Annotated in this window: 96 protein-coding genes, 2 pseudogenes and 3 other annotated features; of the genes and pseudogenes, 44 read left to right on the forward strand and 54 right to left on the reverse strand. The window is 41.0% G+C overall.

Annotated features, from left to right (window positions below; translation table 11 throughout):
* The 9 genes from EP737_RS16180 to trpE form a co-directional block, all read right to left on the reverse strand.
* A partial coding sequence (locus tag EP737_RS16180) for a carboxypeptidase regulatory-like domain-containing protein (protein ID WP_129729008.1) occupies positions 1-6326 on the reverse strand: 6326 nt, incomplete at its 3' end.
* A gap of 891 nt (positions 6327-7217) precedes the next feature.
* On the reverse strand, positions 7218-8720 hold the full coding sequence (locus EP737_RS16185) for an L-lactate permease (protein ID WP_129729009.1): 1503 nt from the start codon (positions 8718-8720) through the stop codon (positions 7218-7220).
* Between the two features lie 150 nt (positions 8721-8870).
* Complete coding sequence (gene trpA / locus EP737_RS16190; protein ID WP_129729010.1) at positions 8871-9659, reverse strand: tryptophan synthase subunit alpha; 789 nt, start codon at positions 9657-9659, stop codon at positions 8871-8873.
* Between the two features lies 1 nt (position 9660).
* A complete protein-coding gene (gene trpB / locus EP737_RS16195) occupies positions 9661-10860 on the reverse strand; it encodes a tryptophan synthase subunit beta (protein ID WP_129729011.1) in 1200 nt (399 codons plus the stop codon).
* On the reverse strand, positions 10853-11470 hold the full coding sequence (locus EP737_RS16200; RefSeq protein WP_129729012.1) for a phosphoribosylanthranilate isomerase: 618 nt from the start codon (positions 11468-11470) through the stop codon (positions 10853-10855). Before EP737_RS16200 ends, trpB begins: the two co-directional genes overlap by 8 nt.
* A gap of 5 nt (positions 11471-11475) precedes the next feature.
* The gene (gene trpC, locus EP737_RS16205; RefSeq protein WP_129729013.1) at positions 11476-12234 is read right to left on the reverse strand and encodes an indole-3-glycerol phosphate synthase TrpC; all 759 of its coding nucleotides are present in this window, start codon (positions 12232-12234) and stop codon (positions 11476-11478) included.
* A complete protein-coding gene (trpD, locus tag EP737_RS16210; RefSeq protein ID WP_129729014.1) occupies positions 12235-13260 on the reverse strand; it encodes an anthranilate phosphoribosyltransferase in 1026 nt (341 codons plus the stop codon). It abuts the gene before it with no gap.
* On the reverse strand, positions 13232-13843 hold the full coding sequence (locus EP737_RS16215; RefSeq protein WP_129729015.1) for an anthranilate synthase component II: 612 nt from the start codon (positions 13841-13843) through the stop codon (positions 13232-13234). Before EP737_RS16215 ends, trpD begins: the two co-directional genes overlap by 29 nt.
* On the reverse strand, positions 13840-15255 hold the full coding sequence (trpE, locus tag EP737_RS16220; protein ID WP_129729016.1) for an anthranilate synthase component I: 1416 nt from the start codon (positions 15253-15255) through the stop codon (positions 13840-13842). The genes EP737_RS16215 and trpE overlap by 4 nt, the downstream gene beginning before the upstream one ends.
* A gap of 75 nt (positions 15256-15330) precedes the next feature.
* Positions 15331-15569 (reverse strand) — a binding site (T-box leader).
* 46 nt (positions 15570-15615) lie between these two features.
* Positions 15616-15857 (reverse strand) — a binding site (T-box leader).
* 361 nt (positions 15858-16218) lie between these two features.
* Here trpE and EP737_RS16230 point away from each other — a divergent pair.
* Positions 16219-16593, forward strand: a complete 375-nt coding sequence (locus EP737_RS16230; RefSeq protein ID WP_129729018.1) for an Ig-like domain-containing protein — start codon at positions 16219-16221, stop codon at positions 16591-16593.
* Here the strand turns inward: EP737_RS16230 and EP737_RS16235 are convergent.
* Positions 16590-17167 (reverse strand): annotated as a pseudogene (locus tag EP737_RS16235) (DMT family transporter); the annotation flags it as partial. The gene EP737_RS16230 and the pseudogene EP737_RS16235 overlap by 4 nt on opposite strands.
* A gap of 66 nt (positions 17168-17233) precedes the next feature.
* Here EP737_RS16235 and EP737_RS16240 point away from each other — a divergent pair.
* The 4 genes from EP737_RS16240 (at position 17234) to EP737_RS16255 (ending at position 21621) form a co-directional block, all read left to right on the forward strand.
* The gene (locus tag EP737_RS16240; RefSeq protein WP_129729019.1) at positions 17234-17962 is read left to right on the forward strand and encodes an alpha/beta hydrolase; all 729 of its coding nucleotides are present in this window, start codon (positions 17234-17236) and stop codon (positions 17960-17962) included.
* A 210-nt stretch (positions 17963-18172) separates the two neighbouring features.
* Positions 18173-18688, forward strand: coding sequence for a YjcG family protein (locus tag EP737_RS16245; protein ID WP_129729020.1), 516 nt, complete (start codon positions 18173-18175; stop codon positions 18686-18688).
* A gap of 4 nt (positions 18689-18692) precedes the next feature.
* Entirely contained in the window at positions 18693-19118 is a 426-nt protein-coding gene (locus EP737_RS16250; RefSeq protein ID WP_129729021.1) for a GNAT family N-acetyltransferase, read from the forward strand.
* Between the two features lie 223 nt (positions 19119-19341).
* Positions 19342-21621: a UvrD-helicase domain-containing protein gene (locus tag EP737_RS16255; RefSeq protein WP_129729022.1), complete on the forward strand. Its 2280-nt coding sequence runs from the start codon at positions 19342-19344 to the stop codon at positions 21619-21621.
* A gap of 173 nt (positions 21622-21794) precedes the next feature.
* On the opposite strand, the gene EP737_RS16260 is transcribed toward EP737_RS16255, so the two are convergent.
* Both EP737_RS16260 and EP737_RS16265 read right to left on the reverse strand, forming a co-directional pair.
* Complete coding sequence (locus EP737_RS16260) at positions 21795-21965, reverse strand: cytochrome C oxidase subunit III (RefSeq protein WP_129729023.1); 171 nt, start codon at positions 21963-21965, stop codon at positions 21795-21797.
* Positions 21966-22038: 73 nt separating this feature from the next.
* Positions 22039-22398, reverse strand: a complete 360-nt coding sequence (locus tag EP737_RS16265) for a DUF1360 domain-containing protein (protein WP_129729024.1) — start codon at positions 22396-22398, stop codon at positions 22039-22041.
* Between the two features lie 122 nt (positions 22399-22520).
* Between EP737_RS16265 and EP737_RS16270 the strand changes: the two genes are divergently transcribed.
* Positions 22521-23054 (forward strand): CotY/CotZ family spore coat protein, encoded by a 534-nt coding sequence (locus EP737_RS16270; RefSeq protein ID WP_129729025.1) that lies wholly within the window; start codon positions 22521-22523, stop codon positions 23052-23054.
* Between the two features lie 55 nt (positions 23055-23109).
* Here EP737_RS16270 and EP737_RS16275 read toward each other — a convergent pair whose 3' ends face one another.
* The gene (locus EP737_RS16275) at positions 23110-24123 is read right to left on the reverse strand and encodes a CotO family spore coat protein (RefSeq protein ID WP_165350827.1); all 1014 of its coding nucleotides are present in this window, start codon (positions 24121-24123) and stop codon (positions 23110-23112) included.
* A 475-nt stretch (positions 24124-24598) separates the two neighbouring features.
* On the opposite strand from EP737_RS16275, the gene EP737_RS16280 reads away from it, so the two are divergent.
* The 9 genes from EP737_RS16280 to EP737_RS16320 all read left to right on the forward strand — a co-directional run bounded on the left by EP737_RS16280 (position 24599) and on the right by EP737_RS16320 (position 33060).
* Entirely contained in the window at positions 24599-25081 is a 483-nt protein-coding gene (locus EP737_RS16280) for a hypothetical protein (protein ID WP_129729027.1), read from the forward strand.
* A 343-nt stretch (positions 25082-25424) separates the two neighbouring features.
* Positions 25425-25634: a hypothetical protein gene (locus EP737_RS16285; protein ID WP_129729028.1), complete on the forward strand. Its 210-nt coding sequence runs from the start codon at positions 25425-25427 to the stop codon at positions 25632-25634.
* 35 nt (positions 25635-25669) lie between these two features.
* Positions 25670-26644 (forward strand): CgeB family protein, encoded by a 975-nt coding sequence (locus tag EP737_RS16290; protein ID WP_129729097.1) that lies wholly within the window; start codon positions 25670-25672, stop codon positions 26642-26644.
* 517 nt (positions 26645-27161) lie between these two features.
* Positions 27162-28253 carry a non-hydrolyzing UDP-N-acetylglucosamine 2-epimerase gene (gene wecB, locus EP737_RS16295; protein ID WP_129729029.1) on the forward strand — a complete coding sequence of 364 codons (1092 nt, stop codon included), beginning with the start codon at positions 27162-27164 and terminating at the stop codon, positions 28251-28253.
* Positions 28246-29232 carry a polysaccharide biosynthesis protein gene (locus tag EP737_RS16300; RefSeq protein ID WP_129729030.1) on the forward strand — a complete coding sequence of 329 codons (987 nt, stop codon included), beginning with the start codon at positions 28246-28248 and terminating at the stop codon, positions 29230-29232. The genes wecB and EP737_RS16300 overlap by 8 nt, the downstream gene beginning before the upstream one ends.
* Positions 29233-30057 carry a dTDP-4-dehydrorhamnose reductase family protein gene (locus tag EP737_RS16305; RefSeq protein ID WP_129729031.1) on the forward strand — a complete coding sequence of 275 codons (825 nt, stop codon included), beginning with the start codon at positions 29233-29235 and terminating at the stop codon, positions 30055-30057.
* Entirely contained in the window at positions 30057-30962 is a 906-nt protein-coding gene (locus EP737_RS16310; RefSeq protein ID WP_129729032.1) for an NAD-dependent epimerase/dehydratase family protein, read from the forward strand. Before EP737_RS16305 ends, EP737_RS16310 begins: the two co-directional genes overlap by 1 nt.
* 43 nt (positions 30963-31005) lie before the next feature.
* Positions 31006-32238, forward strand: a complete 1233-nt coding sequence (locus EP737_RS16315; protein WP_129729033.1) for a glycosyltransferase family 2 protein — start codon at positions 31006-31008, stop codon at positions 32236-32238.
* A 63-nt stretch (positions 32239-32301) separates the two neighbouring features.
* On the forward strand, positions 32302-33060 hold the full coding sequence (locus EP737_RS16320; protein WP_246040285.1) for a sulfotransferase domain-containing protein: 759 nt from the start codon (positions 32302-32304) through the stop codon (positions 33058-33060).
* A 309-nt stretch (positions 33061-33369) separates the two neighbouring features.
* Here EP737_RS16320 and EP737_RS16325 read toward each other — a convergent pair whose 3' ends face one another.
* Positions 33370-35151 (reverse strand): glycosyltransferase, encoded by a 1782-nt coding sequence (locus EP737_RS16325; protein ID WP_165350828.1) that lies wholly within the window; start codon positions 35149-35151, stop codon positions 33370-33372.
* Between the two features lie 366 nt (positions 35152-35517).
* Here EP737_RS16325 and EP737_RS16330 point away from each other — a divergent pair, with 366 nt between their 5' ends.
* From EP737_RS16330 to EP737_RS16350, 5 genes are all read left to right on the forward strand, one after another.
* Complete coding sequence (locus EP737_RS16330) at positions 35518-36258, forward strand: glycosyltransferase (protein ID WP_129729035.1); 741 nt, start codon at positions 35518-35520, stop codon at positions 36256-36258.
* A gap of 330 nt (positions 36259-36588) precedes the next feature.
* The gene (locus EP737_RS16335) at positions 36589-37443 is read left to right on the forward strand and encodes a DUF4915 domain-containing protein (protein WP_165350829.1); all 855 of its coding nucleotides are present in this window, start codon (positions 36589-36591) and stop codon (positions 37441-37443) included.
* Between the two features lie 158 nt (positions 37444-37601).
* Positions 37602-38048, forward strand: coding sequence for a hypothetical protein (locus tag EP737_RS16340; protein WP_129729037.1), 447 nt, complete (start codon positions 37602-37604; stop codon positions 38046-38048).
* Positions 38049-38438: 390 nt separating this feature from the next.
* Positions 38439-39038, forward strand: coding sequence for an adenylyl-sulfate kinase (cysC, locus tag EP737_RS16345; protein ID WP_129729038.1), 600 nt, complete (start codon positions 38439-38441; stop codon positions 39036-39038).
* A gap of 288 nt (positions 39039-39326) precedes the next feature.
* Positions 39327-41078 carry a LamG-like jellyroll fold domain-containing protein gene (locus EP737_RS16350; protein WP_165350830.1) on the forward strand — a complete coding sequence of 584 codons (1752 nt, stop codon included), beginning with the start codon at positions 39327-39329 and terminating at the stop codon, positions 41076-41078.
* A 241-nt stretch (positions 41079-41319) separates the two neighbouring features.
* On the opposite strand, the gene fabI is transcribed toward EP737_RS16350, so the two are convergent.
* A complete protein-coding gene (gene fabI, locus EP737_RS16355; protein WP_129729040.1) occupies positions 41320-42096 on the reverse strand; it encodes an enoyl-ACP reductase FabI in 777 nt (258 codons plus the stop codon).
* Between the two features lie 297 nt (positions 42097-42393).
* Between fabI and EP737_RS16360 the strand changes: the two genes are divergently transcribed.
* Both EP737_RS16360 and prpE read left to right on the forward strand, forming a co-directional pair.
* Positions 42394-43560: an FtsW/RodA/SpoVE family cell cycle protein gene (locus tag EP737_RS16360; RefSeq protein ID WP_129729041.1), complete on the forward strand. Its 1167-nt coding sequence runs from the start codon at positions 42394-42396 to the stop codon at positions 43558-43560.
* Between the two features lie 65 nt (positions 43561-43625).
* On the forward strand, positions 43626-44363 hold the full coding sequence (gene prpE, locus EP737_RS16365; protein ID WP_129729042.1) for a bis(5'-nucleosyl)-tetraphosphatase PrpE: 738 nt from the start codon (positions 43626-43628) through the stop codon (positions 44361-44363).
* A 113-nt stretch (positions 44364-44476) separates the two neighbouring features.
* Here prpE and EP737_RS16370 read toward each other — a convergent pair whose 3' ends face one another.
* From EP737_RS16370 to EP737_RS16385, 4 genes are read right to left on the reverse strand one after another with little or no spacing between them, the layout of a single operon-like run.
* Positions 44477-45346 (reverse strand): RluA family pseudouridine synthase, encoded by an 870-nt coding sequence (locus EP737_RS16370; RefSeq protein ID WP_129729099.1) that lies wholly within the window; start codon positions 45344-45346, stop codon positions 44477-44479.
* Between the two features lie 57 nt (positions 45347-45403).
* A complete protein-coding gene (locus EP737_RS16375) occupies positions 45404-46201 on the reverse strand; it encodes an NAD kinase (protein WP_129729043.1) in 798 nt (265 codons plus the stop codon).
* 26 nt (positions 46202-46227) lie between these two features.
* The gene (gene yjbM / locus EP737_RS16380; protein WP_129729044.1) at positions 46228-46854 is read right to left on the reverse strand and encodes a GTP diphosphokinase; all 627 of its coding nucleotides are present in this window, start codon (positions 46852-46854) and stop codon (positions 46228-46230) included.
* 19 nt (positions 46855-46873) lie between these two features.
* Complete coding sequence (locus tag EP737_RS16385) at positions 46874-47248, reverse strand: UPF0738 family protein (protein WP_129729045.1); 375 nt, start codon at positions 47246-47248, stop codon at positions 46874-46876.
* Positions 47249-47393: 145 nt separating this feature from the next.
* On the opposite strand from EP737_RS16385, the gene EP737_RS16390 reads away from it, so the two are divergent.
* On the forward strand, positions 47394-47972 hold the full coding sequence (locus tag EP737_RS16390) for a CYTH domain-containing protein (protein ID WP_129729046.1): 579 nt from the start codon (positions 47394-47396) through the stop codon (positions 47970-47972).
* 205 nt (positions 47973-48177) lie between these two features.
* On the opposite strand, the gene EP737_RS16395 is transcribed toward EP737_RS16390, so the two are convergent.
* Complete coding sequence (locus tag EP737_RS16395) at positions 48178-48495, reverse strand: hypothetical protein (RefSeq protein ID WP_205650957.1); 318 nt, start codon at positions 48493-48495, stop codon at positions 48178-48180.
* A gap of 552 nt (positions 48496-49047) precedes the next feature.
* Between EP737_RS16395 and EP737_RS16400 the strand changes: the two genes are divergently transcribed.
* Both EP737_RS16400 and EP737_RS16405 read left to right on the forward strand, forming a co-directional pair.
* Positions 49048-49446, forward strand: coding sequence for a globin domain-containing protein (locus EP737_RS16400; protein WP_129729048.1), 399 nt, complete (start codon positions 49048-49050; stop codon positions 49444-49446).
* Positions 49446-50342: a ClpXP adapter SpxH family protein gene (locus tag EP737_RS16405; protein WP_129729049.1), complete on the forward strand. Its 897-nt coding sequence runs from the start codon at positions 49446-49448 to the stop codon at positions 50340-50342. Before EP737_RS16400 ends, EP737_RS16405 begins: the two co-directional genes overlap by 1 nt.
* 770 nt (positions 50343-51112) lie before the next feature.
* On the opposite strand, the gene EP737_RS16415 is transcribed toward EP737_RS16405, so the two are convergent.
* The 10 genes from EP737_RS16415 to mecA form a co-directional block, all read right to left on the reverse strand.
* A complete protein-coding gene (locus tag EP737_RS16415; RefSeq protein ID WP_129729051.1) occupies positions 51113-51562 on the reverse strand; it encodes a Dps family protein in 450 nt (149 codons plus the stop codon).
* Positions 51563-51896: 334 nt separating this feature from the next.
* Positions 51897-52589, reverse strand: coding sequence for an LrgB family protein (locus EP737_RS16420; protein ID WP_129729052.1), 693 nt, complete (start codon positions 52587-52589; stop codon positions 51897-51899).
* Positions 52583-52951: a CidA/LrgA family holin-like protein gene (locus EP737_RS16425; RefSeq protein ID WP_129729053.1), complete on the reverse strand. Its 369-nt coding sequence runs from the start codon at positions 52949-52951 to the stop codon at positions 52583-52585. The genes EP737_RS16420 and EP737_RS16425 overlap by 7 nt, the downstream gene beginning before the upstream one ends.
* Positions 52952-53457: 506 nt before the next feature.
* Positions 53458-54261, reverse strand: a complete 804-nt coding sequence (locus EP737_RS16430; RefSeq protein WP_129729054.1) for a DUF4097 family beta strand repeat-containing protein — start codon at positions 54259-54261, stop codon at positions 53458-53460.
* Entirely contained in the window at positions 54254-54814 is a 561-nt protein-coding gene (locus EP737_RS16435; protein WP_129729055.1) for a DUF1700 domain-containing protein, read from the reverse strand. The genes EP737_RS16430 and EP737_RS16435 overlap by 8 nt, the downstream gene beginning before the upstream one ends.
* Positions 54807-55130, reverse strand: coding sequence for a PadR family transcriptional regulator (locus tag EP737_RS16440; protein ID WP_129729056.1), 324 nt, complete (start codon positions 55128-55130; stop codon positions 54807-54809). Before EP737_RS16440 ends, EP737_RS16435 begins: the two co-directional genes overlap by 8 nt.
* 255 nt (positions 55131-55385) lie before the next feature.
* Complete coding sequence (gene pepF, locus EP737_RS16445; RefSeq protein ID WP_129729057.1) at positions 55386-57209, reverse strand: oligoendopeptidase F; 1824 nt, start codon at positions 57207-57209, stop codon at positions 55386-55388.
* A 120-nt stretch (positions 57210-57329) separates the two neighbouring features.
* On the reverse strand, positions 57330-58511 hold the full coding sequence (locus tag EP737_RS16450; protein WP_129729058.1) for a competence protein CoiA: 1182 nt from the start codon (positions 58509-58511) through the stop codon (positions 57330-57332).
* Between the two features lie 54 nt (positions 58512-58565).
* Positions 58566-60104 carry a cardiolipin synthase gene (gene cls, locus EP737_RS16455; RefSeq protein WP_129729059.1) on the reverse strand — a complete coding sequence of 513 codons (1539 nt, stop codon included), beginning with the start codon at positions 60102-60104 and terminating at the stop codon, positions 58566-58568.
* A 262-nt stretch (positions 60105-60366) separates the two neighbouring features.
* The gene (gene mecA, locus EP737_RS16460) at positions 60367-61038 is read right to left on the reverse strand and encodes an adaptor protein MecA (protein ID WP_129729060.1); all 672 of its coding nucleotides are present in this window, start codon (positions 61036-61038) and stop codon (positions 60367-60369) included.
* Between the two features lie 396 nt (positions 61039-61434).
* Here mecA and EP737_RS16465 point away from each other — a divergent pair, with 396 nt between their 5' ends.
* Positions 61435-62109, forward strand: a complete 675-nt coding sequence (locus EP737_RS16465) for a TerC family protein (protein ID WP_129729061.1) — start codon at positions 61435-61437, stop codon at positions 62107-62109.
* A gap of 117 nt (positions 62110-62226) precedes the next feature.
* Here EP737_RS16465 and EP737_RS16470 read toward each other — a convergent pair whose 3' ends face one another.
* The 4 genes from EP737_RS16470 to EP737_RS16485 form a co-directional block, all read right to left on the reverse strand.
* Positions 62227-64458, reverse strand: a complete 2232-nt coding sequence (locus EP737_RS16470; RefSeq protein WP_165350832.1) for an alpha-galactosidase — start codon at positions 64456-64458, stop codon at positions 62227-62229.
* Between the two features lie 139 nt (positions 64459-64597).
* Positions 64598-65413, reverse strand: a complete 816-nt coding sequence (locus tag EP737_RS16475; RefSeq protein WP_129729062.1) for a carbohydrate ABC transporter permease — start codon at positions 65411-65413, stop codon at positions 64598-64600.
* Positions 65413-66285 (reverse strand): carbohydrate ABC transporter permease, encoded by an 873-nt coding sequence (locus EP737_RS16480; RefSeq protein WP_129729101.1) that lies wholly within the window; start codon positions 66283-66285, stop codon positions 65413-65415. The genes EP737_RS16475 and EP737_RS16480 overlap by 1 nt, the downstream gene beginning before the upstream one ends.
* Before the next feature lie 272 nt (positions 66286-66557).
* Positions 66558-67832, reverse strand: coding sequence for an ABC transporter substrate-binding protein (locus tag EP737_RS16485; RefSeq protein ID WP_129729063.1), 1275 nt, complete (start codon positions 67830-67832; stop codon positions 66558-66560).
* Between the two features lie 422 nt (positions 67833-68254).
* Here EP737_RS16485 and EP737_RS16490 point away from each other — a divergent pair, with 422 nt between their 5' ends.
* From EP737_RS16490 to EP737_RS16515, 6 genes are all read left to right on the forward strand, one after another.
* The gene (locus tag EP737_RS16490) at positions 68255-69994 is read left to right on the forward strand and encodes a cache domain-containing sensor histidine kinase (RefSeq protein ID WP_129729064.1); all 1740 of its coding nucleotides are present in this window, start codon (positions 68255-68257) and stop codon (positions 69992-69994) included.
* Complete coding sequence (locus EP737_RS16495; RefSeq protein ID WP_129729065.1) at positions 69991-71508, forward strand: response regulator transcription factor; 1518 nt, start codon at positions 69991-69993, stop codon at positions 71506-71508. Before EP737_RS16490 ends, EP737_RS16495 begins: the two co-directional genes overlap by 4 nt.
* A gap of 180 nt (positions 71509-71688) precedes the next feature.
* Positions 71689-72171, forward strand: coding sequence for a hypothetical protein (locus tag EP737_RS16500; RefSeq protein ID WP_129729066.1), 483 nt, complete (start codon positions 71689-71691; stop codon positions 72169-72171).
* Positions 72172-72506: 335 nt separating this feature from the next.
* Positions 72507-72998 (forward strand): hypothetical protein, encoded by a 492-nt coding sequence (locus tag EP737_RS16505; protein WP_129729067.1) that lies wholly within the window; start codon positions 72507-72509, stop codon positions 72996-72998.
* Positions 72999-73215: 217 nt separating this feature from the next.
* Positions 73216-73323 (forward strand): YjcZ family sporulation protein, encoded by a 108-nt coding sequence (locus tag EP737_RS16510; protein WP_129729068.1) that lies wholly within the window; start codon positions 73216-73218, stop codon positions 73321-73323.
* 452 nt (positions 73324-73775) lie between these two features.
* Positions 73776-73976 (forward strand): hypothetical protein, encoded by a 201-nt coding sequence (locus tag EP737_RS16515; RefSeq protein ID WP_129729069.1) that lies wholly within the window; start codon positions 73776-73778, stop codon positions 73974-73976.
* A 96-nt stretch (positions 73977-74072) separates the two neighbouring features.
* Here EP737_RS16515 and spxA read toward each other — a convergent pair whose 3' ends face one another.
* The gene (gene spxA / locus EP737_RS16520) at positions 74073-74468 is read right to left on the reverse strand and encodes a transcriptional regulator SpxA (protein WP_129729102.1); all 396 of its coding nucleotides are present in this window, start codon (positions 74466-74468) and stop codon (positions 74073-74075) included.
* Positions 74469-74879: 411 nt separating this feature from the next.
* Between spxA and EP737_RS16525 the strand changes: the two genes are divergently transcribed.
* The gene (locus EP737_RS16525) at positions 74880-75083 is read left to right on the forward strand and encodes a hypothetical protein (protein ID WP_129729070.1); all 204 of its coding nucleotides are present in this window, start codon (positions 74880-74882) and stop codon (positions 75081-75083) included.
* Positions 75084-75297: 214 nt separating this feature from the next.
* Here the strand turns inward: EP737_RS16525 and EP737_RS16530 are convergent, their stop codons facing one another.
* The 4 genes from EP737_RS16530 to opp3b all read right to left on the reverse strand — a co-directional run bounded on the left by EP737_RS16530 (position 75298) and on the right by opp3b (position 79410).
* Positions 75298-76233: an ABC transporter ATP-binding protein gene (locus tag EP737_RS16530; RefSeq protein WP_129729071.1), complete on the reverse strand. Its 936-nt coding sequence runs from the start codon at positions 76231-76233 to the stop codon at positions 75298-75300.
* A complete protein-coding gene (locus tag EP737_RS16535) occupies positions 76226-77269 on the reverse strand; it encodes an ABC transporter ATP-binding protein (protein WP_129729072.1) in 1044 nt (347 codons plus the stop codon). The genes EP737_RS16530 and EP737_RS16535 overlap by 8 nt, the downstream gene beginning before the upstream one ends.
* 207 nt (positions 77270-77476) lie before the next feature.
* Positions 77477-78481 (reverse strand): oligopeptide ABC transporter permease, encoded by a 1005-nt coding sequence (gene opp3C / locus EP737_RS16540; protein WP_129729073.1) that lies wholly within the window; start codon positions 78479-78481, stop codon positions 77477-77479.
* On the reverse strand, positions 78481-79410 hold the full coding sequence (gene opp3b, locus EP737_RS16545) for an oligopeptide ABC transporter permease (protein WP_129729074.1): 930 nt from the start codon (positions 79408-79410) through the stop codon (positions 78481-78483). Before opp3b ends, opp3C begins: the two co-directional genes overlap by 1 nt.
* Positions 79411-79605: 195 nt before the next feature.
* Here opp3b and EP737_RS16550 point away from each other — a divergent pair, with 195 nt between their 5' ends.
* Both EP737_RS16550 and trpS read left to right on the forward strand, forming a co-directional pair.
* Complete coding sequence (locus EP737_RS16550) at positions 79606-79980, forward strand: DUF3899 domain-containing protein (protein WP_129729103.1); 375 nt, start codon at positions 79606-79608, stop codon at positions 79978-79980.
* A 45-nt stretch (positions 79981-80025) separates the two neighbouring features.
* Positions 80026-80236: a binding site (T-box leader), on the forward strand.
* 438 nt (positions 80237-80674) lie between these two features.
* Positions 80675-81664 carry a tryptophan--tRNA ligase gene (gene trpS / locus EP737_RS16555; protein WP_129729075.1) on the forward strand — a complete coding sequence of 330 codons (990 nt, stop codon included), beginning with the start codon at positions 80675-80677 and terminating at the stop codon, positions 81662-81664.
* A gap of 174 nt (positions 81665-81838) precedes the next feature.
* Here trpS and EP737_RS16560 read toward each other — a convergent pair whose 3' ends face one another.
* On the reverse strand, positions 81839-84973 hold the full coding sequence (locus tag EP737_RS16560; RefSeq protein ID WP_205650958.1) for an MMPL family transporter: 3135 nt from the start codon (positions 84971-84973) through the stop codon (positions 81839-81841).
* Positions 84974-85644: 671 nt separating this feature from the next.
* Here EP737_RS16560 and EP737_RS16565 point away from each other — a divergent pair.
* A pseudogene (locus tag EP737_RS16565) lies at positions 85645-85830 on the forward strand (IS3 family transposase); the annotation flags it as partial.
* Positions 85831-85864: 34 nt separating this feature from the next.
* Here EP737_RS16565 and EP737_RS25685 read toward each other — a convergent pair.
* The 3 genes from EP737_RS25685 to EP737_RS16575 form a co-directional block, all read right to left on the reverse strand.
* On the reverse strand, positions 85865-86032 hold the full coding sequence (locus tag EP737_RS25685) for a hypothetical protein (RefSeq protein WP_165350833.1): 168 nt from the start codon (positions 86030-86032) through the stop codon (positions 85865-85867).
* Between the two features lie 415 nt (positions 86033-86447).
* The gene (locus EP737_RS16570; RefSeq protein ID WP_129729077.1) at positions 86448-87194 is read right to left on the reverse strand and encodes a YjbA family protein; all 747 of its coding nucleotides are present in this window, start codon (positions 87192-87194) and stop codon (positions 86448-86450) included.
* A 307-nt stretch (positions 87195-87501) separates the two neighbouring features.
* Positions 87502-88290: a DUF2268 domain-containing putative Zn-dependent protease gene (locus EP737_RS16575; protein ID WP_129729078.1), complete on the reverse strand. Its 789-nt coding sequence runs from the start codon at positions 88288-88290 to the stop codon at positions 87502-87504.
* A gap of 110 nt (positions 88291-88400) precedes the next feature.
* Between EP737_RS16575 and EP737_RS16580 the strand changes: the two genes are divergently transcribed.
* Positions 88401-88655 (forward strand): hypothetical protein, encoded by a 255-nt coding sequence (locus tag EP737_RS16580; RefSeq protein ID WP_379952529.1) that lies wholly within the window; start codon positions 88401-88403, stop codon positions 88653-88655.
* Positions 88656-88793: 138 nt separating this feature from the next.
* Here the strand turns inward: EP737_RS16580 and fabF are convergent, their stop codons facing one another.
* The 5 genes from fabF to EP737_RS16605 all read right to left on the reverse strand — a co-directional run bounded on the left by fabF (position 88794) and on the right by EP737_RS16605 (position 93267).
* Positions 88794-90035, reverse strand: coding sequence for a beta-ketoacyl-ACP synthase II (fabF, locus tag EP737_RS16585; protein WP_129729080.1), 1242 nt, complete (start codon positions 90033-90035; stop codon positions 88794-88796).
* A 24-nt stretch (positions 90036-90059) separates the two neighbouring features.
* Positions 90060-90992, reverse strand: a complete 933-nt coding sequence (locus EP737_RS16590) for a beta-ketoacyl-ACP synthase III (RefSeq protein WP_129729081.1) — start codon at positions 90990-90992, stop codon at positions 90060-90062.
* A 109-nt stretch (positions 90993-91101) separates the two neighbouring features.
* A complete protein-coding gene (locus EP737_RS16595; RefSeq protein ID WP_129729082.1) occupies positions 91102-91296 on the reverse strand; it encodes a ComZ family protein in 195 nt (64 codons plus the stop codon).
* Positions 91297-91500: 204 nt separating this feature from the next.
* Complete coding sequence (locus tag EP737_RS16600) at positions 91501-92358, reverse strand: NAD-dependent epimerase/dehydratase family protein (protein ID WP_129729083.1); 858 nt, start codon at positions 92356-92358, stop codon at positions 91501-91503.
* A gap of 174 nt (positions 92359-92532) precedes the next feature.
* Positions 92533-93267, reverse strand: coding sequence for a lipase family protein (locus EP737_RS16605; protein ID WP_129729084.1), 735 nt, complete (start codon positions 93265-93267; stop codon positions 92533-92535).
* 165 nt (positions 93268-93432) lie between these two features.
* Here EP737_RS16605 and EP737_RS16610 point away from each other — a divergent pair, with 165 nt between their 5' ends.
* Positions 93433-93618 (forward strand): YjzD family protein, encoded by a 186-nt coding sequence (locus tag EP737_RS16610; protein WP_129729085.1) that lies wholly within the window; start codon positions 93433-93435, stop codon positions 93616-93618.
* Positions 93619-93791: 173 nt separating this feature from the next.
* Here EP737_RS16610 and clpB read toward each other — a convergent pair whose 3' ends face one another.
* Both clpB and EP737_RS16620 read right to left on the reverse strand, forming a co-directional pair.
* Positions 93792-96392 (reverse strand): ATP-dependent chaperone ClpB, encoded by a 2601-nt coding sequence (gene clpB / locus EP737_RS16615; protein ID WP_129729086.1) that lies wholly within the window; start codon positions 96390-96392, stop codon positions 93792-93794.
* A 156-nt stretch (positions 96393-96548) separates the two neighbouring features.
* Positions 96549-96737: a YjzC family protein gene (locus EP737_RS16620; RefSeq protein WP_129729087.1), complete on the reverse strand. Its 189-nt coding sequence runs from the start codon at positions 96735-96737 to the stop codon at positions 96549-96551.
* 448 nt (positions 96738-97185) lie between these two features.
* On the opposite strand from EP737_RS16620, the gene EP737_RS16625 reads away from it, so the two are divergent.
* The 3 genes from EP737_RS16625 (at position 97186) to EP737_RS16635 (ending at position 98426) form a co-directional block, all read left to right on the forward strand.
* Positions 97186-97995, forward strand: coding sequence for a Cof-type HAD-IIB family hydrolase (locus EP737_RS16625; RefSeq protein WP_129729088.1), 810 nt, complete (start codon positions 97186-97188; stop codon positions 97993-97995).
* 96 nt (positions 97996-98091) lie between these two features.
* On the forward strand, positions 98092-98238 hold the full coding sequence (locus EP737_RS16630) for a competence protein (RefSeq protein ID WP_129729089.1): 147 nt from the start codon (positions 98092-98094) through the stop codon (positions 98236-98238).
* Positions 98239-98240: 2 nt separating this feature from the next.
* Entirely contained in the window at positions 98241-98426 is a 186-nt protein-coding gene (locus EP737_RS16635) for a DUF3813 domain-containing protein (RefSeq protein ID WP_129729090.1), read from the forward strand.
* A 119-nt stretch (positions 98427-98545) separates the two neighbouring features.
* Here EP737_RS16635 and EP737_RS16640 read toward each other — a convergent pair whose 3' ends face one another.
* Entirely contained in the window at positions 98546-99436 is an 891-nt protein-coding gene (locus EP737_RS16640; RefSeq protein ID WP_246040286.1) for a YitT family protein, read from the reverse strand.
* Between the two features lie 19 nt (positions 99437-99455).
* On the opposite strand from EP737_RS16640, the gene EP737_RS16645 reads away from it, so the two are divergent.
* Positions 99456-99623: a DUF3941 domain-containing protein gene (locus EP737_RS16645; RefSeq protein ID WP_205650959.1), complete on the forward strand. Its 168-nt coding sequence runs from the start codon at positions 99456-99458 to the stop codon at positions 99621-99623.
* 196 nt (positions 99624-99819) lie between these two features.
* Here the strand turns inward: EP737_RS16645 and EP737_RS16650 are convergent, their stop codons facing one another.
* Positions 99820-100677, reverse strand: coding sequence for a CvfB family protein (locus tag EP737_RS16650; protein ID WP_129729092.1), 858 nt, complete (start codon positions 100675-100677; stop codon positions 99820-99822).
* A gap of 147 nt (positions 100678-100824) precedes the next feature.
* Between EP737_RS16650 and EP737_RS16655 the strand changes: the two genes are divergently transcribed.
* Positions 100825-101316, forward strand: coding sequence for a YajQ family cyclic di-GMP-binding protein (locus EP737_RS16655; RefSeq protein ID WP_129729093.1), 492 nt, complete (start codon positions 100825-100827; stop codon positions 101314-101316).
* A gap of 201 nt (positions 101317-101517) precedes the next feature.
* Entirely contained in the window at positions 101518-102027 is a 510-nt protein-coding gene (locus tag EP737_RS16660; RefSeq protein WP_129729094.1) for a hypothetical protein, read from the forward strand.
* A gap of 273 nt (positions 102028-102300) precedes the next feature.
* Here EP737_RS16660 and iolE read toward each other — a convergent pair whose 3' ends face one another.
* Together iolE and iolG are read right to left on the reverse strand one after the other, a co-directional pair.
* Entirely contained in the window at positions 102301-103194 is an 894-nt protein-coding gene (iolE, locus tag EP737_RS16670) for a myo-inosose-2 dehydratase (protein ID WP_129729095.1), read from the reverse strand.
* Between the two features lie 18 nt (positions 103195-103212).
* Positions 103213-104071 (reverse strand): inositol 2-dehydrogenase (gene iolG, locus EP737_RS16675; protein WP_129729096.1); only part of this gene is annotated, 859 nt, incomplete at its 5' end.

A 104071-nucleotide genomic window follows, 5' to 3' on the forward strand; every position in this document is an offset into this window, starting at 1 on the left:
CCGCTGCCTTGGACGACCGTGACAACCCCGGCTCCTGCAATTGGAGCTCCCGTTTGTGCGTCTGTCACCTGTCCTTGGATGGTGGCTGGGTTGGCTACAAGAGCTGCATTCAATACACGTGTTTCTCCTGGACCTAAGGTAATCTGGAAGATGGCCGATCCATAATTATCGACGGACATGACCACGCGGTATTCCCCTTCATTCAAACCATTAATCACATATAGACCGTTCGAATCTGTTAACGTGGATTTCACCGGCACGTTCGTTCCTGCGATAAATACTTGGACAAGAGCTCCTGAAAGAGGTGCCGCTGTTTGTGCATCTGTCACACTTCCTGTCAAAGAAGCTGGGTTGGATGCCAGCGTAAAATCCACCGTTTCTGTCTCGCCTGGTGTTAAAGTAATAACTTTCATGTCAGAAGCAAAATTCAGTGCACTCGCCTGAACAGATAACGTACCTTCCGGCAAACCTGAGATGGTATATTGCCCGTTCACATCGGTCAGCGTACTCGCCAGAAGATTTCCTTGGCTGCTGAACACTTGAATCAAGGCATTGGACAGTACATTTCCAGTAGTCGCATCCCGGACGGTTCCGTTGATAGTCGCTGGATTCGGCATTAGCGCTACATTCACTGTTTCGGTTTCTCCCGCTGTTAGGTTCACGGACACCGTTTGGCTTGTGAAATTCGCTGCCGAAATGACCACGTTATAGCTTCCTGGAGCAATACCCGTCAACACATAGTTCCCAGTTTGATCCGTTTGAGTTGAAGCAACAATCACTCCGCTGCCTTGAATCACGGTGACAACCCCGGCTCCGGCAATCGGAGTTCCCGTTTGCATGTCTGTCACCTGTCCTTGGATGGTCGCTGGGTTAGCTACAAGAGCTGCATTCAATACACGTGCTTCTCCTGGACCTAAGGTAATCTGGAAGATGGCCGATCCATAGTTATCGACGGACATGACCACACGGTATTCCCCTTCATTCAAGCCATTGATGACATACAGACCAGTCGGGTCCGTTAACGTGGATTTCACCGGCACAGCCGTTCCAGCGATAAATACTTGAACGACAGTACCTGGAAGAGGTGCCCCTGTTTGCGCATCCGTCACGCTTCCCGTCAGAGAAGCAGGGTTGGGTGCCAGCGCAAAATCAACCGTTTCCGTCTCACCTGGCGTTAAAGTAATGACTTTCATGTCAGAAGCAAAATTTGGCGCACTCGCTTGGATGGATAACATGCCTTCCGGTAAGCCCGAGATCGTGTATTGCCCGTTCACATCGGTCAGCATGCTCGCTAGAAAACTTCCTTGACCGTTGAATATTTGAATCAAGGCATTGGATAGTACATTTCCAGTGATCGCATCCCGGACGGTTCCAGTGATAGTCGCTGGATTCGGCGTTAGCGCTACATTCACCGTTTCGGTTTCTCCCGCTGTTAGGTTCACGGACACCGTTTGGCTTGTGAAATTCGCTGCCGAAATGACCACGTTATAGCTTCCCGGGGCAATACCAGTCAACACATAGTTCCCAGTTTGGTCCGTTTGAGTTGACGCGACAATAATCCCGCTGCCTTGGATTACCATGACAACCCCGGCTCCGGCAATCGGGGTTCCTGTTTGTGCATCCGTCACCGTTCCCGTCAGGGTAGCTGGGTTCGGAGCCAAAGCAAAGCTCAATGTGGTTGTATTTCCCGGCTCAATGGTAAAATTGGCAGCATCTGTCGAAAATCCATCCGCGCTGGCTACAGCTCTATAGCTTCCAGGAGTTAACCCATTGATTAAAAATTGACCAGATCCGTCAGAAACGACACTGGTTACAAATTCGCCGGTGGTTGATTTAAAAATGGTAATAATAGTCCCTGGCATCGCTCCTCCTGTTTGAGCATTTGAGATAAACCCTGTCAATGAACCAGGATTTGGAGAAATGGGCAATACAATAGTGGATGTTTGGTTTGGATGTAACGAAATAGCTAGGGTATCCGAACCGAAATTAGTTGCGCTCGCACTGACCACTACATTTGTTGGTGGTAACCCGCTAATTGTGAACGCACCATTATTTCCACTGACTCTTTGTGCGATAAAGATACCAGAAAGCGAATTAATGGTTAGGATTGCTCCAGGAACACCTTCACCTGTAATCTGATTAACTACAGTCCCTGTTAACGTTGCTGGCGCGGGCGTTAATGGTATTGTAACGGAACTAATTGTACCTGCTATAACATCAACCGGAACCGTATTGGCACTAAAATTTTGAGCGGATATATTGATAAAGTATCGACCTGGCGATAGTCCCAACACTGAAAACGTTCCATCCGATTCTGCTACAAAGCTTCGAAGCACCAATCCCGAACTATCTAAAAGTTTGACTTGAATATTGTTTCCCGTAACAGGATTTCCATTTAGATCAACTACTCTTCCACTAACATCACCAACAACACTTGTTAAGGTTAGATTAGCAGCAGTTGTTTGATCACTGATGACAATCACTCCGACCGATTCGGTTGAAAAATTATCCTTATTCGCAATTACTGTATAACTTCCAGGTGCCAATCCATCTACAACATAGTTACCGAATGGACTTGTTAATACCGACGTAACAAAAGATCCATCACCTTTTCGAACAATAATGGTGACTCCATTTATAGGGTTTTCGTTTTGGTCAATTACTTGACCAGCAATGGAACCAGGATCCGGCTGCAATTGGATGTTAACACCAGAAACGGTTTCGCCAGGAGTTAATGTTATTCCGCTTGTGACTGTTGCGAAATTTGGGGCAGTTACGACAACACTAAATGTTCCAGGCGGAATATTTCCTATTGAATAGTTTCCATTAATATCTGTAGATCCAATTCCTATGACTGTTTCATTAGCATCTAAAATTTTAATAATCGCATCTTTAACCGGTTGTCCTGTACTGCTTGTTATCTGACCAGAAATGGTTGCCGGATTCGGCTGCAGAGTAATTGAAACGGATGTTGTTTGATTCGGAAGAACTGTCGCCCCTACGATGGCTGTTGCGAAATTTGGGGCGGAAGCTGTAATGATATATTGGCTTGGAGTTATATTATTAAACTGAAATAAGCCTTCCGGCGTTGCTGACGTTGAAGCAATGAATATATTATCAGCGCTGAACAACTGGATTATTGCTCCAGCAATCGCTGGAGTCACTGTGCCAATAATCGATCCAGGATTTTCTTCAAGTGCAACATCCCTTGATGTAATTGTACCTGCTTGAACGACAGCACCTGTCAATCCGGTTTGAAAACCATTGGCTGAAACAATAATATTGTAACTACCTGGTGCAAGCCCAGTTACAGAATAATTCCCTTGAGAACCAGTAAGGACTGATTGGATTAAAACATTGTTTGCATCAGTTATCTTTATAACTGCTCCAGCAATAGGGGTGCCAGCTTGAGCGTCCGTGATCGTTCCGGTAATCCCTCCCGGAGACGGATTCAAACTTACACTGACATTTTTTGTTTCTCCTGGAGATAAAGTGACCGTAGCTGAGTTTGTTTGAAAATTCGGGGCATTGACAATTATTCCGTACGTTCCAGGTGCCAAGTTATTGACCAAATACATACCACTCGGATCCGTAAATGCTGTTGCAATGGTAGAACCACTTAAATTAACAATCCGAATTTCAATAGAAGCCCCAGTAATCGGGTCATCTGTTATGCTATTTCTAATCGTTCCTGTTATGGAGGCAGGATTGGGAGAGAGAGAGAAATTCACAATTGATGTTTGATTAGAGTTTATGATTGCACCACTACTATTTGTTTGAAAGTTGTTTGTAGAGGCAGTGACCGAATAGCTTCCCGGTGCTAAGTTGGTTACAATATATCCGCCATTATTATTCGTTACAGTGCTTGAAACAATCGTGCTTGAAGAACTGTCACGTACAATAACTGTTGACCCGGATAACGGATTGCCGTTATTATCGGTAACCGTTCCAGACAATGTTCCCGGATTTGGTTGAAGCTGGGTGTTAACAATTGTTGTTTGATTCGCTTGAATCAAAGCTCCACTCACACCAGTAGAAAAATTTGGTGAGCTGCTACTGACACTATAGGTACCTGGAATTAAATTATTAATCGTGTAACTTCCGTTTACATCTGTTAAAGCAGAAGCTATCAATACATTATTTTGAAATACTTGTATTACAGCCCCAGAAATCGGGATACCGTTAACATTTGTCACTGTACCCGAAAGTGTTCCAACTAATCTGGAAAGATTAGCATCTACTGTTGTAGTAACATCTGACCGAATAATGGCCCCTAAAATTTGCGACCCATATCCACCTACGGAAAAGCTAACAGAATAGCTTCCCGGTGCCAGAGAATCGATGAAGTAATTGCCTGCTCCATTTGTTGTTGTTTGGGCCACAGCAATCCCTTGACTATTGATGATACGAATACTCGCATTCGCAAGAGGTGCCCCGTTGCCGGCATCCCTTACTGTTCCTGTTAATGCGCCTGGGTTCGGCGATAAGGCCACATTAATTGTTGCTGTTTCACCAGCTGTAAGCGTCGTTCCTATAATTTGTGTGATGAATTGTGGTGTGCTAATTCTTACCCTATACGTTCCGGGTGCCAAATTATTTAACATATATTGACCAGAACCATTTGTTGTTGTTGTACTAGCTATGACTATACCAGTTTCATTTAGCGCTTCAATTAGTACCCCAGACAACGGAGAACCACCGGAGTCTGTAACCGTTCCTTGAACGATAGCTGGATTCGGCTGCAATACAAAATTCTTCGTTACCGTTCCGTTCGATGCAACATCCACCCCTGACGAGGATGACTGAAAGTTTGCCGCTATCACCGATACATTGTAATGCCCTGGTGATACGCTAGAGAATGTGTATTGGCCACTAGCATTTGTTGTCGTTTGGGCAATAAGAACGCCAGCTGTATTCGTTAAATTAACTGCGGCATTTGCTAGCGGACCATCTCCTGCAGCTGTAACAGTTCCTGTGATTGTTCCAGGTTGAGGGGTTAACAATGTATCCGCACGTGTAATATTCCCGGATGTCACTGTTACTGGAATGCTTAATGTAGCATAATTTGCTTTCGAAAATGTTAATGTATACGTCCCAGGAGCAATTCCTGTAAAGCTGTAATCTCCACTTCCATTCGTTATCGTTGTTGCTATTGTTGTACTCCCTTGCTGCAACTGAACCGCAACATCGGCCAAAGGAAGACCTGACGATCGGTCTGCTACATTCCCGACAATGCCTCCTGTTGCTTGAACGGTAATTGCTGTTGTTGCTGTAGCAGCAGGAATTTGATTTCCAGTAAAGCTGTCTATCCCATTTACAGTCGCTGTTTCAAGCGTTCTTGCACCTGCTGTGGTGAAGATTCCTGTCACAGTGAATGTTAATGTAGTTGTCCCGCCCGCTGCCAAATTACCAATACTCCAGCTTAACGTTTTCGTCGTAGAGTTATATGTCGCGCTCCCTGCTCCAACGGTAACAAGCACAAAGCCTGAAACTATGTCCAGTCCAATGACATCACGAACCAAAACAGTTGTTGCTTGGCTTTTGCCTGTATTCTGAACGGTTATCCTAGCTGTATAAGCTGCCGAAACTCCGGCCGTTACTGTTGAAGGACCTGATACGAGTGTCTTTGAAATATCTAGTTCTGCTCTCACATCTACATCAACAACTGACGCTGGAGCTGAAAACGCACTGATAAACTGAAATCCTTCCAAGCTACGCAATGAATCTTTGTTAAAGTTATTAGCATTAGCGGACGTAAATCCTATTAATTGAACCGATGTTATTTCCGTAATCCCCAGAAAAGAAAATAAGGTCTTTGCTGGAATAAAAAAATCAAGAAAAAAATCAGGATTACCTCCAAAATTTGAATCGGCTGGGGTAACTCTGGCTACGTCAAAATTAATAATCTGCCTGCTAAAATTAGGGGCTCCCTTGCCATCTGTCCCTTCAGCAGGGTCATTCCATGTATTAAATTGTATATTCGTATTTTGAATTAAATCCAATCTAGCAGCATTTCCATTTACAGCTAATAACCATTGATAAGTTCCTGCAACCCCGTTTGTATTAAATAAAACACCCCATGCAAAGTTTTGAAAAGCTGTTTTGGCATTATTTCTTGGATCCTCATTTAATCTCAAGCGAAAATATACATTTGTTCCATCGTACGCATAATAAAAGGAAGGAAAACTTGCATTGCCGACTAAGTCCGTAGAGCCGGGGGATTCATCCCCCACTATGTCAAAGGAAGGCTGGCCTCCTACTATTACAGGAGAGAATTGGTCATTACTAGGAAAAGCCACTGTTTTCGCACCTCCAAATTTTCCCATAGGTCACACTCTAAAAAAGATATGAATCAATTAATATAGAAGTGCAAGTTTATATAAAGAAAACTCGCCGATTGGCGAGCCTGTTCTTGGGCGAAGACAGAGGCGTAGTTGCCCTTATACTTTATTCCTAAAATTTCTCGCTACGTCGAATCAGCCTCCAGCTAGAAATTTATACTTTCTTAAAGTGTAAAAAACGTTTCAAGTGCAAAAATCCTAAGTTAAATTCCATAAATATCCAAATTATAGGACATACTAATGTATCAGTGCTTTTACATTTAAAAGAAACCAATTTCTATTTCTCTATTTCCATAATCCGTTTATTAGAAATAACAAATACCAACTTTTTAGGAATTCTTCTCTGAATAGATGTAAATCTTCATCTAATGCACGCTTGATTATAGGCAATGTGGCACCCTTTCATAGCAAAAACCGCAGATATCTAAAAGATTTCTACAGCAAAACATAGAAAAACCGCAGGACACAATTCGTCCTGCGGTTGAATAATTTTGGGCAAAAAACTGGGCAGTTTGCAGTTCCGTATCAGCGCGGTCAAATCAAGGATAAGACCGTATGAAGTTGTAGCCTATGAATCATTACAATTGTCATACGGTTCATCATTCTATTCGACTTACTCTTAGGAAACTGATTCTTGCACAGTAAATTATATACAAATAGGAGTTTATTGTAAACCAGTAAATTGGAAAATATTTTAAATTCCACTTTAAGAAAGTATAAATTTCTAGCCGGAAGAGAATTCGACGTAGCAAGAAATTTTAAGAATAAAGTATAAGGGCAACTACGCCTCTGTCTTCGCCCAAGAGCGGGGCTCGCCAGTCGGCGAGTTTTCTTTATTCATTATTACAGCGGGATATACTTGTATCGTGCGTTTTCTTATTGAAACATTGTTAGCCATGCTACCGTTTCAATCAGTACAATCATCACTGCTCCGCTAATCATAAGCGTTGTTGTGCGAAGCAGCTCATTCTCACGAGACGGAATGTTACATAAATAAGCGCCAAGCGTAATGCGAGACGGACAGGCAATAGTTGAAATAGACGAGCTTGTGTTTTGGCTTATAGAAATTGATTGCCAAGATAAGCCGACATGCTGTGCTGTTTGTACCTGCAGCTTAATAAACATGGCATTCGAGCCGGCATTGCTTCCGGTTAAAAACCCTCCTATTGCCCCAATAAATGGAGTCACAATCATAAACATTCTTCCAAACGCATCACCTGCCGTTTGTGCGAGCAGCTGATGCATACCAGAAACGCCCATTATTTCTGAGATAGAAACAAACATTGTGGTCGTAACCGCAAACGGAATCCATTGCCGCACTGTACTGCATAATGACTGTTTCACAATTGAAAACGGGACATGAAACAGCATAATCGTAAACATACATGTAAGACCGAGCCAGAATCCAGGTGAATATAAAAGTGCGAGCTTATAAGAATAAGATGGTAAATCTAGGATAAATGTTGATTGTAGCGTATGAGAAACGTTTGGAATTAAGCGTGAAAGCAAAATACATACAGTAAGAAACAAGTATGGACTTAATATTTTAATAATGCTTCGATTTTCCCCGGATAATGAGGCGGCGCTTTGTGAATATGTCACTTTTCGCTTAGCGGCGGAAGCTTTGATACGAATGAATCCAAAAGCAATCGTCATCAATGGACTTAAAATACCCGCAAGCTCCACACTTACATACTTACTAAATAGGAAGATAGACAGCGAGAATAGAAGAAAAAAACCTAGAAGCTCCAGCCATTTTTCCTGAACTGCCCTCCAGCCCCCTACTATGTACAGGGAAGTGATCATCATATATGCAAAAATAGGTGTACTTAAAATTGCAGTACTAGCTCCAATAACAGATAGCGGAATATTCACAAGCTGCGAACCGATAATCGTTCCGGTTGCAAGCGCTCCCCATGAGCTAGCTAGCAGCCCAATAAAGGAAAGCAGCGCAGCCTGAAATGGCGGGTAACCAAGCGATAAAAAAATCGGGGCAGCCACCATAAAACCAATGCCAAATCCGCTTGCTGATTCAATAAGCGGACATATCCCAAAACATATAAGCAAAGTCTGCATCATACGATCATTCGTTGTATCCGACACAAAAGAGGCGATAGACTGAATTAAACCTATTTGATTCATAAGATGAAATAAAAAAATACCAAAAAATAAAACATACGCAACAATGAAGCAAATCAGTGCCCCCTTTGCCGTCGCATGCAGGATTTCTCCCATATGGAGTTGAAAGGGCTGAAACAAAAGTACGATAGCTAAGCAAACTAAATAAGAGAAAATGGCAGATCGAAAAGATGTTTGCTTAAAAGCAAATAAAAACAGAAAAATACTCAGAATAGGACTAAGAGCGAGAAAGATTTCCATGTTTTATCACCTTTTGGATAAGAATTTAGGCAGTTCGATTTCTATCTAAATGTATTATATAACAGATATCTCAAACAAGAAAACTGTTATAATATCTTTTCTTTATAGTGTAAAAGAGGTGCCCTATACTAGGACACCCCTGCTTATTTCTCATTTTGCTGCCACAGTACGTGCAGCTTGAATCAAATCACGAATACCTTCCTTATTTCCCTCTTCCAATAGGTCAATAATACGGCTGCCGACAACTACACCATCACATATTTTTGCCATTTCCTTTACATGCTCTGGTGTAGAAATACCGAATCCAGCTAATACAGGTAATGTTGTGACACTCTTTACTTGTTCTAGGTATGTGAACAAGCTCTCTTGAAACTCACGGCGCACACCTGTTACACCTGTTACCGTTACCGCATATAAGAAGCCGCTCGCTTCGGATGCGATTTTACGAATACGCTCAATCGGACTCGTTAATGTAACAAGTGGAATAAGCGCAATATTTGCTGGCTTTAGAACCGGAGACAGTACATCATTGTGCTCAAACGGCAAATCTGGAATGATTAAACCGTCAACACCAGCCTGTACACACTTCTCTATAAAACGTTCACGTCCAAAGGACAGGATTGGATTTAAATATGTCATTAAGACAAATGGTACGGACACATGCGGACGAACCTCTATAAGCGCTTGAAAAATATCGCTTAGTGTTGTCCCGTTATCAAGAGCACGTTTACCGGCACGCTGAATCGTTGGACCATCCGCAACTGGATCAGAGAATGGAATACCGATTTCAAGCACACTTGCTCCTTCTTGATCTAAAAATAAAATTGTTTCCTTCAGCTTCTCTAAACCTCCGTCACCCGCCATAATGTACGGTACGAATGCTTTTTCTCCTGCTGCCTTTAACTTTTGGAATACGCCTTCAATACGTTCTGCTCCCATGTTATTTCCTCCCTGCCAAGTAGCCTTTTACGCTTTCTACGTCTTTATCACCACGTCCTGATAAGCAAACGACAATGCCTTCTTCCTTCTTCATCGTTGGTGCAAGCTTCAATACGAATGCAATTGCATGAGAGCTTTCCAATGCTGGAATAATTCCTTCTTCACGCGCTAGCAATTGAAATGCCTCTAACGCTTCCTCATCCGTTACAGAATGATACTCAGCACGTCCTAAATCCTTTAAAAGGCTATGTTCTGGTCCAACACCTGGATAATCAAGACCCGCCGAAATGGAGTGTGCTTCTTGAATCTGTCCGTCTTCATTTTGCAACAAATACATCATGGAACCGTGTAATACGCCGACTCTGCCCTTTGTTAATGTTGCCGCATGCTTCTCAGTGTCCACACCAGAACCTGCCGCTTCCACTCCGTACATCTTTACCTCTTCATGCGGAACAAATGGATAAAACATTCCCATCGCATTGCTGCCACCGCCGATGCAGGCTACCACTGCTTCTGGCATTTTGCCTTCTTCAGCCAAGTATTGCTCAATAGTTTCTGTTCCAATTATGCTTTGGAAGTCGCGTACAATTTGCGGGAATGGGTGAGGTCCAAGTACAGAACCCATAATATAATGCGTATCCGCCACATTTGTTACCCAGTAGCGAAGCGCTTCATTTACCGCATCCTTTAGTGTTGCGCTTCCAGAGGAGACGCCTTGCACCTTCGCTCCTAGCAATTCCATACGAAATACGTTTAGCTTTTGGCGCTGAATATCTTCTTCTCCCATAAAGATGATACATTCAAGTCCAAGCAACGCACAAACCGTCGCAGTCGCAACACCATGTTGTCCTGCGCCTGTTTCAGCAACAATTTTCTTTTTCCCCATACGAACTGCTAATAAAGCCTGACCGATTGTGTTGTTAATTTTATGGGCACCTGTATGATTTAAATCTTCACGCTTTAAGTAAATTTTCGCCCCGCCTAATCTTTCTGTTAAATTTTCTGCCAAGTAAAGCGGAGTTGCACGACCAACATATTTTTCTAAGTAATGATTCAACTGTGCGATAAACGCTTCGTCCTCCATTGCTTCCTTATACGCAGCCTCTAATTCCAATACTGACTGCATTAATGTTTCCGGAATATAGCGTCCTCCGTAAATGCCATAATGTCCTCGTTCATCTGGATATGTGTAGTTAAGCATGCTGACTCTCCTTCACTTTTTCTATAAATTCCTTTATTTTCTTTACGTCTTTTTTTCCATCCGTTTCTAAGCTGCTGCTTGCATCAATCATATAAGGACGAACAAGAGCGGCTGCTTCTTTCACATTGTCCGCACTTAATCCGCCTGCCAAAATAAGCTTTGACCGAAGTTCCTCAGGCATGTCTTGTAAAACGTTCCAATCAAAGGTTTTTCCGTTACCGCCATGATACTCCTCTTTTGGACTGTCGAACAGCACATAATCTACCTCATATTTCGTCGCCTGCTGCATCGCTTCAGGCGATGCAACGCCGAATGCTTTAATCGCAGGAACCTGTATGTTCTTGCAGTACGCTTCATCTTCTTCTCCGTGCAGCTGTGCATAGTCAAGACCGCACTGCTTTACAATAGCTTGCACTTTTTCTGGCGTTTCGTTCACAAATACACCAATTTTCAGAACATGCTTTGGCAGTTGGGCAATGATTTCCGCTGCCTGCTCTGGTGTCACCTGGCGCTTGCTTTTCGCAAATACGAATCCAAGTGCATCCGCCCCATACTCACATGTTTTCTTTGCCGTCTCTACGTCCGTAATCCCGCAAACCTTTACCTTCATGCCTCTTACACCTGCAATCCCGCAAACAATTCCTCAAGCGAAGCTGCCGTCATAAACGCTTCTCCAACAAGAATTCCCTTTGCACCCGCACGCTGTACTCGTTCTACATCTTCTCTCGTTTTAATGCCGCTTTCGCTAATAAATAATGCACCTGAGCTTACAATACGTTCCGCTAAACGCTCTGTTGTTTCAAGCGTAACCTCAAATGTTTTCAAATTACGGTTATTCACACCAACAATCGCTGGCTGAATGGAAAGTGCCGTTTCCAGCTCCTCTTCATCATGAACTTCTACAATTACATCCAGTCCATATGACGTTGCGTAATTATACAGCTCTTGTAAACGCTGCTGTGATAAAGCCGCAACAATTAATAAAATAATATCTGCGCCTGCATCATTTGCGCGGTCAATTTGTACCTCATCAATCACAAAGTCCTTGCATAAAAGCGGTACTGTCGTAACCTCCCGCACCTTTTCCAAATCTGCAAACGAGCCCTTGAAAAACTTTGTATCTGTTAATACAGAAATTGCACTCGCTCCGCAACGTTCATACGTTTTCCCCTGCTCTTGTACATCAACATTTAAGTTTAAATCTCCTTTAGAAGGAGATGCCCGCTTAATTTCTGAGATAATGGTTAAGCTTTTATTACGCAAGCTCTCCGCAAGTGACGCATGCGGCTTTTTTTCCTTAGAAAATGTTTGTTGCTGAAGCTCCTCAACCTCTATGCGCTTTTGCTCTAAAATTGTATCTAAAATCGTTCCCATTTATTTCACCTCTTCTTTGGTCTTATTGCTTTCTTTTGCCAGCTGCTGAAGCTTTGTGAGCGCACTTTTAGAATCAATGCTCTCCTTCGCCAGCTCCACGCCTTCCCCAATTGTTTTTGCCTTTCCGTTCGCAAACAGCGCTAATGCTGCGTTTAGCAATACTGTATCGCGATGCGGACCTGGCTCTCCCTGTAAAATACCAAGTGTAATACGTGCATTTTCCTCTGACATACCGCCGCGAATCGCGCTGTTCGGCACACGTTCAAAACCGAATTCCTCTGGACGCACAATGATTTCTTGGATGTTTCCATCCTCAAGAAGAACGATATGATTCTCCCCTTGCAGCGACGCCTCATCTAAAGATCCATTCCCGTTCAGCACAACTGCTCGTTTTCTGCCCAGCTTATGCAGCACCCCTGCAACCGGTCGCAGCATTTCCCGTTTATAGATACCGATCAGCTGTGTTTCTAAGTCAATCGGGTTTGTCAGCGGACCGATAAAGTTAAATATCGTTGGAATATTCAGTTCTTTTCGGATTTTAGCAACCCGCTTTAGCGCCGGATGCACAGCTGGCGCAAATAAAAATGCAATTCCTACTGTCTCTAATAATCGCTCAATTTCCTCCGGCGGGCAAGCAATATTTACTCCCAATCGCTCAAGCACATCCGCACTCCCTGTTTTGCTTGATACAGCGCGACTGCCATGCTTAGCAACCTTAACTCCGGCACCCGCTAATACAAACGCTGTTGTTGTGCTAATATTAAACGTTTGTGCGCCGTCTCCGCCTGTTCCGCAATTATCCATCGCGCCGGCAATTGTTTTTCGAAACGGCACCGCCTTTGCCCGCAATGCGCGGACGAGGCCGAAAATTTCATCAGAGGTTTCTCCCTTTAGCTTTAAACCGACTAAAAATGCTGCGATCTCACTATCTGATATGTCTCCGTCCACAAGCTGAAGACCAGCCTCGTATACTTCCTCTTCCGTTAGGTCTTTCCCCTCAATTAGTTTGCGAAGATACAGATTCATGGCGGCTCCCCCTTTGCGTATAGTTCAAAAATTGATTAATCATTGTTTTGCCATCCTCTGTCGCAATCGACTCTGGGTGGAACTGCAGTCCAAACAATGGATATTCACGATGCTTAATCGCCATAATTTCGCCGTCATCCGCGCTCGTTGCCAATACTTCGAACTCGCTTGGAAGCGTAGCTTTCTCTGCTACCAGCGAATGATAGCGCATCACTGTAACAGGCTTCAGTATATCTTGGAAAATGGATGCACCAGTGTGCTCTAGCAACGATGTTTTGCCATGCTTCACAAGATTTGCACGCACAACCTTGCCTCCAAGCGCATGAACCATTGCTTGATGGCCAAGACAAATGCCGAGAATTGGAATCGTTGGCGAGAGCTGCTGCACTACCTCAACGCAAATCCCAGCATCTTCCGGGTGGCCAGGACCAGGGGAAAGTACGATTGCATCAGGCTCAAGCTGCTTAATTTCTTCGATCGTAATTTTGTCGTTACGAACGACTTTAACTTCTGCATCGCACATACCAAGCAGCTGATATAGGTTATATGTGAACGAATCGTAATTATCAATTAATAAAATCATTTCATAACCTCCAATAATGCTTTCGCTTTATTTATTGTTTCATCGTACTCCGCCTCTGGACTTGAGTCGTATACAACTCCGGCACCCGCTTGAATATATGCGTTATTATCCTTTACAACCATCGTCCGAATCGCTAGCGCCATATCCATATCGCCGGCAAATGAAATATATCCGACTGTTCCCGCATACACATTACGCTTTCTATTTTCTAATTCATCAATAATCGTCATCGCACGTATCTTTGGCGCCCCCGATACCGTGCCGGCAGGAAGGCAATGCTGCAGGGCATCCAAGCATGTCATTCCGTCCCGTAACTGTCCCGACACTTCCGATACAAGATGCATAACATGGGAGTAACGCTCCACCGCCATGAATTTATCAAGCTGAACAGAACCAATTTCGCTAATAAAGCCAAGATCGTTACGACCAAGATCCACAAGCATTAAATGCTCTGCCTTTTCCTTTTCATTATCTAGCAGTTCCTCTTCAATTTGCTTGTCACGCTCTGGTGTTGCGCCGCGCGGTCTTGTCCCGGCAATTGGGTTTGTTGTTACCTTTTTCCCGTGCACCGCAAGCAAGCTTTCTGGTGATGAGCCAAGTACAATATAATCCGTAAAATCAATATAGAACATATACGGTGATGGATTTGTTAAACGAAGTCGGCGATACAGGCCAAACGGATCCCCCTCAAATTGTGTTTGCAGACGCTGTGATAGCACGACTTGGAAAATATCGCCGGCACGAATATACTCCTTCGCCGTTTCAACCATATCCATAAATTGGTCCTTCGTCACATTGGAGGTGAAGTTCGCGTCAAGACGGCCAAGCGACGTGTTTACTGTCATGCCCTCCATAACCTGCCCCTTCAGTTGCTGCAGCACTTCCCCTACTTCTTCGTAGGATGTTTCTTCTCCCGCTCTGTATACATACACAAATGAGACAGTTTGCATCTTATGGTCATATACGAGAAATGTGTTATAAAACATCATGTGCGCTTCCGGCATCTGGAAATCATCTACATTCACTTCACCGAGTACTTCATATTGGCGAATTACATCATAGCCAACATACCCAATTGCACCGCCGCAAAACGGAAATGGACTTTCCACTTCATGAAATGGAAGAATGTCGCCAATTACGTCGAGCACTTTTCCTTCTCGCATCTCTACACGATCTTGGAACTGAAGCTCTACCTGCTCTTCCTTGCTTTTGATTTCTAGATAAGGATTGCTTCCAATAAAGGAATAACGTCCTTTCTCATCTTGTCTAAGCGAGCTCTCAAGCAAGAACTTTTTTGTGCCCTGCAATCTTTGATAGAGCACAATCGGCGTTACTAGATCGCCTTCCGTTTGCTCAATGACTAAAAATGTTTTCCCTGCTTCCTTTTGCTGCAAAAACTGTTCTTTTTCCATATCTAAGTCCCTCCTTATATATAAACCGCTGCGATTATTTTTCCCCATAAAAAAACCTCTGCATGTGGAATACATGCAGAGGACGATATACAATACCGCGGTGCCACCTCAGATTGGATTCAGCTGAATCCCTCTTTTTTCAGATACATCTTTCATATCCTATCCTTGTAACGGCGGAACCCGGGCTGCCTACTATAAGTTCAGCGAGCCTCTCGTAAGTCCATTCTGTATATGCAAACGTGCCGGGCTCTCACCCATCCCCGACTCTCTGGAACGCCGCTATCATACATACTACTCTTACTCATCGATTTAATTATTGATTTTTTTATAAACAAAAAAGGGGCTACTCATCCTATCTAATGAAAGGACGAGAAACCCCGTGGTGCCACCTTTATTGGCTGCAAATGCAGCCCGCTTTTCACATTGAAGCTTATGCTCAAATGTGTGTCTCTTATAACGATGAGACGTTTTCGCCAAAGCCTACTCCAAGTTCGGTTTGGTAGCTCAGAAGCCCATTCCATACTGCTCTCATACTGATTCGCACCAACCATCAGCTCTCTGACATGTTCACAATATGTACTCTTCTTCTTCAACGCTTTCCGTATTTAAGTTACACCTATTGTAGTATAGATGATTTTTATATGTCAATAGATTTCCAAGTTAATTTCAGAAGTTTTCAAATAAACCCTTTTATATGTGCAATACCCAGAGAGATGTATCTAACCTGCTCGAATGGTATCAGAGCAGTCATTAAGAAACATGTCCTTTTCATAAAGAAATTACACTCTTCGACAAAACAATTACATGTCCCTCCACACTTCGCCATAATCTTAATATTTTCTTTAATTTCTATTAAATGAACCGTAATACTTATTCTGTATGATTATCTCTAAACCATTAAATATTGATTCAACTTGTAGGTAATCCCGTTTTCGAGCCCTATTTTAGACAGGAGGTATTTCCATGTTAACCCGATTTGAAGAATTCCAAAACAACGGTCAGGCCTCACGCTATAAACGGGAAGCACAGCCACCTCTCTCCCTTGCCCCCGATCCTGTAAATGTCGTTGGCATACAAGTAAACAAATCCAAGCTAAAGCTCAAGGTTGGGCAGCAGGAAACACTTCATGCAACCATTCTGCCTCATAACGCCGCTAACCAATCCATCGAATGGACAAGCAATAAGCCAGAGATAGCGGAAATCATCCAGGACGGACAGGAGACCATCGTGAGAGGCAGACAGCCAGGCCGAGCCATTCTAATCGTAACGACGGATGAAGGGAAATTTCGTGACATTTGCATCGTGACGGTCCAAACATACTTAACCAATCCGAACTAGCTCTTTTGCATGTTCCGGAGAATTAAACGCTTTTGCTGCTGCATCAAAAAGAAAAACACCTGCTAATGCAAGGACACCACCAAGGATTTGCATGCCTGTCAAACTTTCACGCAAGAGCAGAAATGCCAATGTCGCCGCACCGACAGGCTCTCCTAAAATGCTCATCGAAATCGTAGTTGCATCACATAATTCAACAGCCAATTATTGATTAAGATGAGAAAGCATCGGAACGGTAGCCAGCAGGACAAACATGCCCCAATCAAGCCTCGAATAGCCTAAAAATGTTATATTTGTCACTATGTTATATATCGTAAAGAATCCTGCTGCAAACATAAATACACAAAAGCTGTACAACCAATGTGACATCATCTTCACCGTGCTTTGTCCAATGAGCAAATAGCCGACAACGGCAATTACGCTTAGAACGGACAAAAGATCTCCGAGCATCGCCTGACCGCTTAAGCCAAAATCCCCCCATCCGATCATCATCACACCAATAATTGCAATACCCATTGTATGTAGCCAGCGCTGAAGCAGTTGTCCGCTCCCGGAAAAAGAAAAAACCCCCTGCGAGCGGCTGTCATACCAATTCTCCGACATTATGATAAGATAGATATATACACTGCTTGGGGGAACTTGTATGTCAAACAAAGGAACTATTGAAGAGATTTTATTTTACAGCGAGGCTCTTGATGAGCATATACCGCTTATCATCCACTTGCCAGCCTTTTTCACACCGCTGCAAAAACACTTGCTTGTAATTGCGCAGGATGGCAAAGATTACTTTCGCTTTGGGAAAGCGGCGTCTGTATTAGACAGACTGGACGAGGAAGAAGCTATCGATCGTACGATTTTCGTTGGCATTCCATACAAGGATGTGACGGATCGCAGGGAAAAATACTATCCAAACGCCGCGCAAAACGAGGCGTATACCCGCTTTTTAGCGCACGAGCTCACGTCTTACCTTGATGAAAAATATCCAACATATCAAATGGGAAGAGGACGTATTTTAATTGGAGATTCACTTGGTGGAACCATATCCCTTATGACAGCGCTCTCTTATCCGCATACGTTCGGAAAGGTCATTATGCAGTCACCATTCGTCAATGAGGCTGTGATGGAAAAGGTTCGCTCCTTTCAAGAGCCGCATCTGCTGGAGCTATATCATATCATCGGCACCGAGGAAACAGCCGTCAAAACAACCAGCGGCAAAATACAAGACTTCATAAAGCCCAATCGCGAACTTCATGCATTATTATCCGAGAAAGGCTTTCCCTACTACTACGAGGAGTTTCAGGGAGGACATATATGGAGATACTGGCAAGCAAATTTGCCGCATGCCCTATCCTATATGCTAGAATTAAGTTAAACCCTCTCTGATGCTGAGGATTGTTCTATAGTAAAGATCGGCGGGCCTTGCCCTTGGGCGAAGACAGAAACGTAGTTGCACTTACACTTTGTTCCTAAAACTTTCTGCTATGCCGAATTAGCTTCTAGTTGGAAATTTATACTTTCTTAAAGTGTAAATTGATATATTTTTTCAAAATATATATTGTAAACCTAAAAGGAGGCTCCTATCATGAAATTCGGAATTGTTATTTTCCCGTCGAAAAGCATGCAAGACAAAGCCAACTCATTTCGCAAGCGCTACGACCCGCATTACGCGTTAATTCCGCCGCATATTACCTTAAAATCGCCCTTCGACGCGGCAGAGGAAAAGGCAAAGGAAATTGCGCAGGAACTGGATAAAGTTTCAAACAAGATAAAACCGTTTACACTCAAGATTGGAAAAGTCAGCTCCTTTACTCCTGTAAATAACGTTATTTACTTTAAAGTAGAAAAAACGCCCGAACTTGAGGCTTTAAATGAAAAGCTCCATACAGGCTATTTCGCGCAGGAACGAGAATACACATTTGTGCCGCACATTACGCTAGGTCAGGACATGTCTGACGGTGAACACGCCGATGTATTAGGACAATTACGCATGATAGAGTTTCATCACGAACAAACAGTCGACCGCCTTCATCTTTTATACCAGCTTGAAGACGGATCATGGACTGTATATGAAACATTTCAACTTGGAAAGGACTGCTAGAGTCTTGCACGTACAAATCGCAACAACAGAAAGACAAAAACAGGATGCCTTTGACATCCGTCAGCAAGTATTTGTCATTGAACAGCAAGTATCACCAGAAGAAGAATATGACGAGTACGATCATGCAGCAACGCATGTTGTCCTATACGATAATGGCGTACCGGTTGCAGCTGGAAGAACACGCACAGTAGACAAGGAAACCGGCAAAATAGAACGCATTTGCGTACTTGCGTCCCATCGCCAAAAGGGAGCAGGTCGCCTGATTGTAGAAGCACTCGAACAAGCCGCGATTCAGCGAGGATTACATAAAGCAAAGCTGCATGCGCAAACACAAGCGGAGGGCTTTTATCAAAAGCTTGGCTACCATACCATATCTGACGTGTTCATGGAAGCAGATATTCCGCATGTTGTTATGGTGAAGGAATTATAAAGAAAACTCACCATTAGGAGAAGTCAGAGGTATAGCTTCACTTACACTTCTAGAATTTCCGGCTACGTCAAACTCGCTTCTAGCTAGAAACTTTTTTAATGTAAGCAAAATGGAATCTTTATAAAGGATTTACGGCATCTTTTATAGAAGACGAGGACTATTCTGTTCTCGTCTTTTTCTCGTTCCTGTGATAAGATGAAACACGTCTAAAGGGGGTGCACGTATGAAATTCGCCGTCTATAACGGAAAAGAAATCAATCTACAATACTTTCCACGGGAAAGCTTTCAAATACTATACGAGGCAAGCCGGCTCGGCGAGGTCTTATGCGCACACTGCGGTGAATCTGTCCATTTATATCTCGGCATTCGGCAGCAGCCATATTTTTTTCATATCGCTTCAAATAGTACATTCTCCTGCGAGACAGCCGATCATGCACGGCTGCAAGTAAAACAAGCGGAATTGGCCTCTGTCGGTTCCCATACAGAGCAAGGCGGCTTTCGGATTCCTAAATCCCGCCCTGTTTCTAACAATAATATTGTCTCAGTTTGGAAACAAACACAGGTTGTAAAAGGAATCTCAAACTTTGCGAAGCATCGCGAGCGCAAAATGTACTCTATTTTAAATGAAGATCAATTCCCGCTCGACTCCACGCAGTACGAAGCGGTTACGCATACAGAAGGACCTCTTTTAATTCTTGCCGGTGCAGGCAGTGGAAAAACACGTGTGCTAACAGCGCGTACCGCATATATGATTCAAGAGAAACAAATTGATCCAAAATCCATTATGCTCGTAACCTTTACAACGAAGGCAGCACAAGAAATGAAGAGCCGTTTGCTTCGTTTTTCTAGTCTCTCTCCTGCTATTGTGCATTCACTCGTTGTCGGAACATTCCATAGCATCTTTTATAAAATACTGCTGCATCACGATGGAGAGCGTTGGTCACCGCAGCGTCTTCTCAAGCATGAATGGATGATTGACCGTATGCTAAAGGAAGCTGGCGCGGAGCTTAGCCTAGATGAAAAGGAATTCCCATATGACCAGGCTGCTCAGCAAATCGGGTATTGGAAAAATACACTTACTCACCACGATGCTGTAAAACCCAAGTCGGACTGGGAGGAAAAAGCGCTTTATTTGTACAAGCGGTATGAAGAGATGAAAAAAGAACGGGGCACGTTTGATTTTGACGACATGCTGCAGGGCTGCTACGAGCTGCTCAAGACAAATGAAGCGCTGCTCATGCGCTATCAAGGGCGATTCCGCTACTTCCTCATTGATGAATATCAGGACGTCAACAAGGTACAGTACGAGATTATGCGTATGCTATCACAACATACAAATAACTTGTGCGTTGTCGGCGATGATGATCAATCCGTGTACGCGTTTCGCGGCAGCGACCCAATGTTTATCCTGCATTTCGACCGTGATTACCCGGATGCAGCTGTTGTAACACTTAACCAAAATTACCGCTCCTCCCACAGCATCGTCACGACGGCCAATAAAGTCATCACCTTAAACAAGAATCGTCGTGAAAAGCAAATGGAGGCGCAATTCCAATCAGCCTCGCAGCCAGCTTTTTTCTTCCCTTACGATGAGGAAGAAGAAGCAACAATGATTGTAACAGATATACAAGAGCGGCTCGCAAATGGCGCACAGCCATCAGACTTTGCCGTATTGTACCGAACGAATTCAGCAGCTCGTGCAATCTTTGAACGATTAACGGAATCGGATATTCCGTTTGTCATTGATCGTGATTCGCACTCATTTTACGAACGACGCATCGTGCGCAGTCTATTGGCGTATTTGCGACTAAGTCTCAACGAAGACGACGAAATTGCGATGAGCGATTTGCTGACAGCACTTTTTCTCAAGCAAGCCGTTATGCAGGACTTAAAGGCAACGAGCATTTTAGAGGATTGCACGCTTGTCCGCGCACTCGGTAAAGTGCAAAACATTCACTCGTTCCAGCAAAAAAAACTGCAAAAAATCGCCCCGATGTTTCGGAAGCTAACAAACTTGTCACCGCTGGCCGCAATCGAAATGATTGAAAAAGAAATGGGATTTGCTGACTTTGTGAAGAAGCGCGGCAATGAAGGAAACGCAATCGAAAAAGGCTCTGATGATATTCGGGACTTAAAGGTTGTTGCGCGGAAATTTACAACGATTCTTGCCCTTCTCGCTCACGCTGACCATATCACGCGCATCACGGCAGATATGAAAAAACGAAGCGCTGCACCCGGCAATGCAGTGCAGCTTCTGACCATTCATCGATCAAAAGGGCTGGAGTATGAGCAGGTGTACTTACTTGGAGCGGTTGACGGCTCGCTGCCGCATGACTTTGCACTGGAATCATTTCGTGAAGGAAACAGCGCTCCGCTTGAGGAGGAACGCCGGCTCACCTACGTCGCCATGACACGCGCGAAGGAATCGCTGTATGTATCGGTTCCAAGCATGCGACGCGGCCGGACTGCTTACCCGTCAAGATTTATTAAAACGTTGTTATAAAAGATAAAGAAAACTCGCCGATTGGCAAGCCCTGTTCTTGGGCGAAGACAGAGGCGTAGTTGCACTTATACTGTATTCCTAAAATTTCCGACTACGTCGAATTCGCGCCTAGCTGGAAATTTATACGTTCTTACAGTATAAAGAAAGCAGAGCGACCGGCAGCTCTGCTTTCTTTATTGACCTTGTTGATTTTGCTGGTCATCTTGTACCATCTTCTTTTTATTACCACAGCCGCAGCCTTTTTTCTTTGTATACCCCTGCTGCTGCATCGCTTGCTTCTGTTGCATTGCCTGCTGTTGCATCTGATAATATTGCCATTGATTGAAACCAGAACCGTTGTTCATAGCATCTCCCCCTCATCTTTTAAGTTGTAGTCTATTCAGTATATGAATACACCCCGGCTCTAGTTCACCTATTTTATTCGTCTATCAGCTTGCCAACGATTGTTTCAATTACAGCTGCTATACCAGCAATCGCCAGCAAAAATACGAGTGGTTCAGCAAGCTTGGGCGCCCAATAATACAAAAGCAATAAAAAAGCTGTCATCCATACACCCGTACACCAATAACAGCTCAGCAACTCCCCAATCCATTTTTGCAAGCCGCTTCCTTTTATTTTCGTATATGTAACCAGAGAGCCATCTTCCTCTGGCACTTCCAATTCCTCAATAAAAGGGGCCCGCAGAAATTTTGTAATTTTATCGTAAACAATTAATCTCGTTAATCGAAACGAAGCAAATGAAAGCAAAACAAGCAAAAACCAATTGTTTAAAAGCATCCTCCCACCTCTTCCACCGTATGCCCATTTCTAAAAAATCAACGTTCATGCAGTAACCGAACGTACTCCAAATCAATATCTTATTACTGTAAACCAAAACTCAATTATAAGGAGTGAAATCAATGAGTTGCAATGATAAAAACAATCATGAATACGACTCCAACTGCGTAGCTGATATACTAAAATTTATTGCTGAACTACAAGATTGTGCAACAGGCCCTACTACTTCTGGATGTGCTACATCCTGCGAAATGCCTTTCCTTGGAGCAAACCCTGCCATGCCGGTAGCAAACACTCGCCCTGTTGTTATCAAACCAAAAGGATGCTGCGACAACTTTACCGCAAATTTCTTTTTACCAGGACCGGGCCCAGTAGGTACATTTATTAGCGGATCTACTGAAATCTTCCGGGTAGAAAGTGTAGATAGCTCCTGCGCAGTACTACGACCACTAACTGTAAAAAGAGGTTCTGCTGCTCCTCTTGGGAATACCGTTACATTCATGGACGTATTCGGGCCAACAGCAGTGCCGGGCGAACCTACACCGACAGTGCCACAAGTAGGCACCCTAGTTGCTACAAGCTCTTGTATTACAGTTGATTTAGAGTACTTCAGTTCTGTCCAATGCTTACCAGATGTAAATATTCCTGGTGTATAAATGAATGTAAACTCAAAAAACATGAGGTGGTAGGCTACTACCACCTTTTACATATTTACGTCCCAATCATTTGGATGGATAGAATATCTTTAATATCAACCATTACGTCTTTTAACTTTGCTGGAGCTTTAATTTTGATTATCCCACCTTCATAGGATTTAATATAGCCTATATAGGAGGACTGTTTTGTTCGTATATAACATCTTATTTCCGGAATGTAATGGGGCCGATTTAATAAATAATCGATTTTTTCCTCATTATTCATCTCCCTAAAAGACATGGCTTGCCATTTATTTTTTACTGGCTCTTCATGGTTCATTTCTGGTTCATTTATAATCTCCTGTTCTTCTTCTGCATGTCCTTCTACCTTCACTGCATTCTCATGGATTGCTTCTGCTTCTTCCTCGGATTCCATCTTAGTTTCTTTATCTTCAGCTACATCGTTGTGAATCGCTGCTGACTCCTCTTGAGCTCCTTCTGCTTGCTCTTGCTCCTCAACGACAACTTGGTGAGCTGCTTCTGTCTCCTGATACTCGACTGTAATTCCGCGAATCTCCTCTTCTTGAGATTCCATTGTACCTTCTTGAGCTCCTTCTGCTTGCTCTTGCTCCTCAACGACAGCTTGGTGAGCTGCTTCTGTCTCTTGATACTCGACTGTAATTCCGCGAATCTCCTCTTCTTGAGGTTCCATTGTACCTTCTTGAGCTTCTTCTGCTTGCTCTTGCTCCCCAACGACAGCTTGGTAAACTGCTTCTGTCTCCTGATACTCGACTGCAATTCCGTGAATCATCTCTTCTTGAGATTCCATTGTACTTTCTTGAGCTGCTTCTGTTTGCTCCTGAACTGCACCTTTGTGAATCGCTACCGGATCCTGAGGCTCAATTGAAGCTTCTTTTTCATTGATTGCTAATGTTTCATCGATTTGTTGTTTTATATGATTTTCGTTTTCTTTTACATCTTTTTTGACGACGAAGGTTTGCTGCATTTGATGCTTCACGGCTTTAAAATCTGGTTGCGCAATATATAGTAAGGGTAAATCGCTCACTTGCCTTTTTTGCTTGCGCTCCATTGCCAGTACCTCCATTCCCATGAATCCGTTATACTAGCATTATATTCATAAATTTTGGAAATTTGCTTATTAATTTTCTTGACCCTGTTATGTAGCTTATATCATCTTATAATTTATATAAGTCTTACTTAATTTTCTTACAAGCCCTAATCCAATAAACATAGCAATTTAAAAGGTAGTTATGTCGAGAAATTAAATAGAATGTATATAGTATCTATCCTAGCAAATGAACAATGCCACTTAGAAATTACTCCGTTAACACATTATCACGTTATATACGAATACTATCTTTCTCTTCTTTTCTTATGAAGCCTTCCATCATTATGCCTCATCCGTCTCTCCTCAAGACTGATCCAATGCCCTTTCTTCATTTTTTAGACAAGTTCCCATTTTTCCAAAAATAGGGACTTGTCTATATCAATTAAACAGGACAATTCATTTAATATACAGAAGAAATTAAAAAGGAGTGAACAAATTGTCTGATTCTTTCGAATGCAGAGCTTTTCCACCTAATTTTCCACCACAAGTGCCTATGCATGCATTTGTATTTGCTGACGCTGATCTACCATTGCCTCGTGGTACCCGGACTATAGTACCTTTTGCTAACCCCCTACTTTTGAGTGAAGCAACTTCCACAGGTGCAGGAATAACTGTTTTGGAAGCGGGAGTATATCGAGTTCAATATGATATAACTTTGACCTTTGACGGGCCTGGAAACTATGACTTCGGTGTGGGAATAACTACTGATGGTATTACTAATCTAACTGCTTCAACAGCTAGAAGGGCTGGAGAGTTTTCAGGTGTTACTGCCCCAACTTTGGTCGACCAATTAAATAAGACTGTTATTGTACAGGTAGCTGGGCCTACAACTTTTTCCGTCATAGTAACTAATAACTCTACTGGTGCAGGAGTTGAGCGCATTCAGCTCGCTTCATTAAGCGTAACAAAAGTCGCTTAGTTCCTAAACAACAAACGTGAGGGGAATCTCCTCCCCACACGTTTATATGGTTTACAATTCATACTAAACAAGCACCTTATTTATGCTCACGTTATATATTAATTGGGTCACCATCATGATAGTCTATCTTCATTCCTATGGTTAATTAGAGTCTATCATAGGGTATTAGGAAACAGACGTTTTTATGTACAATTTTTGCATGAAAATGAGTTTTGCGACGCTCTCGTTTTAATAAAAAGAAGGTTTTTAACTAGATTCTCTTCTGCACCGATGTGTAGCTACTAACATATAGTATATTGTTAGTCTTTCAATACTAATTTAATTAATAAGGGGGGATATTTCTATGGCATGTACAGGAAGCGATATATTCCTACCGGGAGATCTTGTAAGGGTTGTAACAACCACTAATGATTTTATCGCTATATTTATACAATTCAATCCAGTGAAACTCCACGTTACAGTAGAAATCGTGAATCCGATCACTGGAAGTGGCGGTTTTACGGCTCCTATGGTTCTTCGCTGTGACGAGCTTATGAGCATAACTCCTGCGTAGGAGAGGAAGTGATTATTCTGATTAATGGATTGAGGTTGAAACTACTATACATCTCTTCTGGCTACTCAGGTATTTACGATTATCTGAATCAAAGCATTAAGGATGAATTAAGCAGCAATCGTTATGAATGGGTTCACTTTCATCCATTAGAACGCATGGAGAAGCTAAAGTCTATCGTTACCACTTTTCAACCAAAGGTCGCCCTGACATTGACAGGCGACCATCTTCCTATACAAACTATTCAGTTCTTAAAAGAACATGGTATTAGCTTAGTATGCTGGATGACTGAAGATCCTTTTTACATGGATAAGACGATGAAGCTTATTAATAACTTTGATTATGTTTTTACAATTGATAGTGGAGCTTTACGGCACTACCAACCCGTTCATCTAAATGCTTATCATTTACCATTAGGAACAAATCCTACTGTTTTTAAACCTCTGCCTGCGGGGAATATATACAAAAGTGATTTGCTTTTTGTAGGATACCCATACCCTACAAGGGTGGATCTTATCCATTTTCTTTTAGAAAATACTAACTATCAAATCACACTTATTGGAACAGCTTGGTATAATGCACTGCAAAGAGTATGGAGAAATAACCCAAGAGTTACGATAAAAGACACTTGGATTAAGCCACAGGAAGTTGTTTATTACTACAACGGAGCCAGCATTGTCTTAAATCCTCATCGAAGTCACAATTTCTTGCATAATCAAAATACACTTGGAGTTGTTAACGAAAGTATTAATAACCGAACATTTGATGTTGCAGCATGTGAGGCATTTCAATTAATAGAGGAAAAACCTGATCTTCGTTCTTTCTTTACTGAAGAAGAAATGGTATCCTACCAAGACTATGAAGATTGCTTACGGAAAATAGTTTTCTATATGGATAATGAAGAACAAAGACGGATAATCGCCCAAAGGGCTCGAAGAGTAGTCATAGAGAAGCATACGTTTCTCCATAGAGTTGAGACAATGATGGATATTATTCAAAAGGACGGATTATAAACCCCTTAACTTTGGGCAGGCTCTATCTCTTCTTGATGAGTCTGCCCAAAGTTCCGTTCGTACCTGTTATTACTGCTCGTTTCCATACCATCACCTTTACAGCGGCTTCCAACAAAACAGATAAATTTACTAGGCACGGATACATAAATGGATATAGCTGCACTTTGGAGATGAGCTAAATGACGACTACTCACTTCATTATATGAGCCTGTTTAATAGTTCACTTATGAACTCATGGGTTTACCGTCCAACTATGAGTCTTCGTTGTGATCAATTGTTTCATTTCCATCACTTCCCCTTTCCTTATCCAAGGTCAGCATAGAAACGATATACTAGTCCGTAAGTGTGTTAACATGTTAAAATCGCTTTATTAAGAATGAGCGATTTTATGGATAAAGTTAATAGAGTAGCCTATGGCAAAAAAGAGGTAAAGGCATACTGTAATAAGTAGAGGAGACTTGCTTGGAAATAGAAATAGAAATAAAGACAAACTATATTTAAGTAAGAGGTGTAAACAGTGAAAGTGATGACGATTCTAGGGACGAGACCTGAAATTATCCGCTTAAGTCTCATTATAAACAAGCTAGATACTCATGCTGAACAACACATTTTAGTGCATACAGGGCAAAATTTCACCGCATCATTAAGTGATATATTCTTCCAACAATTAAAGGTTAGAGACCCTGACTATGTATTGTTGGATCGACAGCAATCCCTTGGTGAACAATTATCAACAATGTATAAAAGCTTAGAAACCATTTTTTTAAGGGAAAAACCCGATAAAGTATTAGTATTAGGAGATACAAACAGCGGGTTAAGCGCCATTTTAGCTGAAAGAATGGGAATTCCTGTTATCCATATGGAAGCTGGAAATCGATGTTTTGATCTTGAAGTACCGGAGGAAAAAAATCGCCGTATTATTGATGCAATTTCAAGTTTTAATCTGCCCTATACTCCCCAAAGCAAAGAGAATTTAATCCATGAAGGGATTCCCCGAAATCGGATTATTGTATCTGGCAATCCCATTTATGAGGTGTTAGAGCATTACAAAAGTGAGATTGAACAAAGTGATATCCTTGGAAAGCTAACATTAGAAAAAGGCGACTACTTTTTGGTTACAGCCCATCGTGCCGAAAATGTTGACCATGAAGATCGTTTACTGGAGATTGTAAAGGGAATTAACATGGTTGCTGAAGCCTACAAAAAAAGAGTGATATGCAGTATACATCCCCGTACTAAATCCCGCATAAAGAACATTCCAACATTAGAGGTTCATCCATTGGTTGAGTTTCATGAGCCGTTTAGCTTCTTTGATTTTGTCAAACTTGAAAAAAATGCTGTTTGTGTTTTAACAGATAGTGGAACAGTTCAGGAAGAATGCTGTTTGTTTCACGTTCCTACTGTAACAATTCGCAAAACAACGGAAAGACCTGAAACAATCGAATGCGGAAGCAATATGTTATCAGGAATAGACGCCAACCAAATAGTAAATTGCGTTCATGTTATGGTAAATCAGCCAAAAACCTGGTCCTATCCTGATGGATACGATCATACAAACGTTTCAGATAAAGTTATTAAAATATTATTAGGAGGTCTGAAGATTGTTTAATAATCAGACAATTTTGGTGACAGGCGGTACAGGTTCGTGGGGGCATGAATTAGTTAGACAGCTATTAAAATATGATCCGAAGGAAATTCGGATTTTTTCACGAAATGAATCTGTGCAATTTTCGATGAAGCAAGAATTTGACAATAATCCTAAATTACATTTTCTTATTGGAGATATTAAGGAGAAAGATACCTTAATTGAAGCATGTACTGGCGTTGATTATGTGTTTCACCTGGCGGCTTTAAAACATGTTCCAGTTTGTGAAGACCAACCGATTGAAGCATTAAAAACAAACGTCATTGGAACTCAGAATGTGGTAGATGCAGCTATCCAGTGTAAAGTTCGCAGAGTCGTTTACATTTCAACCGATAAAGCTTCAAGTCCCTCCAACTTTTACGGATTGACAAAAACAATGGGAGAACGGCTTATCATCCACGCGAATACATTAGACATAGACACAAGGTTTGTATGCGTACGTGGAGGAAATGTCTTAGGAACGAATGGCAGCGTAATTCATGTATTTAAGAAACAGATTGAAGAAAAAGGCAAGGTTGGCATTACCGATATAAACATGACACGTTTCTTTTTGACAATCGAGGATGCTATTAAACTAGTATTTAAAGCTACTTTTGAAAGCATTGGCGGAGAGATATTCGTAATGAAAATGCCTACATGCAAAATCACTGATCTTGCCTCTGTTTTAATTGAAGCCTCTGGTAAGGAAAATGTAGGTATGGAAATACTTGGAGTTCGGCCTGGAGAAAAAATTCATGAGTTGCTCTTTTCAGAGTATGAATCGATCAACACAATATCTTATAACGACGAATATTACGTCATCCTTCCTTCCATTCACATTAAAGGATTAAAAGAGCATTACGCGCAATATCAACCTGTTAATCTGCTCAACTACAATTCCAGTAAAGGATTGATGAGCAAGGATGAAATTAAAGAAATGCTCCAGAAGGGCGGGTTCATTTAGATGAAAATACTAATCCTTGGCGGACAAGGAATGGCTGGACATGTGATAGCAGCTTACTTTCTAAAAAAGCCACAGTATCAAGTATTCTATACATCAAGAGATCGAAATGATCCTAATAGTATTTATCTGGATGTAACTCATTCCAAAAGCTTGGAAGAACTTATTAATACCTTGAAGCCAGATATTACAATCAATTGTGTAGGAATCCTAAATGAACATGCCAGTCATAATCCTACAGTAGCATTTCAAGTGAATAGCTTACTCCCCCATCAATTAGCTAAATTAACGGAACGCTATCAAGGAAAACTGATTCAAATTAGTACGGACTGTGTTTTCTCGGGAGAAAAAGGTGATTATACAGAAACTGATTTTACTGATGGAACTTCCATTTATGCGCAATCCAAACAAATAGGAGAAATCATCAGTGACAAGCATTTAACGATCCGCACATCTATTATCGGACCGGAACTAAAAGAAAATGGAATCGGTTTATTTCTATGGTTCATGAAGCAGAGGGGGAAAATTAAGGGTTACGAAAACGTATTATGGAATGGTGTAACTACCCTTGAATTAGCTAAAGCAATCGAAGAAATGATCAAAAATAATGTTACTGGATTGTACCATTTAGGTTCGGAGACAAAAATATCAAAGTTTATGCTGCTCAAATTGTTTCAAGAAGTGTATGAAAAAAAAGATGTTGAAATTATTCCAGATGACGCTATTGTATTGGATCGTACCATTAAAAATACAAGAACGGATTTTCACTATCCGGTCCCAAGTTATCAGGAGATGCTGTTGGAACTGAGAGATTGGATGAAAAACTAATGAATCAATCAAATAGGTTGTTAATAACAGGAGCGAGCGGTTTTACAGGCCAGCATGCCTGCAACCACTTTTTGCAAGCAGGATTTGAGATAACGGCAGTCACTAGACATAATACATTTCGGAATGATCAAATCCAAGTAGAACATTGTGACCTCACAGATCGTATCGCTGTGAGGGATTTAATTAAAAAGACCAAACCTCAATATCTCCTCCATTTGGCAGGGCAGAATCATGTTGGTCAATCCTGGAAAGATCCCGTTGCTTCCCTGCAGAGCAATTCCATGTCTACTGCATATTTAATCGAAACTCTTCGTCAGGAAAATGCAGCTTGTAAAATCGTTGTAGTCGGTTCGGCACTGCAATTCGATCCCACAAATCTCTCTACTCTTACCCACCCTTATAGCCTAAGCAAAACTCTCCAAGTTCTGATCGCACAAGCATGGGCGGCTTTATACGACATGCATATTGTAATAGCTAAACCTTCGAATTTAATAGGTCCGGGACTTTCAAATGGGGTTTGTTCTATTTTTGCAAGAAAAATTGTAGACATGGAAGACAATAAGATAGAAAAAGTTCTTGAAGTTAATAACCTAAATGTCCAGCGTGATTTTATAGATGTAAGAGATGCTGTGAGTGCTTATGAAATCCTTTTAACAAAAGGAAAACGTGGAGAAGTATATGAAATTGCTTCAGGAGAAAGCCGCTCGTTAGGGGATATCATACATGAGTTCAAAGCTTTAACAACTATCGACTTTAAGACAAAATCCCAACTGATCAATCAGGTAGAACAACAGGTTAAAATCACACCTTTAAAACTTATGAATTTAGGTTGGAAACCAACTATTCCATTAGAATCGTCTTTAATGGATATTCTTAACTTTTATCGCAAAAACAAACCGGTATGAGTTAAACATACCGAATTATAATCAAATTGTGAGGCGGATGTAAATGAGAGATGTAGGAATAGTCATGCCTGTTTATAAGCAAGATCCAGCTTACTTAGAATTAGCATTGCGATCAGTTCTCGAACAAAGCTATAGAAACTATTATTTTGTGATTGTGTCAGACGGTGCTCCTCCTGATACAGTTGACGTTATTAAAAATGTCACAAAGGGAGATGATCGTGTTCATCTTATTCTTAAAGAAAAAAACGAAGGCGTAGCAAAAACATTAAATATAGGATTCGATTATTTAATGGAAATTGAAGAGGTTAAATATTTGACATGGGTTTCCAGCGATAACATCTATTATATAACATTTATAGAAAAATTAAGGGAAGCGCTGGAGAAGTCCTCAAGTGAGATTGGATTATCCTTTAGTCGCTTTACACACGTTGACCACAATCGAGTACCTTTAACAGAGCCTCAATATAAGGAATTTTATAACTATCAAGACCAACCAAAAGAAAATCTTCTTGACGTATGTTTTATAGGCGTATCGTTTATGTATAAAAAACAATTCGCTGCAATGATTGACGGATACAAATTGGAACCTGTTGAAGATTATGACTACTGGCTTCGGATAACAGAGCATTGTGAGATTGTTTTTGTGCCTGACATATTGATGGAGTATCGTACGAATTCCCCATTAAGCATCTCCGCTCAGCTAAGAAACTCAAAATCTCAGCATCAAAGATGGCGCTACGCTTTTAATCTTGCAAAGCATCAGGCCAGAAGCCGAAGGGCAATCCCCTTTAAATTAACCGTAATATACCCCGTTCAAGACGGTTCAGAAAAAACGGTCAACAAGCTAGAAGAGCTGTTAGAGCAATCGTTTAGTAATTATAAATTGGTTATTATTGATACGAGTTTCGATCGAGCCGGAATTAACGTAATGCAGCATATCTCTGATCCAAGAGTTAAATTTATAGAACTGCCTGGAGCAAGTAAAAAGGATGCTATCCTTACAGGAATGAAAGATGCCGACACACTCTTTACCTTAATTTATGGGGAAGGAGTATTCCCTTCAAATCAATTTGTGCTGCAGAACCTCGTACTTTTTCACGAACAATTTATCCAGCAAAACTTAGAGAAAACGATTATTGCAACGATTGAGAATAATAATGGTCATCTTGCAGCTCGTATCGAACTGTCAGAAGACGAACCAATTATGGGTAACCTTTATTTAACTAAACGATTATGGGAAATCTTACAGCAGAGAGGCCATCAAACGGGACAGTAAGAAAGAGATAACAAGAATTAGTTTTCAAAGCTCAACATAATTTGGAAGTAGAGGTGAAACCCTTTGCCTAAAATATTAGTTAATTCAGTACCGAAAAGCGGTACTAATCTGTTGATGCAAATTATTAAAGGAATCCCAGGGGTTTTTAATGAGCAAAGTATCTCTTATGATGGCGAACATTTTAGGGAAGTTTTAAAAATCAAACCGGGTCAGGTAGTAAGTGGTCATATTCCTTTTACCGTTTCATTTTCTCAAGAACTAAAAGCCCACTCAGTTAAGCAGGTTTTCATTTATCGTGATTTGCGGGACGTAGCTGTTTCACTAGTGCATTTTATTAATAATAAACTGCATCAACATCCATTATTCCCCGTTTTCCAACAGCGTTTATTAACCTTTGAAGAACAATTAAATGCGATCATTTTGGGTATCGATTTTATTGGAGAAGAAAAAAACAACGCATGGGGAATACCGTATTATCCAGGAATTTACGAGGAGTTCCATAAGATATATGAATGGAGAAAGGATTTCACGGTGTGCAGTCTACGTTATGAGGACTTAATTGATAACGAGACGTCTAAGGATAAGGCACTACTTAGCATAGTTGACTATTTATGGGAAGACCTGAACGAGCTAAAAACGGATAAGTTTCAACTGTTACATTTAATGAAACAAAATATCAACCCAGCAAAATCATGGACGTTTCGTAAAGGGAAAATCGGAAACTGGCGTGATGAATTTACAGAGGAAAATAAAGAGAATTTCAAGAAAGCAACGGGTGACTTCCTCATTGAGCTTGGTTACGAGGACAGTAATGACTGGTAAGAAAACAACAAAATGTATCCCTTTAAGGACATTCATGAATCAATGATCGCCCTTAAAGGGATATTTATTATAAGCGGGTTGAACCGAGTTTTAAGTTGAACTTTTCTTGCACTGTAATAAGTTGTAAATTTCCAGATGAAAGCCAGCTCGACGTAGTCGGAAATTTTAGGAATACAGTACAAGTGCAACTACGCCTCTGTCTTCGCTCAAAGGCAGGGATCGCCAATCGACGAGTTTTCTTTAAGGATGGCTCCAAAACAATATAAATTTTTCACCGATCAAAAAACAAGATTGTCTAGCAAAAACTTGTTAATTTTCACCTTTTAAACTATAAATCATATTTAAAAAGTTTTCTGCGTATTTTTCTGGAGAAAAATGTTCTTTAATGTGTGCAACACCTTGTTTTCTAATTTTTTCTCTTAACCAAATATTCGCCATTAAGTTTCTTGCTTCTTCTACTGCTTGATTAATATTGCCTAATTCAAAAAATTTCCCGGTTTCATTGTGGATAATAAAGCTTCGTACACCATCTGAATCCGTCGATAGGACAGGACATCTGCAAATCATTGCTTCAAGCACCGCATATCCGAAACCTTCTACTTTAGAAGTAGAACATAAAAAACCGCCTGAATCCCCAATGATAGAGAAATATTCAGCCATTTTATGATGCGGTTGATTGGCATAAATGGTAAGGTTTTTGCTTAAGTTTAGTTCATTAATTCTGTGTTCAAAAGCAATTCTTTCAGATTTTTCTCCTAATGTATTATCCTCAAACATCCAAAGCTGGATTGAAGGACTTCTTTTTATTAATTCGGCTCCAATTAAAAGAAAGTCTTTCCAATTTTTGTTTTCTTCTATCCTTCCTACCCAGCCAATAATAGGCTTCTTCTCTTTAGGATGCACCTGATATTGGAATTCTGTTGTATTAAAGCAATTATGAAAACAAAACTTCTTCTTAGCAGGGAAATATTTTTCAAATACTGAAATAAGGTGTGGCGTTTTAGGGTATAAAATAGCGTCACAATCACTTTGAAGAATAGGATAGGCATGGTCGGTTACAAATTGTTCAGCATATTCCTTATTAAACCCTAAACCTTGAACTTCATAAATGAGTGAGCCTGTATAACCACTTTCCTTTATTTTCTTTAATAAAAGAAGATCAGAACTTACTACAATAGCATCATAATTCTCCTTCTTGATAATCTCTATAATCTCTTGATGATTGTTCGTTATAAAAATGGGAGCGTTAACTTTATTTTGCAGACCTGTTCCCTCCTGCGTATATAAAAAATGACAGCTGATTCCTGCTTGGTTTAAGGCATACAGGCGTTGCCTATTTAATGTTTCAATCCCGCCACTTGGAACAAAAAACGTAAATAAAACCGTCATACTCTTGTCTGATAAAATTTCCCCTTGAGATGTATTCCAGTTTGCTCCTGTAATAACACCGTCATTACCATTTACAGTTAAATCATGCGCAGTTGCTCCAGCTCCTTCATCCAATCTCCAATAGCCAAAGAGACCTGCTTCTTTACCAGTAAGTTCCCTACTCATATTTTGCTGAATTTCAGCTTGTGTTCTTGCGGTACTCCAAATTCGTATTTCTTCAAGACCGCCAACATAAAACCCATAAGGACTCACTCCTCCAAAAACCCCTGAAGGAACTACGATTCTTTTTGAACTGGTTAATCCTTTTTTAGCAAATTCCCCGTTTATATACAAAGTTGGTGTTTTGTTATCATATACAACTGCAATATGTGTCCAATCACTTAGTGAAGTTTCAAGCACTAAAGTTGCAGGTAAATGATCTGTTGTATGTTCATATACAGAAATACCATTTATTCCTACAGATACTCCAACACCTGCTCGTGAAGGATCGCCATCCCCGTATGCACCATGCATCGGTGTAATTACAAAGCGCTGCCCCTTTGTTCCTGAAACACCTCTTGTAGACTCTGTATTAATTCTATGAGCAGCTTCTGGCTTTACCCAGAATTCTATGGTAAATGTATTTTGAACACTTGCAAATAATTGCTTATGCGTTGTTACAATGCCATTACCTTCGAATGTAAGAAAAACATTGTGTAACATAATTAAATTCCTCCTCAACTTTGACTGCATTTGCGTTTTAGGATTTTTTGCCGATACACATCCATCCTAAAACTTTTCCGAATTTACCTTCAATGGTTATAAAGCCTAATAAAAACCAGCTATATTTAAGTAATTTTGAAACATCTATAAGTATATGTATGTTGTATAGCGGAATTATGTCTAAGATACCCTCAAATTCATAAAAGTTTTGTAGCAGATTTTAAATATATGCCCATGCCATTTAAAAAGCTTATTACATATCTTAATTAATGCGAATTATCATGCGTCGAATTCGCCTCTATCTGGAAATTTACTCCTTCCTACAGCGGAACGAAAAACATGAATTGAAGGGCTGGGAAAAAGCATATGGAAAAAGTATCGATTATTATTCCGTTTTACAACTGTCCGTATGTGGATCAGGCTATCGAAAGTGCACTACAACAAACGTACCCTAATATTGAAGTAATCTTGGTTAATGATGGTTCAACTCAATTCACACATAAGGTTAAAAAATATCTTGAGAAAATAAAATACATTGAAAAAGAAAATGGTGGAACGGCAACGGCCTTAAACCTTGGGATCAAGAATGCAACAGGAAACTATTTTTCTTGGCTTAGTTCTGATGACATATACCATCCAGAAAAAATTGCAAAGCAATTGCGTTTTATGTTAGAACAGCAAACGAACGCTGTATATTCTCCCGTAATTTTTATCGATTCTCAAAGTAAACCAACCAGTCGGGCAATAGGAGTTTCTTATTCCAATAGGGCATTATTTTTAAACCATTTTCTGCAAGGTTGTTTTATCAATGGCTGTTCTGTCTTGTTGAACATGGATGTGTTTTCTAAATCTGGTCTATTTGATGAAACCTTTCGATATGCACATGATTACGATTTGTGGATTCGAATTGCACAACACTATGATTTTCAATATTTAAATGAACCCCTTGTTTTTTATCGTGTACACGAGGAAATGGGAACCCGAAAACATATAAATGCTATCAATAGGGAGGCTAGAATGATTCAACAAAAATATTATAATGTTTTACTAAATATGATTAGAGATGAACGTAATAAAACAGGATTAGGATTCGATAGGAGGAACTAATAACCATGTGATTTTATTGGTACAAGAAGGAGGGTAAAAGAGCCAAATATTTACTTTTTGACTTATCTATTAAATCAGCTAACGTTTTCCTTTTGTTTTACTCCTTTTTGACTTTTAATTGATTCTCACTGCTGCGCCTTAGCTTAATCCCTTAGGGTATTGTTTGTAGCTCATCCCTTTATGAAAATTTCTCTACATCCAAGTCTACAGTTATATTCCAGGCACTATAAAATTCACTGGTCCCCTCTACGGCTTGTCCGTACCATAAAAACAAAAAATCATACTATACTAATAAGTATTATTTTAAAAAAAGGGAAGGTGCAACGCTACATGATACCTATAGATAATTGTAAATTATTAATTACATGTTGTAATGAAAACGGTGGTCTTTATTTAATCCAATTTAAAGATCAACAATATGAATTAAAAAAGATTTTAAACATAGAGTGCAGAGGGGTCGCAAAGTACGGCAGTTCTTTTGTAATAATTTCAAATACGGATGGAATTTTAATTTTGGATGAAAACCTGAACATTATAAAACGTAAAGCATTACCTAAAGAATTAGATTTACACGGTGTAGCAATAGACAATGACAAAGCTTATATTGTTGAAACAAAAACCAACTCAATTGGCATTTACGACTTGCAAAACAGTATGGAAAGAATTGATGAAATTACATTTTCACCTGAAAATGAGGATGTTTGCCACGTCAACGATTTATTTATGGCAAATGACAAGCTATATGTATCAATGTTTTCATATCCTCTAAAGAAAAATTTCCTTTCCTTCGTAAGTTATTCCCCCCAGAAAACCATCCAGCAAGGTGTAATTTTAGAATATTCTTTACAAGAAAGAAAGATTTCAAAAATCTGTCACGATAAATTATTTCAACCTCATAGTGTACTGCTTTATGGTGATCAACTGTATTATTGCGTTTCAAGTAAATTGCTGGTCAAAAGAAATGAGGACGTTATTTTTAAGGGCCTTGGATATACACGCGGTTTAGCAATTAAGAATCAGATGATGTTTATTGGCCAGAGTGAAAGTAGACATTTAGAAATTTTATTAGAGGAGCATACTAATCTATTACTAGATTGCGGGATTTATGTTCATGACATCGATACAAAACTTTCATCCTTTATCCATATACCCTCTAAAGAAATTTATGGAATATTGGTCATTTGAATATGCAGGAGATAACAAAAAGCGCTAGAAATCTAGCGCTTTTTATAACTCATTAAAAATTTACAATATAGATTCTTTTCAATAGGTTACTTGTCCACACATAAAACCTCTCATATTCATATGATAGATTAGCTTGTTAGAAAAGAGGTGATATCATTATGAGTAAATTTTTAGACGCACGTACTTCGCAAAATATCAGTTATAGTGGCGGGCTTTCGATTCCGCTTTCCTCTACGCCGGCCCTTTTTGCAGAACTGGGACTAAACACGGCAGGTGCAGGTCCAACTCTTCGTATTCAATTCACTGCATCCGTTGCTCTTAGCTCTTTAGCCAGTGCAGCGGTCCCTGTAAGAATTGACATTTACAGAGGCAGAGCATCAGATCCAGGGCGTGTTCTTGTTTATACAGCTATAGAAACAACAGAGGCTGCAGGAGTGTTAGGAGTTGCCTCTAGAAAAATTTTCACTGTAACTGGATCTGACTATACACCACCTAACCCTGGTTTGTTGGTTTATCAAGCGTTCATTAGCATACCAGGAGGAGTTCCAATCGCACCAACCCGTACTGGCCCTGAAAGCTTTAACGCGGCTGCTTATTCTGACTAATATGATGTCTAGTTGCACAAGAGCGAATACAGCATATGATCGTTACGGGAACTGAAACACAACAAAATCCCTTGAGCACCAAGGGATTTTAACCTGTACTTTAAGAAAGTATAAACTTCCAGCTAGAAGCAAATTCGACGTAGTGGGAAATTCTAAGAACAAAGTGTAAGTACAACTACGCCTCTGTCTGCGCCCAAAAGCAGGGCTCGCCAGTCGGCAAGTTTTCTTTACACTTTAAAGAAGTATAAATTTCTAGCTAGAAGACAATTCGACGTGGTGAGAAATTTTAGGAATAAAGTATAAGTGCAACTCCGCCTCTGTCTTCGCCCGAAGGCAGGGCTCACCATTCTAGTAAGTTTTACTTATTTCATACTTGCAGGAGGTATCTTTTTGAACGAACAAAACAACATATTTCATTATCAGTTTACAGTTACAAAAAAGGACAGGCAAAAGTTACACGGACATAAGAGCTGTGTTCTTTGGTTTACAGGTCTATCAGGTTCCGGAAAATCTACCATTGCCAATGCTGTTGAAAATAAACTATATGAGCTCGGTATTTCTACCTATATTCTTGATGGAGACAACCTTCGAAACGGATTGAATCAAGATCTTGGATTTTCTGCTGAAGACCGAAAAGAAAACATTCGTCGTGTCGGGGAAGTCGCCAAATTATTTGTGGATTCCGGTCTTGTTGTGTTAGCAACGTTTATTTCACCGTACCGCAATGATCGTGAGGTGATAAGAAACAGCATGAGTCCTGGTGAATTCATCGAGATCTATGTAGATTGCTCTCTAGAAAACTGTGAGAAGAGAGATCCAAAAGGCTTATACAAAAAGGCTAGAAAAGGTGAAATAACAGAGTTTACTGGAATATCTTCCCCTTATGAAAAACCTGTAAATCCAGAAGTTATTCTTAATTCTAACCAATACTCGGTAGAAGAATGTGCTTTACAAGTCTTAGATTTTCTAAAGGCTAATCATTATCTATAAAGATAGCAGACATATAGATTAAAGGGGTAAAGTAAATCGAAAAAAAGTGCATATTATGAACGACTAAACATAAACCTATAGTTAGAGCAGAGAAATTCAATCAATGCTATACTACTCCCCTTTCTTCTCCCCTCTTCCTACATATCGCCTCTCAGGTATTATTTTTTTAATCTATTTTTTTAATCTATTTTTTTAATCTATTTTTTTAATCAAATACCCTTTTGAATTTAGATATAATGATATATTTGTGTTTTTTCTATACCTTGAATGCAAGGAGTGTGTAAAAACATGGAAAATATCTCTTACTTTGATTTTAATGGAAGTCAAAGAATATATATTAAAAGGTTATTCCCTGCTATCAAAAATTCCTTTACTTATGAACTCTGGGTTAAGCCCGAGGCAACACACCAGATCGATTCAGAAACACAAAAAGGCACTTCGGGAATAAATGGACAGAGATATGTTATTAGTCCAGAACATGGAGAAACCTACGATGAGGCTGGTGCAGGAATCTCAATTGGAACTAATGGTATATCTGTTTATGAGCACACGGCAGGGCATTTACCAGCTACTCTGGTGTACCCAATTTCCATCTCTAACTGGACACACGTAGCAGTAGTATACAATAACCGAACCCCATCCTTATATATTAATGGCAAGCTTGTAAAAACTGGACTACCAAGTGCAAAGAGTGCTGTCCTGGCATCAGGCGTTTTTGGCGGACTTGATCCTTATGGGTTCTTTGTGGGAAAGCTTGGCTATATTAGAATTTGGAATTATGCCAGAACACAACAGCAAATTCAAAACAATATAACTCAACCACCAATAGATAACGAACCAGGACTATTTGGTTACTGGGAATTTAATAAGGAATCTAACTACAATGTATTATCTAATACAGATAATATAACAATTAAAAATGCCTCACATCGAAAAGGGATTTTGTTTGTTTTAAATAATATAGGCGGCGGAACAGAACATTATCAGAATCTTTATATTGAGAAGATTAAGCAGGAATTTAGAATTTACATACTAAAGTTTCGGATTAACTCGATTTATATTGAGGAATTCAATAATGCAAATTCATCTCCTATCATTTTAAATTTGAAAGACTGCAATCATCAAACCTTTCAAAATCTGTTGAAGAGGTTAGGCATTGATTTAATATACATTAATCATTTGATTGGTTTTCCTGTCTTTAAAGTAATGGATTTAATTCAATATTCAAAAATCAAATATTTGTATTTTATCCCGGATTTCTTTTGTGCATGCCCATCTTATAATTTAATGAATAGTAAAGGTGTCTACTGCAACAACGAAACAGATACAAAGGTGTGCCAGCAGTGTTTAAATAGTGTCAGTAGAAGAAATATTCTTATTAACAAAGTAAATATTCAAGAATGGAGGAGCCTTTTTCTATCTTTTTTGTCGGATGCTCAAGAAGTTATAGCACCAAGCAATAGCACAAAAGAAATTATACAAAAATATTATCCTACCATCCCCATCACTGTTCATGAACCTACTCTTCCTTCTACGATTTCCTATACATTCAATCCACAATTTATAAAGGAAGATCCATTAAATATTGCCTTCATTGGAGCTATTCATCAAAATAAAGGATACGCTATTCTATATGAGCTAAAAGATGCTATTAATAAGGAAAAGCTCCCCATTTGTATTAAGGTGATTGGTACAACTAACATCCATAAACATTTTATAAGTCCTGATAAAAAGTTCATTGTGACAGGTCAATATAATAACGGAGAGATATCTCATCTTCTCGCTAAACATAAGGTGTCTATCGTTGTAATCTCTTCCATATGCCCTGAAACATTTTCTTATACAACCCACGAGGCCCTGGCATCAGGTTATCCAGTCATAGCATTTAACTTAGGGGCCCCTGCTGAAGCAATTAAAAAACATGGCGGAGGTTGGGTTGTAGAACCTATAAACAGTGATAGCATTCTTCAGCTGCTTAAAAACCTTTTGGCAAACCGAGATGAAATTCTCCAAAAAGCAAAGGAATTAGTAAATACCTAACTCTGCAAACAAAAAGCGCCTTAAACTCTCTCTAAAATTTCTCACTACGTCGCATAGCCTCCAGCTAGAAATTTATATACTAAAGGAAACTCGCCGACTAGCAAGCCCTTCCCTTGGCGAAGACAGAGGCCTAGCGGCACTTATACTGTATCGTTTCTAGCTGGAAATTTATACTTTCTTACAGTACAAAAAAGCAACTAGTTTTTAAACCAGTTGCTCTCTTATTACAATATAACTGTAATTAACCTAAAACATGATACCCCGCATCCACGTGAATATTCTCGCCCGTAATACCACGAGATAAATCACTCATTAAGAACAACGCAGTATCCCCAACTTCCTCCTGCGTTACATTGCGGCGAAGCGGTGCCTTCTCTTCGATCTCCTTCAGGATGCTGTTGAACTCGCCGATTCCTTTTGCAGACAAGGTCCGAATCGGTCCAGCAGAAATAGAGTTCACGCGAATGCCCTGCGCTCCTAAATCGTTTGATAAATATCTTACGCTTGCATCAAGCGCTGCTTTTGCTACACCCATTAAGTTGTAGTTTTTCACAACGCGCTCGCCGCCAAGATACGTTAATGTAACGATGCTGCCGCCTTCTGTCATAAGCTCCTGTGCTACCTTTGCTACTGCCGTTAAGGAGTATGCGCTAATATCTAGTGAAAGCGCAAAGCCGTCACGGGATGTATCTACATAACCGCCTTTTAAGTCTTCTTTATTTGCAAATGCAATACAGTGTGCTAGCCCGTGAATTGTGCCGACCTGCTCTTTGATATCAGCAAAGCAGCGCGCGATATCTTCATCGCTTGTCACGTCACAAGGTAAGATGATAGCGTTTTGTCCTTCTAATGTTGCTGCTAAATCACGAACGCTTTGACCAAGACGCTCGCCTGCGTATGTAAAAATTAAGTTTGCTCCCGCATTATGCAAGGAACGCGCAATGCCCCATGCGATGCTGCGTTGGTTGGCTACGCCCATTACTACGATATTTTTTCCTTTTACGTTAAGAAGCTCCATATTTTTGTCCTCCTAAATTTGTATAATAAACTAACACTAGTTATTAGTACCTGATACTATTTTTATTGTAGCATACTTTATTTCAGATGAAAACGATGTCTACTAAACTTTTTCTCCTTCTCTCCAGTCTTTCCCTTCTTCTTTTCTTAATATAATCCTGTTTGTGGAAAAAACAATATATTTGCAAACTCGTTAAAATTCGATAAGATGGTAATAGCGTCTAATTTTCAAAAAGAAAGACGCACACAGCTTTGAAAGCTATACTTTCTGATTTTCAGACATAGAAGGGATTATCATATGGAAAAAGACAATGCACGGGGATATCAGATAGACTATGGATTAATTACGATTTTACTTTTGATTGCAGCGGTTAGCTGTCTTGCCATCAAAAGCGCACAGCCTTCATTGCCGCCATCACTGCAAAATGTAAATTTCGTAGCAAAGCAAATTCAATGGTACGTAATTGGCGTTATTGCAATTGGCGTTACAATGATTATCGATTTTGACCGATATAAGCAAATTTCTTGGTATTTATACGGTTTTGCGATGATTCTTTTGCTCGGTCTGGAATTTAAAGTACCAGGTTCACAAACGATTAAGGGGGCAACCGCTTGGTATACCCTTCCAGCTGGTCTTGGGAACTTCCAGCCGTCTGAGCTTATGAAGCTTTTCATGATTCTTGTACTAAGCCGGATACTTACGAATCATAAAGAGATGTATCCAAATCCAACACCGGAGGAGGATTTAAAACTTCTCGGCAAGATCTTTGGTGCAAGTCTCCCGCCGCTGCTGCTGATTGCAAAAGAGCCCGATTTAGGGAATACGATGGTAATGACATCCATTATTGTTGCAATTATTGTCGTCTCTGGCATTCGCTGGCGCTTTATTCTAGGATTGACCGGCATTACCGTTGGTGCTGGCTCTATTCTTGTGTACATTTATTTTGCGCATACTGCGTTCTTTAAAGAGCATATTCTAAGGGAATATCAGCTTGACCGCTTTTATGGCTGGCTCGCTCCATACGAATATGAACGACAAGGCTATCAGCTGCGGCAAGCCATCTTAGCTACCGGTTCAGGCGAATTATATGGGAAAGGCTATCAAGGTGGAGAGGTGTACTTCCCGGAGCCTCATACAGACTTTATTTTCACGAATATTGCCGAGCAATATGGATTTTTTGGGGGCAGCGTCGTCATTTCACTGTTTTTCCTGCTCATTTACCGTATGATCCATATCGCACTTGAAAGCAATGAACCGTTTGGCAGCTATTTATGCGCAGGAACGATTGGGATGTTCACATTTCAGGTGTTCCAAAACATCGGGATGACAATCGGCCTGCTTCCTATTACCGGCATTACGCTGCCTTTTATGAGCTACGGAGGCAGTTCCCTTTTGACGTATATGATTGCGATTGGCTTTATTTTAAATGTTCGCTCTCGGACAAGGAAATATATGTTTGATTAAGTCTGTCCTTTTTGCAGGACAGGCTTTTTCTTTGTACAATAGAAGGAAAAAAGTGGGTGTGAGATATGTACGATGTAATTGGAGATATTCATGGCTGTTATGAAGAGTTTATCACGCTAACAGAGCAGCTTGGCTATGATTGGGAAAGTGGTATCCCTATCCATCCTCATGGAAGAAAACTCGTCTTTGTTGGAGATTTAACAGATAGAGGTCCAAAATCATTAGAAACAGCAGCGCTTGTGTGGGAACTTGTGATACATCAAAAGCAAGCGTATTATTCACCGGGAAACCATTGCAATAAACTGTATCGTTTCTTTATTGGCCGCAAAGTTCAACAAACCCATGGTTTAGAAACAACAGTAGCAGAATATGAAGCGCTAGGGCGGCGCGAGCAAAAAACAATTCAAAAAAAGTTTATCGATTTGTATGAGTCCTCCCCGTTATATCATGTGTTAGATGAGGGAAAGCTCGTCACATGTCATGCCGGCATTCGGCAAGATTACATCGGAAGAGAAGGAAAAAAGGTAGAGACATTTGTTCTATACGGGGATATTACAGGGGAAAAGCACCCCGACGGCTCACCAGTGCGGCGTGACTGGGCGCAGCGTTATACAGGAGATGCCTGGATTATATATGGCCACACACCAGTTCGAGAGCCGCGTTTCGTAAACAAAACCGCCAATATCGATACAGGTGCAGTCTTCGGCGGCAGGCTGACAGCGCTGCGCTATCCTGAAATGAGTACTGTATCTGTTCCATCTTCCATGCCATTTGTAACCGAGAAATTCAGAAGCTTCGACTGAAAAAACGGACTCGACTTGTTTCTTAAATGCTTGATCATATGTTTTGTTGATTTCTCCCATAAGAAAATCCCCTCCATAGTAGATAGATTAAGGGGCTTCCTTTTTCCTGTCTACTATAAGGGGATCATATTACTGTCAGGATGATCTTTTAATACCTGCTCCATATCATCTGGCAGCGGTGCGATAAATGTCATCATTTTTTCCACGATAGGATGATAAAACGTTAGCATTTTGCTATGAAGCGCTTGTCTATCTATTCTATCTCTTCTGCCTCCGTACAAATCGTCTCCAAGAAGCGGATGACCGAGATGTGCCATATGAACCCGAATTTGATGGGTCCTTCCTGTTTCAAGCTCTAAGGCAACATGTGTTATATTACCGTATTTGTTCACAACTCGAAAGTGCGTAACAGCACGTTGGCCACTCTCATGGACAATCCGTTCAATAATACTTTCTTCTTTTCTCGCGATCGGCGCGTCAATCGTTCCGGTTTCCTGTTCCATAACGCCATGTACAAGCGCCTCATATGTACGGTGCACAGCTTTTTGTTGATGCTGCTGCGAAAGCAGATGGTGAATAAAGCGATTTTTTGCAACAAGCATCAGTCCGGATGTATCACGATCGAGCCGAGTAACGACGTGAACCGTATTCGGAAGCTGCTGCTGATCATAATAATGCAGCAAAGCATTAGCAACCGTTCCACTCGGATGCTCCCGTGACGGAATGGTTGCCATATAGGGACGCTTATTGATAACTATAACATGTTCATCTTCATATATAATGTCAAGCGGGATATTTTCGCTTATCATCCCTTTTCCTCTCTCTTCGGGAGGAAACGAGATGACAAGTTCTTCTCCTGCCTTAAGTATATGACGAACAGTTGCATGCTGGCCATTGATTTGAATCGCTCCGCCACGAAACTTGATATCCGTCAGCGCTGCCTTTGAAATGCCCTTTTCTCGCAAATACTCACGGACTAGCATTCCTTCTTTCTTTGATGTGATGGTCCATTTTAGTATAGTCAAGTGGCATAACCCTCTCTACCTATCAGCAACAAATGAATCGCGCACCCGTTTCCAAAAAGGAAATGGCCTAAAGCGCACGAAGCGTACCTTTTGATTGGCAACACGGCATTGAATGGATTTCACATCTTGATGAGAGAGTGTCAAATGATCAATTGTAATTCGCAAGTCCATGTCTGTTACCGGCTTTAAAACACATGTATGATGCTTTGGTAATACGAGCGGTGAGCCGACTGTCCGAAAAACACGGTTGTTAATCGATGCCATCTCCGTGAGCTGTATCGCTTCAAGAGACGGATGAATAATAGCGCCACCAAGAGCCTTATTGTAGGCCGTGCTTCCAGAAGGAGTAGAAATACAAAGTCCGTCACCTCGGAAAGTTTCAAAGTATTCGCCCCGGATTTCCACATCAATGACAAATGTCCCTTCACTGCTTTTTACGGTTACCTCATTTAACGCTAAATACTGCGACTCTTTGCTGCCATCTAAGTAGCGGATAATCACCTCTAGAAGCGGATATTCTACGACTTGAAACGGCGTTTTCGCAATCGCAATTACTAGCTTTTCCACTTCGTTCGGCAGCCAATCGGCATAAAAGCCAAGATGCCCTGTATGCACACCAACAAACGCAGTATTCTCAAGGCGATGAGAATAGCGGTGAAAGGCTTGAAGCAGCGTACCATCCCCTCCAACAGAGATAACAATCTCTGGCTCCTGCTCATCATTGACAAACTCAAAGTCCTGCAAATATTCGCGCATCGTATTCATAAGTAAATTCGATGCTTGGTCTCCCTTTGACATGATTGCAAAGTTCATCGGTCAACACAACACCCTTCAAAAAATTATTCTGATTCTTGCTTTCGCGAAAACACCTTGTGTGCTTCCTGAATTTCATCACGGATGGAGGACATCTCTTCATCAAGCCGAGATGCGGCCTCCGCTGCATGCTGCAAACGCAGCTGTATATCCTTTGGAAAACGTCCGCGGTATTTATAGTTTAAAGAATGCTCGATTGTTGCCCAAAAATTCATTGCTAACGTACGAATTTGCAACTCAACAAGTACCTTTTTTTCACCGCGAATCGTTTGAACAGGATAACGGATAACAACATGGTAAGAACGATAACCGCTGGCCTTGACCTGCGTCACATAATCACGTTCCTCCACAATCTCAAAATCATTGCGTTTGCGAAGCAGTTCAACAACCGGTTTAATGTCATCAACAAACTGACACATCATACGGAGCCCGGCGATATCCTGCATTTCCTCTTCCAGCCTATCCAATGGAATACTCCTTTTAATGGATTTATCGATAATGCTGGCAACTGATTTTACCCTGCCGGTAACAAATTCAATAAGAGAGTGCTCGGAAAGCATTTCAAATTGCGAGCGCATCCCCCTTAGCTTTACTTTCAATTCCCCTACAGCCTGTTGATAAGGCGCCAAAAATTCTTCCCAGTTCCGATTCAATTTGACCACCGTCCAACATCTATAATAAAAAGACCTCTTCGACCCTTTTTACCAATTCCTCTCCGTAATTGGCGTTTCCTTCAATGTTTTGAACAAGGTATCCAATCTCTTCCTTCAGCTGTGTAAGCGGCACTTGCACCCCATTAATAACAGCAACCGCCTCCTGATTCGCGTCAAGCCCTTGCTTTAAATCCGGCCACAGCGTATGAGGAATACTTACATATACATATTCTTGTTCATTTTCTAAAATATATAAAAAAGCAAACAGATCAGAATCTACTAGAACATGTTCTCTTGGCTGTAACTCTTCCGCGTTTATAGTTGTATTTTCTGCATAAAAAATAAGAGCCTGTTTTTGTTGTTCGACGCTCTTTATGTCAATCTTCTTTTGCATCTTTGAATTCCTCCAACACAGTATGTAACTCCTTTAGAATCATGTTTATTGTAACACAACCGACGCCTGAACAAATAAAACATTGAATCAAAATTCTTAAAAAGGGATAATAGAGCCAGAAACATAAGGAAAGGAGCTACCAACTATGTCGCAAGAAATTGAAATTGAATTTAAAAACATGTTAACAAAGGAGGAATTTCACCGACTATGTGAGTCGTTTGCGATAACAACCTTCATAGAACAGGTAAATCATTATTTTGAAACCTCTTCATTTTCTTTAAAGGAAAAAAGCTCTGCACTGCGCATTCGTGAAAAAAATGGAGCATACACAATCACCTTAAAGCAGCCGGCAGTAACTGGGTTGCTGGAAACACACCAAACCGTGACAAAGCAGGAAGCGGAGTGGATGATGGAAACAGGTACTATGATTCCAGGAGCTGTGTATGATCAACTTCTTCTTCTTGACATTCCGGTCGAGCAGCTCCAGTATTATGGCAGCCTAACAACGCAACGGGCAGAGATGCTATACGAAAACGGAACTCTCGTCTTTGACCATAGTTTCTACTTTCATCATGATGATTATGAATTAGAGTATGAAGTGCAAACTGAAGAGACAGGAAAGAAAAGCTTCCTGCATTTATTAGCACAATACAATATCCCTGTTCGCCCAACAAAAAATAAGGTGCAACGCTTTTTTCTTGCAAAACAAAACATATCGCAATAAACTAGCAAAGGGCTATGCTACTGCAGATGTGGATGCAATCCCGAATAGAGCCTATTCCTAAGCTTCAGTGTATAACAGTACCTTTTTCCATTCGCGTAGAAAGATGGGAAGAGGCTGTGAGAGCTAGACAACAAAGCAAATTATATTTTCTGAAAGGGTAAAAAAAAGCCCTACTTCTTCCTCGAAGTAAAGCCTGCTGAGCTCTTTATGGTATTTGTCTCCCTGGTCTGATGAAAGCCTGAAACACAAAAGGGGCTTTATCACGAAGGATAAAAATAAGAAGCGGTATAAATTGAAATATTGGATCTGGTGGAAACGAAAATGGGAAAAACATAATAATAGGTTCAGCTTCTGAAACAGGGTCTGTTGTTGGATCATTCCAAATCATCCCTTTTTCCAGAAGTTCTTCACAGCGTGACGGGGTTAATGTTTGAAACGAAATATCATTTTCGTAGCATATTACTAGTAAATCAGACGGCATCCTCTCACCTGGTTCACAAAACTTACTAAAAGTTACAATCAAACATTGAAGTTTGGCATCTCCTTTCGGAAACGTGTACCTCACAGGATTCTCACGCTAGGGGACTGCTTTCGCTCAAACAATAGGTGTCACCTGTCTCTGTAAAGACAACCATAACATTGTTCCAGTTAAACGGGATCCTTAGTTATACATCCTGTAAGCACAAAACCTCAATACATTTTTTTGATAATAACCCATTTTTTAGTAATTAGAAACAACCAGTTTTCACCTCCTTACTACTAGGAGATGCAACTTGCCTTCCATTGGTGTGGACAAGCAGAATACATCAATAGCCTATTTTAAACAAATGATAATAAATGCTGTAGATAAAGAAAACTCGCCGACTGGCGAGCCCTGCCTTTAGGCGAAGACAGAGGCGTAGTTGCCCTTATACTGCATTCCTAAAATTTTCGACTACGTCGAATTCACTCCTAGCCGGAAATTTATACTTTCTTAAAATGATTAAAAAATTTTATTACAATTCGCATTATTTGCTCTTATCATAAGGAGATTGCTACAATAAATATACTTTTACGGGGAAAGGAGCAGAGCTGTATGAACGGAAATCATATCTCACCATTTGAAGCAATCGGCGGCGAAAAGGGGATCACAGCGTTGGTTGATACATTTTATTCTTATGTAAGCCGTCATCCGGATTTATCTCCCATTTTTCCGAATGACTTGACAGAAACCGCGCGAAAGCAAAAGCAATTTTTAACGCAATATTTAGGTGGACCAAGTTTATATACAGAGGAGCATGGTCACCCCATGCTGCGTGCGCGGCATCTACCGTTTCCAATCACGCCGAAACGCGCAAAGGCATGGCTTGCTTGTATGGAAAGAGCAATGAATGATACAGGAATACATGGTCCCATTCGTGATTTTGTCTTTGAACGCCTGACTTTAACAGCAAACCATATGATTAACACACCAGATGAAACAGGTGAGGCATAATGAACAAAATGAAATTTGATGCAGCAAACCCCGCAACCTCCCACAAATGTGGGAAAAAGCCGGTGGAGGCCTTTTTATTTATTGATCCACTTTGCATGGACTGCTGGTCAATTGAACCGCTAATTATGAAGCTATGGCTGGAGTACGGCAACTATTTTACAATCCGGCATATCTTAACTGGGAAGGAGGAAGCAGCTGCTATTTCTCCAGCACACAAATGGAATAAACCTGCTCATATTCGATTTGTGTGGGAGAATACATCAAGCCTTCATGGTCTTTCCTGTGATGGTAAATTAAATAAGCGCCATTCCTCCTCCTCACCATACATGACTTCCATTGCCATTAAAGCAGCAGAGCTGCAAGGAAGAAGAGCGGGCATGAAATTTCTCCGCACATTGCAGGAATCGGTGTTTTTACAAAGAGAAGCACATCCAAATAAAGAGCTATTGCTCGTTTGTGCAGAAAAAAGTGGAATTGATATGGAAGAGTTTAAACATGATTTATGTTCTATGAGTGCAACAAAGGCATTTCAATGTGATTTAAAGTTTACAAATGAAATGTATGTGACAGAAATCCCTTCTCTTATATTCTTTCATTCCAATTCTGAACAAGAGGGTTTAAAGCTATCTGGCATGTATCCTTACGATGTATACGTGCAAGTCTTACAGGAGCTTGTACATGAAGACTTAATTCCAGAACCGTTGCCTTCTTTAGAAAAGTTTTTACAACAATATGCTTTTACATTTGCGGATGAAATGGCTGTTATTTATAATCGGTCGCTATCAGAAGCAATGCGCGAAATGAGACAGCTTCTCTTAACAGGAAAAGCCATCCAAACGATATCAGAAAAAGAAGTATATTGGCGATACAATGTAAAAGAAAAGGACCCGGCATAGTCGGGTCCTTTCTTTTACGGCTTATAAAAATATTAAAGGGGATGGGAGAAATTTTCACGTTCAAACAAAGGGGTATATGTTTGTTGTGAATTCGTTCACAGTTATTATACTACAACATTCGACTCTCTTTGACAACATTTTTAGTTGTTATTTCACAAAAACGTCACATTCTAAACCGCGCCATCCGACTCTCTTTGACAATATTCTACACTTATAATCCCGTTAAAAATGCCACATTCTAAATCCTTTTCGCTTTGAATATACTTGATTAAAGAAAATTTGCCGACTGGCGAGCCCTGCTCTTGGGCGAAGACAGAGAGGTAGTTGCACTCACACTGTACTCCTAAAATTTCCAGATATGTCGAATTCACTTCTAGCTAGGAATTTATACTTTTTTACAGTGTAGGCGGAAAGGGGGTGGAAAAGAACATTGGGTAAATATAAGTTCTTTGGAAGTATAGCATTTTTACTTATAACATTTTCTCTCTATATTTTATCGTTATTGAAGACATTTCCCCTTGTTTTATCTATCCCACTCTTGTTCGGAGCTATTCTGTTCTTGGTTCTCCTTATTAACGAACGCAAAAGATTTAAAGGCTTTAAGCCTTAGAAAAAGCACGACTTGGGCGAAGACAGAGGCGTAGCCCTACTTATACTTTATTCCTAAAATTTCTCGCCACGTCGAATGGCCTCCCGGTTAGAAATTTAGACTTTCTTAAAGTATAAAATGCAACAAACCCGTCAAGCTCTGCTTGACGGGTTTGTTGCGGTTATTTTGAAAAGGCACTTAGCATCCAAACATGCTTTTCCAATACAGTATGAATTGCTAAAAACATGTCCGCGGTTGTTTCATCTCCCGCTTCCGCTGCAATATTCATTCCTTCTTTCAACTCGGAAATTACCGTAGAATAGTCATTGACAAGAATTTGGACCATTTCTTCCGCCGTTTCATTGCTTGTACTTTCTTCAATAGTAGAAACTTCTAAGTATTCCTTCATCGTTGCAAGAGGTTGTCCCTTTAGAGCTAAAATACGCTCAGCTAACTCATCAATATAGTTAGCAGCTTCTGTATATAATTCTTCAAACTTTGTATGCAGCGTAAAGAATTGTGGTCCTTTCACGTACCAATGAAAATTATGCAGCTTTACATACAACACATTCCAGTTAGCCACTTGCTTGTTCAGCTCATTCACTACATTTATATCTACTTTAGTACTCATATAATCTCCCACCTTTTCTTTAATTATAATAATTATCATTTAATAATTATATTTAAATTATAACATGTTTTCTAAAAAACTCAAGCAATCTAGTCGTACTTTAACAACTTTAGTATTCCCTTTAAACAAAGATCATATAAAGAACTCGCCGATTGGCGAGCCCTGCCCTTGGGCGAAGACGGAGGTGTAGTTGCCCTTATACTGTATTCCTCAAATTCTCCTACAGTAAAAAATGCCCTCCAAATCACCTGCTGGAGGGCATTTTTTACGTTCTATCAGATTTTGCAGAAAGAGTACCCCCTGCTTCAATTTCGTGAAGCATAGGGAGGGGAATTCAAACAAATACACCAGCCAACAAAGGCCCAAGCAAACAAGTTAAAACGGCAGTCAGTGTCATTGTTACTGAGCCGACAACTCCTTCTCGTTCATCGCTTTTCATTGATTGCGCGACACCCATAATATGGGATGAACAACCTACACCAATTCCTTTTCCGATAAAGTTCGTTACGCCACTCCATTTTAACAGGGGCGGCCCCATCATCATTCCCGTTATCCCTGCTATCATTACGAATGCTGCTGTTAAGGATGGAATGCCGCCGATTTGCTCCGATACACTCATCGCAACTGGCATCGTTACCGATTTAGGCAACGCAGTGAGAATCAGGCTGCTATCTGTTCCAAACATACGCGCGATGACCGCCTCACTGCTAATAGCTACAACCGTCCCTACAATCACTCCACCGCTAATCGGTACTACGTATTTCTTTAAGACACGCCGTTGTTTATACAACGGAATCGCAAAAGCAACGATACCTGGCCCAAGAAGCTTTGTAATCCAATCCCCTCCATTCTTCATATATGCTTCATAGGGGATATGAAATATGAGCAGACATGCAATGATGAGGGCGGTCGCAGTGAGCACCGGCATTGTAAAAGGAGTAGGAACCCACTTATATAGTTGCTTGCTTACCCTATATAGCACAATCGTAAAAATGATCCAGCCAAGCGCATACAATATATTCAAGATACATCCTTCTCCCTTCTCTTCGCGAGGTATTGTCCAGTATGTCCCGCAACAATAATAATTAGCAGCGTACTGATCATTGCGGTGACTAATAAGCTGCCTCCTTTTTGTATAAGAAAGGAGCCGTATTGCATTAACCCAACCGTAGACGGAAGCAATAGAAATGGCATAATTGCCACAAGCTTTTCTCCCCCTAACTCAAACCAACGCAATGGCAAAATCTTTACCGACAACAGTACAAGCAATAGGAACATCCCGATTAGGCTGCCTGGAATCGCAAGGTGAAGAGCTTGTTGAATCCCAGACCCTAGTATATAAAAAATGGATAACAGCCCTATTTGCAGTATAATAGCTACAGCCTTCAATTCTTTCGCCCCCTACTTTGTGAAAGTTCAAACATAAATATACCTAATCCCTCTTAACACACTTCCGTTCTGCCGCTCCTTCTCAAACAGAACATCCTGATTTTACTATCGGAGAAATGTAATATAATTTCATTATATGAAAGATATCTCGTACCGCTCTTAATTTAGTAAGTAAATCTAACAACCTTTCTTTGATTTCGGATAAAATAATGTTATAAAATCTAACTTAATATCCAGAAAACGCCTTCAATCTTCCTGCATGTCATTCCATCAATAGCAAAGTTTTCTTACATATGTAAAATCGCCAACTGGCGAGCCGTTAGGCGAAGACAGAAGCGTAGTTGCCCTTATACTTTATTCCTAAAACTTCTCGCTACGTCGAATGGTCTTCCAGCTAGAAATTTATACGTTCTTAACGCAAAAAAACAGATGTGGTCTAGAAAGCTCCCACATCTGCTCTGACTTTGATTTTTTACTAGCTTAACCGAAAATTGCTTTAGCTACTCTTACTTTGTCACTGTAATTCTCCCATTATTTGTTGTTAGTTTAATTACATGTGTGCCTTTGCCAATCACTGCATTACCCTCGTATTTGTCAAGGATATCAATATGCCCATTATCTACATGCACATCAAACGCCACATCCACAGGATCCTTCTCTGTTTGAATCTCGATGCTTCCATTGTTGCTGCCAAGCTGCATCGTCCGTTCTAAGTCCTTTGTGACAACAAAAATCCTTCCATTTGACGTTTTCCCTTTAATGGTTCCCTCCACATACTCTAATTGGATTTTTCCATTATCTGATTCTACATCAACAGCATTGGCCCCAATATGCTTTAATGTAATCATTCCGTTGTTCAGCTCTGCCTTTACGTTGTTAGCATTCACTTTCTCTACTTTCACGCGTCCATTATTGCTGTCAATTTGCAGCGATTCATATACCTTTTCAGGTAAAAGTACTTTTACCGTTAGCGGCTTGAAGCGAAAATCAAAATTAAAAAGCTTGAGCTTCTGGCTTTCTAATTTAACAGCAAGGGTCGTTCCTTCTACCTCAGCAGAAAACCTCTGTTTCATATGATCATTTCCCGTGCCTGACAACGAAACTGTAGCCGCCGCATCTGTTGTTGGGAGGATTTCGATGGCTGCATTACCCGCTTCTACCTGTACCGCGGTAATGTTAGGATTATCAATCACTTTTTCTTCTGAAATAGAAGATTGCTTCTCTAGCGAACCGAATGTTATAAAAGCTCCTATTACACCAACCAACAAAAATGCTAGTGCAAGGAGAGACAATTTTTTTATATTACTCACGTTTTAGCCCACCCTTCACAAGTGCCATGTTAAATTTTAAATAACGTACAAACCCGCTCGTTACAGCCTTTGTTGCAAAAAACATACCAATTGCAATAAACAACCCGATTCCGCAAAGCGCACAGGATACGAACAGATCAAAAAATTCAAAGGTTTCTGGAGTAATGACTGCATTCACCAGAACAAGCAGCGGTGAGAGAACAAATGCCGCACCTACTGCCCAACCGGAAAACATGACGCCGACTAAAGCAATAAATGGCCCCATCACGATAACAAAGTTGAAAAAGCCTAATCCAATAACAGCCCATACAGCGCGCATAATATTTCCTGCGGTCGTACTTGTTTCTACCTTCTCAAGATGGTGAGAAGCAGATAACTCTCTAGCGATTTGACTTGGAGAACCGAGGGAAGCTGTCATTTCTTCTTCTGTTTTCCCCTCTTCTCTCCCTATAGCGAAGTACTCTTCGTAATCTTGCAAAATATCCTGCCGTTCCTCTGTAGAAATTCCTTTTAAATTTCCCTCTAATTGCTTTAGAAATTGTTCCTTATTCATCATAGCCACCTTCTTTAATTAATTGATTTACACCATTCGAAAATTCATTCCATTCTGCAATCAGCTCATGAAGATATGTTCTTCCTTTTTCCGTTAGCTTGTAATATTTACGCGAAGGGCCTTCTGACGATTCTTGTAAGTACGTTGTAAAGTATTCTTCTTTTGTTAATCGTCTTAACAGCGGATATACAGAGCCTTCAGATATTTCAATTTGATCTGAAATTTTCTGCACTAATTCATATCCGTAACGATCCTGCTTATCTAACAGCACAAGCACACACAATTCCAAAACACCTTTTTTAAATTGCACATTCAATGTAAAATCACCCTATCTATTATTATTCAGTACTATTTATTATATAGTACTAAGCCATGATAAATACTTCTGTGATAAAAATATATCATCCACTACTGTTCATTGCAAGGTACTTTTGTTTCTTTATTAGTTAAGATACGTTATGCATTATACTTTCTCACTTCTAAATGAGAAAAGGAAGACGTCTAAAATCACGCCTTCCTTTACACCTCTGTCTTCGCCCAAGTGCAGGGCTTGCCAGTCGGCGAGTTTTCTTTATTTCTCAAACAAAAGCTGCTCAAGTTCATTTAATTTTTCTTCAAACACTTGAAGGGCTTCTTTAACAGGAGCTGGAGATGTCATATCAACGCCCGCCTTTTTCAGCACTTCAATTGGGTAATCAGAGCTTCCTGCCTTTAAGAAATGGCCAATATATTTCTCAACAGCTGGTTCGCCCTCCTCCAAGATTTTCTTCGATAATGCCGTTGCCGCACTAAAGCCTGTTGCGTATTGATATACGTAATAATTGTAATAGAAGTGAGGAATGCGAGACCATTCTAGGCCGATTTCTTCATCAATCACAAGCGCATCGCCAAAGTACTTTTTGTTTAAATCATAGTACATGGACGTCAGTAAATCCGGCGTAAGTGCATGTCCTTCCTGCACCTTCGTATGAATTGCATGCTCAAACTCCGCAAACATCGTTTGACGGAAAACTGTGCCGCGGAAAGTTTCTAAGTAATGGTTCAGCAAGTATAAACGCTTTTTCTTGTCCTCTGTTGTTTGAAGCAGATAATCATTCAACAGTGCCTCATTGCACGTAGATGCTACCTCTGCCACGAAAATCGAGTAATCCCCGTATACGTATGGCTGTGTTTTACGCGTATAATAGCTGTGTACAGAATGACCAAACTCATGGGCCAGAGTGAAGAGGTTATTCACGTTATCTTGCCAATTCATTAAAATATACGGGTTCGTGCCGTATGTACCCGAGGAGTACGCACCGCTTCGTTTCCCTCTGTTTTCGTGTACATCCACCCAACGGTTTTCGTATGCTTCTTTTAAAATTGATACATATTCATCACCAAGCTTCGCAAGCGCCTTTAGCAAAATATCCTGCGCTTCCTCGTACTTAACCTCTATTTTTGCTTCCTTCACAAGCGGCGTGAACAAATCGTACATATGAAGTTCATCGAGCTCAAGGGCACGCTTACGAATCTCAATATACCTATGCAACAAAGGCAGGTGATCATTTACAGTATTAACAAGCTGATCGTACACAGCTTCTGGGATATTATTATTACTTAGCGCAGCTTGACGCGCTGAATCATATTTGCGAACGCGAGCATAGAAGTTATTTTTCTTTACCGCTCCGCTTAATGTACTTGCAAATGTATTTTTATATTTACCATATGTGTCGTATACCGCCTGAAAAGCATCACGACGCACGCGCTGATCTTCACTTTCTAAAAACTGAATGTAACGTCCGTGCGTGACCTCTACTTCTTCCCCATTTTCATCCTGGATAGATGGGAATTTCAAATCAGCATTATTTAGCATACCAAATGTGTTACTAGATGAGCCTAAAACCTCTGATGCTTGCGCTAGTAACGCTTCTTCACTCTCTGATAACACGTGCGGACGCTGGCGGTTAATTTCATCAAGCGAATGTGAATACACCTTTAGCTCTTCATTTTCCTGTAAAAACGCTTGGATTTTCTCTTCTGGAACTGAAAGAATCTCTGGAACGATATAAGCCATTTCACTAGATGCCTGTGCATACAAGTTTCTTGCTCGATCGTTATACGCTTGATAGAAGGAGTTTGTTGTATCTTGATCGTATCGCATATGAGCGTATGTATACAGCTTACCGAGGCGCATGGTCACTTCATCCTGATATTGAAAAGCTGCAAGCAAATCATTTGCAGAATTGCCAAGCTTCCCTTTAAACTCGCCAAGCTTTGGAAGCATCTCTTTAATTTCCTGAAATTCAGCCTCCCATTGTTCATCCGTCGCAAAAATATCCTCGAGACGCCATGTCGATTCTACAGGTACTTCGTTACGCGCTGGCAATTGCTTTGCTGTTTTTTGTTCCGCCATGTTGATTCCTCCTTTTTTAATTAAGAGCCTGTAATAAGTATTCTCTTCTAGCTGCTTCATTCCTTCCGCACGCTTCTATTATATCCGTTTTTCGGCGGCTGATGTTGCAGACTGCTCATTTCAGAAAAGAAGGAGCGCATGCTTCATTGCCTCCTCATCTCTCGCAAATGCTTCCCCTTCTGTTTGCGGCACAATACTTACCTGCTTTCTTCGATATGTTTGCCCTGACACAAGTTCAATCAGATCGCTGGCGCACAAAAAAGCCATATATTCCTTTAACGTCCTTTTAAAATAGGAAAACGGATAATAAGGGAGAACACGCCTTTGAATAACACTGTGCTGTTCAACATAGCGGACGATTTGCCAAAAGGGGAGGCTCTCTCCTGCTCGCATCGGTTCAATAAGATCAAACAAAATAAGGCTTTGCCAAATGATAGCTGGCGTTTGAATCGCAAGGAGTGAGGGCAGCGGGACACCCGCTTCTGCTGGAAGACGAGACGGAGAAATTCCTTTCGTATACATGTATTGAAAAAATTCTTCGTAGCCGCGGCGCATATGTAAAAACTGGCCCATACGCCAGCGCTTTTTCTTTTGCAGCCATTGCTGCTCCAGCTGTTCAAAGGAAAAGAGGGATGGAGAAAAGATAGAAGAGATGGTGGCTGAAGATATACGATGGACAAATGTATGAGCAAATGATGTGGAAGAGGAAAACGGCAGAAGAGGAGAGCATTTGAAAAATGAAGCATGATCCGGACAGAAATAGAGAACATATGGAATTCTATTCTGTGCAAATAAAGCAGGAAAAGAAGAAAGCCGAAGCCAGTGGGCCGCATAGCGCTTATACTGGTTGCCACCCAGAATCCATAATACGCGTAAGCCCTCGCGCCAATACGAATGAGTTCGTTCCAAAAATCTTTTCGTAGGAATAGGGGAGCATTGAAACTCAACCGCTGCTTGTACATCAGCACGAGTAAGCAGTAAATCAGGACGCTGGCGAATCGAGGGCAAATATACTTCAGGTTCCGTTAAAAAACCTTGGGTCTTAAACCAATGATACAGCATTTCTTTTCCGGCGAGATGGTATGCTGATTCCGGCTCTAAGTCGAGCTTGCACACCATCGTACGCTTATGGGCAAAATGATATTTTTTCCTCGTGCCCAGCTTCAGCTGTACCTCACTTTCACAAACAGGGCAGAAAAACACCTCGCGTTCACGCATCTCCTGCAGCAGCTCCTTGCCAAGAGGCTGCAGTAAGTTAAGGCGTTCTCCGTTTTGTTTTAAGGCTACAAACAAAATACCCACACTCCTTTCGCTTGTTAATTTCTATAAACAAAACGAAGAGTCCTTCTTCTTTGATTATAACAGCGGTGACAGGAGGCGATATGTGGATTCAACAATACGCATCACAAGACGTCTCTTGTTAAACTGATCCATATGAATTTCCTTTGAAACGGTCAAATCTTCTTCAAAGTCTTGTACAAGCTTATGAATGCTTGCTGTGTCATATAAAAATGCATTGATTTCAAAGTTCAAATGAAAACTCCTCATATCCATGTTGGCAGTGCCAATAGAAGCGAGAGAGAAATCAACTATTACGATCTTGCTATGCAAAAAACCTCTTTCATATTCATAAATCTTTGCCCCTGCCTCAAGAAGCTCTGGAAAATAGGAACGGGACGCATAAAAAACAGTTCGTTTGTCAGGCTTGCTCGGTACGAGTAAACGCACATCGATCCCGGCCAGTGCAGCTACCTTTAATGCGGCCAGAATATCATCATCTGGAATAAAATAGGGTGTAGCAATCCAAATGGACTTACGCGCTGAAGAAATCATCGCAAAGTACAAATGCTTAATGGTCTCCCATTTACTATCGGGTCCCCCTGCCACAAGCTGCACACCTCCAAGTCCTTCTCCTTCGATGCGCTCCGTACTAAGCAAGATAGAATCCAGAGCTGCTTCACCAGTCATATAAAACCAATCCTGTAAAAAAATCATCTGCAGACTTTGAACTGCCTCGCCGCGTAAATACAAGTGAGTATCTCGCCAAAAGCCGAAATATTTATCTTTTCCTAAATATTCATCCCCGATGTTTAAGCCCCCGACAAACCCTTCTTTACCATCTACGACGATAATCTTCCGATGGTTTCGATAATTAATCTTGTCATTTAAAATAGGGAAACGAACTGGGAAGAACGGAAGCATTTCCACTCCGCCGCTTCTCAGCTTCCCCACATAAGCTTTAGAGAGGCGGAAGCTGCCAACAGCATCATACAAAAATCGAACCTTCACCCCTTCCGCCTGTTTACGAAGAAGAATCTCTTGGATTTCAGTTCCGATTTTATCATCACGAACGATATAATACTCCATATGAATATGATGCTGCGCCTTCTCAAGCACCTCTTTGATAGAAGAAAATGTCTCTTCTCCGTTTGTTAACACCTTGGTTTCAGTCTGGAAGGAAATATTCAGTGAACCAAGACGCGACGCAAGGCGAAATAACAGTTCCTGATGCGTATGCTCCGCTAAAAACTGCTGTTGCCTCTCGTTTTCTTTATATTGTAAAAATGCCTGTTCATCCAGAAGCGCTTTCTTTTGAAACATTCGTTTCCGGCGAAAATTTTGTCCAAATAATAAATAAGCAAAAAAGCCGAAGACCGGGAAAATACCGAGAACAATGAGCCATGTCAACGTTTTAGACGGTTGTCGATTTTCAAGAAAAATAACAAAACCGATAAAAAAAGCCGACAAGGTAAACAACACGCTCAGTACACCAAATACTGAAATGTTTTTATGTATCAAATCTGAATAAAACGTCGCATCATTCACGAGACGAAGAGTAAGAAAAACTGCAAATAATAGAATAAAAAACAAGATAAGTTTTAAAACATTCTTCATATCGTGCCCCCTTTCTAAAGGATAGATTTCCTAGCGTTACTTTCTCTTTTAGGAGTACAGTATAAGGGCAATTACGCGTCTGTCTTCGCCCAAAGGCAAAGCTTGCCAATCGGCGAGTTTTCTTTAAAGTGTGTTCACATTTCTCATTGCCCGGTCTCTGTAGTATACTCTCTATGCGGAAAAGCTCCCGCCTGATGAAGCAATCCATTTTGCTTATTATATGCGACAATGAAAAAGCCGATTTCAGTATAAAGAAATCGGCCTACGCTTTTAAAGAAAAGTTTTTGCGGATGACAGATAGGGAACTTTCAGAAATTACGGTTTTACCGTACTCCTGCACACGATGAATGGTCATAGCAGATTCTTCGCCATACTCCATAATAATGCTTAAAATGCTATCCATTTCCTCTTCATCGTGTAACTCTTCATCAAATTCTACATATAAATAGTATCGTCCGTCAAAAACATATAATTCATTTTGAATGTCCTCAAGCGCGATACAATGGCTTAATGAGATGACATCTTCAAAATCTTGAAACTTCACAAGAAACCCTAATGTTCCATCCTGACTTAAGTACGTATAGTCTTCCTGCTCAAGTTGCTGCTCGAATAGAGATTCGATCCGTTCATCAAGCGGAATATCAATCACTTTATCAAGACCAATTGGTAACTCAAGCTTTTGACCATCCTTTGAGATTTGAGCTCTCGTTACAATAACCTCAATTCCTTTTTCAAGCGCCTGTACCTGGATCCAAAGCGGACCGTCGACAAAGAAGTCATCCTGGTCGCGTACTTCGTCCATCATCTCCCAGAATAACTGTTCGCTTTTTTCACGGTTATACCAAATTTCCTCCCGGTTAAAGCCGCGTTCCTCTATATCGATGTATGATATATAAAATTTGACTGTATGATCGTTAATTCTTTCAATATCCAATTCTGCTCTCTCCCTTCCTATTTGGCATATTTGATGAAGGGACCCCCCCTAGACTATGGTGCATTTGTACTATCATATCACGATGCTGGAAAATCCTCTAGGAAATCTTGTACTCTCATTTTATGATAAGAAGCGTCGAAATGGAAATAAAATTACCGCTTTTTTAAAAAACAGACATTTGCCCTACAAAAAACAAGCAGAAAAGGCTGCTCTAGCCATTTCTATGAATCGTTTTTGACATTTCTCTAGCATTTCTACGCCTTTTCTCTCCGCTCGGTTAGCATAAAATTCTTCGACAAACTTAGAATATTTCCTTTTCTTGACAGTTCGTAACATTGTCCCTTATATTGATTAAAAGTACTGAGACAGAAAACTAATAAACGGGGGACTATACATATGGATTTTGACTTTCTTATGTCGATCCTTATGATTGTAGGCATCGATATTGTTTTAGGAGGAGACAATGCGATTGTCATTGCCTTGGCGAGCCGTAATTTGCCGGAAACTCAACGCAATAAGGCCATCTTCCTCGGCACAGGTTTAGCCATTATTGTTCGTATTTTATTAACAATTATTGCCGTATACCTGCTTGTGATTCCATTTTTACAGCTGATTGGCGCTGTTTTGCTCCTATTTATCTCCTATAACCTGCTTACAGGTGAAGGAGAAGATCTCTCCAAGATTCAAGCAAGTCCTACCTTAATGGCAGCCGTCCGTACAATTGTGTTTGCTGATATCGTAATGGGGTTTGATAATGTCCTCGCAGTTGCCGGTGCTGCACACGGAAATATTATTCTTGTTGTGTTAGGATTAATTGTTTCCATTCCTATCATTATATGGGGCAGCAAGCTCATTTTAGTACTAATGGAAAAGTTCTCTATTCTCGTTTATGTCGGCTCTGGAATTTTAGCATATACGGCCGGCAAAATGGCAACCCATGAAGAAAGACTAGCCAGCTTCCTTGAGGAAAACATCTTTCTGCAGACGGGAATTCCAGCAGCGGCAGTTGTCGGTGTGTTGGTAGTTGGGTATATCGCCAATCAAATTAGGCTAAAGAAAGCGCATAACTGAATGAAACAACATAAGGAATGAACATGTAAATATCCATAATGGCTTAATCCGCACAAAAGAAGGAGAGGGTGTCCCAGAAGATAGCGCATTGCTAGCCTCTTAGGACACCCTTTGTCGTTATTTCACTTTTCTAAGTGTAAATATTTTGGAATCAAAATCTCGTTTATTCATAATAGCTGTATCATCAAAGCCCAATTCTCCCCTGATTGGCGGTGTTAATACAATTCCGATGTTTTCTAGCTCACTGCCTGTATACTGCAAGCCATTTTCTTCAATCTCATATAGAGCACTAGGATCTAATCCTGGAACCCTTACTCTTCGGTAGCCATCATTGGGAATAGACAGCACTTGGAACCATGCTACGATTGCCTGTTCTTTATCTTTTGTTTTTACCATCCACATGGTTTCGTTTTCTTCAAAAGGACTAGCTAAACGGGTAAACTCTCCAAATAATAATAGTTCACGATTTCTTTTGTAGTATTTAATTTGTTCTTTGATTTCTTGCATTTCTTCCTCTGTTAATTTATTTGGATCTAATTCATATCCAAATACACCAAAAAACGCTACATTTGCACGAGTATCAAGTGGAGTAATTCGTCCAACTTGATGGTTAGGAACAGCAGATACATGTGCTCCTATAGAACTAACCGGATAAACCATTGAGGTGCCGTATTGAATTTTCAGGCGTTCGATTGCATCACTATCATCACTTGTCCATGTTTGTGGAGCATAATAAAGCATTCCGGGATCAAATCGTCCGCCGCCTGATGCACAAGATTCAATTAGTAAATTAGGGTGCCTTTCCAGTAATTTATCATATAAAGTGTAGACGCCTAAGATATAACGATGCATTAACTCCCCTTGTGATTTTGAATCTAAATAAGCTGAATATGCTTCAGAAATATTCCGGTTCATATCCCATTTAACATAAGAAATGTTCGCATTACTTAAGATGTCATCCATCATTTCAAAAATATGTTCTACCACTTCTGGATTACCATAATCCAGTACATATTGAAAGCGAGCCGGTTTTCTAAAACGCCCTGGTGTCCCGATAATCCATTCAGGGTGTTCCTTCATTATATGAGAGTCACTGTTAGACATTTCTGGTTCGAACCACAGGCCAAACTCCATTCCTAAATCGTTTACCTTCTTCGCTAAACCATCAATTCCGTTGGGAAGCTTTTCTTTATTCACATACCAGTCACCTAATGATGAATTATCTAAATCACGCTTTCCAAACCAGCCATCATCTAATACAAATAATTCCACACCTAACTCACTCGCTGTTTCCGCAATACTGATGATTTTGTCTTCCGTAAAATCTAAGTAGGTTCCTTCCCAGTTATTCATGACCACAGGACGAGCTTTATGTGCCCACTTAGGATTAATTAAATGATTGTTATATAAATCGTGATAAGCGTGACTCATACCATTCAAACCTTTATCTGAAAATACAAGCACTGCTTCTGGGGAATAAAACTCACCATGTGGTTTTAATTTCCATTGGAAGCGGTTTGGATGGATACCAATCATTAAACGATTGACATAGTAGTTATCCACATCCACTTGAGCTAGAAAGTTCCCACTGTACACTAAGTTCATACTATATACATTGCCATGATTTTCTGTAGCTTCTGGATGCGCCAACGCAATAAAAGGATTATGGTGGTGGCTGCTTGCCCCGCGAGTTGAATATACTGCTTTAACTCCTGGTTCAGCTGGAGAACGATAAAAATGTCTTTCCCTGCCCCATAAGCCAGATAGGTGAATGACATCATATTTTTGATCCGGAATATCCACACTGGCGCTTAATAATCGTTCAATTGTAATATTTTCATTACCATTGTTGTGCAGGCGTACCGATCTTGTAATAACAGGAAGAGTATTGAATATCGTATAGTTCAATTCTACTTCCAAACCTGACAATTCATCCTTCATAAAGATAGTTAACGTTTCGCACTCATCTTGATTGGCAAAAGTTGCTGGCATACCAGGAAGCTTTGTTTTTCCCTTAGCTGTTTTATACGAATTATATTCTAGCTCTAATATATGAGAACCATTCTCAAAAGTGACATCAATAGCAGCTTCTCTGAAATCGCCGCCACCACTTGATGGAAATTCTTGTTTAATGCTATCCAAACAAGTAGTTAAGTCATTATCAAACTCGACAACAGATACAGGACGGAAACTTCTTTCAACTAAGCGACTAACAGAATCAGAAAAAACGATTTTACTTCCATAATAAATATGTTCTAACTGCTTATTTTCCATAACACGGAAAATGTAACTAATTTTATCATTCGTTAAGTGAAACGTCTTTTCTTGTTCATTAATAAATATACTCACTTGCTATTCCTACCTTCATGATTTTTTGCACTGTAGAAACGTATAGCCGAATTGAAATATCTTCGCTTGGTATCCTGCAAAACTTAGCAGATACCAAGCGAATTTACAATTCTCACCCATTTAATTGGACAGCCGCATATTATCCTTTTACCGCTCCAGACGATAAACCGCTAATGAAATACTTTTGCAGGAACAAGTATAAAACGATAATTGGCAGCGCTGCTAGAAGTGACCCTGAAGCCACCCAGCCAACATTGTTCGTATATTGAGAGAAGAACGCCGCTAGGGAAACTGTAACCGTCTTTGCCTCTGTGCTTTGCAGGAAAAAGACGGAGAATTGGTAGTCATTCCAAACATTAACCCCTGTCAAAATAGTTACCGTTGCCGTAACTGGTTTTAAAAGCGGCATAATAATTCGGAAGAATAGCCCGAATCGGCTCATTCCATCCATCATCGCTGCCTCATCCAGCTCCTGTGGAATCGTGCTAATAAATCCAGTAAATAAGAAGATTGTCATTGGTAAATTGAAGGTTACGTGCAGGAGGATAATCGCCCAGTACGAGTTCATTCCCCCAATGTCAACGATAAACTTGTAAAGCGGTACTAAAATAGTAAGCGGCGGTACAATGAGCGCTGAAATAAAGATCAAATACATGCTTTTATTCAAACGAGTTTTGTATCTTGCTAACGGATAGGCCGCAAATGATCCTAGAATAATGACAAGGACTACAGAAACCGCTGTGATAATGACATTATTGAAAAGAGCTGACTGCAGATGCGCTTGTTCCCAAACTTCTTTAAAATTATCGACAGACCACGAAGAAGGGAGAAGCCATTTTGAGCTTGTATCCCCCATTCCCTTTAGCGAGGTTGTAAGCAATAGATAAAAAGGAATGATATGGGCAATGCTGATTACAATCATGAGGGGCAGCATCCATGTTTTATTTTTCTTCATCACGCAATCTCCTTTTTTCTTAAATAAACTAATGCTGACATGCTAATGACGGAAATAAGTACAAACATCAGATTCCCTAGTGATGCAGCATAGCCAGCATCCTGACTGGCAAAATAAATTTTATACATCATTGTCGATAATGATTGTGATGCATATCCCGGACCTCCATTTGTTAACGCCACAATGACATCAAATAGCTTCAAACCGCCAATTAAGTTCAAAACAACGTTAATCGTAATCGATGGCATTAATAACGGAAGGGTAACATTCCAGAACTGTCCAAACTTAGAAGCGCCATCTAGTTCAGCTGCTTCATAATAATCACTTGGAATCGATTGCAAACCAGCTAGATAAATAACCATTGCAATCCCCATATACTGGAATGTGTTTACAAATGTTAAAATCCAAACATTCAGCTTAGGATCTGCTAGTAGGTTGAGAGGTTCATCTTGGAATAGCAAAACAATATCATTCAATGCTCCACCTTTGAATTGAAAGAAAAAGTACCAAATGAATCCCATAATAAGAGGACTGATAATAACTGGCAAATATACAATCGTCCGTACAATTCCTCTGAATTTAATACTTTGATTTAATAAAAGCGCATACAATAAACCGCACACATTTTGGAACAATGTACTTCCGACCCCATAAATGAGCGTATTCTTAATAACTGTTAAAATATTAGGATCAGAAAACATTCTTTGATAGTTCTCCCACCCTACCCAACTGAAGGTTTGCGAATAACCATCCCAGTTTGTAAAAGAAATTTTAAGCCCATTTATGAAAGGGTAAAAAATGAAGACACAAAACAAAAGCAAGGCTGGTAAATACATCAAATTTAACCAGAAAGGGGAGCTTCCCTTAAACATTTTGGCAAATGAGCTTTTCCTCTTTGCCTTTGGCTGTATATAACGTTCTCTAACAGCAATTTTTTCCTCCACTTCTCCCACACTCCTATTTTTAATGTGAGGGTTACCCATCTAAGCAACCCTCACAATTTTTTATTCTATATCCTATCAGCAGGATGAAGACTTCCTTTACACTGTAAGAAAGCATAAATTTCCAGCGAGAAGCGAATTCGACGTAGTCGGAAATTTTAGGAATACAGTATAAGTAGGGCTTGCCAATCGGCGAGTTTTCTTTATTTTTGCTGCTGGCTGCGTAAACGTTCCACTTCTTTCTCCATTTTTTCAGAGAATTGCTTAGGCGTAATCGATCCTGCAAGTAGTTCTTGTCCTTGTGTGCAAAGAACATCCCACATACCGTTTGGCAGATATACACGGTCAAAGTAAGGGAATACACGTGTGGAAGCATACTCTTGATAATATTTTGTCAAATCGCCTAAATCCTCATTAACACCCTTGATGCCTGCAGGTAAGCCTGTAGTTTCTGCCATTGTTTTTAAGTTTTCAGTCTTAGCAAAGTACGCTAATAGCTTTTTAGCTTCTTTAACATGCTTGGAATCCTTCCATACAGCCATCGTATATCTTTCTCCGCCTGAGAACGCTGGTTCATCGCCTGCAACCATTGCTGGTACCGGCATATATCCAACTTTCACCTTCGGATTCATTTCCTTAGCTTGTGTGACAGATTGAGGTCCATCAAATAGAAAGGCCACTTCTCCGTTAGCAAACATTTGAGGTATATCGCTTCGTTTTGCCGTAAGGACGTCTTTGTTAATTAAACCTTTGTCATTCATTTCCTTAAGCTTTTCAGGAAGAGCTGTCCATCCGGACCAATCAAACTTGCCATCTAATAGAGCATCCGCGTAGTTCTTTTCTGGACTAATCAATAAAGGTGTTGCAAAGTAATCAAAGAATTGTCCAATTGTTGATGAATCGATTCCGGAGAAGAAAAACGGTGTAACTTTTCCGTTACTTTCTTTTTTAATTTTCTCACCAGCTGCGATGAGTTCGTCCATTGTTTTAGGTACTGATATTCCGTATTTTTCTAAGATTTCCGCGTTATAAGTGATGCCATCCTTCGCTTCATTTAACGGTAAAGCATAAACTTTTCCTTGTTCATCAGTAATAACCGGTTTTATTGAATCCGTCAATTGAGATGCCCACTCCTGATCCTTTAAATCAGCTAAATACTTACCGTAGCGGATTTTAGACCAGCCATGCGTGTCGAACACATCTGGTAAATCATTTGCTGCCATTTTAACCTTCATCATATTTTCATAATCCTGGCCTGGAAATTGAAGCTCTACATCAATGCTTGGGTTTTCCTTTTCAAAGCTCTCTGTTATTTTTGTCATTGCGTTTTTTGTTTCCTGCTCACTTGCTGAACTGAAAACGGTCAATTTCACCTGATCACCTTTCGCCTCGGTGGATGATTTTTCTCCGCTTGAGCAGCCAAAGAGTGTAACTGCAGATAACATTGTTACGAGAGTAGTAGCAACCTTCTTCTTCATATGAATCCCCCTTAATATGTTTAAGCCATAACGTCTGATAAGGAACGTTTCACTAACTGTAACTTTTTCTCTTTACATCCCCCTATGCTACCGTAAATGCTGCGTTCATTCCATCCGTTATCTCTTGCTTATCTGTATTCTATCACCTTTGAACACGTTTTCATGTGACGTAAAACTACAATGAAAGCGCTCTTTTCTCCACTCTTCCTTTTTCATCCTTTCCTCCGATGCTCTTGCTATTCTTCCCAATATATGTTTATATGATGGAGAAATTAAATTCTATTTCAATGTAAATATTTACAAAGAATTGTTACCATTAATGCTATTCTGCTAAACTTATTAACGAAAGCGCTTTATCACATTTACGCATTTAGACGGCATAGATACAACCAAACTGGTAATAGGAAGGTGCAGCAGCAACTATGAAACTCGCTTACTCGTTACGATTTAAGCTATCTACATTCTACTTAATCATTATTGTAATTCCTGTTCTTATCATTTCCATCATCATGCCTTATTATTACCAATATTTGATTTCAAAGGAAACAGAGAAGCTGACTGAAAGCACATTGGCATCTTTAAGCAATAATATTAATACTTACCTGGATGACCTATCACGCATTACGATTATTCCTTACCTGAACGAGAATATTATGTTTGCTCTGCAGCAGGTAGCCAGTAATCAATATGAAACAGCGGAACCCTATACGCAGCTCATGGTAAACCGTGCTCTCTATGAATCTCTTCCAAAATATTTACAATTTACAAGAGAAGACATTCTTTCTATGATCATTACAACACGAAACGGTTCTTCCTTTGTCCATTCGCGAAACAGTGGAACCGAGGTTGCTGACTACCCTTATACGGAGCAGGATTGGTATAACCGGGCAAAAGCCAACAATGGCAAGGTTACATTCATTCCAACACATGTCCAGGATTACATCACGAACTCCAAACCAGTTCAAGTATTTTCTGTGGCTCGGCTTATTAAGGATCCGGAGACACAACGCCCTTTAGCTGTAATAATGGCTGATGCTGATATGAGAGCCTTTGAAAAAATAATTAAAGGCATAGATTTAAACAATAAAAGCTCCATTATCACGATTATGGATGACCGTGGGGATTTATTTTTTTCCAGTAAAACTCTATCAGCATCATTGCGTGAGCAAATTCAAGACGAGCCTGAGGTTGTAAAAGATGGCCGTGACTCCTATGTTGTCGTTTCTAAGGTTATACAGCCTTCCAATTGGAAGTTGGTTGTTTTGCTGTCAAAGTCAGAAATTGCCGCTAAAGTTCATTGGATGTTCACCATCGGTATTTTATTTGCCGTAAGCGGAGTTTGCATTACTTTCTTTCTTTTCTTTGTGCTGTCACGTTGGATTCTCCGTCCTTTTCAGGAAATGGTTCGAGTCATGAAGCAAGTAGAGCGTGGTCATTTTGATGTACGTCTGCAAACCCACGGGCAAGATGAAATTGCCCTGCTTGGGAATGCATTCAATACAATGATTTCAAAGGTGAACGACTTGATTGACAGAGAATATCGCGCGGTTCTCAATCAACGAAATGCTGAATATCGTGCTCTGCAATCACAAATTCAACCCCATTTTCTGTATAATACCTTAAATGGATTTATTGGGTTGAACCGGCTGGGAGATCGTAAAACATTAGAAAAAGCAATTTTATCATTAAGCTCCATGCTGCGGTATACTTTAGATCAGGCTGATTGGTCAACCCTTGGTGAGGAGTTCAAGTTCTTAGAAAAATATTGTCATCTTCAGGGAATGCGCTTCCAAGAGCGGATGACAACTCATATCCATTTGGATGATACTGTTTCTAACTATAAAATACCGAAATTACTTCTACAGCCTCTCGTTGAGAATGCGATTATCCATGGCTTGGAAGCATCAGAGCACCCGTGTTCCATTCATATCTCTGCTCACCTAGAAGAGCAAGATGGTCAAGCATTTTTATGCATTTCTGTTAAAGACGATGGAGCTGGGTTTGATATGACAAAAAAGAAAGAAAAAATAAGTGTGGGTCTTTCTAACATTCAAGTGCGACTAAAGATGGCCTATCCCGGCTCTACCTTTACAATCCACAGTCAAGTTGGACAAGGAACAGCTGTTGTAATTCAAATCCCAAAAAAGGAAGTGACCATATGAGAGTTGTGATTGCGGATGATGAAAGTCTAGTAAGAGCCAGTCTTCGAAGCATGCTAGAGGAATTAGAACTTCCCGTATCTATCGTCGGAGAAGCAGCTAATGGTGAAGAAACCCTTGCATTAGTGCAGGAGTATGAGCCTGATCTCGTGTTCATTGACATCCAAATGCCAAAGCTAAACGGCCTAGGAGCGATTGAGAGCGGTAAAAAGCTCTCGCCCCAAACGAGCTGGATTATTCTGACCGGTTTTTCCGAATTCAACTATGCACGTGAAGCCATTCGCCTTGGAGCTGACAACTACTTATTAAAGCCTGTAAGCCCTGAAGAATTGGAAGAAGCCCTGCAAGGATGGCTGAAAAAACATGAAAAACACAAATTATTTCGTAACTCACAGTTTGAGAATCAAATGATAGCTCTCGCCCACGGGCTAAGCTCCATTGAAGATACAAATAATCAAGACACACTCATGGACACCGCTTTTCTTTGTGCTACTTTCTTTATAGATAGTCACCTAGAGGAAAAGCAAAAAGCAGACATACTCTTACAATTCTCTCTAGCTTTAAGACAGTGTGCTTACAGACACATCGGAGGAGACGCAAAAATAGCGATTTATACACGCCCTACAGGAGAGGTATTTACCGTTGGCTGTTGGAAATATACGAAACAAACAGCAGGAAAAACAAAAATCCAAGAGTATTTTGGTGAGATTAATGAGATGATCATCCATTTCTCTAATGAAAATGCGGCCATTACAGCCATCCAAAGTGCCGACTGCTCCTCATTTGAAGATTTTCAGCAGCAAATAAACAAAATACTAGATTTATCTGCCCTTCGAACTATCGGAGGAATTCATAAAAAGTGGGGTATTGAGCAGCTATCCGCTTATCAGACAGACTCACATATAACTGAACTGAGCTGCATTCTCATTCAACTGTCTGACTACTATAAAGCGGAAATCTATCTCAACTATATGAAGACAGTAACTGATTTCGAAAAGGCACTTCTAAATGCAAAGCTGAGCAAACAAAGCAAAGCACAAATTTGCCTTTTTCTTCATTATGCGCTTGGCTGCTCACTCCAAGCAGAAGAAGACGTGAATACCTGGATTCAAAAGCTCCAACATCACGGCAGTCAGCTGCTTGCCCAAAACCAAAAAAATGAAAATCGTCAAACAGACCTTGTAGATCAAGCTATTGCATTTATCGATCAAAATTATATGAACAATATTGGTGTTGGCCAGATTGCAGAACAGCTAAATGTAACGCCTAATTATTTAAGCACTCTTTTCCATAAAAAAACAGGTATTACATTTACAAAATACATTATGAAGACACGTATTCTGAAAGCAAAGGAGTTATTATTAAACGATACTATGCAGGTTCAACAAGTTGCAGAAGCAGTTGGGTATTATAGCACCCGCCACTTTACTAAGCTTTTCACAGAATTCGTCGGCTGCTATCCTTCCGAGTTCCGCAATCAGTTTAAAATGGAGAATACGTCAACTACCACCACTTAAACGTTAACACGTTTTTCCCACAAAGGGACTTCCGTTGGTCGAAAGTGGGGGCTTGAAAAAGCCTAGTTGATTACGGTTTGCACAAATTGCCATACCCATGAAAACCACCAGAAAGGGAACATCCTTTGGAAGTGGATGGTTGAAAAGAAGAAAACCAAACGCTACAAAGAAGGACCCTTTATGAACATCTTTCGTAGAAGAGTATTTGATACGTACCCTGATGCTCACATGACATATGGGAGCATGACTACACCAAGAAGAAAAGAACTGCAACTCGAAAAAACACATTACAATGATGCCATTGCCACTACAGGGATCACCAACATCAAAGAAAATACGGCTCACGTTCTGTATATCAAACAATTTAGGAAGAAAATACGCTCTTTACATGAAGCAACCGCTAGAAAAGGCAGAAAAGAAAAAAATACACAATCCAAACGGAATGAAAAGAACACAAAATCAGTCAGTTCATGGCATTTGAATGATAAAGTTCGTGTGTTTGGACAAGTTGGCTGGATTAGTGGATTTAGTGGACAGACTTGTTATGTAAAAAACATACAAGGAGATTATGTTACGGTTCCAGATAAAACGTATAAACAGGTGAGCTTCAACCACTTGGAGCTGATTTGTCATAATAACAACTGGCAATTCTCGGTCTTGTAGGCTTACACCTACCGGAAATTCATCCCCCACCTACTCATTGGGCTACGCCCTTCTCACTCCTTGAGGAGGGGGACTTCTTTCCGGAAAATCTGTTAAAAAATAATAAAACTTATGAAAAATAAAACCCTGACTTCTTTCTCTACTCTAAAGTGGAAATCAGGGTCTTTTTTGTTCGTATGAGCCCTTACTCTCACTATATACAAGATTTTCATAACATTTATGGGCACCTGCACAGTCATATAGGTTTTCAGCTACATATTGTACACAAAGTAATTACCTACTGTTTTTGGGGGATAATCGGTCCACACTCGCCTTAAAGCAATGGAGGTATGAAAATGATAAAATTTTATTCCTTTCATGGGACTGTCACCATGATTAGTGATTTTGTTATGGGGCAAAATGGCGAAGGAGAAGGTTGTTATAAATTAATTTCTGTAGAAGACGGGTCGGGAACAATAGTAAATTTCGTGGTTTCACCCACCACTTACTTTGTAGACCATGTAATGGTGGCAGTAGGAGATAGAGTAACTGGATATTATGATGGGAATGCACCTGTTCCTCTTATATACCCACCACAATATCGAGCACTTGTAATGGTGAAAGATAGCCCTTATCAGAATGTAAAAGTAGATTATTTTAATAGTCAGCTGGAGAGCAGTGATGGACAATTACGATTAAATTTATCCCCCTATACCCAAATAGTATTAACAAATGGGCAACCCTTTTCAAGAAGCCTTACGAACCGAAATCTAATTGTTATCTACGGACCTGCCACAACAAGTATTCCCGCTCAAACCACCCCCTATAGAATAGTAGTTTGGTGTTAGCGTTTATTATAGAAAATGCCTGTTACACATAACCTAATAATAGTTGCTATTATGTACACAAAGTTTTATACACTAAACCTAAGAAGCCTATTTACAGTGTGACCTAGCTCAATAATTACCAAAAAACATAGGATACATTATTCACTGCTCTATCTGGTTGTAATGATACTTCATTACATTGTTCTCAATATATTCATTGTGAAGGAGGAATAAATATATGAGTGGATATGCTCATGGTAATAGCTTCGCTTTAATTGTTGTATTGTTTATCTTATTAATTATCGTTGGCGCAGCTTGTTGGTGTGGTCACGGATACGGTTGGTAATAAAAAACTATTAAAAAGCTCCTGTGAACGCCAGGCCCCTGTCTCAATAGCAGGAGCTTTTTGTTTGCAAAATAACAAAAATAGCCTTCTCTATAAAAATTGAAGAACTATACTTTAAAAGTAAAAACAGCCCTATTTGGAGACTGTCAGTGGTCGCTTCATAATATTTTAGCAAAACTGCCGAAAACGGCAGATTGCAATAATGCATAAAAACGAAAAGCCTATTAAAATCCATCTGTCAATATTCATACGTTTTCACCCTAAAAAGGAATTAATGTTTATATTATCTTCCTTCTTTTGAAATACATAACTTTCTGTGAAACAAGAAATTAAACATTATTTCTCATTCACATTAGTTTATTTAAAATGGAATTTCTCAGTACCTCGCCATATAATAAGTGATTCTCCTGGGTAACCTAAGGCATGAATATAAAATGAGAGGAGCTATTCAATTGACAGATTTTACGGCAAATGACTCAGCAACAATGAAATCAAAGGTACAATCTAAGGCATCATGGAGCGGAGAACATAGCATTGGAACGGGGCATATGCAGAAGAAACAGGATCAAGAGTTACATAAAGGTAATCCTGTTGTCGAAGCACAAAAGCAAATGTCTTCACAACAAACAGTAGGTCTTCCGCCACAGGAGTGAAACTACGTCTCTCAGCTTGCTGACACTGCTTTAACAGTCTCTTTTTCACCAACATAAAAAGTCGCTTGTCGATTGACAAGCGACTTTTTATGTTGGTTAATTCACAAGCTTTTGAGCCTCACGCAATTGAAACGTTCTTACCGTACGAGGCAAGAAACGACGAATTTCATCCTCGTTATAGCCGACCTGTAATCTCTTTTCATCAATAATGATTGGACGGCGTAAAATGCCTGGGTAATCACGAATAATTTTATATAAATCTTGAAGCGGTAATGATTCTACCTGAATGTTTAATTCCTGAAAAATCTTAGAACGTGTAGAAATAATCTCATCTGTTCCACTCTCTGTCATGCGAAGAATCTCTTTAATTTCTTCAATTGTGAGAGGCTCAGAAAAAATATTCCGCTCACGATATGGAATATGATTTTCCTCTAACCATAGCTTTGCTTTTCTGCAAGATGTGCAGCTTGGCGAACTATACAAAGTTACCATCATTTACTCACTCTCCCTAAGATGAGTACAGTTTTTAAATCTTTTACCTAAAATCAGTATCCTGAACTGAGACTCGTTTTCAAATAACAATTACTTTAAATAAGCAACTCTATACACATTATACAATACATAGCCACAGAAATACACATGAAATTCTTTTAAAAAAACGAAAATAACTTATACAAAAACTATACAAATGAGTAGCAATATGAATTTTTTGTAATCATTTGTCACAAATACCCGTGCAGATCTGCATTTTTTAACTCATTTTCCAGAAAAGTTCCCACTGCAAAACTTGCTGGTGTTTAAATGGTGAACCGTTAGCAGTTTCCCCTTAACATTTCTTCCCTTCGCTCCTCATTTCGACTACAATAGAAGAAAGGGATTACATTCAAGCAAGGGGGAATGAAGATGATAGCATACTTCTTTGACTTAGCCATTGTAGCTGTCCTTATTATCGGTATTACAGCCATGATTGGCGTCATCACAAACGGAATTGGCGAAAAAGTATTCGGCGGCAGAAAACGTCGCGAGTTCGTTGACCAATCCGCAAAAACACAAACAGGTTGGAATGCTGTTGGAGGAAAAGGAATTTACCGAAAACGCACCTATTAGATCGTTGTAAAGCCTCTTTCATTCATTGGATAGCAATCCTATAAGGCTTCACGTGATCTGCTTTTTAAATGTTGTCACACAAAAAGGAAAAACTTACTATTATTAAAATTCTATATTTTACCAACCAATACCTTTTTATAAACGTATAAATTCTATGGGGATACGATAATATTGCTGGAAAAGGAAGTCCTCTGACTAAGGGCTTCCTTTTCTATTAGCTATGTATCTCTTGATATTTTCTATACTCCGCTTCTGAGCATAGCACCCAGTGATTGGGGCAAATCTCTCTCATACTCGGTTCTTCACTTCCATAATTATGCTGCGCCGGATCATATACAACACGTTTGCGGTTGCGCTCATAGTCCGGATCTGGAAGCGGAATAGCAGATAAAAGCGATTGTGTATAAGGATGAACCGGGCTTTTATATAATTCTTCACTTTCCGCAAGTTCCACAATTTTACCGTGATACATAACCCCAATGCGATCACTAATATATTTCACCATAGACAAATCGTGAGCGATAAATAAATAGGTTAACTCCCTTTCCTTTTGCAGCTTTTTCAATAGATTGACAACTTGAGCTTGAATCGAAACATCAAGCGCCGAAATTGGCTCATCTGCAATAATAAATTCTGGTTCCACCGCTAAAGCACGGGCAATGCCAATCCGCTGTCGTTGACCGCCTGAGAATTCATGCGGATAGCGGTTCGCATGCTCACGGTTCAATCCTACCGTTTCTAGCAGCTCATATACGCGCTTCATACGATCTTCCCTCGATGTTGCTAGACCGTGAATATCAATGCCTTCTGCGATAATATCAGCTACTGTCATCCGCGGATTCAAGGATGCGTACGGGTCCTGGAAAATCATCTGCATCCTGCGGTTAAACCGTTTCAGGTCCGCTCTTGATTTCTTGCCATGCACATTCTCGCCTTTAAACAAAACCTCACCTTCTGTTGCGTCATATAAACGGATGATGGTTCGACCCGTAGTAGATTTACCAGAACCAGATTCTCCTACAAGTCCAAATGTTTCACCTTTATAAATATGAAACGTAACATCATCGATTGCCTTTATAACAGCGCCGTTCGTTTTAAAATATTGCTTGACGTTTTTTACTTCAATTATCTTTTCACGCTTATTATCCATTTCGGTTACCTGCTTTCATCTGACGAATACGGTTTTGAATCATCTCCGGAGCTTCTATTTTGGGAGCATTCGGATGAAGCAGCCATGTTGCGGCATAATGCGTATTACTCACCTGAAACATAGGGGGCTCTATTTCGAAGTCAATTTTCATTGCATGCGGATTACGCGCCGCAAATGCGTCACCCTTTGGCGGTTTAATCAAGTCCGGAGGCGTTCCTGGAATCGCATATAACTCCTCATCAGTACCATCTGGACTAGGCATCGATGCAAGCAGTCCCCAGGTATAAGGATGCTTCGGATCGTAGAAGATTTCATCAACAGTGCCTACCTCTACAATCTTTCCTGCGTACATAACAGCCACACGATCTGCTACATTCGCTACAACACCAAGATCGTGAGTGATGAAAATAATTCCAGCATCTGTTTTTTTCTGGATATCCTTCATTAGCTCTAAAATTTGAGCTTGAATTGTTACATCAAGCGCTGTCGTCGGTTCATCCGCAATTAACAGTCTAGGATTACACGCAAGCGCCATTGCGATGACAACACGCTGTCTCATCCCTCCAGAAAACTGATGCGGGTATTGATTCACACGTACATCCGGATCGGGGATTCCTACAAGAGCAAGCAACTCCTTCGCTCTTGCATGAGCGTCCCCCTTATTCATCTTTTGATGCTTGCGTAAGCCTTCCATAATCTGATTGCCTACTGTCATCGTCGGGTTTAAGGATGTCATCGGATCCTGAAAGATCATTGCAACCTCTTTTCCGCGAATGCCTTGCATGTCCTGCTCAGCCAGCTTTGTTAAATCACGGCCATCAAATAAAATCGCTCCATTTTTAATACGCCCTGGAGGATTAGGAATTAACCCCATTAAAGCCTTGGAGGTAACAGATTTACCAGATCCCGACTCCCCTACAATCGCTAAGGTTTCTCCCTTTTCCAATTCGAAGTTGACTCCGCGAACCGCATGAACCTCGCCCCCATGCGTATCGAAGGAGACATATAAATCCTTTACTTCAAGTAATTTTCCCATTATATTTTCTCCTTTCTTTTCAGAAAAGCATATATTGGTTTGTTTCCTTAGGAAATTGGGCCGTGTCCGCTTTTCTTGCACTGCAAGAAAGTCTAACTTTTCGGGGGATGTCTAGCTCCCAAGGCCCAAAATGGCAGACTCCGGGCTGAACCTCCGCAAAAGGCAAAAAGCGCCTTTTACTCCGGCCCACCCCTACGCTTTTCTTAATTACTTACGCATTTTTGGATCTAGTGCTTCGCGCAACCCATCTGCCAATAGATTAAAGCTTAAAATAAGCAAACTAATTATAACTGCCGGAATAAACATCGTATGCGGATACGTTTGGATGGACTTATATCCGTCGCTTACAAGAGAGCCCAAGGATGCAAGAGGCGGACGAATTCCAAGACCAATGAAGCTAAGAAATGCCTCTGTAAAAATTGCGCTCGGAATTGTAAACATCGCCATAACGATAATGGAGCCCATTACATTAGGAATCAAGTGTCTCGCAATTAACTTGCCGTTTGTTGCACCTAATGTACGGGATGCTAGTACATATTCTTGATTCTTCAGCTTGAGCACTTGACCGCGTACAATACGGGACATGTTAATCCATCCCGTTACAACCATGGCAAGTGTTAATGGAACAATGCCGGAACCTAAAATAATCACGAACAAAATCACAATGATTAAATACGGAATTCCGTTTAATACTTCGACGAAACGCTGCATGATCGTATCAACTCTGCCGCCATAGAAGCCAGAAATCCCGCCATATGTTACACCAATCAGCATATCGATGACTGCCGCTAATAACCCAATGTAAAGGGAAACACGTGTCCCCTCCCATGTTCTCGTCCAAAGATCACGACCAAGGTCATCTGTACCGAACCAAAAGTCCTCTTTTATGCTGCGCTTTTTATACTGGTCTACTTCGTTAAAGTCCTTACCGTCAAACCAAGGGATAAACTTCAATACTTCGATTCTGGGAGGAAGCTTCGCGCGTCCCAAGTCTTGATCCTTATATGAATACTTGCTCATCGCAGGTCCAAACACTGCAAAAAAGACAACAATAGCGATGATAATCAATCCAAAAATAGCACCTCTATTTTTTATTAAACCACGTCTTGCATCCTGCCAAAATGTTAAGCTGGGACGAGCAATACTTTCATTATCAATTACGCTTCTGTCCGCGGGCTGAAACAAGTCCAGAGACAGGTTTTTTATATCCATCAGTGCTCCCCTCCCGCCAAACGGATACGCGGATCAATTACCCCATACAATAGATCCACAATAAAAATAACAAAAACAAACAATATACTATAAAAGATCGTTGTCCCCATAATAACTGTATAATCATTCAATACAATCGAATTCACAAACTGCTCCCCTAATCCAGGAACTGCAAAAATCTTTTCGATTACAAGCGTACCTGTCATCAAGTTCACCATCATGGGTCCTAAAATCGTAATAACCGGTATTAGAGCGTTGCGCAGCGCATGCTTTACCACAATCGCCAACTGACTAATCCCCTTAGCCTTTGCGGTTAAAATATAATCCGAATTCATAACCTCTATTAACTCTGTGCGCGTAAAACGGGCTACATTCGCTGTTACAAACACAGAAAGAGCAATCGTCGGTAAAATTGTAAATTCAAATCCCTTCCAAAACGCAACTGGAAGCCAACCGAGCTTAACCCCAATATAATATTGCAACAGTGCAGCGAATACGAATGAGGGAACAGAAATTCCTAGTACGGAAATAACGGTTGCGCCGTAGTCAACACTCGTACTGCTGCGCAGTGCAGCCAAAATACCGAGCAGCAAACCCATTAATGTACCGAGCACTAAAGCTTGCAATCCTAGCTGTGCGGATGGAATAATTCGAGCACCGATCAAATCTGTTACCGGTCGATTATCATATTTAAAAGATATACCTAAATCGCCTTGCATTAGATTCGTCATATAACGCACATATTGCACCGGTACAGGTTCATTGAGTCCATATTTTTCTAAGATGATTTCCTGCTGCTGCTTAGACAGCTTTTCCTGATTCTGGAGCGGAGAACCCGGCAGCAGCTTCATTAAGAAAAACGTAAAGGTTGTAATTAAAAACAAAGTAATGAGCATGTAAACGAAACGTTGAAATATATAACGTCCCACACCAGCACCTCCATATCTTTACGAAATTCCTTGCCTTAAAGAAAATCTTGTTATTTTCTAGTATTTCTCTATTCAATGCAGAACAAACAATACACAAAAATATTCACTAATCTTCGTATGGGAAGAGTTACTATTTGTACAATATAATAGTATGAATATTTTTTAGAATGCTCGGAGGGAACACTTTTGAACCGAATGATAGCTTCGACAAGTGTTATAATAGGAGTGTCTGTTGGCATTTCATGTATAGTCGCGTTGCTTCAACACCAACACTCCTTTTTATTGCCTTTTGTAAACAGCCTGTTTTATATCGCCCTTCCCTTCAGCGTCATCGGGGGATTTCTTTTCCTGCTTGAACGCGGATGGTTTAACATTACAAGATACGCGTTCCGTAAAATGTTTTGGATTGCGCATGCAAAGGAAGCAGCTCTTTTAGAGGAAGAACACCCCAGAGCAGATCGAGAGCTTTTATACCGAACCTATTCCTTTCGTCTCACATACCCTTTCCTTATTACAGGTTTGATTCTTGCCGTTTTATCTATAGGAATTAGCTTTGCTGTATTAGTGTAGCTTGCATCGTATTGGATATTTGCTATAATAAATAGAGAATCTTATAGTCTTGCGATGAGAAAGAAGAGTACATATTGAGGTCATTTCAGAGAGCTTGTGGTTGGTGCGAACAAGTAATGATGCGGTATGGAATGGGCTTTTGAGCACCGAACCGAACTTGAAGTAGGCTTCGGCGTTTCGTCCGGCGTTACCGGATTTAAGTGATTTTGCGTTTGCAAAATAATTAGGGTGGCACCACGGTCCATTCGTCCCTATGTTTGTTAGGGACGAATGGGCCTTTTTTGCACTGTAGGAAAATATAAATTTCCCGCTGGAAGTGAATTCAACGTAGTCGGAAATTTTCGGAATACAGTATAAGGCAACTACACCTCTGTCTTCGCCCAAGGGCGGGGCTCGCTAGTCGGTGAGTTTTCTTTACACTGTAAGAAAATATAAATTCCCGGCTGGAAGTTCATTCGACGTAGTGGGGAATTGCAGGAATACAGTATAAGGGCAACTACGCCTCTGCCTTCGTCCGGGAAGCAGGGCTTGCCAATCAGCGAGTTTTCTTTATTTCCTAATTAAAAAGGCAGAATCGGCTGCTTACTGATAGAGAGGAAATTCCCCAAAGTAAGCAAGCCAAGCTAGACAATGCCCTGAAACTTATACTTTCTTAAATTCAAATGAAATTTAGGACATAGGGAGGAATTGCAACATGTCAGTTATTTTTTCAGGTATTCAACCAAGCGGCACGATTACAATCGGCAATTACTTAGGCGCTATGAAGCAATTTGTGGAGCTGCAAAATGAACATGATTGTTATTTTTGTATTGTCAATCAACACGCGATTACGGTTCCACAGGATTCGGTAGAGCTTCGCAAAAACATCCGCAGTCTTGCTGCTTTATATGTAGCATGTGGAATTGATCCAGAGAAATCTACATTATTTGTGCAATCAGAGGTACCAGCGCACGGGCAGCTTGGCTGGATTATGCAGTGTATCGCCTATATTGGTGAATTGGAGCGTATGACACAGTTTAAAGATAAATCAAAGGGCAAGGATGCTGTCTCAGCTGGTCTGCTTACTTACCCACCGTTAATGGCAGCTGATATTCTGCTATACAATACAGAAATCGTACCTGTCGGCGATGACCAAAAACAGCATATTGAGCTAACTCGTGATTTAGCAGAGCGCTTTAATAACCGTTACCGTGAAGTATTTACCATCCCAGAAATTCGCATTCCAAAGGTTGGCGCCCGCGTCATGTCTTTAACAGAACCGACGAAGAAAATGAGTAAATCTGATCCAAATCAAAAATCAATGGTGAGTCTTCTTGATGACCCGAAAGCCATCGAGAAAAAGATTAAAAGCGCTGTTACTGATTCTGAAGGTATCGTAAAATACGATAAAGAACAAAAACCAGGCATTTCCAACCTGCTTACTATTTATTCCTCGTTCTCCGGCAAAACAATTGAGGAGTTGGAGGCGCAATACGCAGGAAAAGGCTACGGCGATTTTAAAGGTGACTTAGCGCAAGTTGTCGTGGATGCTATAAAACCAATCCAAGAGCGCTATCATGAGCTGATTGGTTCTCCTGAGCTTGACGAAATTTTAGATCGCGGTGCTGAGAAAGCAAACAAGGTTGCCATGAAGCAGCTTCGAAAAGTGGAAAACGCGATGGGCTTAAGCCGTAAAAGACGATAGTAAGAAAACAATACGAAGAAAACTAAATAACATGAAAAGGCACAGTCATTTCTGACGTGCCTTTTCTTACATTGTAAAAAAGTATAACTTTTCGGGGTGATGTCTAGCTCCCAAGGCCCACAATGGCAGGCTCCGGGCTGAACCTCCGCAAAAGGCTTGCCTTGTTCGCTTTTCTTACATACGTATATCGCGCTTGCTTTCTTCTCTGTTTAAATTCCGTTCAAACGGGAACCAATTTGCCTTGCCAAACAACTTCACCATAACCGGCACGAAGAACGGCAGAAAGACAAATACATACAGCAGCAAGCCTGAAAGCACGATTGTCGCGATTTGCATTAAGGATAATACACCCGACGGATACAGAGCCGCAAACGTACCTCCCAAAATAATAACCGCGGAGAAGATAACCGGTCCCATGTTGCGCATCGCAAGTAGAATCGCTTCATTTACCGAAGTTCCTTTATACTCGTTGAAGCGGTCCATAAGGAAAATGCTATAATCTACACCAAGAGCCATCAGAAGCACGAAGCCAAAGAATGGCATTGTCCAGTTAATGCCGTCATAGCCAAGAATGTTCACGAAGATAACCTCGTTAATCGCCAGGGAGCTGAAGAAGCAAAGCGTGAGCGATACGATGAGGTACAATGGCATTACGATAGAGCGAAGCAATACAATCAGAATAAGTGTGATACCAATCAGCATGTAAATAACTGTTTGCTTGTAGTCACTGTTGGATGCAGCCAACATATCAGCAGCGCTGGCTGATACACCGGAAACCCCAACTTCTGCATCCTTTAAATCCGTATCTGCCAGCGTACGCTTTACCACCGCTTGGATATCCTTTGTTGCGTTCTGTGCTTCAGCTGAATACGGGTTATATTTTAATACCACATCAAACTTTGCGACTTCTTTATCCTTGGATAAGTAATTATCGAAAACCTGCTGAAGGTCTCCACTTTCGAGCGCTTCGCTTGGAATATAGAAGCCCGCCATTTCTTTATCAGGCGCTTGCGCTAAGCCGCCTAGGTAGCTTTGTGCAGAATGTAATCCGTTTGAAATCTGTCCTAGTCCATCTGTACTTTGACCGAGACCGCTTTGAAGAAGGGCAAGCTTTTCATTGACTGACGCAAAGCCATCTTTGAGCTGACTCTGTCCATTTTCCAGTTGCGCGAGACCGCTCGAGACCTCCGGCAATTTTCCAATGACTTTGTTTTGGGCGTTCACTAACTCTGCATTTCCGCTCTCAAGCTTTGCTGCTCCTTCTTCAAGCTTTTGCAAAGCCTGTGCAAGCTGCTCTTGTTGAGCAATTGCAGATGAAATTATTCGTTCACTATCGTTTACTTGGGCAACAATAGTGTTGATCTCTTCGTTCAACTGCTTCACCACATCTTTGATTCCAACAGCTGAGCCCAACACTTGTTTCTTTAAATCTTGATATGTCGGGTCCTTCCCTAAATCCTCATAATTTTGTTCGAGGGCTGCAAACATTACCTGCAATTGCTCTACATTCAAATTAATTGCGGCTTGATCTAACATCTCATAAATTTCATTGTATGTACTTCCTAATTGCCGAAGGGCATTCGCCAGCTTTTGAAACTCTTCAACTTGCTGCTTCGTCTCTGATTGGGACTTTTCTACCTGCTGACGCAGCAGTGCAAGATTGTGCTTTATTTCACTTACTCCTATAGAGCCTTTGCGCATCCCATTCTCTATTTGGCTTAATGCGGTTTGAATCTGTCCTACACCATTTTGCAATTGCCTTGTCCCGCTAATAAGCTGATTTACACCTCCTGCCGCAGAATTCAACTGTGGTGTCGATGCTGCAAGAGAGCTTTTTGCTTCCACCAAACCATCTTTAATTTGATTTAAGCTCTCTGTTCCTTTCCCGATCCCATCATTCAACGTTTTCGCCTGATCCGCCACGTAGAAATTTTCCACTGGATCGCCAAGCGGACGTGTGGCACTTCGGACTTTTTCCACAGAAGAAAGTTTCATGATCTCGCGGCTAACTTTTTCAATTGTCGTCAATGCTTCTTCTGAATCAAGTTTTTCCTTGCCCTCGACAATGACTTGTACAGGCATGACTTTGCCGGGTCCGAAGCTATCTGCAATCGTGTTGAAACCTTTTACAGAGCCATACCCTTCTCCGATTTCATTCAATGAGTTAAAAGAAAGCCTTCCATCATAGCTAACCACTAAAGGCACAACAATAACTATAACAAGCAATAAGGCGTGGAGCGGCTTACGGATCGAAAAATTCCCAAATGCCCCCCATATTTTACTTTCACTATGGCCGCTTGCGGATTTTACTGGCCAGAATAAGCGCGGTCCCAATGTATACATAAATGATGGAACAATTGTCACGAGCGCAACGAGCAGGACAACAATACCAATTGCAACGCCTGTTGCAGATTGATATAAAGAAAATTTTGATAGTGCGATAGATACAAAGCCAATTAAAACAGCCAATGCGCTGAATAAAACGGTTCTTCCGGCAGTTTGATACGTTTTAATGATTGCCTCAGTCACTGTTTCATGCTTCGGCAGCTCCTCCTTAAAACGGCTGAGCAACAAAATACAGTAATCCGTTCCAATTCCAAACAGGGCTGCTACCATGAATATTTGCGTAAAAGTGGAAATCGGGAAATTGAACCAATTTACTAAATATGCCACAATGGCCGCACTTGCTACATAAGATACGCCTACTGTCAAAAGAGGAATAAGCGGTGTCACAATCGAACGAAATACAAGCACTAGCACGAACAAGATAAATATTATCGTAATAATCTCTGCTTTGTGTAAGCCATTTTGGGAGCTAACCATAACATCCTCTTCGATAAAGTGTCCTCCTGTGAAATAGTGATCAATCTTGGGGTTTCCGACGGCCTTTTCTAGGTCATCACGAATTTCAGCAATGCTGCGCCCTTTTCGATCTATCTCTATCGAGGTAATAATCGTTTTCTTATCTTTAGAAACGAGCTGCTGGCGAACCTGTTCCCCATCTCGATATGTAGTTATTTTGGCGATACCAAGCTGTTTTTGTTTATTTTGTAATGCATTCAATACTGTATCGACTTCTTTCTCCTTACTTGCGCCGATCCCCTTTTTATCATGAAAAATGAGAACTGCCGAAACTGTATCAGCACCCTCTGCATGATGACGGTCTAAAATCTCATTTGCGATCATGGAGGAATACTTATTCGGGATAGTAATGTTTCCTTTATCGCGGACAAGCTGTTCCATATCTGGCGCAAACATCAGGAGAACCGTTAATAACACAGTCCATAAAGCAAGAAACACCCAGCGCATTTTCAATAAAGCCTGCATAGTGTTATTTCCCTTCTCTCGAGTTAATAATTATCCAAAGTTTCTCGTAGTTGCACTTATACTATATTCTTAAAGTTTCTGACTACGTCGAATTCGCTTCTAGCTGGAAATTGATACTTTCTTACAGTAAAATCAAGCTTCCAATTCCTCTAAGTAGAAACGTACGAACCGGCACGCATTTTTCTATCCGTTGCCAATATCGGTTCCTCCTTCTCTGTCGTTCACAATAGGATAACGTACCGATCCCACAGGCCGACCGTACGAGTTACATATCCTTTTGCGACGAGGCAGTCAACCATTACAGTCTTTACACTGTGATTTACATTATTCCATTCTGACAACAGACTAGAATCACAAAAAATATTATTTCTTAATATAAGGAATTTGAGAAATTGTTTCGAAGTGATGTCTACCTTAAGCTGTTCAGATAGAAGGACCCTTTATTTTGCAAGTTGCGAAAATGAAAATTACTTCATATCGTCGTATTAAGCGCTCAAGTTTTCTCATCCATGGAGTCTGCTCCTTTTTATTGAAGTACAAGATAATTCAATAGTTAAATTAGGCAGCAGTTAAAGTATAAAGATAATTGGTATTTTTTTCAACAAAAAATACCAATTATCTTTGAATTGCACCTCAATTTTGTAGCCAATGGGGGCATAAAGAATTTCTTTAGCCTATTAAAGAATGAGTTACTGTACCTTAGAGGATTTGAAAGCGTGGAGCATTTCAGATAAGAATTGGAGAACTACATTCACTATTACAATCGCAAACAAATTAAGAAAAAATTAAAGGGCATAAGTCCAATATTGAACCGGACTCATACCCAGAAAGCTGCCTAACATTCATGTCTAACTTTTGGAGGCAGTTCGCTTTTTATTTCTTCTTTTTTAGTTCTTGCATAGATTTAATCAAGGCATCGCGTTCACCCGCATCAGATAGCTCTTCGGAAAATTCTTGGTCCTCACGGCGCTTTGCTGCGAACTTGATTTGTCCGGCAGCCGCATTATTATTTGGTGCCGCTTGCTTATTCCAATCTCCCATATTGTCTCACCTCTTTTCCTTTTTCTTAGTATGGGACAACAGAGTAAAACCATTCCTGCTCCATAAGAAAAGCGGACAAGGCCCGCCTTTTATAGCAGCGTAGGGGTGGGCCGGAGTAAAAGGCGCTTTTTGCCTTTTGCGGAGGTTCAGCCTGGAGTCTGCCATTTTGAGCCTTAGGAGCTAGACACCACCCCGAAAAGTTACACTTTCTTACCTTGCAAAGAAAGAAAACTCACTGATTGGCGAGCCCTGTCTTTGGGCGAAGACAGAGGCGTAGCCCTACTTATACTGTATTCCTAAAATTTCCGACTACGTCGAATTGATTTCCAGCTGGAAATTTATACTTTCCTACAGTAATATAAAAATCCTCCGAAACATATTAGGTTTGTTTCGGAGGATTTTTATTTTTGCTTTTCTAGTTGACTTTCGGCTCTTTTTCCATTTCCCATAGCTTTTCGAAAAATGGTTGTCCTTTTACAAGGCGCGCGCAAAGCTGTTCATGCTTCTCGCTCCAGCCGCGCTGCGCTTCTTCAAACAGACGTCCCCATACTTCTTCAAAGGACATATGCTGCACATCTTGATACGCTGTTGGCTCCCATTCTGTATACCAATAACGAATTTCTGCTGGGTTTCTTGTTGCATATAGCTGATCTAATGCCATAAATAACAATTGCTTTAATTGTCTCTCTTTTCGAGTCAGTCCGCTCATCATATACGGTGACGGAGACAAAATGTGGTGCTCCTTCTTTACGGTCGCTGAATTGAAGGAATAGGATTCCGTTTGTGCATTCGCAATCATGTCATATACCATTTGTTCTTGTCGAGGAATAAGTCTGCTTTTGCGGATTGGTATATTGTAACCGATTGTATCTACCGCGAGAATGCAGTTGCCGTCAGAAACAACGAAGCAATAGTCTAGCTGCGTGCGCTCGTGATTTTTTCGAATATACGCTTTCTGATGTACGTCTTCTAACAGTTTGGACGGAAGCTCGAGTAGTTCATTTTCGATGTAATGATACAAGGCGGAATCTACCTTCAATAAAGGAACCTGATCCAACAATTCGATCGTGTCGTCTTTGCGCCACTCATAGAAAGGACAAACATTATAGCCGTTTTCTTCACCCTCAAACCAATTTACCCATACATCATGCAGATATAACATTTCTTACCCCTCACTTCACAACTGTTTGTTGATACCATTATGGTCATGAGAACAAGAATTTATTCCAGTTTAGGAAAGATATTCAATACATAGTTTATAAATTCTGCATTTCTTTTCTGTTTCATTCTAAGCTTGTTTCTTTTCGTTACTCATCTTATGACAAAAAATGCTAAATACCACAAGGAAGGAAGCGGGTTCTTGCCTGTTCTGCTGATAATATGTCTAGTTTACGTGTATCAATGTCGTTCTAGCAACAAACTATCATGTGTTCCACACGCACAAAAACGCCTCTATGTTCTAGAGACGTTCATATTGAAAAGGAACGAGCCTCCTGCAAAATTTCTTTTGCGTCCATCGTTAGCAGCTGCTTTGTTGTTAATTTTTTGTGTGCAATACAATCTTGCACAAGATGGAAACCAACTGCATAACCAAGCATGTCTGGGTATAGCCTCAGCCCGTTCAACAGCTCTTCATGCTCGGCCGTTCCTCGATAGACAGTTATTTTGTCGTTGACATACCTATGCCAAAACTGGACTGCCTCCTGTTTCGTATAATACCGTGTCCATGGTGCATGATAGGCCTTGGAATAGCGCTCAGCCACAGCTGCTTCTGCTAAACCTTCTAGTATCATTGTATCTAAGAGCGTGTAATCCTCTTCTTTTTTTTGGATGGTAGCCAACCTGCATATATGATGATATTCATGCGTTAATACCGCTTGTAACTCTTCTATCGTATTGTGCGGCGAAACAAATAGAAATAAGCATTTTCGAAGAGCAAGACCACTTTTTCCATCGTACTCTCGTTGTACACGCCTGTTATACACATCCGATGGAAAAATAAAAATAGGAATATCCGGGCCGTTTAGCCAATGGCGCAGCTGCTCCAGCTCTTTCTCAATTTCTCCCCACACATTTTGCTGCTGAAGCTTTTCAACATCCTCCTTGCCGCCGCGCATAGGACGATACATGCCGCGTGAAACAAGATAACGATATATATAGCGCGGCGGCAATGGTATATATTCCTTTAGATTTTTACATATTTCCTCCGGCTCTTCATAATGCGCAAGCAGCCATAGGTCTGTCGCAATCACTCCCATAACATGCACCCTTTTTCACCTATATTATGAAAAAGCATGAGGGGAGTTTCCTCACAGAGGCGTTGATTTTCCCTCTATTGAATGCTACGGTTACCTAGTAGATACATATAATGACTAAGCAAGAGGTGATACAAATGGGAGCATGTAATCTTGATCATTCATTGGAGGATGTACGTAATAAGCTTGAAAGTCAGCAAAGCTTTTTACCTGCACTTTTATTTGCGGATGTACAGCGCTTTTTACAAGACGAGCAGCCACAGGCCGTATTAAATGAGCTATTTCATCTTTTGAAAAAGTACGATCTAGTATCAAGGGAAGAACAAGAAGAGCGAAACGAAGGCTTGCAGCGCTTGATTAAGCTGTAAAAAAACACGCAGAGGATAACCTCTGCGTGTTTTTTGTCCAGCTCCATGGAGCTTTCTCACCTTTTAAAAATAAAGTATAAGTGTAACTACGCCTCTGTCTTCGCCCAAGAGCAGGGCTTGCCAGCCGGCTAGTTTTCTTTACGCTTCATACTTTTTGAAAACAAGTGCTGCGTTATGACCGCCAAACCCTAAGGAGTTGCTTAGGACCGTGCGTACTTCTTGCTTACGTGCTGTATTTGGCACATAGTCAAGGTCGCAATCTGGATCTGGCGTTTCGTAGTTAATCGTTGGCGGAATAATGCCGTCCGTAATCGTACGCACTGAGAAGATTGCCTCCACAGCTCCAGCTGCGCCAAGCAAATGCCCCGTCATCGATTTTGTAGAGCTCACTGCTACTTTGTATGCATGGTTACCGAACACTTCTTTAATTGCCATTGTTTCATACTTTTCATTTGCTTCTGTGCTCGTTCCATGCGCATTAATATAGTCCACATCATCTGGCTGAATGCCCGCATCTGATAATGCTTGGCGCATTGCCCGAACACTGCCTTCTCCGCCAGGCGCTGGAAGCGTAATATGGAACGCATCGCCAGCTGCACCGTAGCCAACAATTTCGGCATAAATTCTCGCACCGCGCTGCAAAGCGTGCTCTAAGCTTTCTAAAATTAAAATTCCGGCACCCTCGCCCATGACAAAACCACTGCGATTTTTATCAAATGGACGACAAGCTGTAGCCGGATTCTCATCAAATGACAATGCTTTTGCCGAGCTAAAGCCTGCAAAGGAAATGCTTGTAAGAGGGGCTTCTGTTCCTCCTGTAATCATTGCATCTGCGTCACCGCGCTGAATCACCTTAAAGGCATCGCCAATCGAGTTTGCACCGGAGGCACAAGCTGTGACAGAGCAGGAGTTGATTCCTTTTGCCCCTGTTGCAATCGATACTTGTCCAGCTGCCATATCGGGAATCATCATAGGAACAAAAAACGGACTTACGCGACGAGGTCCTTTCTCCAACAATGTTCTATACTGATCTTCGTATGTTTCCATTCCGCCAATACCCGATCCAACCCAGACACCAATACGCGGCGCATTCTCGTCATTAATCGTTAAATTTGCATCCTCTACAGCCATTTTTGCAGCTACTACTGCATATTGCGTAAAACGATCCATTCTGCGAGCATCTTTTTTATCAATGTACTGCTCTACCTCAAAATCCTTGAGTTCCGCTGCCACCTTTGCCGGAAACAAATCGGGATCTAAGCGTGTAAGACGACCGATTCCCGATACGCCGTTTATTACGTTTGTCCATGCAGTTTCAACATCATTTCCTACTGGCGTTATAGCGCCTAATCCTGTAATTACAACACGCTTTTTTTCCATTGCTATGACACTCCTTCTTCGTAATTATCTGCCCCAACGAAGCGCTACCGCACCCCACGTTAAACCGCCGCCAAATCCAACTAGCACAATGAGATCGTCGTCTTTAATGCGTCCATTCGTACGCTCCTCCACAAGGGCAAGCGGAATAGATGATGATGATGTATTGCCAAATTTTCGAATCGTTGTGCTCATTTTCTCCTCCGGCAGATTTAAACGCTGACGAGATGATTCCATAATGCGAATATTTGCCTGATGCGGAACGAGAAAATTAACATCTTCCTTCGTTAGTCCCGCTTTTTCAAGCACGCGCAGGCTTGAATCTCCCATTTGACGCACAGCAAATTTAAAGACTTCTCTGCCATTCATCGTAATATGTTCGCCTTGGTACAGGTGCATTCCTCCACTGCCATCTGCCCCTAGTTCAAACGATAGAACACCTCTTCCTTCCGAAACAGGACCCATAATCGCTGCTCCTGCTCCATCCCCAAATAACACAGCTGTATTTCGGTCATTCCAATCGACAATCTTTGAAAGCTTTTCGCTTCCGATTATAAGTACATATTTATAAGCGCCAGTTTGGATAAATTGCTGTGCCGTAATCATTCCGTACATAAAGCCAGCGCAGGCTGCACTAATATCCATTGCTGCTGCATGCTTTGCTCCAATTTGGTCTTGTACCATGCAAGCAACAGAAGGAAATGCATAATCCGGAGTAACCGTTGCTACTAAAATCAAATCTAATTGTTCCGCAGCAATTCCCGCATCCTCTAATGCTTGCTTCGCAGCTTCTGCTGCCATATGCGATGTATCTACATCATCAGAAGCAATACGTCGCTCTTCAATGCCAGTTCGTGTGCGGATCCACTCATCGGACGTATCCATCATTTGTTCCAAATCATAGTTTGTTACAATTCGTTCTGGAACATAGCTGCCGATTCCTAAAATTCCTGCATTCATGCTAATCCCCCACTTTATATCAATTATTAAGACTTGGTACTAATTTTAATGTATGATGATTTGTTTGTCCACTATGAGGAGATAGAAAAAAGCCGGTATCCCACCGACTTTATTCTCCCTTTTCCGCTAGGGCCTCTTGTCTGCCAAGCTCATACGCATCATTCATAACCTTCATGAGCAGCTCAAGCACAGGCTGAGCTTTTGCCAAATCAAGTTCTACCCCGCTTGACTCAAGCATTCCCTTAGCTTCCGGCAAATATTGCATCGCCATTTGTAAAAATTGCATATTACGTCCTTGATCCATGTTCTTTCTTCCTTTCAGCCTCAAACTTATCCCTTTCACCCTTTCAGAAAGTGTCAATTTCCAGCTAGAAGCTAACTCGACGCAGCAGGAAATTTTAGGGATAAAATGTAAATGTAACTACGCTTCTGTTTTTGCCTAACAGCTTGCCAATTAGCGAGTTTTCTCTATTATATCGGTAAAAAGGAAGAAAATTCAATAGATGTGCTATTTCATATCCTTATATAACTGTTTATACTTATTTACATGCAAAATCTGCTGCTCGAGTCCTTCCTGCAAAGAACAACTTGGACGGTACAAATAGCGTGTTCCTATTTTCAATTGCGATTTACTTTCTACTGTCCCGATGTTTCCATTGCCACAAAGAAGCTCAATCCCCTTTTTCCACTGTCCAGCTTCTTCACTTTCAATATAGTACGTTCCAGAAATACGCTCGGCGCCAAAACGATATAAGCATTGGGCTACATCCTCTACATAAACAGCATCATTACTATTTTCCTGCACTTCAACATTTGCTTCCTTCGATATAATCAATTGATGGTAGATCATAAAAGACGGCTGCCACGGACCATATACAGTCGGGACACGCAAAACAGCGAAGGATGGTGCAAGCTTCTCCAGCTTCTTTTCCAATGTATAAAACCATGCACCATTTGCTGTTCCAGATGATTTCTCTATATCTGCTGAAGCAACGGAAGCGTTTAGGGATGATAACATCACAAGTTGTTTCTCATGCTTTCTACAGAAGGAAATTGCTTCATCTAATGTACGCTGTACAAGGGATTGCTCAGGAAATTCTATCATCTGGTTTGGCTCACATAAGCAGAAATAAACAATATCCGGTGCCTGCTCACACGCCTCCCTCCAAGTTTCGCCACTTTCGATAGAATCGTATGAAAAATTCGCATGTCTGCCAATCAGCAGCAGTTTTTCTTCATTCAGTGGTGATAGCTCAAGCAAGCTTTCAATATCAAGAGCAATCACCTCCGTCCCCTCCAAAAGCAGCTTTTGTACGAGATGATATCCGACAAACGACAGTGCTCCTACTACAACTGCCCTCTTCATCTTCTTACCTCCTTTATCAAAGGCTGGCCAAGTAATGGGTATTCTTTACACTGTAAAAAAGTATAAATTTCCAGCTAGAAGTTCATTCGACGTAGTCGGAAATTTTAGGAACAAAGTATAAGGGCAACTACGCCTCTGTCTTCGCCTAACGGCTCGCCAGTCGGCGAGTTCTCTTCATAAATCTGCTTCATGTGTATGAAATGCTTGAAGGATTGGACGAACGACTTTATACTTAGCATCCTGCACATGGAACGAAAGCGAGATGGGGGACCCAGACTGAAATTGAAGCTGCTCATATTCCCGCACAATTATCTTTCGCTCCTTCCGCTCACTCGTTGGAACAAACATTCTTACCGGTACATGCGAGGAAAAGCTCCGGAACGTTTTGGAGCGAATCATCGCTGGTAAATCCTCCTCACACACCTCATATGCTGCTATGAGCTCGCGCAGCAGTCGTTTATAAAAAAACTTATGCTCACGCTCCAACTCCAAATGTCTCGGTAAGTCGAGACAAGGGTGCAGCATCACAGCCGAACGGATAGATTCCGGCATTGTGGCCATCATGTCAAGCGCAACAAGAGCGCCCATTCCTTCTGCTATAATATGAATTCTTTCATTCAAAATTTCCTTTTTCATCACAACATGATATAAGCGCTTTGCCAGTCGCACTGCTTTGTCATTCCCCCAATGTCGACCGTACAAGTTGGAAGTAAACACGGTGTACCCCTCGTTGCGCAACTCCTCCAAGAGATGCGCCTTCCCAACATGCTGCATCCATAAACTTGTACCACTCTCAACAAAGTGATTATAATCCCCCAGTATAAGCACTCCAAATCCATTCGGCTTTTCCGGAAGATGAATGACGCACGGCTCTTGTTCTAGAAAAAAGAAACGCTCCCTGATCTCCATTGTTCTCCCGCCTTAAAATGCCATTGTAAATGTTTCTTTTTTATAATGTATGTGTGCAGGGAGAATTTGCCTTGCAAAAGGTGTAAAAATATTTTCTATTTTCTATATCAATTTGTGTTAGAATAAGAATTGATTGAATGAAGAACGAATAGGAGTGTGAAAGGAATGCGTTTACTTTGGACGTTTATTTGGTCGTTCCTGCTTATGCAAATGATGAGCTACATAATCAGCTCTATGACAGGCAGTACATATGACTCAGGACAAGCAACTATCATGTCTGTTGTCGTGACTGTTTTGATTTTTATCATTTCCGCAATTCTTCCAAATGAGCCTGCTGGACAGCATCATTGATGTAGGAAAAGGGAACTCGATCTGTCGAGTCACCTTTTCTTCTAAACAGACAGCAAAGCCTGTCCAGATGTATTTCGATACATCTGGACAGGCTTTTTTACGAGGTAAGAAAGTATAACTTTTTATGGGGACACTGCCCGCTTCGGGAGCAGAGCAGACCGTGTTCGTTTTTCTTATATAGTCTTTAATACAAGCTCTCCCGATTGTTCGTCGACGATAACCGTACTATGATCTTGAATGTGACCTGCAATGAGCTCTCTTGCCAGTTTGGTTTCAATTTGACGTTGCATATAGCGCTTCAGCGGCCGCGCCCCATACAATGGATCAAAGCCCGCTGCTGCGATAAACGCCTTCGCGCCTTCTGTTAGCTGCAGTTCAATATCACGATCTGAAAGCCTTCTTTGCAATTCCACGCTCATTTTATCAACAATTTTTGTCATTTCCCTCGTGGTGAGCGGCTTAAATAAAATGACTTCATCAATGCGGTTGACGAACTCTGGCCTAAAGTGATTGCGAAGCAGGCTCATCACCCGTTCTCTCGTCCCCTCACCGATTGCCCCTTCTTCCTGCACATCCTCAAGCAGAATATGCGAGCCGATATTCGACGTCATAATAATAACCGTATTTTTAAAATCCACCGTTCGTCCTTGTGAATCTGTAATGCGCCCATCATCGAGTACCTGCAGAAGCACGTTAAATACTTCAGGATGTGCCTTTTCAATTTCATCAAGTAAAATGACAGAATATGGCTTGCGACGCACCGCCTCTGTTAGCTGTCCGCCTTCCTCGTAACCAACATACCCAGGAGGTGCTCCAATTAAACGAGAAACAGCATGTTTTTCCATATACTCAGACATGTCGATACGGATAATCTGCTCTTCGCTATCAAATAACGCTTGTGCAAGCGTCTTTGCGAGCTCTGTTTTTCCAACGCCTGTCGGTCCGAGAAACAAGAATGAACCAATCGGTCGGTTTGGATCTTGGATGCCGGCTCGAGCACGCAGCACCGCATCAGAAACAAGCTGCACTGCTTCCTCTTGTCCGATAACACGCTCTGCCAAAATATCTGTCAGACGAAGCAATTTTTCTCGTTCCCCTTCCACAAGTTTTGTAACCGGGATTCCTGTCCAACGCGAGACAATCGCTGCGATTTCTTCTTCTGTCACTTCCTCGCGCAGCAAGCGATTTTCCTGTTTGTTTTCCTTCTCCTCTGCTTCTTTTAAGGTGCGCTCGAGCGCTGGAATACGACCGTGCCGAAGCTCCGCAGCCTTATTTAAATCATAGCTTCCTTCCGCCTCCTCGAGCTCATGACGCAACCGTTCTAGCTGCTCACGCAGGCTGCGAACACGCTGAATTTCATCCTTTTCCTGCTGCCACTGCGCACGCATCACAGTTGTTTGCTCCTTTAAATCAGCAAGCTCACGACGCAAAGTTTCCAAACGCTCCTTGCTTCGTTCATCTGTTTCTTTTAGCAGCGCAGCCTCTTCAATTTCAAGCTGCATCATGCGCCGCATAACTTCATCTAGCTCCGTTGGCAGCGAATCAATTTCCGTTCGAATGGTTGCACATGCTTCGTCCACCAAATCAATTGCTTTATCTGGCAAAAAACGATCGGAAATATAACGATCAGATAGTACAGCCGCGGCAACAAGAGCACGATCGTGAATATTCACACCATGATGAATTTCAAACCGCTCCTTTAAACCGCGCAAAATCGAAACGGTATCCGTGACAGTCGGCTCTTCGACAAGCACCTGTTGAAAACGGCGCTCGAGTGCTGGATCCTTCTCAATATATTTTCGATATTCATCAAGCGTTGTTGCACCGATGCAATGTAACTCGCCTCGCGCTAACATCGGCTTTAGCATATTACCCGCATCCATCGCCCCCTCTGCCTTACCCGCTCCAACAATCGTATGCAGTTCATCAATAAACAACAAAATACGTCCTTCGCTTTTCTTAACCTCATTTAATACCGCCTGCAGACGCTCCTCGAATTCACCGCGAAACTTTGCCCCTGCTACAAGAGCGCTCATATCAAGCGCAAAAACAATTTTATCCTTTAGTCCTTCTGGTACATCCTTACGCACAATACGCTGCGCTAGTCCTTCGGCTATTGCTGTTTTTCCGACTCCCGGCTCTCCAATTAAAACTGGATTATTTTTCGTTTTGCGTGATAAGATGCGGATCACACGGCGAATTTCACTATCTCGTCCAATCACCGGATCCATTTTACCAAGACGCGCCTGTGCCACAAGATCTCGACCGTATTTTTCCAATGCTTCATATGTCGCTTCCGGATTTTGACTTGTCACGCGTTGATTCCCCCTTATATCCATCAATGTACGCAGCAATCGTTCCCGTTTTAATTGAAATCTTGTGAAAAGCTGTCCAATTGCTGTCGATTCCTTTTCATCGCTCATCACAAGCAAAATATGCTCTACAGACATATAATCGTCTCGCAGCCGCTTTACTTCCTCCTCCGCACGTACAAACAACCGCTGAAGCCCTTGTGTAATATATACCTTTCCAGCCTCTGCTCCGCTTCCTGTCACACGAGGTTTTCGTTCTAAGAGCTGCTGCACTTCTTGTTGAAACTGTTCTATAGAAACACCAAGCTTTTGCATAACCCTTGCCGTTAAACCATCCTCCTGCTCCAGCAATGCTGCGAGTACGTGAACGATATCTACTTCCTGATGAGAACGTTCAACTGCAATAGATTGTGCCCGTAGCACAGCTTCCTGCATTTTTTGCGTCATTTTATTCAAATCCATTTCTATCCCCTCACTTCTTTGACTTATTTTGACCTTTATTTTTATTATAGGAAAAATTCATGATTTTATAAAGTAAAAGCAAATGACTTAAACAGAGTTATGTATAATCCCCAAAAAACCATCTCCCGCAATGGAAGATGGTTTTTTGGTAAAATGTTAGCGTGTTTTAGGCGCGTATGTCCATTGACGGTCATCATTTGTATTTTCAGGAAAACGATCTCCAGCTTTCAGCTTGATCTGTTTCGGATCCTGAATGCCGCTGCCGTTGCCTGTTTCCCCGATTTCAATATAAACTCCGTTATTTGGCGCCTTTTGTCCTGCTCGAAAACGGTGACTTTGACCCATGATGCACTACTCCTTTCAAAAGAAAAAGTCATTACATCATTATTGTGCCCGAAGATAAGAGTTTCTTTCTGTTATGTTTAGGAATTGAACTCTCCCGCCTCTTAGGTCTGCTTTCCGAAAAAGACTTTCATACAATAATGATTTAGAGCATACATTTGATAAAAGAAACTCGCCAATTGACGAACGGTTAGGCGAAGTTGCACGCATACTTTTCCTAAAACATAAAAAACTGACCCTATCCGGTCAGTAAACAAAGGAGAGTTAACAATTTATACGAGAAGATTACAATGTCATTATACAAGCTTTTCTCTCCTATTGTAGCCCCTTTCACAACCTTTACACAATTTCCAAAAATTTGAAGATCCTCTTGGCGTGTGGAAATAGTAGACAGAAAAAGAGAAAAAGGATTAAAATGGAAGAACACAACTACTCCTAAAAAGGTGAGCCTATGCGAAATCAACATTTAATTGCAATCGATTTAGATGGTACGTTATTAAACGATGACAAAAAAATTTCTGAGCGTAATAAAGCCACTCTCCAAAAAGCACGGGAGCACGGCCATCTTGTCGTCATTTCCACAGGCCGTCCGTATCGGGCAAGCAATCTGTATTATCAGGAACTAAATCTCGATACTCCAATCATCAACTTTAACGGTGCCTACGTCCATCATCCACTAAATCCCTCATGGGGCACATATCACTCACCTCTTGAGCTCTCAACAGCCCAGGAAATCATACAAGCGTGTGCAGCATTTGGTGTAAAAAATATGTATGCCGAGGTTATAGACGATGTATATACACACTACCTCGATGAAGGCGTGCAGCATATTTTCCAGTTCGGCTCCCCAAAGATATATACGGGAGACTTGCTTCATATTTTAACAAAAGAGCCAACGTGCTTGCTAATTGATGCGAATGAACAAGAGGTGGAAAACATTCAGAAGCATTTAACAGATGTTCACGCAGAAGTCATTGATCATCGCAAGTGGGCAGCACCCTGGCATATTATCGAAATTGTTCGAAGCGGCCTCAATAAAGCAATTGGCTTAAAGAGAGTAGCCGATTACTACTGCATTGGAGCGGAGCGTATTATCGCCTTTGGTGATGAAGACAATGACTTTGAAATGATTGAATTTGCCGGAAACGGCGTGGCAATGGGCAATGCGATTCCAGAGCTGAAGTCGTTATCAAATCACGTGACGTTAACAAATGAAGAGGATGGTATCGCTGTCTTCTTGGAGGAATATTTAGGCTTGTAAGTCGTTTCCATTCATAGCCCGAAGCGCAATGTACATACTATAAAGGACACAGCACGTGTCACAGCTTTTCTGCTAATTCAAAAGGGGGAATAGACGATGGGTAAGCGCAATAAGTCCAAACGTTTTATTCAGCAAGGTTCAGATACGGTTTCTAAACATGATGAACAATTCCCTTATCGGTCTACATTAGCCGAAGCAGAGGCTCGAAAAGAGCGGGCTAACTCGACTCTCGGAGGTGTATAACAATGGGCAATCTGTTGTTTCAGCAAGCGAGAGAAGCAGTATCCCTTGCCTTAAACACAACTGGCAGCGGACAGCATGAAATGGTGGAAAAAGCAAAAAATGCTTTAACCTCCGCTTATACGCACTCTTCCACTGCCGAAAAGGCACAACTGCGCGAGATGCAGGAGCAGTTGCAAAATATGTCCTAAATGTAACGGGAGAACCCGATTTCGGGTTCTCCTTTCTTTTTTCCTTCTTTCTTGCATCAAGCAAAATGAATCAGATTCGCTTTTCTTTTACTGGAATTCCAGTGGTAGGTGGGGAAGGTTCATTCCTTGCGAAACAAACCTAATACACTTTCCGTATGAACAACATTTGCAAACGCCTTTGGATCAACCTCATTGATGATACGCTCGATCGCATACAACTCATAACGTGTAATCACAATCATCAGCATCTCTTTTTGCTCATTTGTAAATGCCCCTGTCGCCGGCAGCGTTGTAATGCCTCGTACAAGACAAGATTGAATAGCCTTGCGCAATGCGGCACCATTTTTCGTTACAATAAACACAGTCAGCTTCACGTGGCGTGTATGAATCATATCAATTACACGCGATGACGCATATAGCCCTACAAGAGTATACAGCGCCTTCTCCCACCCATACACTGCGCCTGCCGTTAGAATAATAAGCGAGTTCAACGTGAAAAAGTATGTTCCAAGCGGCCGCTCCTTCACGCGCGACAGAATCATGACAATAATATCCATCCCGCCGGTCGAAGCTCCCCACTTCAGGGTAAGTCCAGAACCAATCGCAAGAATCACACCGCCGAACACAGCATTTAGCATAATATCATGAGACAGTGTGAGAACAGGGACCATTTCTAAAAACAATGTCATAAAGGCAATACTAACAAAGCTAAACAGTGTAAATGATTTCCCGATTTTTCGCCAGCCCAATATAACAATCGGAATGTTGAACACAATATACAGCATACCTGTTGAAAGGACAATGGGTGTAAATTTGCTTACTATACCAGAGAGAAGCTGTGCTACTCCGACAAAGCCGCTTGCATATACATTCGCCGGGATTAAAAATAAATTCATCCCAATTGCATTTAACAGTGCACCAAAGATAATCACAAACGTTTTCTTACCTATTTCAATGGAACTCATCTTGAGCTTCACATGTATGCTCCTTCCTGCTTGTTCCTTGTACATAGTCTTAACGGAAACGGAAATGATAAACGTAGAAACAGCTAAGGAGGGATATAGGATGCCAAAAACTAGCGATAATGACAAAAAAGCGCATGACAACAATGCAAAGCATATGCAAAAAAATATGCAGGTACAAGAGAATTATCAAGCAGGTAAACATGACTACTCAAAGAAAACTGACCATCGCTAAGACCGGGAAATTTCCCGGTCTTGTTTTTACAAGATAAGAAAATCTAACTTTTCGGGGTGACGAAGAGAGAGGCGTGGCTATACTTGTACTGTATTCCTAAAATTTCCGACTACGTCGCATTCGCTTCTCGCTGGAAATGTCTACTTTCTTACAATGAAACAAAAAACAGCACCATCCATCAGTGCTGTTCTTTTTACTAATCCCTCTTAAAATATGTCCATCCTTCCTCCTGATAGACTTTGCCTTCCTTCATGAGCTTCCCAAGCGCCCTCTTAAATGCTCCTTTACTCATTTGGAAACGCTCCTTAATATCCTCTGGCGCACTTTGGTCGCTAAATGGCATCGCACCGCCGCGGCCTTCCATATATTCATATAAAGCCTGTGCATCCTCATCCATCCCCTCCTGTTTGCGAGGCAGAAGAGATACGTTAACAGTCCCATCGTCTTTTACTGCAATGATGCGGCCCGTTACGCGCTCACCGATGCGGGGCTCTTGTTTGCGTTCTGATTGATGGATAAATCCTAAGAAATGCTCATCCGTTAGAATGAATGAACCTGTACGAATGGCACGATACACGCGGGCACTTACATTTTTGTTAAACATCGACTGCGTAGCAGCAACCGCCAATTCCTTCAGATCCTCATCCTGCGCAGGCAGGGCAATTAAACGATCTCGTCCCGTCAGTTTAAGACGACAATACAATTCGTCTCCCTCCTGCGGCCAAACACCGAAAAAACCAGAAAACTCATCACCGGGAATTAAAATATCCTTTGAAACGCCAATATCAACAAATACACCCATACCCTGGGATACTTTCACAACCTCTACCCAGCCAAAATCCTCCGTTGTAATGAGCGGTGTCTTCATCGTTGCCGTTAAGCGTCCTTTATGATCATGATATAAAAACACATCAAGCTCGTCGCCCTCCGCAATCTCACCAGCAACTTCATTTTTATGCAAAAATACTTCCTCTTGCTCATTACCTACCATATATCCAATTTCTGTCTCGCGCAAAACCTCGACCTGTTCTATTACTCCTGCTTGCAGCATCATACTTACAAATCCCTTCTATAATAAAAATATGCTATGTATTAGTTTGCCAAACAAAGCCCCATTATACCACGTTTTTTTCTATCATTTGTCCAATCCGCCCATTTTCCTTATAATATAGCATATACATATAGTTTGGAGGGATTATTTATGTCAAAGGAAAGCTCTTTTGATATTGTCTCAAAGGTCGAATTACCAGAGGTTACAAATGCCATTAACCTCGCATTGAAGGAAATTCAAACGCGCTATGACTTCAAAGGAAGCAAGAGCGACATCAAGCTCGAAAAGGAATCTCTCGTTCTGACATCCGACGATGAATACAAGTTAAGTCAATTAACAGATGTTCTCTTAAGTAAGCTCGTAAAACGAGGCGTTCCGATTAAAAACTTAGACTATGGCAAGATTGAAAATGCATCCGGTGGTACAGTTCGTCAATACGTTAATCTCAAGCAAGGCATTGACAAAGACACAGCAAAGGTTCTCAATACGATTATTAAAAACTTAAAGCTAAAGGTGAAAAGCCAAATCCAAGATGACCAGCTTCGTGTCACAGGCAAAAGCCGCGACGATTTACAAGCAGTTATCGCAGCTGTTCGTGAAGCGGATGTGCCGGTTGAATTGCAGTTTATTAATTATCGATAAGGGTAGGTTTTTTAGAAAGAATACCGTATTCTATTCCTAGAATACGGTATTCTTTCTACGTAATCCAGTTCGATACTTTCTCCTCTGCCAAGAAGTCCTGACATCATAACTACACGACTTTTATACTAATACTGTACAGAAGCTGCTATTTTTTACTACGGCCTGTTTTCGTGGCGAAAGCGTGCTCCTCATATAAACACAATGTCTGTGTTTACATACCATAAAAAAACAAGTGCTATCGCTTTTTATGTGATGCTTATTCACGCTCTCATCATTGAATCAGTCGGTTTTCATTTTCTGCTTCACAGCTGGAACCCGATTGTTGCCCTTGTCGCGCTTATTCTCAATTTGTATACGCTTCTTCTATTTTTAGCAGAAATACAAGCGCTGCGATTAGCCCCCTTTATACTAACGGATAACCATCTTTATTTACAGGTTGGGGTGATGAAGAGACTCAAGGTTTCTTTGCAGGATATAAAAAGCATCCATGCCTATGAAGGACCGGAAAAGGAGATATTCGATGCGGTGCTCGTTGATTTTATGAAAGAGCAGCCGGCCTTTGAAATTACCTTTCATACGCCGCAAACAGCTCAGCTATTGTATGGTTTCACAAAAACTGTAACAAAGGTGCACCTCCGGCCAGATAAACCACAGCAGTTTTATACGGTTCTCACTGAAAATTTAAGTGAAATTTACGAAAATGATCATTAAAGAAAACTCGCCGATTGGCGAGCCCTGCCCCCGTGCGAAGACAGAGGCGTAGTTCCTAAAATTTCTCACTACGTCGAATTGTCCTCCAGCTAGAAATTTATACTTTCTTAAAGTGTAAAAAATCCCGATGAGGTTGGGGGTTCATCGGGATTTTTCTCCTGTCACTATTTCTTCTCAGACCAAACCTTCGCATGCAGCCCTAATAACCATTTATGCTCTTCTTCCATCATACGGTCAGTCCATGGATTATTATGTTATCGTACAGGACTATAATTACAGCCCTGTTTTTTCATTAATATAACGGCGGGCCTTCACCGCATATTCAAACGGATTCGCTAATGCCGGATCTTGCTCAGCCTCAACAACAAACCAGCCTGTATAATCAGACGCCGCAAGTGTTGTAAATACCTCGTCAAATTCAATGGAGCCATCACCTGGAACAGTGAAGGCACCTGCCTTTACTGCCTGCAAAAAGCTTAAATCCCCTTCCTTCACACGAGCCACCACTTCTGGGCGAATGTCTTTTAAATGCACATGCTTAATGCGAGGCAGGTGCTTTTTCAGTACATGAATTGGATCCTCACCTGAGAATACAAGATGTCCTGTATCAAACAATAAAGAAACTAAATTTGGATCTGTTAGCTCCATGAGCTTATCAATTTCTGCTGTTGTTTGAATCCCTGTTCCCATATGATGGTGGAATACAATCGCCATATCCCTCTCCGCGGCCAGCTCACCAAGACGATGCAAGCCAGCTACTAATAGCTTCCACTCTTCTTCCGTAAAGACAGGCTTTGCTTTGTAAACAGGTACCGCTTGACCTTGCACACTTTTTCCTTGCTCCGATACAACAATGACCTTCGCACCCATCATATGTAAGAAATCACGGTGCTCAATGAATGCCTCTACCGTTTCCTCTAGAGGTTTTGTTGTCAAAAATGCGCTAAACCAAGCGCTTGCGATTTGCAATCCCCGAAGCGATAATGCCTTTTTCAGTACCTCCGTATCACGAGGATACTTATTTCCTACTTCACTGCCAGTGAATCCAGCTAATGCCATTTCACTTACGCACTGCTCAAATGTATTCTCGCCGCCAAGCTCTGGAAGATCATCATTTGTCCACGCAATTGGTGCGATTGCTAGTCTGATTGTATTTTCTTTAAACATATCTATTCCCTCTCTTATTTACTGTGCCGTTACTGTTTCGTGTTCAATCTTGACAGGGCGTCCTGCTAAGAAGGATTCCTTTGCGGCCTTTGCGATTCTCTCTGCCTGCAAGCCATCATTACCAGTGCAAAGCACCTTTTCACCTGCTAGGATCGTCTTTGCAAATTGTGTAACTTCCTCGATATATGCTTGTGTATAGCGCTCAAGGAAGAAATATAATGGCTTGTCCCTTACCACGCCTTCCACTGTAGATACTTCTACCGTTGTTGGGCGGCAGTTATCGGCTGTTGCTGCTCCTTTTGCCCCAAATACTTCCACACGCTGATCATATCCATATACAGCTTGACGGCTATTATCAATCACTCCAATTGCCCCATTTGCAAATTTCAAAGTAACAATAGCAGTATCGATATCTCCTGCTTCGCCAATCGCAGGATCAACTAAAACCGCTCCCTGAGCAGACACTTCCACTACTTCACTATTCATTACATAACGTGCCATATCAAAATCATGAATCATCATATCCATGAACAGACCGCCTGAAGTAAGAATGTAATCAACGCTTGGTGGCTGCGGGTCTCTAGATGTGATTTTCAGAATATGAGGCTGTCCAATTTCCCCCTGCTGCACAAGGTCTCGTACCTTTTTAAAATTCGGATCAAAACGACGGTTAAAGCCAACCTGTAATTGTACGCCCTCTTCTTCTACTACACGCAGCGCTTCGATTGTCTGCTCTGCAGAGAAGCTGACCGGCTTTTCACAGAAAATATGCTTCTTCGCACGTGCTGCCTCCTGAATAATTTGTGCATGTGTGCTTGTTGGAGAGCAAATAAATACCGCATCAATTTCAGGATCTGCCAATAAATCCTGATAATTT

Source organism: Ectobacillus funiculus, assembly GCF_004138295.1.
Lineage (GTDB): Bacteria > Bacillota > Bacilli > Bacillales > Bacillaceae_G > Ectobacillus > Ectobacillus funiculus.

Excerpts from the sequence above, each read along its gene's own strand:
- EP737_RS16185 (WP_129729009.1), bottom strand. The coding sequence starts at position 8,720 with ATGGAAATCTTTCTCGCTCTTAGTCCTATTCTGAGTATTTTTCTGTTT.
- trpA (WP_129729010.1), bottom strand. The coding sequence starts at position 9,659 with ATGGGAGCAGAACGTATTGAAGGCGTATTCCAAAAGTTAAAGGCAGCA.
- trpB (WP_129729011.1), bottom strand. The coding sequence starts at position 10,860 with ATGCTTAACTACACATATCCAGATGAACGAGGACATTATGGCATTTAC.
- EP737_RS16200 (WP_129729012.1), bottom strand. The coding sequence starts at position 11,470 with ATGAAGGTAAAGGTTTGCGGGATTACGGACGTAGAGACGGCAAAGAAA.
- trpC (WP_129729013.1), bottom strand. The coding sequence starts at position 12,234 with ATGGGAACGATTTTAGATACAATTTTAGAGCAAAAGCGCATAGAGGTT.
- trpD (WP_129729014.1), bottom strand. The coding sequence starts at position 13,260 with ATGAATCTGTATCTTCGCAAACTAATTGAGGGGAAAGACCTAACGGAA.
- EP737_RS16215 (WP_129729015.1), bottom strand. The coding sequence starts at position 13,843 with ATGATTTTATTAATTGATAATTACGATTCGTTCACATATAACCTATAT.
- trpE (WP_129729016.1), bottom strand. The coding sequence starts at position 15,255 with ATGGAAAAAGAACAGTTTTTGCAGCAAAAGGAAGCAGGGAAAACATTT.
- EP737_RS16230 (WP_129729018.1), top strand. The coding sequence starts at position 16,219 with ATGTTAACCCGATTTGAAGAATTCCAAAACAACGGTCAGGCCTCACGC.
- EP737_RS16240 (WP_129729019.1), top strand. The coding sequence starts at position 17,234 with ATGTCAAACAAAGGAACTATTGAAGAGATTTTATTTTACAGCGAGGCT.
- EP737_RS16245 (WP_129729020.1), top strand. The coding sequence starts at position 18,173 with ATGAAATTCGGAATTGTTATTTTCCCGTCGAAAAGCATGCAAGACAAA.
- EP737_RS16255 (WP_129729022.1), top strand. The coding sequence starts at position 19,342 with ATGAAATTCGCCGTCTATAACGGAAAAGAAATCAATCTACAATACTTT.
- EP737_RS16260 (WP_129729023.1), bottom strand. The coding sequence starts at position 21,965 with ATGAACAACGGTTCTGGTTTCAATCAATGGCAATATTATCAGATGCAA.
- EP737_RS16265 (WP_129729024.1), bottom strand. The coding sequence starts at position 22,398 with ATGCTTTTAAACAATTGGTTTTTGCTTGTTTTGCTTTCATTTGCTTCG.
- EP737_RS16270 (WP_129729025.1), top strand. The coding sequence starts at position 22,521 with ATGAGTTGCAATGATAAAAACAATCATGAATACGACTCCAACTGCGTA.
- EP737_RS16275 (WP_165350827.1), bottom strand. The coding sequence starts at position 24,123 with ATGGAGCGCAAGCAAAAAAGGCAAGTGAGCGATTTACCCTTACTATAT.
- EP737_RS16285 (WP_129729028.1), top strand. The coding sequence starts at position 25,425 with ATGGCATGTACAGGAAGCGATATATTCCTACCGGGAGATCTTGTAAGG.
- EP737_RS16305 (WP_129729031.1), top strand. The coding sequence starts at position 29,233 with ATGAAAATACTAATCCTTGGCGGACAAGGAATGGCTGGACATGTGATA.
- EP737_RS16310 (WP_129729032.1), top strand. The coding sequence starts at position 30,057 with ATGAATCAATCAAATAGGTTGTTAATAACAGGAGCGAGCGGTTTTACA.
- EP737_RS16315 (WP_129729033.1), top strand. The coding sequence starts at position 31,006 with ATGAGAGATGTAGGAATAGTCATGCCTGTTTATAAGCAAGATCCAGCT.
- EP737_RS16325 (WP_165350828.1), bottom strand. The coding sequence starts at position 35,151 with ATGTTACACAATGTTTTTCTTACATTCGAAGGTAATGGCATTGTAACA.
- EP737_RS16330 (WP_129729035.1), top strand. The coding sequence starts at position 35,518 with ATGGAAAAAGTATCGATTATTATTCCGTTTTACAACTGTCCGTATGTG.
- EP737_RS16335 (WP_165350829.1), top strand. The coding sequence starts at position 36,589 with ATGATACCTATAGATAATTGTAAATTATTAATTACATGTTGTAATGAA.
- EP737_RS16340 (WP_129729037.1), top strand. The coding sequence starts at position 37,602 with ATGAGTAAATTTTTAGACGCACGTACTTCGCAAAATATCAGTTATAGT.
- EP737_RS16350 (WP_165350830.1), top strand. The coding sequence starts at position 39,327 with ATGGAAAATATCTCTTACTTTGATTTTAATGGAAGTCAAAGAATATAT.
- fabI (WP_129729040.1), bottom strand. The coding sequence starts at position 42,096 with ATGGAGCTTCTTAACGTAAAAGGAAAAAATATCGTAGTAATGGGCGTA.
- EP737_RS16360 (WP_129729041.1), top strand. The coding sequence starts at position 42,394 with ATGGAAAAAGACAATGCACGGGGATATCAGATAGACTATGGATTAATT.
- prpE (WP_129729042.1), top strand. The coding sequence starts at position 43,626 with ATGTACGATGTAATTGGAGATATTCATGGCTGTTATGAAGAGTTTATC.
- EP737_RS16370 (WP_129729099.1), bottom strand. The coding sequence starts at position 45,346 with ATGCTAGTCCGTGAGTATTTGCGAGAAAAGGGCATTTCAAAGGCAGCG.
- EP737_RS16375 (WP_129729043.1), bottom strand. The coding sequence starts at position 46,201 with ATGAACTTTGCAATCATGTCAAAGGGAGACCAAGCATCGAATTTACTT.
- EP737_RS16385 (WP_129729045.1), bottom strand. The coding sequence starts at position 47,248 with ATGCAAAAGAAGATTGACATAAAGAGCGTCGAACAACAAAAACAGGCT.
- EP737_RS16390 (WP_129729046.1), top strand. The coding sequence starts at position 47,394 with ATGTCGCAAGAAATTGAAATTGAATTTAAAAACATGTTAACAAAGGAG.
- EP737_RS16400 (WP_129729048.1), top strand. The coding sequence starts at position 49,048 with ATGAACGGAAATCATATCTCACCATTTGAAGCAATCGGCGGCGAAAAG.
- EP737_RS16405 (WP_129729049.1), top strand. The coding sequence starts at position 49,446 with ATGAACAAAATGAAATTTGATGCAGCAAACCCCGCAACCTCCCACAAA.
- EP737_RS16415 (WP_129729051.1), bottom strand. The coding sequence starts at position 51,562 with ATGAGTACTAAAGTAGATATAAATGTAGTGAATGAGCTGAACAAGCAA.
- EP737_RS16435 (WP_129729055.1), bottom strand. The coding sequence starts at position 54,814 with ATGAATAAGGAACAATTTCTAAAGCAATTAGAGGGAAATTTAAAAGGA.
- pepF (WP_129729057.1), bottom strand. The coding sequence starts at position 57,209 with ATGGCGGAACAAAAAACAGCAAAGCAATTGCCAGCGCGTAACGAAGTA.
- cls (WP_129729059.1), bottom strand. The coding sequence starts at position 60,104 with ATGAAGAATGTTTTAAAACTTATCTTGTTTTTTATTCTATTATTTGCA.
- EP737_RS16465 (WP_129729061.1), top strand. The coding sequence starts at position 61,435 with ATGGATTTTGACTTTCTTATGTCGATCCTTATGATTGTAGGCATCGAT.
- EP737_RS16475 (WP_129729062.1), bottom strand. The coding sequence starts at position 65,413 with ATGAAGAAAAATAAAACATGGATGCTGCCCCTCATGATTGTAATCAGC.
- EP737_RS16480 (WP_129729101.1), bottom strand. The coding sequence starts at position 66,285 with ATGTTTAAGGGAAGCTCCCCTTTCTGGTTAAATTTGATGTATTTACCA.
- EP737_RS16485 (WP_129729063.1), bottom strand. The coding sequence starts at position 67,832 with ATGAAGAAGAAGGTTGCTACTACTCTCGTAACAATGTTATCTGCAGTT.
- EP737_RS16490 (WP_129729064.1), top strand. The coding sequence starts at position 68,255 with ATGAAACTCGCTTACTCGTTACGATTTAAGCTATCTACATTCTACTTA.
- EP737_RS16495 (WP_129729065.1), top strand. The coding sequence starts at position 69,991 with ATGAGAGTTGTGATTGCGGATGATGAAAGTCTAGTAAGAGCCAGTCTT.
- EP737_RS16500 (WP_129729066.1), top strand. The coding sequence starts at position 71,689 with ATGAACATCTTTCGTAGAAGAGTATTTGATACGTACCCTGATGCTCAC.
- EP737_RS16505 (WP_129729067.1), top strand. The coding sequence starts at position 72,507 with ATGATAAAATTTTATTCCTTTCATGGGACTGTCACCATGATTAGTGAT.
- EP737_RS16510 (WP_129729068.1), top strand. The coding sequence starts at position 73,216 with ATGAGTGGATATGCTCATGGTAATAGCTTCGCTTTAATTGTTGTATTG.
- spxA (WP_129729102.1), bottom strand. The coding sequence starts at position 74,468 with ATGGTAACTTTGTATAGTTCGCCAAGCTGCACATCTTGCAGAAAAGCA.
- EP737_RS16525 (WP_129729070.1), top strand. The coding sequence starts at position 74,880 with ATGATAGCATACTTCTTTGACTTAGCCATTGTAGCTGTCCTTATTATC.
- EP737_RS16530 (WP_129729071.1), bottom strand. The coding sequence starts at position 76,233 with ATGGATAATAAGCGTGAAAAGATAATTGAAGTAAAAAACGTCAAGCAA.
- EP737_RS16535 (WP_129729072.1), bottom strand. The coding sequence starts at position 77,269 with ATGGGAAAATTACTTGAAGTAAAGGATTTATATGTCTCCTTCGATACG.
- opp3C (WP_129729073.1), bottom strand. The coding sequence starts at position 78,481 with ATGGATATAAAAAACCTGTCTCTGGACTTGTTTCAGCCCGCGGACAGA.
- EP737_RS16550 (WP_129729103.1), top strand. The coding sequence starts at position 79,606 with ATGATAGCTTCGACAAGTGTTATAATAGGAGTGTCTGTTGGCATTTCA.
- trpS (WP_129729075.1), top strand. The coding sequence starts at position 80,675 with ATGTCAGTTATTTTTTCAGGTATTCAACCAAGCGGCACGATTACAATC.
- EP737_RS16560 (WP_205650958.1), bottom strand. The coding sequence starts at position 84,973 with ATGCGCTGGGTGTTTCTTGCTTTATGGACTGTGTTATTAACGGTTCTC.
- EP737_RS25685 (WP_165350833.1), bottom strand. The coding sequence starts at position 86,032 with ATGGGAGATTGGAATAAGCAAGCGGCACCAAATAATAATGCGGCTGCC.
- EP737_RS16570 (WP_129729077.1), bottom strand. The coding sequence starts at position 87,194 with ATGTTATATCTGCATGATGTATGGGTAAATTGGTTTGAGGGTGAAGAA.
- EP737_RS16575 (WP_129729078.1), bottom strand. The coding sequence starts at position 88,290 with ATGGGAGTGATTGCGACAGACCTATGGCTGCTTGCGCATTATGAAGAG.
- EP737_RS16580 (WP_379952529.1), top strand. The coding sequence starts at position 88,401 with ATGACTAAGCAAGAGGTGATACAAATGGGAGCATGTAATCTTGATCAT.
- fabF (WP_129729080.1), bottom strand. The coding sequence starts at position 90,035 with ATGGAAAAAAAGCGTGTTGTAATTACAGGATTAGGCGCTATAACGCCA.
- EP737_RS16590 (WP_129729081.1), bottom strand. The coding sequence starts at position 90,992 with ATGAATGCAGGAATTTTAGGAATCGGCAGCTATGTTCCAGAACGAATT.
- EP737_RS16595 (WP_129729082.1), bottom strand. The coding sequence starts at position 91,296 with ATGGATCAAGGACGTAATATGCAATTTTTACAAATGGCGATGCAATAT.
- EP737_RS16600 (WP_129729083.1), bottom strand. The coding sequence starts at position 92,358 with ATGAAGAGGGCAGTTGTAGTAGGAGCACTGTCGTTTGTCGGATATCAT.
- EP737_RS16605 (WP_129729084.1), bottom strand. The coding sequence starts at position 93,267 with ATGGAGATCAGGGAGCGTTTCTTTTTTCTAGAACAAGAGCCGTGCGTC.
- EP737_RS16610 (WP_129729085.1), top strand. The coding sequence starts at position 93,433 with ATGCGTTTACTTTGGACGTTTATTTGGTCGTTCCTGCTTATGCAAATG.
- clpB (WP_129729086.1), bottom strand. The coding sequence starts at position 96,392 with ATGGATTTGAATAAAATGACGCAAAAAATGCAGGAAGCTGTGCTACGG.
- EP737_RS16620 (WP_129729087.1), bottom strand. The coding sequence starts at position 96,737 with ATGGGTCAAAGTCACCGTTTTCGAGCAGGACAAAAGGCGCCAAATAAC.
- EP737_RS16625 (WP_129729088.1), top strand. The coding sequence starts at position 97,186 with ATGCGAAATCAACATTTAATTGCAATCGATTTAGATGGTACGTTATTA.
- EP737_RS16630 (WP_129729089.1), top strand. The coding sequence starts at position 98,092 with ATGGGTAAGCGCAATAAGTCCAAACGTTTTATTCAGCAAGGTTCAGAT.
- EP737_RS16635 (WP_129729090.1), top strand. The coding sequence starts at position 98,241 with ATGGGCAATCTGTTGTTTCAGCAAGCGAGAGAAGCAGTATCCCTTGCC.
- EP737_RS16640 (WP_246040286.1), bottom strand. The coding sequence starts at position 99,436 with ATGTACAAGGAACAAGCAGGAAGGAGCATACATGTGAAGCTCAAGATG.
- EP737_RS16645 (WP_205650959.1), top strand. The coding sequence starts at position 99,456 with ATGATAAACGTAGAAACAGCTAAGGAGGGATATAGGATGCCAAAAACT.
- EP737_RS16650 (WP_129729092.1), bottom strand. The coding sequence starts at position 100,677 with ATGATGCTGCAAGCAGGAGTAATAGAACAGGTCGAGGTTTTGCGCGAG.
- EP737_RS16655 (WP_129729093.1), top strand. The coding sequence starts at position 100,825 with ATGTCAAAGGAAAGCTCTTTTGATATTGTCTCAAAGGTCGAATTACCA.
- EP737_RS16660 (WP_129729094.1), top strand. The coding sequence starts at position 101,518 with ATGTCTGTGTTTACATACCATAAAAAAACAAGTGCTATCGCTTTTTAT.
- iolE (WP_129729095.1), bottom strand. The coding sequence starts at position 103,194 with ATGTTTAAAGAAAATACAATCAGACTAGCAATCGCACCAATTGCGTGG.